General features: G+C 38.8%; 67 protein-coding genes, 2 tRNA genes, 2 rRNA genes, 4 pseudogenes and 2 riboswitches. Of the genes and pseudogenes, 65 read left to right on the top strand and 10 right to left on the bottom strand.

Features of this window, described 5'->3' with window-relative positions; all coding sequences use genetic code 11:
* The 8 genes from ACIQCO_RS22875 to tsaD all read left to right on the top strand — a co-directional run.
* Positions 1-91, top strand: a 23S ribosomal RNA gene (locus ACIQCO_RS22875); the annotation flags it as partial.
* 122 nt (positions 92-213) lie between these two features.
* Positions 214-330, top strand: a 5S ribosomal RNA gene (rrf, locus tag ACIQCO_RS22880).
* A gap of 34 nt (positions 331-364) precedes the next feature.
* Positions 365-438: transfer RNA gene (locus tag ACIQCO_RS22885), tRNA-Met, on the top strand.
* Positions 439-441: 3 nt separating this feature from the next.
* Positions 442-518: transfer RNA gene (locus tag ACIQCO_RS22890), tRNA-Asp, on the top strand.
* A 149-nt stretch (positions 519-667) separates the two neighbouring features.
* Positions 668-1,123 carry a tRNA (adenosine(37)-N6)-threonylcarbamoyltransferase complex ATPase subunit type 1 TsaE gene (gene tsaE / locus ACIQCO_RS22895; protein ID WP_400433342.1) on the top strand — a complete coding sequence of 152 codons (456 nt, stop codon included), beginning with the start codon at positions 668-670 and terminating at the stop codon, positions 1,121-1,123.
* Positions 1,120-1,827, top strand: a complete 708-nt coding sequence (gene tsaB / locus ACIQCO_RS22900) for a tRNA (adenosine(37)-N6)-threonylcarbamoyltransferase complex dimerization subunit type 1 TsaB (RefSeq protein WP_400433165.1) — start codon at positions 1,120-1,122, stop codon at positions 1,825-1,827. The genes tsaE and tsaB overlap by 4 nt, the downstream gene beginning before the upstream one ends.
* 12 nt (positions 1,828-1,839) lie before the next feature.
* Positions 1,840-2,289: a ribosomal protein S18-alanine N-acetyltransferase gene (gene rimI, locus ACIQCO_RS22905; protein WP_400433168.1), complete on the top strand. Its 450-nt coding sequence runs from the start codon at positions 1,840-1,842 to the stop codon at positions 2,287-2,289.
* On the top strand, positions 2,286-3,311 hold the full coding sequence (tsaD, locus tag ACIQCO_RS22910) for a tRNA (adenosine(37)-N6)-threonylcarbamoyltransferase complex transferase subunit TsaD (protein ID WP_400433171.1): 1,026 nt from the start codon (positions 2,286-2,288) through the stop codon (positions 3,309-3,311). Before rimI ends, tsaD begins: the two co-directional genes overlap by 4 nt.
* 342 nt (positions 3,312-3,653) lie before the next feature.
* Here tsaD and ACIQCO_RS22915 read toward each other — a convergent pair whose 3' ends face one another.
* Positions 3,654-5,573 (bottom strand): ABC-F family ATP-binding cassette domain-containing protein, encoded by a 1,920-nt coding sequence (locus tag ACIQCO_RS22915; protein WP_400433174.1) that lies wholly within the window; start codon positions 5,571-5,573, stop codon positions 3,654-3,656.
* Between the two features lie 346 nt (positions 5,574-5,919).
* Here ACIQCO_RS22915 and moaC point away from each other — a divergent pair, with 346 nt between their 5' ends.
* The 6 genes from moaC to ACIQCO_RS22945 all read left to right on the top strand — a co-directional run bounded on the left by moaC (position 5,920) and on the right by ACIQCO_RS22945 (position 10,821).
* Positions 5,920-6,414 carry a cyclic pyranopterin monophosphate synthase MoaC gene (moaC, locus tag ACIQCO_RS22920; RefSeq protein ID WP_400433177.1) on the top strand — a complete coding sequence of 165 codons (495 nt, stop codon included), beginning with the start codon at positions 5,920-5,922 and terminating at the stop codon, positions 6,412-6,414.
* Positions 6,415-6,442: 28 nt separating this feature from the next.
* Positions 6,443-7,096, top strand: coding sequence for a redox-sensing transcriptional repressor Rex (locus ACIQCO_RS22925; RefSeq protein WP_400433180.1), 654 nt, complete (start codon positions 6,443-6,445; stop codon positions 7,094-7,096).
* A gap of 114 nt (positions 7,097-7,210) precedes the next feature.
* Positions 7,211-7,834, top strand: coding sequence for a YhbD family protein (locus tag ACIQCO_RS22930; protein ID WP_400433182.1), 624 nt, complete (start codon positions 7,211-7,213; stop codon positions 7,832-7,834).
* A 12-nt stretch (positions 7,835-7,846) separates the two neighbouring features.
* Positions 7,847-8,569, top strand: a complete 723-nt coding sequence (locus ACIQCO_RS22935; RefSeq protein ID WP_400433185.1) for a polymer-forming cytoskeletal protein — start codon at positions 7,847-7,849, stop codon at positions 8,567-8,569.
* Between the two features lie 15 nt (positions 8,570-8,584).
* Positions 8,585-9,295: a cytoplasmic protein gene (locus ACIQCO_RS22940; protein ID WP_400433188.1), complete on the top strand. Its 711-nt coding sequence runs from the start codon at positions 8,585-8,587 to the stop codon at positions 9,293-9,295.
* A gap of 11 nt (positions 9,296-9,306) precedes the next feature.
* On the top strand, positions 9,307-10,821 hold the full coding sequence (locus ACIQCO_RS22945; protein WP_400433190.1) for an MDR family MFS transporter: 1,515 nt from the start codon (positions 9,307-9,309) through the stop codon (positions 10,819-10,821).
* A 134-nt stretch (positions 10,822-10,955) separates the two neighbouring features.
* Here the strand turns inward: ACIQCO_RS22945 and ACIQCO_RS22950 are convergent, their stop codons facing one another.
* The 3 genes from ACIQCO_RS22950 to ACIQCO_RS22960 all read right to left on the bottom strand — a co-directional run bounded on the left by ACIQCO_RS22950 (position 10,956) and on the right by ACIQCO_RS22960 (position 12,293).
* Positions 10,956-11,273, bottom strand: coding sequence for a hypothetical protein (locus ACIQCO_RS22950; RefSeq protein WP_400433192.1), 318 nt, complete (start codon positions 11,271-11,273; stop codon positions 10,956-10,958).
* A gap of 100 nt (positions 11,274-11,373) precedes the next feature.
* Positions 11,374-11,574, bottom strand: a complete 201-nt coding sequence (locus ACIQCO_RS22955) for a YdiK family protein (RefSeq protein WP_400433194.1) — start codon at positions 11,572-11,574, stop codon at positions 11,374-11,376.
* Positions 11,571-12,293 (bottom strand): CPBP family intramembrane glutamic endopeptidase, encoded by a 723-nt coding sequence (locus tag ACIQCO_RS22960; protein ID WP_400433197.1) that lies wholly within the window; start codon positions 12,291-12,293, stop codon positions 11,571-11,573. Before ACIQCO_RS22960 ends, ACIQCO_RS22955 begins: the two co-directional genes overlap by 4 nt.
* Before the next feature lie 323 nt (positions 12,294-12,616).
* Here ACIQCO_RS22960 and groES point away from each other — a divergent pair, with 323 nt between their 5' ends.
* The gene (gene groES, locus ACIQCO_RS22965; RefSeq protein WP_066095313.1) at positions 12,617-12,904 is read left to right on the top strand and encodes a co-chaperone GroES; all 288 of its coding nucleotides are present in this window, start codon (positions 12,617-12,619) and stop codon (positions 12,902-12,904) included.
* 52 nt (positions 12,905-12,956) lie between these two features.
* Positions 12,957-14,591: a chaperonin GroEL gene (gene groL / locus ACIQCO_RS22970; RefSeq protein WP_400433200.1), complete on the top strand. Its 1,635-nt coding sequence runs from the start codon at positions 12,957-12,959 to the stop codon at positions 14,589-14,591.
* An 82-nt stretch (positions 14,592-14,673) separates the two neighbouring features.
* On the opposite strand, the pseudogene ACIQCO_RS22975 reads toward groL, so the two are convergent.
* Positions 14,674-15,800, bottom strand: a pseudogene (locus ACIQCO_RS22975) (tyrosine-type recombinase/integrase).
* Positions 15,801-16,123: 323 nt separating this feature from the next.
* Between ACIQCO_RS22975 and ACIQCO_RS22980 the strand changes: the two are divergent.
* The 5 genes from ACIQCO_RS22980 to ACIQCO_RS23000 all read left to right on the top strand — a co-directional run bounded on the left by ACIQCO_RS22980 (position 16,124) and on the right by ACIQCO_RS23000 (position 20,077).
* A complete protein-coding gene (locus ACIQCO_RS22980) occupies positions 16,124-16,252 on the top strand; it encodes a hypothetical protein (RefSeq protein WP_400433203.1) in 129 nt (42 codons plus the stop codon).
* 67 nt (positions 16,253-16,319) lie between these two features.
* Positions 16,320-16,481 (top strand): nucleotidyltransferase family protein, encoded by a 162-nt coding sequence (locus ACIQCO_RS22985; RefSeq protein ID WP_400433345.1) that lies wholly within the window; start codon positions 16,320-16,322, stop codon positions 16,479-16,481.
* A gap of 34 nt (positions 16,482-16,515) precedes the next feature.
* Positions 16,516-17,400, top strand: a complete 885-nt coding sequence (locus ACIQCO_RS22990; protein ID WP_400433206.1) for a hypothetical protein — start codon at positions 16,516-16,518, stop codon at positions 17,398-17,400.
* 154 nt (positions 17,401-17,554) lie between these two features.
* Positions 17,555-18,187, top strand: a complete 633-nt coding sequence (locus tag ACIQCO_RS22995; protein ID WP_400433208.1) for an Ntn hydrolase family protein — start codon at positions 17,555-17,557, stop codon at positions 18,185-18,187.
* A 723-nt stretch (positions 18,188-18,910) separates the two neighbouring features.
* Positions 18,911-20,077 carry a DUF6602 domain-containing protein gene (locus ACIQCO_RS23000; protein WP_400433211.1) on the top strand — a complete coding sequence of 389 codons (1,167 nt, stop codon included), beginning with the start codon at positions 18,911-18,913 and terminating at the stop codon, positions 20,075-20,077.
* Positions 20,078-20,614: 537 nt separating this feature from the next.
* Here the strand turns inward: ACIQCO_RS23000 and ACIQCO_RS23005 are convergent.
* Positions 20,615-21,259, bottom strand: coding sequence for a helix-turn-helix domain-containing protein (locus ACIQCO_RS23005; protein WP_400433214.1), 645 nt, complete (start codon positions 21,257-21,259; stop codon positions 20,615-20,617).
* A gap of 162 nt (positions 21,260-21,421) precedes the next feature.
* Here ACIQCO_RS23005 and ACIQCO_RS23010 point away from each other — a divergent pair, with 162 nt between their 5' ends.
* From ACIQCO_RS23010 to ACIQCO_RS23055, 10 genes are all read left to right on the top strand, one after another.
* Positions 21,422-21,844 (top strand): hypothetical protein, encoded by a 423-nt coding sequence (locus ACIQCO_RS23010; RefSeq protein WP_400433217.1) that lies wholly within the window; start codon positions 21,422-21,424, stop codon positions 21,842-21,844.
* Positions 21,845-21,867: 23 nt separating this feature from the next.
* Positions 21,868-22,080, top strand: coding sequence for a hypothetical protein (locus ACIQCO_RS23015; RefSeq protein ID WP_400433219.1), 213 nt, complete (start codon positions 21,868-21,870; stop codon positions 22,078-22,080).
* A 178-nt stretch (positions 22,081-22,258) separates the two neighbouring features.
* The gene (locus tag ACIQCO_RS23020; RefSeq protein ID WP_400433222.1) at positions 22,259-22,450 is read left to right on the top strand and encodes a hypothetical protein; all 192 of its coding nucleotides are present in this window, start codon (positions 22,259-22,261) and stop codon (positions 22,448-22,450) included.
* A gap of 304 nt (positions 22,451-22,754) precedes the next feature.
* Positions 22,755-25,220: an MBL fold metallo-hydrolase gene (locus ACIQCO_RS23025; RefSeq protein ID WP_400433225.1), complete on the top strand. Its 2,466-nt coding sequence runs from the start codon at positions 22,755-22,757 to the stop codon at positions 25,218-25,220.
* The gene (locus ACIQCO_RS23030; protein ID WP_400433228.1) at positions 25,217-26,671 is read left to right on the top strand and encodes a DUF883 domain-containing protein; all 1,455 of its coding nucleotides are present in this window, start codon (positions 25,217-25,219) and stop codon (positions 26,669-26,671) included. Before ACIQCO_RS23025 ends, ACIQCO_RS23030 begins: the two co-directional genes overlap by 4 nt.
* A gap of 10 nt (positions 26,672-26,681) precedes the next feature.
* Positions 26,682-28,457, top strand: a complete 1,776-nt coding sequence (locus ACIQCO_RS23035) for an Hsp70 family protein (RefSeq protein ID WP_400433231.1) — start codon at positions 26,682-26,684, stop codon at positions 28,455-28,457.
* Complete coding sequence (locus tag ACIQCO_RS23040) at positions 28,451-30,184, top strand: HEAT repeat domain-containing protein (RefSeq protein WP_400433234.1); 1,734 nt, start codon at positions 28,451-28,453, stop codon at positions 30,182-30,184. The genes ACIQCO_RS23035 and ACIQCO_RS23040 overlap by 7 nt, the downstream gene beginning before the upstream one ends.
* On the top strand, positions 30,184-31,509 hold the full coding sequence (locus tag ACIQCO_RS23045; RefSeq protein WP_400433236.1) for a coiled-coil domain-containing protein: 1,326 nt from the start codon (positions 30,184-30,186) through the stop codon (positions 31,507-31,509). The genes ACIQCO_RS23040 and ACIQCO_RS23045 overlap by 1 nt, the downstream gene beginning before the upstream one ends.
* 165 nt (positions 31,510-31,674) lie before the next feature.
* On the top strand, positions 31,675-34,521 hold the full coding sequence (locus ACIQCO_RS23050) for a nuclease-related domain-containing protein (protein WP_400433239.1): 2,847 nt from the start codon (positions 31,675-31,677) through the stop codon (positions 34,519-34,521).
* 128 nt (positions 34,522-34,649) lie between these two features.
* Complete coding sequence (locus ACIQCO_RS23055) at positions 34,650-36,374, top strand: DUF7017 domain-containing protein (RefSeq protein ID WP_400433242.1); 1,725 nt, start codon at positions 34,650-34,652, stop codon at positions 36,372-36,374.
* Positions 36,375-36,699: 325 nt separating this feature from the next.
* On the opposite strand, the pseudogene ACIQCO_RS28245 reads toward ACIQCO_RS23055, so the two are convergent.
* Positions 36,700-36,976 (bottom strand): annotated as a pseudogene (locus ACIQCO_RS28245) (tyrosine-type recombinase/integrase); the annotation flags it as partial.
* Between the two features lie 928 nt (positions 36,977-37,904).
* Here ACIQCO_RS28245 and ACIQCO_RS23060 point away from each other — a divergent pair.
* The 9 genes and pseudogenes from ACIQCO_RS23060 (at position 37,905) to ACIQCO_RS23100 (ending at position 48,772) form a co-directional block, all read left to right on the top strand.
* Positions 37,905-39,428, top strand: a complete 1,524-nt coding sequence (locus tag ACIQCO_RS23060; RefSeq protein ID WP_400433245.1) for an NADH dehydrogenase subunit 5 — start codon at positions 37,905-37,907, stop codon at positions 39,426-39,428.
* Positions 39,425-42,037 carry a DUF2309 domain-containing protein gene (locus tag ACIQCO_RS23065; RefSeq protein ID WP_400433248.1) on the top strand — a complete coding sequence of 871 codons (2,613 nt, stop codon included), beginning with the start codon at positions 39,425-39,427 and terminating at the stop codon, positions 42,035-42,037. Before ACIQCO_RS23060 ends, ACIQCO_RS23065 begins: the two co-directional genes overlap by 4 nt.
* A gap of 188 nt (positions 42,038-42,225) precedes the next feature.
* Positions 42,226-42,591: a Na-translocating system protein MpsC family protein gene (locus ACIQCO_RS23070; RefSeq protein ID WP_400433348.1), complete on the top strand. Its 366-nt coding sequence runs from the start codon at positions 42,226-42,228 to the stop codon at positions 42,589-42,591.
* A 98-nt stretch (positions 42,592-42,689) separates the two neighbouring features.
* Complete coding sequence (locus ACIQCO_RS23075) at positions 42,690-43,184, top strand: carbonic anhydrase (protein WP_400433252.1); 495 nt, start codon at positions 42,690-42,692, stop codon at positions 43,182-43,184.
* A 521-nt stretch (positions 43,185-43,705) separates the two neighbouring features.
* Complete coding sequence (locus ACIQCO_RS23080) at positions 43,706-44,977, top strand: RidA family protein (protein ID WP_400433257.1); 1,272 nt, start codon at positions 43,706-43,708, stop codon at positions 44,975-44,977.
* A 1,284-nt stretch (positions 44,978-46,261) separates the two neighbouring features.
* Positions 46,262-46,321 (top strand): annotated as a pseudogene (locus ACIQCO_RS23085) (SEC-C metal-binding domain-containing protein); the annotation flags it as partial.
* A 115-nt stretch (positions 46,322-46,436) separates the two neighbouring features.
* The gene (locus tag ACIQCO_RS23090; protein WP_400433260.1) at positions 46,437-46,853 is read left to right on the top strand and encodes a MarR family winged helix-turn-helix transcriptional regulator; all 417 of its coding nucleotides are present in this window, start codon (positions 46,437-46,439) and stop codon (positions 46,851-46,853) included.
* A 44-nt stretch (positions 46,854-46,897) separates the two neighbouring features.
* A complete protein-coding gene (locus ACIQCO_RS23095) occupies positions 46,898-47,890 on the top strand; it encodes an LLM class flavin-dependent oxidoreductase (RefSeq protein ID WP_400433263.1) in 993 nt (330 codons plus the stop codon).
* 294 nt (positions 47,891-48,184) lie between these two features.
* Positions 48,185-48,772: a 50S ribosomal protein L25 gene (locus tag ACIQCO_RS23100; RefSeq protein ID WP_400433266.1), complete on the top strand. Its 588-nt coding sequence runs from the start codon at positions 48,185-48,187 to the stop codon at positions 48,770-48,772.
* 223 nt (positions 48,773-48,995) lie between these two features.
* Here the strand turns inward: ACIQCO_RS23100 and ACIQCO_RS23105 are convergent, their stop codons facing one another.
* The gene (locus ACIQCO_RS23105) at positions 48,996-50,126 is read right to left on the bottom strand and encodes an NADH-dependent flavin oxidoreductase (RefSeq protein ID WP_400433269.1); all 1,131 of its coding nucleotides are present in this window, start codon (positions 50,124-50,126) and stop codon (positions 48,996-48,998) included.
* A 40-nt stretch (positions 50,127-50,166) separates the two neighbouring features.
* Complete coding sequence (locus tag ACIQCO_RS23110) at positions 50,167-50,922, bottom strand: IclR family transcriptional regulator (protein ID WP_400433272.1); 756 nt, start codon at positions 50,920-50,922, stop codon at positions 50,167-50,169.
* A 154-nt stretch (positions 50,923-51,076) separates the two neighbouring features.
* Here ACIQCO_RS23110 and ACIQCO_RS23115 point away from each other — a divergent pair.
* The 10 genes and pseudogenes from ACIQCO_RS23115 to ACIQCO_RS23160 all read left to right on the top strand — a co-directional run bounded on the left by ACIQCO_RS23115 (position 51,077) and on the right by ACIQCO_RS23160 (position 62,904).
* Positions 51,077-52,018 (top strand): annotated as a pseudogene (locus ACIQCO_RS23115) (aldo/keto reductase).
* Between the two features lie 1,091 nt (positions 52,019-53,109).
* Positions 53,110-53,472, top strand: coding sequence for a BlaI/MecI/CopY family transcriptional regulator (locus ACIQCO_RS23120; RefSeq protein WP_400433276.1), 363 nt, complete (start codon positions 53,110-53,112; stop codon positions 53,470-53,472).
* Between the two features lie 2 nt (positions 53,473-53,474).
* Entirely contained in the window at positions 53,475-54,812 is a 1,338-nt protein-coding gene (locus ACIQCO_RS23125; protein WP_400433279.1) for a M56 family metallopeptidase, read from the top strand.
* A gap of 416 nt (positions 54,813-55,228) precedes the next feature.
* The gene (locus ACIQCO_RS23130; protein ID WP_400433282.1) at positions 55,229-56,311 is read left to right on the top strand and encodes an ABC transporter ATP-binding protein; all 1,083 of its coding nucleotides are present in this window, start codon (positions 55,229-55,231) and stop codon (positions 56,309-56,311) included.
* A 21-nt stretch (positions 56,312-56,332) separates the two neighbouring features.
* Positions 56,333-57,223 (top strand): carbohydrate ABC transporter permease, encoded by an 891-nt coding sequence (locus tag ACIQCO_RS23135; RefSeq protein WP_400433285.1) that lies wholly within the window; start codon positions 56,333-56,335, stop codon positions 57,221-57,223.
* A 17-nt stretch (positions 57,224-57,240) separates the two neighbouring features.
* Entirely contained in the window at positions 57,241-58,065 is an 825-nt protein-coding gene (locus tag ACIQCO_RS23140) for a carbohydrate ABC transporter permease (protein ID WP_400433288.1), read from the top strand.
* Between the two features lie 98 nt (positions 58,066-58,163).
* Complete coding sequence (locus tag ACIQCO_RS23145) at positions 58,164-59,480, top strand: ABC transporter substrate-binding protein (protein ID WP_400433290.1); 1,317 nt, start codon at positions 58,164-58,166, stop codon at positions 59,478-59,480.
* Positions 59,481-59,573: 93 nt separating this feature from the next.
* Positions 59,574-60,983 (top strand): MBL fold metallo-hydrolase, encoded by a 1,410-nt coding sequence (locus ACIQCO_RS23150; protein WP_400433293.1) that lies wholly within the window; start codon positions 59,574-59,576, stop codon positions 60,981-60,983.
* A gap of 16 nt (positions 60,984-60,999) precedes the next feature.
* The gene (locus tag ACIQCO_RS23155) at positions 61,000-62,571 is read left to right on the top strand and encodes a bifunctional metallophosphatase/5'-nucleotidase (RefSeq protein ID WP_400433296.1); all 1,572 of its coding nucleotides are present in this window, start codon (positions 61,000-61,002) and stop codon (positions 62,569-62,571) included.
* A 168-nt stretch (positions 62,572-62,739) separates the two neighbouring features.
* A complete protein-coding gene (locus ACIQCO_RS23160) occupies positions 62,740-62,904 on the top strand; it encodes a hypothetical protein (protein ID WP_400433299.1) in 165 nt (54 codons plus the stop codon).
* A gap of 51 nt (positions 62,905-62,955) precedes the next feature.
* Here the strand turns inward: ACIQCO_RS23160 and ACIQCO_RS23165 are convergent, their stop codons facing one another.
* Positions 62,956-63,819 carry a hypothetical protein gene (locus ACIQCO_RS23165; RefSeq protein ID WP_400433302.1) on the bottom strand — a complete coding sequence of 288 codons (864 nt, stop codon included), beginning with the start codon at positions 63,817-63,819 and terminating at the stop codon, positions 62,956-62,958.
* A gap of 380 nt (positions 63,820-64,199) precedes the next feature.
* Here ACIQCO_RS23165 and ACIQCO_RS23170 point away from each other — a divergent pair, with 380 nt between their 5' ends.
* The 15 genes from ACIQCO_RS23170 to ptsG all read left to right on the top strand — a co-directional run bounded on the left by ACIQCO_RS23170 (position 64,200) and on the right by ptsG (position 84,085).
* Positions 64,200-65,462: a glycosyl hydrolase family 18 protein gene (locus ACIQCO_RS23170; RefSeq protein WP_400433305.1), complete on the top strand. Its 1,263-nt coding sequence runs from the start codon at positions 64,200-64,202 to the stop codon at positions 65,460-65,462.
* Between the two features lie 258 nt (positions 65,463-65,720).
* Positions 65,721-66,137: a hypothetical protein gene (locus ACIQCO_RS23175; protein ID WP_400433308.1), complete on the top strand. Its 417-nt coding sequence runs from the start codon at positions 65,721-65,723 to the stop codon at positions 66,135-66,137.
* A 200-nt stretch (positions 66,138-66,337) separates the two neighbouring features.
* On the top strand, positions 66,338-66,634 hold the full coding sequence (locus ACIQCO_RS23180; protein WP_400433311.1) for a KGG domain-containing protein: 297 nt from the start codon (positions 66,338-66,340) through the stop codon (positions 66,632-66,634).
* A 269-nt stretch (positions 66,635-66,903) separates the two neighbouring features.
* Positions 66,904-67,455 (top strand): integrase, encoded by a 552-nt coding sequence (locus tag ACIQCO_RS23185; RefSeq protein ID WP_400433313.1) that lies wholly within the window; start codon positions 66,904-66,906, stop codon positions 67,453-67,455.
* Positions 67,456-67,558: 103 nt separating this feature from the next.
* The gene (locus ACIQCO_RS23190) at positions 67,559-68,266 is read left to right on the top strand and encodes an SH3 domain-containing protein (RefSeq protein WP_066095422.1); all 708 of its coding nucleotides are present in this window, start codon (positions 67,559-67,561) and stop codon (positions 68,264-68,266) included.
* Positions 68,267-69,286: 1,020 nt separating this feature from the next.
* Positions 69,287-70,243: an AAA family ATPase gene (locus tag ACIQCO_RS23195; protein WP_400433316.1), complete on the top strand. Its 957-nt coding sequence runs from the start codon at positions 69,287-69,289 to the stop codon at positions 70,241-70,243.
* A gap of 1 nt (position 70,244) precedes the next feature.
* A complete protein-coding gene (locus tag ACIQCO_RS23200) occupies positions 70,245-71,462 on the top strand; it encodes a DUF58 domain-containing protein (protein WP_400433319.1) in 1,218 nt (405 codons plus the stop codon).
* The gene (locus tag ACIQCO_RS23205; protein WP_400433322.1) at positions 71,462-73,666 is read left to right on the top strand and encodes a transglutaminaseTgpA domain-containing protein; all 2,205 of its coding nucleotides are present in this window, start codon (positions 71,462-71,464) and stop codon (positions 73,664-73,666) included. The genes ACIQCO_RS23200 and ACIQCO_RS23205 overlap by 1 nt, the downstream gene beginning before the upstream one ends.
* 37 nt (positions 73,667-73,703) lie before the next feature.
* A riboswitch (purine riboswitch) is annotated at positions 73,704-73,807 on the top strand.
* Positions 73,808-73,929: 122 nt separating this feature from the next.
* The gene (gene guaA / locus ACIQCO_RS23210) at positions 73,930-75,468 is read left to right on the top strand and encodes a glutamine-hydrolyzing GMP synthase (protein WP_400433325.1); all 1,539 of its coding nucleotides are present in this window, start codon (positions 73,930-73,932) and stop codon (positions 75,466-75,468) included.
* Positions 75,469-75,748: 280 nt separating this feature from the next.
* Positions 75,749-75,850, top strand: a riboswitch (purine riboswitch).
* Positions 75,851-75,962: 112 nt separating this feature from the next.
* On the top strand, positions 75,963-77,291 hold the full coding sequence (locus tag ACIQCO_RS23215; protein ID WP_400433328.1) for an NCS2 family permease: 1,329 nt from the start codon (positions 75,963-75,965) through the stop codon (positions 77,289-77,291).
* A gap of 333 nt (positions 77,292-77,624) precedes the next feature.
* A complete protein-coding gene (locus ACIQCO_RS23220; protein ID WP_400433351.1) occupies positions 77,625-78,563 on the top strand; it encodes an ABC transporter ATP-binding protein in 939 nt (312 codons plus the stop codon).
* Between the two features lie 12 nt (positions 78,564-78,575).
* Entirely contained in the window at positions 78,576-79,763 is a 1,188-nt protein-coding gene (locus ACIQCO_RS23225) for an ABC transporter permease (RefSeq protein ID WP_400433330.1), read from the top strand.
* A complete protein-coding gene (locus tag ACIQCO_RS23230; RefSeq protein WP_400433333.1) occupies positions 79,756-80,883 on the top strand; it encodes an ABC transporter permease in 1,128 nt (375 codons plus the stop codon). Before ACIQCO_RS23225 ends, ACIQCO_RS23230 begins: the two co-directional genes overlap by 8 nt.
* A 69-nt stretch (positions 80,884-80,952) precedes the next feature.
* Positions 80,953-81,837 carry a glucose PTS transporter transcription antiterminator GlcT gene (gene glcT, locus ACIQCO_RS23235; protein ID WP_400433336.1) on the top strand — a complete coding sequence of 295 codons (885 nt, stop codon included), beginning with the start codon at positions 80,953-80,955 and terminating at the stop codon, positions 81,835-81,837.
* Positions 81,838-82,027: 190 nt separating this feature from the next.
* Entirely contained in the window at positions 82,028-84,085 is a 2,058-nt protein-coding gene (gene ptsG / locus ACIQCO_RS23240) for a glucose-specific PTS transporter subunit IIBC (RefSeq protein WP_400433339.1), read from the top strand.
* Positions 84,086-84,464 lie beyond the last annotated feature (379 nt).

The raw sequence follows: 84,464 nt of genomic DNA on the forward strand, positions 1-84,464 counted from the left end.
ACCCTGAAAGATGATCAGGTTGATAGGTCAGAGGTGGAAGCGCGGCGACGTGTGGAGCTGACTGATACTAATCGTTCGAGGACTTAACCATTTTTTAAAAGCGAACTCGTTTTTACCAAAACTTCTTCTGCATTATCTAGTTTTGAGGGAATGAAAAATTTCTCTTGTAAAAATTCAAAAAGACATTATAATAAAATAGTGTCTAATAAATAGTCTGGTGGTTATGGCGAGAAGGTCACACCCGTTCCCATACCGAACACGGAAGTTAAGCTTCTCAGCGCCGATGGTAGTTGGGGCATGCGCCCCTGTGAGAGTAGGACATCGCCAGGCTGTTTATAAAAACAACATAAATATTTTTTATTGTCGCGGGGTGGAGCAGTCTGGTAGCTCGTCGGGCTCATAACCCGAAGGTCGTAGGTTCAAATCCTGCCCCCGCAATATGGTCCGGTAGTTCAGTTGGTTAGAATGCCTGCCTGTCACGCAGGAGGTCGCGGGTTCGAGTCCCGTCCGGACCGCCATTTAAAATTTGTACGAAACTAGATTTCGTCTTTTTTTATGTCTTTTATAAACTACATATGAAATAAGCATCCTTAGGAGACATCCTAAGGTTTTTTTTGCAGTTAATTAAGGGTAAAATGAAGATATGTTAAAGTGTAAAGGTGATTGGATGAATCAATTTGAACTGGATACAACGAATTCAGAAGAAACCTCGCAATTCGCAGCAAAATTAGCTGGATTTTTAAAACCAGGTGATGTCATTGCGCTTGAGGGGGACTTAGGTGCAGGGAAAACAACCTTTACTAAAGGGTTGGCCAAAGGGTTGGAAATTAAGAAAACAGTTAATAGCCCGACATTTACCATCATTAAAGAGTACAGAGGAAAGCTGCCCTTGTATCATATGGACGTATACCGCGTAGCTGATGCTTTTGAAGACCTTGGGTTTGATGAATACTTTGAAGGTGATGGAGTTACAGTAGTGGAATGGGCCCATTTAATTGAAGAGCAGCTTCCATCTGAAAGGCTGACTATTTTCTTGTACCGCAGTGAAGGAGATAAAAGGAAAATGGTGTTAACGCCAAAGGGCGAAAGATATGAGCACCTATGTAAGGAGATTTTTCGATGACCATATTAGCGATTGATACTTCTAACTATTGTTTAGGGGTAGCGCTGTTAGAAGATAATCAGGTTCTTGGCGAGTATATTACGAATCTAAAAAAGAATCACTCCGTTCGAATTATGCCGGCTATCGAGACCCTTATGAAGGATTGCGAAAGGGTGCCGGCTGATTTAACGAAGATTGTCGTGGCAAAAGGCCCAGGCTCCTATACAGGAGTTAGAATTGGTGTCACGATTGCCAAAACATTGGCTTGGACATTACAAATTCCGCTTGTTGGGATTTCGAGTCTAGAAATTTTAGCAGCTGGAACGGGAAGATACTTTGATGGCTATATATCTCCTTTATTTGATGCAAGAAGGGGGCAAGTTTATACTGGCCTTTATCAATTTGCAAATGGAAAGCTTGTAAATGAAGAGCCGGATCAGTTGATACTTTTAGTCGACTGGGCAGCAAAATTAGCTGAAGCGACTAAGCCCATTTTATTTGTCGGGAATGACTTGCAAATCCACCGGGCAAAAATTGAAGAGCTGCTCGGGTCGAAAGCAACTTTTGCTGGTATCACGGAACATAACCCTCGTCCGGCGGAACTTGCATTGTTAGGCAGTGATAAACAAGGGGAAGATATACATTCCTTTGTTCCGAATTATATTCGTTTAGCTGAAGCGGAAGCAAAGTGGTTAGAGGCAAAAGGGAAAATTTCAAATGGATAGGATAAGAGAGAAATGGTAGATTCTTACGTGTTTCGTTATATGAGGGAAGAGGATATAGATCAGATAGTAGAAGTGGAGCATGCCTCATTTACTACGCCTTGGAGCCGAGAGGCATTTTATAATGAATTGTACAATAACAAGTTTGCTGTCTATATCGTTTTGGAGGAAGATAACAAAATCATCGGTTATTGTGGAACGTGGCTTGTCATTGATGAGGCTCACGTAACGAATGTGGCCATTTTGCCGGAATATAGAGGAAGAAGGCTTGGGGAAGCCTTAATGGTAAAACTTATGACCGTTGCCAAAGCGAAGGGGGCAAGAACCATGACCCTTGAAGTAAGGGTAACCAATCATAGAGCGCAATCCCTTTATCGTAAACTAGGCTTCCAAAATGGCGGGATTAGGAAAAATTATTATGCGGATAACCAGGAAGATGGGTTAGTCATGTGGGTGAATTTATGAATAGAGACCAGTGGATATTAGGAATTGAAACAAGTTGCGATGAAACAGCAGTCGCAATTATTAAAAATGGCCGTGAAATTGCGGCTAATGTAGTGGCATCACAAATTGAGAGCCATAAACGTTTTGGCGGGGTAGTGCCTGAAATTGCTTCACGCCATCATGTAGAACAAATAACAATTGTCATTGAAGAAGCATTAAATCAAGCGAAGCTAACCTTTGCTGAGCTTGATGCTATAGCTGTTACTGAAGGACCGGGATTGGTTGGTGCCCTTTTAATAGGAGTAAATGCTGCCAAAGCGTTAGCCTTTGCTCATAACAAACCACTAGTTCCGGTTCATCATATTGCCGGGCATATTTACGCGAACAGGCTGATAACGGAGTTGAAGTTTCCGCTGATAGCACTAGTTGTCTCAGGGGGGCATACCGAGCTTGTTTATATGAAAGAGCACGGCCATTTCGAAGTGATCGGTGAAACGAGGGATGATGCAGCAGGAGAGGCCTATGACAAGGTGGCAAGGACCTTGAATATGCCATATCCAGGCGGCCCGCATATTGATCGTTTGGCACAGGAGGGAAGCCCGACGATTGATTTACCTCGAGCATGGTTAGAGGAAGGCTCTTATGATTTTAGTTTTAGCGGTTTAAAGTCAGCTGTCATTAATACCGTTCACAATGCCGAGCAGCGCGGCGAATCGATAGCACCTGAGGACCTTGCCGCCAGCTTTCAAGCAAGTGTGATTGAGGTATTAGTTAAGAAGACCGAAAGAGCGGTAGCTGAGTATGGTGTGAACCAAGTATTAGTCGCTGGTGGTGTGGCTGCCAATAAAGGCCTCAGGGCGGCATTAGAAAAGGCGTTCGCTGATCATGACAAGGTAGAATTGGTGATTCCGCCATTATCCTTGTGTACCGATAATGCTGCGATGATTGCCGCTGCCGGAAGTGTGATGTTTGAAAAAGGGATCAGGGCAGGGCTTTCCCTAAATGCGAATCCCGGACTGGATATTGAAATCTATAATGATTAGCCAACTCTTCTGAATAAGAAGAGTTTTTTTTATGGAAAAGGGCGTGCGGACACAATCAGTAACACCATTTACTTCCTTTGTGGATAAGATTTTATAAAAAAGATAGGAAAAGTAATAAATGTGGATAAGCCTGTGGATTATGTGGGTAATGTGGATAAAAACGTTGCTTATTGTGGATAATGTGGAAAAGTATAAAAACCTCCCGAAATTATTCTGTTTAAAGTGTGAATAAAGTTGTGGAAAAGCGAAGGGTTTCTTAAAAATTTGTTAATATCTCATTAAAATTTGTTAATAAAATTTTTACAACAGCAAAAAACCGGGCATCCAGCCCGGTTTCAACCATTATTCCGCTAACTCCGCCCATTCCTCCATTAATTGCTCGAGCTCGGTCTTCGCCTTTTCGCTTTTTAGATTGATTTCCAACACTTTCTCGTGGTCTTGAAAGATCTCTGGTGCGCATAATTGCTGCTCGTAATCGCTAATTTGTTCTTCAAGCACTTCGATTTGCTGCTCAATTTCATCCAATTTTCTTTTACGCTGCCGTTCAAGCTTTTTACTTTCCTTATCCTGTTGATAACTATTTTTATCGTAGGTTGCGGAATCGGCTGCCTTTGTAGCTAGAGCTTCCAGCGCCAGTGCTTCAAGTTCTTTTTGCTCCAGTTTTTTTTCTAAATAATAATCATAATCCCCAAGATATTCGCTGCTTCCATTCACGCTCAGTTCCAGTACCTTTGTCGCAATCCGGTTAATGAAATAGCGATCATGTGAGACAAACAAAATGGTGCCTGGATAATCGATTAAGGCATTCTCCAGTACCTCTTTGCTATCAAGGTCTAAATGGTTAGTAGGTTCGTCTAGAATTAACACATTTGCTTTCTCAAGCATCAGTTTAGCAAGTGCAAGCCGGGCCTTTTCACCGCCGCTTAAGGTTGAGACTATTTTCAGCACATCATCGCCGGAAAATAGGAAATTCCCGAGGACCGTCCGGATTTCCTTTTCATTTTTTAACGGGTAATCATCCCAGAGTTCATTCAACACTCGTTTATTGGAGGTTAACTCGGCTTGTTCCTGGTCGTAATACCCAATCGTAAGGTTTGTTCCATATTGAATCGTTCCGGCAAGCGCAGGCAGTCTTTTAATAATTGTTTTTAGCAGCGTAGATTTGCCGATTCCATTTGGTCCGACAAGGGCAATACTTTCGCCTTTATAGGCACGAAAGCTGATGTCCTCAGAAATCTTTTCATTGCCGTAACCAACGGCAAGCGAATCCACAGCCAAAACATCATTTCCGCTTTGTCTCTCGATTTCAAATGAGAACGAAGCGGACTTTTCACCGCCTAATGGTCGGTCGATTATCTCCATTTTCTCAAGTTTTTTCCGGCGGCTTTGCGCTCGTTTAGTCGTCGAGGCCCGTGCTAAGTTCTTCTGGATAAAGTCCTGGAGATCCGCAACCTCCTGCTGCTGTTTTTCATAAAGCTTCATTTCACGCTCATAATTGGCCGCTTTTTGGTCAAGGTAAGAACTATAGTTGCCCGTAAACCGCGCGATTTGTTTGCGCGATACTTCGTAAACTTGAGTGACTACTTTATCTAAAAAATAACGGTCATGAGAGACAATCAAAATGGCGCCATCATAACTCTGTAAGTATTGCTCAAGCCAGGAAAGAGTTTCGATGTCGAGATGATTGGTAGGCTCGTCCAAAATTAAGATATCAGGTTTAGTTAATAGTAATTTTCCTAAAGCAAGACGGGTTTTCTGTCCGCCGCTTAAACTTGAAATCGCAAGCGCGCTTTCGTGGAAATTTAACCCATGGAGCACGGAGCGAATATCTGCTTCGTATTGATACCCGCCAGTCTCCTTAAATTTCACCTGAAGCTGGTCATATTCTTTAAGAACTCGTTCATATCTTTCATTGTATTCAAACACATTGGGGTCCGCCATCTGTTCTTCAAGCCTGCGCAGCGATTTTTCCATCATTTGAAGCGGTTCGAAGACGGTCAACATTTCTTCCCAAATGGACAAATTCGATTCTAATCCGGTATTTTGCGCTAAATAACCGATAGTCACTTCTTTTGGCTTAATAATATCCCCGCCATCATGTGACAAGTGACCGGCAATGATCTTTAATAGCGTCGATTTGCCTGCACCATTGCGGCCAACAAGTGCCACGCGGTCTCGCGTTTGTAATTCCAGCTTAATATTCGATAAAATAAGGTCAGCACCATAATATTTTTGTAGTTGATTGACCTGCAGTAAAATCATTTTCATTCACCTCTTATACAAAACCAATATGGCGTTCCACACCATCATTTACTATGGAAACTTATTCAGAGAATCATTCCTGCCAATAAAGGCGGTGTGAGCAAAGCTAAGCTTCATCTATTCAAAGTAACAAAAAATTTTTTTTCACCTAAATCTGATAATCTGATAAATTTTTGCGGCGCTCCGCCCCTTTTCCATACAAATAGTGTACCGTATTACTAGAGTGTCGGCAATAAAGGGCTTGAAGAGCGGGTATCTTTCAACGAAAAAAAATGTCTCAACTAGTTCAAAGTTTCACACACATTACCGGAAAAATAGTGTATGATTTGAGAGGAGGATTATTTATATGGCAGATTTTACACATTTTAATGAAGAAGGCAGGGCGAAAATGGTCGATGTCAGCGATAAACCAGAAACAGCACGGACCGCTCTTGCCCATTCCAGCATAACTGTAAGTAAAGAGATTTATGAAAAGATAACCAATAATGAAATGAAAAAGGGCGATGTGTTAGCTGTTGCCCAGGTTGCTGCGGTAATGGCGGCGAAAAAAACATGGGATTTGATTCCGATGTGTCATCCGATTCCGCTTACAGGTGTGAATATTTCTTTCTCATGGGAAGCGGACCACCTAGACAACTATCACCTACATATTGCGGCAGCGGTAAAAACAAAAGGGAACACGGGTGTGGAAATGGAAGCGTTAACAGCAGCTTCAGCTTGTGCCTTAACCGTTTATGATATGTGTAAAGCAGTGGACAAGGGCATGGTAATCGGACCGACGTATTTAGTCGAAAAAACGGGCGGTAAAAACGGGGATTATAAACGAACCGATAAAATTTAACTAAATCATCCAAGGGGTGTGGGAGATTATGGGTAATGAAACAATGAAAATACCACAGGCGACAGCAAAACGGCTGCCCCTCTACTATCGATTTTTAAAAAACCTTCATTCTTCCGGTAAACAAAGGGTTTCTTCTGCAGAACTGAGCGAAGCAGTGAAAGTGGACTCGGCAACCATTCGCAGGGATTTTTCCTATTTCGGGGCTTTGGGGAAAAAGGGCTACGGCTATAACGTTAATTACTTATTAACCTTCTTCCGCAAAACCTTAGATCAAGATGAACTAACAAAGGTGGCCTTAATTGGGGTCGGTAATCTTGGTACCGCCTTTTTAAACTATAATTTTTTAAAAAACAATAACACAAAAATAGAATTTGCCTTTGATGTCGATCCGAATAAAATGGGAACGATGATTCGTGAGGTACCGGTCTACCATCTCGATGAATTGGAGACCGTCCTTGCCAATGAAAATATATCGGTAGCGATTCTTACCGTTCCTGCGCCGGTCGCTCAGCAGATTACCGATCGACTTGTGAAGGCTGATGTGAGAGGGATATTAAATTTTACACCGGCACGATTAAATGTCCCTCCGTCCATTCGGGTCCATCATATCGATTTAGCAGTAGAACTGCAATCACTGATATATTTTTTAAAGCACTATCCAACTGTCGAGATAGAAGAATAATGGTAAAAGGGCTTTTTTGCGAGCATCATCTCGTGAATGGCCCTTTTTTATTTTTTTACTTTACTTGCGTAACAGTGTTATGTTACATTATAAAACAGAAAGGGGTTTTCAAAAATGAGCGAGGAGTTAATTTCTAAGAAGGACTTATTAGATCTTGCAGGGATTTCGTACGGGCAGCTATATAGATGGAAACGAAAGGATTTGATTCCTGAAGAATGGTTTATTCGAAAGTCGACGTTTACCGGTCAGGAAACCTTTTTTCCAAAAGAAAAAATTTTAGAAAGAATCGATAAAATCCAAACAATGAAGGAAAATCTTTCGTTAGATGCACTGGCCGATATGTTTTCTCCGAATATTAGTGATTTGCAATTGGAAAAGGATGAATTAATCAAACGTAACATTGTTTCTGCTGCAGTGATGAATTTTTACCTAGAGAATGATCAGAGCGGTTTTACATTTAACTTTCCAAGAATTCTTGAAGTTTATGTGTTAGAAAAGCTGCTTCAGTCAGGTGAAATTAATTTGGATGAAGGGAAAATGGTCTTACAAGTATTAAAGAATCATGCACCGCTTATCAAGCAAAAAAGCTGTGAATTGGTGATTACCCGAAAGCTTGGAGTATCTTCGTGTCTATTATTAATAAATGCAGAAGCCGTTTATTTAGAACCGGGAACCAAAATGGTAGTGTTGCTGTCACTGATGACATGTATGGAAGAGATTAAGTCGAAATTATTATAAAGGAGAATGGCAATGGAATTAAAAAATAGAGGAGATTTGATCATTAATGGGATTGGGGCATCTAATGGCGGAAAATTCCAGCTGGTTACCTTGAATGGACGTGGAACGGTTAACAGCAATTTGGAGTGCAGTGACTTTGAATGCAATGGTTCAGGAACGGTTAAAGGCGATGTGCTAGCAAATACAGCGAAAGTAAGTGGGAATGCGAGTTTTAAAGGAACCATCGATAGCGAACAGGTTACAGTTGAAGGAACAGCAAAAATTGAGAAAAACCTATATTCAAAACATTTACAGGTTTCAGGTAAAGCCTCTGTTGGCGGCAAAGTGAAATGTGAGGAAATAAACCTTCATGGGATTTTAGCGGTGGGTGAAGATTGTGAAGCTGAAATTTTTACAGGAAAATGTCGCTTTACGATTGGCGGATTGTTAAATGCCGATCAAGTAGATATTGAGATATACGGAGAATGTAAGGCAAAAGAAATTGGCGGACAGTCAATCACCGTAAAACAACAAAAAGGGTCGTTCATCGGCACGTTATTCAAGCCTTTTCTTAAAACGCAGCTGGAAACGGACTTAGTTGAAGGGGACATCATTGAACTTGAAAATACGATCGCAAAAGTGGTCCGAGGCAATCAGGTCAAGATTGGGGCTAATTGTCACATTGGCGTAGTCGAATACACAGAAGAATTTTCGCAGGATAAAAATGCCGTTGTTGGTGAGTCAAAAAAGGCTTAATAGGGGGAGAAGTTGATGGAGAAAAGTGGAAATCTAATTATTAATGGTTCAGGAAGTTATCCAGGCGGCCATTACGATAAAATCAGCATTAGAGGAGAGGGGACAATTGTGAATGATGTTGAATGTTCCTTCTTTCATGTCTATGGAACGAGTGAAGCGGTCGAAAATGTTACTGCTGACTCCGTGAAAATCATAGGGGAGGCAGATTTTAAAGGGAATGTGGAGGCTGGCCAAGCGCTTGTCATGGGGACGATGAAGGTTGGAACCCGTGCCCAATTGAAAAAAGTAAAGATTCTCGGAATGTTGGAAGTCGGCGAAAGACTTAGTGGAGATGAAGCGACCATTAAAGGGAGTATCGCGGTTAATGGCGATGTGGAATATGAGACGTTCGATTCCAGCGGCGGGTTTGAAATCAAAGGACTTTTAACGGCGGAAACGATTAAAGTTTCATTAAAATTTGGAGAGAGCTGTGCTGAGGAAATTGGCGGCGGGAAAATCACGGTGAAAAGGAAGAAGAATTCGCTGCTTCCGTTTGGAAAAGATGCAGGATTCCTTACTGCCAAAGTAATTGAAGGGGACGACATCTACCTTGAAAATACAAAGGCAGATATCGTTCGTGGCAAAATAGTCAAAATTGGCCCTGGCTGCCAAATAGGGTTGGTTGAGTATACCAATGAGTTAACGCAAGACCCTTCAGCAACGATAAAAACCAAGACACAAATTTAAAGGAGAATGGGATGGTAACGAAGGAAAGCAAGTTAGGATTGGTTGTTGCTGGGTTATTACTGGGGATATTGATGGCTTCAATGGATAACACGATAGTCGTTACGGCGATGGGGACGATTGTCGGTGACCTCGGAGGGCTTGAGAGTTTTGTTTGGGTGGTTTCCGCCTATATGGTGGCGGAAATGGCCGGAATGCCGATATTCGGAAAACTATCGGATATGTACGGCCGGAAGCGGTTCTTTATCTTTGGATTAATTTTGTTTATGGCAGGTTCCGTATTGTGTGGTACAGCCGAAACAATTACGCAATTAAGTATCTACAGGGCGATACAAGGAGTCGGCGGCGGCGCGCTTGTTCCAATCGCGTTTACGATTATGTTTGATCTCTTTCCGCCGGAAAAACGCGGAAAAATGGGCGGCTTATTCGGGGCTGTGTTTGGGCTGTCGAGTATATTTGGTCCATTGCTCGGAGCGTTTATTACTGACCATATCAGCTGGCATTGGATTTTCTATATTAATTTGCCGCTCGGGATTTTATCACTGATTTTTATTGTCTTCTCCTACAAGGAATCACCGATTCACAAAAAGCAAGCAATTGATTGGTGGGGGGCAGTTACCTTAGTGGGTGCCGTTGTATGTTTAATGTTTGCCCTAGAACTTGGCGGACAGAAATATGACTCGGATTCTACGGTCATTTTAAGCCTATTCGCGGGATTTGCGGTTCTTTTTCTCATCTTCTTATTGGTTGAGACGAAAGTAAAGGACCCGATTATTTCGTTTTCGATGTTTAAGAATCAGCTTTTTGCCGGTAGTACGATTGTTGGTTTGTTTTACGGGGCAGCATTTATGGCCGCAGCGGTTTATATTCCGATTTTTGTTCAAGGGGTATATGGCGGCAGTGCCACCAATTCGGGGCTGATTTTATTGCCGATGATGCTCGGCTCCGTTGTTACGGCACAGGTCGGCGGGTTTTTGACGACAAAAATGAGCTACCGGAACATTATGTTTTTATCTGGTGTGATTTTGATTATTGGATTCTTGTTATTAAGCACCATCACACCGGATACAAGCAGGCTGTTCTTAACGCTTTACATGATTGTTATTGGTCTTGGAGTAGGATTTTCTTTTTCAGTCTTAAGTATGGCCGCCATTCATCCATTTGGCATGGAGCAAAGGGGTTCGGCGACTTCCACGAGTAATTTTATTCGTTCGCTGGGAATGACCGTGGGGATTACAATCTTTGGTACGATTCAGAGAAGTAAGTTTACCGGGAAACTAGAAGAATTATTCTCTGGGATGGGGCCAATGCCGAAGGGGCAATCTTTTGGGGATTCGCGTGCTTTATTGTCGGAAGAAGCAAGAAGCCATATCCCGCCGCAAATCTTAACGAAAATAACGGACGCCTTATCAAGTTCAATCGTCCACACCTTTACCTGGGCCCTCGTCCCCGCAGTATTGGCATTTCTGTTTATCTTTATCCTGGGGAAAGAACGAATGGTGATCCATCGGGGGGATGCTTTGAAATAATGGAAAAAGGGGCCCTGGTGGTATAGGAACGAGCTTTTTATTGTGGGGTGTATCTTCGTCGTTATTGTCCCATAGGCCGCTCCTATAGGACAGTTTCGCTGATTTCTTTGGTGAATTTGTCCCATAGGCCGCTCCTATAGGACAGTTTCGCTGATTTCTTTGGTGAATTTGTCCCATAGGCCGCTTCTATAGGACAGTTTCGCTGATTTCTTTGGTGTATTGTCCCATAGACTGCCTCTAATGGACAGTTTCGCTGATTTCTTTGGTGTATTGTCCCATAGGCCGCCTCTATAGGACAGTTTCGCTGATTTCTTTGGTGAATTGTCCCATAGCCTGCTACTAATGGACAGTTTCGCTGATTCCTTTGGCGTATTGTCCCATAGACCGCTTCTATTGGACAATTCCGCTGATTTCTTTGGTGAAATGTCCCATAGACCGCTTCTATGGGACATTTCCGCTGATTTCCTTGGCGTATTTGTCCCATAAACCACTCATTGCCCAAAAGGAGATAAATAGAAATAAGGGGACCCCTGAAATTAGGGATCCCTTTCTTTATTTTTTTATCTGGTTCTTATGTTTAAAATGAAAGAGTATCATTTTTAAACCAGAGCCAAAATCAAATGTCGCTAATAAAATTAGCAGGTAGCTAAAGAAGCCCCAGCCGTTTTTTTGCACATCATCGATAGCAAAGTAAGTAAATAATCCGCCAAGCAGGAAGTAAATCAAACCGGAAAACAAGGGTGAACGTCTCATAGGAAGCCTCCGATAAAGTTTTGAACGGCCTCAGCCTCTCGCCTTAATCGCTCAATATCATCTTTGTAAATAGACTGGACCAAGACAACCATGGTATTCATCGTGACATGGGCAAAAATCGGTACCCAAATCCGCTTTGTTTTGACATAAAGGAAGGCAAACGAAAAGCCCATGGCCGAATAAAGTAGTATATGTACAGGCTCCATATGGGCCAGTGCAAATACGACTGAGCTGACTAGCGCTGAGATAAAGAAATTAAAGCGTTTATGAAGGGCGCCAAAAATAATTTTTCGAAACACGATTTCCTCTAAAATCGGACCAATGATGCTTGTCACAATAATCGCCAAAGGAAAGGTATTAATAATGTTAAGAATATCTTGTGTATTTTCTGACCCCATTTTAATGCCTAATAGGGTCTCAATGATGGCTGCTGCGTACTGAGCAAATAACGCCAAGAATACTCCTAAGATAGCCCACATCACCGATTGGCCAAAAGAACTGCCCTTTTCACCGAAACTTCGAGTATTCATTTCCTTCCGTAATATAAAAAGGATGATTAACAGGGCAATTGAAAAACTGGCGATGAGCCAAATAGGAACAGCTAGATTTTGGCTGATACCTAAAAAGTTAAAACCAAGCATCAATGCAGGTAGTCCGATTAAGCTGGAAAACTGCATACCAATGTAAACAATAATGATAATCCAATATTCCCTCTTCAAATTATGTATCTCCTTTAATTCCATCCGTTATTTCCTTAGTATCTTTTTATTGTACTCTTAAATACAGGAAAGTTTCAATTTTGAAGATTAGTGCTCGCACACTCCTTACTTCAGTCGTGGGAGGTTCAAGAACATTATTAGGTTAATGGGTATAGAAACTTTCGATTTTCGCATACTTGTAAGGTTGCAAAAAAACGAAAAAAATTACGCTTCAGACTTGCAAAAGATTTTCAGATTTATTATTATAATAATTGTGTTAGCACTCATTAGTGGAGAGTGCTAATAAGTCAAAATTACATATATTTTTGAGGAGGTTGTTTGATTTGTTAAGACCATTAGGTGATCGCATTGTCATTGAGCTTGTTGAATCAGAAGAAAAAACTGCAAGCGGTATCGTATTACCGGATTCAGCGAAGGAAAAGCCTCAGGAAGGAAAAGTAGTTGCCGTTGGTACTGGCCGCGTCCTTGAAAACGGAGAACGCGTAGCCCTTGAAGTGGCTGTAGGCGACCGCATTATCTTCTCAAAATACGCTGGAACTGAAGTGAAGTACCAGGGTACAGAATATTTACTACTACGTGAAAACGATATTCTTGCTGTTATCGGTGAGTAAGCGATTTTTTTAAAAATAAACGATTAAAAAATATGAGGAGGTTTTTTGAACGATGGCTAAAGAAATTAAGTTTAGTGAAGATGCACGCCGCGCAATGTTACGTGGTGTTGATACCCTAGCAGATACAGTTAAAGTTACTCTTGGACCTAAAGGACGCAACGTGGTTCTTGAGAAAAAATTTGGTTCACCGCTTATTACAAATGACGGTGTAACAATCGCAAAAGAAATCGAATTAGAAGATGCATTCGAAAACATGGGTGCCAAGCTTGTGGCTGAAGTAGCAAGCAAAACAAACGATGTTGCCGGTGATGGTACAACAACTGCAACGGTTCTTGCACAAGCGATGATTCGCGAAGGCTTAAAGAACGTTACAGCTGGAGCTAACCCAATGGGTATCCGTAAAGGGATTGAAAAAGCAGTTGCAGCTGCTGTTGAAGAATTAAAAACAATTTCAAAACAAATTGAAGGAAAAGAGTCAATTGCACAGGTTGCTGCTATTTCTTCTGACGATCAAGAAGTTGGCCAATTAATCGCTGAAGCAATGGAGCGCGTTGGCAACGACGGCGTTATCACAATCGAAGAATCTAAAGGCTTCACAACTGAATTGGATGTTGTAGAAGGTATGCAGTTCGACCGTGGCTACACTTCTGCTTACATGGTAACAAACACAGACAAAATGGAAGCTGTATTAGAAAATCCATATATCTTAATCACAGACAAGAAGATTTCTAGCATTCAAGAAATCCTTCCAGTTCTTGAGCAAGTCGTCCAACAAAGCAAGCCATTATTGTTGATTGCTGAAGATGTTGAAGGTGAAGCACTTTCTACATTAGTAGTGAACAAACTTCGCGGAACTTTCAATGCTGTAGCTGTTAAAGCACCAGGCTTCGGTGACCGCCGTAAAGCAATGCTTGAAGATATTGCTGCTCTAACTGGCGGCGAAGTCATCACGGAAGAACTAGGCCGTGAACTTAAAACTACTACAATCGATTCTTTAGGACGCGCTACTAAAGTTGTTGTGACGAAAGAAAACACAACAATCGTAGAAGGTGCAGGCGAGACTTCAGAAATTCAAGCTCGTGTTAACCAAATCCGTGTTCAATTAGAAGAAACTACTTCTGAATTCGACCGTGAAAAATTACAAGAGCGCTTAGCGAAATTAGCTGGCGGTGTAGCAGTTATCAAAGTTGGTGCTGCAACTGAAACTGAATTAAAAGAGCGCAAACTTCGCATCGAAGACGCATTAAACGCAACTCGTGCGGCAGTTGAAGAAGGTATCGTATCCGGTGGTGGTGTTGCCCTTCTTAACGTATACAGCAAAGTAGCTGAAGTTCAAGCTGAAGGCGACGTAGCAACAGGTATCAACATCGTATTACGTGCGATGGAAGAGCCAGTTCGCACTATCGCTCAAAACGCTGGCCTTGAAGGATCTGTCATCGTTGACCGCTTAAAGCGCGAAGCAGTAGGCACAGGCTTCAACGCAGCTACTGGCGAATGGGTAAACATGATCGATGCTGGTATCGTTGACCCAACTAAGGTTACACGTTCCGCACTTCAAAACGCAGCATCTGTTGCAGCAATGTTCTTAACAACTGAAGCAGTTGTTGCTGACAAGCCAGAACCAGCTGGTCAAGGCATGGGTATGCCTGACATGGGCGGTATGGGTGGAATGGGCGGCATGATGTAATAATGCCCTCAAACCCTTGATATGAGTAGGTTTGTGAGTAAGATGAGAGTGGTTTGCTAACATTTTGCTAACATTGAGGATTTTAACGGAGGCTTCTCATGAGTTCACCGAACTTTTGAGAGGCTTCTTTTTTCATTTCTTGCGTTACGTGGAGATACACATTTTTCGTGATTTGATCATCGGAATGGCCAATACGGTCCATAATTTGTTCAAGTGAGACACCAGCCTCAGCAAGAAGTGACGTATGAGTGTGTCTTAAACTATGCGGTGTTAAATCTTCGTTAAGACCAGCGATTGCAAGCAGCCGTTTCATTCGATCTCGTACGTTTTTAATCACAATGGGATAACCATATTGCCGTTCCATTTTGGCAAAGATAAAGTCTTTGTTATGGTAAGCGTCACCTAACCGCTTGATAACTGCATCTTGAAACTTTTTATGTTCCTTTAAAGCGTTAATCACCTCTTCATCCACAATAATTTTTCGTCGTGATTTTCTCGTCTTCGGTGTGACTAGCTGATATTCCAAGGCATTATTATTTGGATTGTAATACGTTGGGGTAATGCTGATTGTGTGGTTGTTAAAGTCTACATCCTTCCACTTAAGAGCAACTAATTCGCCAACCCTAATTCCCGTATAGGCTAATATCAAAAAAACTAAGTAATCATGTTCTAGGCCATGGGCTTTGGCTGTTTCTAAAAGTAAGGCAAGCTCTTCTTTTTCAAGATACTTAGGAATTTCTTCCTCTTCCAACTGTTCAATTGTTTTCTTATCCTTTTTCACATAAGCGAATTCAGTCGGGTCCTTTTTATTAACTCCAGTTCTAGTGCCTTTCGGAAAATCATTCTTCCTGTACGGTTAATTCCATCTCTAGTACTATCAGAGTAACCTTGGTCCTTTAGATCATTTAAAGCATCTTGATACATCTTTCTTGTAATGTCTTTTAACTTTAGTTTGGAAAAGTAGGGCAATAACTTCCCGATTTCATGAAGGCGTACTCGAATCGTTCCAGGCTTTACATCTTTTGAATCACTGTAAATAGGAAGCCATTCAATTGAAAAGTCACTAAACGTTTTTTCTGTTTCCTCTAAATAGGTTCCTTGGTTTAATTCGTGGATTAGAGCGGCAGCAGCTTCTTCAGCTTCCTGCTTAGTATTAAAGCCGCTTTTTACCTTTTGCTTCCTTTTGCCGGTAACTGGATCTAATCCAATATCAACGGTGAAAGCTCATTTTGAACCACAAGTGCATTTTTTCCTTTTGCACGTACAGCCTCTTCTGTAAAAATGTCCTTTCATTTAACAGCCTCACTTTCAAATGTATATTTTTGTTACTGAAAGAACATTATTTCCAAAGGGAATGTCAAAAATTCTTTTTAAGACAATTTCAAAATTTTAAATTATGATAATAGTTGGATTTATTAAACCTTGTAGATGGTGAGCAGGGGTCTTTTTAGAAAAAATTCCAAAAAGAAAAACAATCAGTTGTGAATTCAATTATGTATGTAAATTAACTTAATTATAGAGGAGCGCTGAAAGTGTATAGTAAAGAGTTCAAAAAAGAAGTAAAAGTGATACAAGAACAGTTAAAAGCGAACATAAAAGACAAGGAGCTATATAATTTAATTGAACAAATCGTAAAAGGAGATCCGGAATTGAAAAAATGAGTAGAAGAGGAGTGAATTTGTTTGTGGGAGGTATATCAAAACAAGCATTAGAAAAACAAATAATGGCATCAAAAATTTTTTACAAGTGAAATACGGAATTATTAAACTTGGTATATTTGGCTCATATGCTCGTAATGAACAAAAAGCTACAAGCGATGTAGATGTTTTAATTGAATCTCAAAAAGGAAATTGGCTTTGTATATTAAAACTTGCAACCCAATACTCATAAATAATATGGTTATTTGTAGATAGGAGGGAGAAAAATGAATTTAGCAAACAACGAATTTTATTTAAAAATACAAGAGCTGGCTAATATCAAAGGATATTCAATTACAATAACGGACTTCATCTCAAGTGGCGAAAATGAGAGGGGGCTTGCATCACACTATGTAGATTATCAACAAAGAAAAATAATAATAAGCATTCCTCAGGATCATAGTGAAAAAGAGGCATTATTTGTACATGAACTGATTCATGCGGAACTTTTTTTAAATGGGTATCCAAGAATACTTAGAAGTCCGGAATTTAAATATTCCGAACAAGACAATATGCTAGCCGACGAAATAGAAAATATGGCGCATCATTTTTTACTGTATCCCCGAATGAGAGAATTAGGGTACATGCATTCAAAGGAAAACGATAAATTCTTGGAAAAAGTAAAAAAAGAAATAGATATAGTTAATAAGGGACCAGCTGCGATAGAGGCTGCATTTAATGTACTTGAAGCAGATTATCGAGATTACGAGAAATTTAAGGTTTTAGACCCTTCTTTTGAAAAAAAGAATCCGCAAGTTTACTCGTTGTATAGAAGATTTAAGCGTCTGTACTCTATATCCAATAATCCGAGTAATATGAGAAGAGCAATTCTAAGCGTTATAAAGGAAGTTCAAAATAAAGCCAAAAAGGAAGCGGGTATCACTCTTAACTATAATTTTCTATTCAGTGTACCACCCATTCCTACAGACTATGAAAAAGAACAATTTTGTTCAAAATTTTATACAATCGGAAAAATACCAAATACAAAACATCACTATATTTTCGATAAAAGAGATAATCAATGTTGCAATATATTAAATGGTAATACTTATTCTCTTCAAGAAGTTCAAAACATGCTTAATGAGAAAAAGGTAAAAGAACTATTTAATTAATCAATTATCCTTAAATAAGGGGAGAAAAAAGCTCCCCTAATCCTCCACAAATAACCTCATATAACATTAACTTAGTGGTTTTATTTAGTTATTAGGGGAAAATATTCGGTATAATTTACATATATAGAAAGAGAGTGGTAATATGACGATACTCATGGCTTTTAAACTTAATGATGGAGTAGTTTTTACCGCGGACAGAAAAAGAAGTGACATTACTCCAAGCGGAGAAAATAAAGGTACTTTTATTTCTACGAAAAAAGTCCATCATGTACACCCTCATATGGTCATCGCAACAGCTGGTCTTGGAAGTTTGGGACAAGCTACTGTAGACTTATTGACAAGTATAATTGGCATTAACGAATCAATAACTGTTCCTGAAGCTTTACAAGTAGTAAAAGATGCCTTTCATTTTAATCATAATATGTTTAAAAAAGCAAATCCTACAGTACCATACCTAAACTTAGTTGCTATTATTGGTGGATATGACATAGACCAGAATGAATCCTACTTATATACTTTAAGTTCTGATGACGGTTTTACATTAACAAAACAAGAAGGAAATTATCTTTCTATTGGACCTGGAAAAGAGATTATAGATAAAGAAGTTAAAGAAAAAATACCGTTCTGCAAAGATTATGAAGATATTATAAAAACCTTCTCAGCTGCAATTAGAAAAGTTGATTCTGTTGATGTTTCAAAGGATACATTTTCTATATGCTCTTTCTACCAAGATGGTTATAAAACAGGAAGTTATGAAATAAATGAAAATGGTGAAATTATAAAATGAATACATTTGAACACATTAACGAATAGTAAAAGGGAACGCCAGTGCCACAAATGACGAGTGACACAAAACTACTGACTATGTAATGCCTATTTTATAATATATAAGATAGAAGCTAAGGACTTTTGTGTCATTATTTTGGATGCAACAGTCCTTAATTCTTTGTAAAAAAACACAAATGTCCTTACTACCTTGAAATAAAACAGATGCGACAATGACACTCAACAATCGGGCGCAATTATCGAGAGATGATTGAGCTCATTTCATGTTTGGGCCAGGTTGTTGAATAACGTGAATTTAAAAATTTTTATGGAATGAAGAGATTGTGAAATTTCTACATAAACTAACCGTATTATTCGAACGGGATAGTTGAAAGAATGGGTTAAAAACTGTTGAGTATTCAAATTACTTGATGTTGGTTCACGAATTAACGTAAGAATCAGCGTTAGAGCGGTGTCATTTTATCCAGTCAAAAGTTAAAAAAAGGAATGGTAGGGTTTCTTCCTGCCTGCGAGATGCTTTAAATTTCCGTTCCTTAGCTGTGAACCGAGTATCATCTATATTCATTCTGACAACCTCTAGCAATAAAAATGACTGTGCTATGAGAATTTTTGATACCCAAGTAGAAATTATTATACCGGAGTATATCAATGAAGCAATCAATTAATACGGTGTTAATAGCAGCAGCTGGCTCTATTTATTGGTAAATGAGAGGAGCATTAATAAATGAGTTCTATCCCATATATTGAAAAAATTTTGAGTTGGAATATAGATCTTTTAAAGACTCATTATGAAAAATCCAGAGACTTATATGAAAAAATGGAAAATAGGAAACTTATTTCTATAGATGAATACGGCCGATATCGTGAGGAAGCGTGTAGAGAGTTCATTGCGATGCTTGTTCCTGGGAGGTTTGCTATAGGTGAAGGGTTTATTGTAAATGCTACAGAAGGTGATAGAAGTATCAGCACTCAGACAGACATTGTAGTGTATGATAAATCCACATCGCCATTCACGAATTCTCATATTCGGTTCTACCCAGTAGAATCTATTGCTGCAATTGGGGAAGTGAAATCAACATTAAAACCAGAAGAGTTAACAGAAGCTTTATGTAAACTTGCAGATCAGAAAGCAATTAGGACGTTAGGTTATACTCCAGGTGATTCGTTACCTATATATAGGGACAAGCACCTTATAGAAAATCAGAGTTATTTCATTAAAAAGATACAAGAGACGATATACAGGAAAGTTGACCGTAAGTATGGGTTAGAAGAAGAGGGAATTCTTCAAGAAATTGCTACTGCAAACAAGATTTTGGAAGCGCAAGGGTTAACGAAATTATCAGAAAGTGAAGAAGAATATTTACGTAAGCTAATAGAATATGGTTTTGAAAGCGAGGCTGAATTAAATGAAGCATTCGATTCAGTATTAAATAATATAAGCTTAATGCGAGATACTTATTATAATCCAGAAAAACATCACTTTGATCATGTCATGTCTTTTCTAGTATGTAAGAATATCGATATGTCCAAAAAGGATGAAGGTTACAATTTTTCGAATCTTTTAATTGATATAAATAAAGCATACGAAGAGAAGGGTACTTTACCATTTAACAGACACAATTTAATTCTAAGTATTGATGATGGTGTATTCCTATATTTTGATAACGAAAGGAAGCATGAGCACATTGCTTATCCTCTAATGCCAAGAAGAGAAATTAAACAACGGTTTATTCCTGTTCAAGATAAGGATAAAGAGTACCATTTTAAGCAATTTGCCCACCATCTATTTATTGGTGTGCAAAATGCAACAATACTTCATCCTGAAACTTCTTATTATCTTAATTGGAATGTTGAACAAACTGCACAATTAAATCTGGTTGATGAGCAATAATTAAACTGTAACTCTTGTTTCCGAAGAATATTTGGTTAATAACTTAAACCGACAAATCCGGAATAATACCAAAGCTAAATTTTGTATTATTCCGCTGGATAATGTTTGTGTACATAAATTAAATTGCTAACATTTTGCTAACGCAATCCAGTGAAAAACGATTAATTCCCGTTAAAAATGTTACAGTCAGAAATTAACAAAACCTTGATTTACCGCACTTTTATCACACAGCGTGTAAGATATTACACACTCTCACCTTAGGGGGGCGATTCTTCAAAAACGGAGAATCGCCTTTCTTATTGAACAAACGAGTCAGGATATTTGAAAAAGAATATGTTCAAAACTGTTGAGTATTCAGATCACTTGATGGTGTTTCATGAATTAACGTAAGAATCAGCGTTAGAGCGGTGTGATTTTATACAGTCAAAAGTTAAAAAAACTCTAGTGTAAAAAAAGAATGGTAGGGTTTTTCTTCGTGCTTACTCTATGCTTTTATTTCCGTGCCGTCCTTAGGTGTGTACCGAGTATCATTTTTATTTATTCTTTAATAGACAGATCTAATAAAGATGGCTTGGGATATATTTCATTAATTAGCAGTATCAGAGCCTCATTCAATTCATACCGTGCAATTTTTCCGGCGTACTCTGACTTACGCATGTAGTCAATTGCACTATCTTTGTTTTCAAATTCGCGTTTCTCTGTTCGTTGTGGTGATACAGATATAAGGTAAAGGTCGAATAGACAATGAAAAAAATTAGGGAATCCCTCTGCCGAAAGAAACTTGTTAAAAGATTCTCGCATATCTTTCCTCATGTAGCTGGCTTCATTTTCAGGATATGTAATTCCTCTTAGGGCTTTTATAGATTCGCCATTCAAGCCTATATAAGAACAGGTTTTCTCTAATGAAAACGAATCTTCATCAGTTTCACCAGTGAGATAGCCAACATCTACACCTAAAAAATCTGCAACTAAAATCATATTTTCAAAATCTGGAAAATATTTTATTCCATTTTTGGCATCCCCCAAATTCACCCATCTACTAATGGTTTTTTGAGTGAACTGAGTATTGTACATCTTATTTAAACCACATGCAAATGACTCTTGTGTGTATCCGTTGTCTTGAATACATTTTTTTAGCCTCTCATTCCAGCAAAGCTGCTTTCTATTAATTATGTCGTTCATGGGATAATATCACTCCTTATATTGCGTATTATAACCCATTTTTATCCCTTGAAGTAACAAATGTTATGGTGTTTAATGATGATGTGCCTAGAAGATCTACATTACAGTAAGATAGAAAAACGAAACAACCAAGGAGCAGTTTAAGAAAACGGGAGGATATATATGAAAGATAAAACGATTTATGCTGAGAATAGGTCAACAATTCAAAAGAAAAAAAGTTTCTTTGAAAAGGTCAAGGAGTACAAGACTGAAATTATCATCGCTGGTGTTACTATTATTTCAATAGCCGGAGCTGTTTTGACTGCAAAAAATCGGAATTCATTTAGGGGACATAATGTAACTAACCTTTTAAAGGAAGGCGGGAAATTAAATAATGATAGCATTCCTCATGTTAGCGAAGCCATTGAAAATGCTGTTAGTAGCATTCCGTCCAATGGAAGATTCATTGATGTTAAAAAGCATATTCGAAATCTCCCAAAAGGTTGGAAAGTATCTTCTGAAAAGTTAGATTCAGCAATAAACGCTGGAATTATACTTGGAGCTCATCAGACATGGGTCGATGATTATTCCAAGTTATGCGCATGAATATTTTTGGAGGTTGAAAAGATATGGTAAAGTACATTGTAAAAATGATTGACAAATATTCGGGTGAAGTATTGGATACCGATGATGAAAAGTTTGACACCTATGAAGATGCTGAAGACTTTAGCCTCGAATGGAGTTTAAATTACGCTACTGGTGCAGAAGTATTGGAGCTTGCTGGGAGATCATTCGATAGTCCAGATGATATCGATTTTGTTGTTGAAGAGGTAGAAGTATAATCTATAACCATATTATTTCCTATTCTGAGTGAATTTTGATAAAATAACTCGCCTCACCGCTTTCATAAAAACAAGTAGTGAGGCGTTATGTTTAATTTATATATTGATTTCCGTGCTCTCCTTAAAAGTTAAATAGCGTGGAGAGACAATTGATGATTTGAGTTTAAAAGTTACTAATATGCTTCATGATGCAGATGACCCTGAAAAATGTGAATATATTGTTAAAGTAGAATGGGGTAAGACTGTCCCAAAGGAAGATGCTTATTGGATAAAGGGCTTGAAGGCTAACCAGAATAGTGCTTACAAATTGAGGAGCCAATACACCATTGATAAAGTATCTGAGTTCTTTGGCATTGATATTGATAAGTAAAATAAAGAGACAATCCAAGAGACAATCCTAGAGTTTAGGATTGTCTCTTTTCTATTTATACTTGAAAAGTATTTAATTAATTAAGCTTTCCCAAATGTTCATAGGAGAATAATCATATTAAAGGTCTGCCTTCATTAGAAAAACAGCAAAGGTAGACCTCTTTTTAGTAAAAAATAACTAAATTAGAGGGAAGAAAGTTCTATTTTCCTACAATTTTCGACATATTTCTTCCTTCGGAAGTATTAAAATAAATATATTAGGGTTCCAAACTAGTTGCCTTTGAAAAAAAGAAAGGGTGTCCTAAGTGTTCACAGTTGAGGAAATATTTGAAAGGGCAGTATTTTACGAGAATCGTAATCAAATCAGCGACGCAAAGTGTTTCTATGATCAGCTAATTGATTACGACGAAAATATATCGCTTAAGATTATAGAACGGGCGGCCCAGTTTTACTGCGGGCGCGGAGATGTAGAAAAGACCAATCACTATTCAAAAAAGGGAATCCTTCAAGGGGGCAACATTGGAGTTTTTGGAGAGTTACTGACTTGTAGCTTTGAATTAGCAGAAGTTCAAAATAAAAAGGATTTATCCTTTATAGAATTCCTGAGCGAGCAACCCAATGTTAAATTTTATCCTTCCGTACACTATCGAACCGTCAAAATCTTAATGAAGAATGGTAAGAATGTCTACCATGAGCTTCTTACTCTTAACCAGTCAGTAGAGCAGCTATTTCTCTTAAACAGTAGTGAATACGCATCATTATATGTGGAAATAACTTTACTATTAATAGAATTAGAGTGGAAGAAAGGAAATATACCACAAAGTCGTTTTTACCTGCGTAAGTTATTAGGTCTCCCCTTCGATTACCTATCAAATACTGAGGAAATCTTTGCGTGGGCAATTCAACTAGACTTGTTGTTCTCGGAACTTCAAACGCGAAAGGATTTTATCCGTTTAAGAAGCCAAATTTCCAGAGAAGTTAACCATATGATTGACGTTATCATAAAAATAGAAACAGGTACTTTCTCCCTTGAAGAAGCAAATCTATTAAGGGGATGTTCATTCAATCAACAATTTTTGGAGAAAAAGAAGCTTCTCTACCTCTTATACCTTAAAAGCCTAATAAATAGGTTAGCACCGAAAGAGATAGAGGCCTTAATCTGCTTTCCTAAAGATTGGCTGGCTGTAAAGCTATATGTGAGCCATACCGGGCTTGAAGGGCTGCCATTTTTTAATAAGGTATTTACAGACCATGCGGATTTACCAGAAGCCGTTAAATGGTATCAACGCCTAATAGCCACAAAAAACTCCCAAGTTGTCCAAACGTCTCTAAAGGGCAAAAATACTCAGGAGATAAGCTCGAACACCTCGCTTGAGGAAGTTTCTGTCACGGTTTTCGGGGGTGGAGAAAAAATTGGCGGGACCTCTATCCTTGTTTCTGTAAAAGGACACCATATTTTATTAGACGCGGGTATGCATTTAAACGAGGAAACCTTCTTTCCTAATTATTCCCTTCTAGATGAAATGGGACTTTCATTTCGGGATTTGGATGCCTTACTAATTAGTCACGCGCATTTAGATCATACCGGAGCAGTTCCATACGTACACGCTATCAACCCAGAGCTCCCTATATACGCAACAGAAGAAACCAGGGCAATTATGCGCGTGTTACTGAAGGACCTTTGGAAAAACAATCATGGGGAAGAAGGCTTTTACAGCGAGGCAGTACTACAATCAACACTTTATAGTATTCTACCGATGAAACAATCCTTTATAATCCCTTCAAAGGGTTCTTACTGGAAGGTAACGGTTTTTCCATCGGGTCATATTTTAGGTGCCGTCAGTATCTACCTAGAAATGGAAGGTGTAAATATTCTTTTTACAGGAGACTATTCCATCGAGAACCAATACACCGTTAAGGGCATGAGCCTACCTGAGGACCTGCCCGTTGATGTGTTAATCACTGAAGGTACTTATGGATATCAGCCGTCGAATACTCGCTTATCAAGGAAAGAACAGGAACAGGAATTAATTAATCAAATTGAAACCGTCATGGAGCGAAAAGGGACGTTGCTCATACCAGCCTTTGCAGTAGGGCGTTCTCAAGAAATCGTGTTAATTTTAAAAAATTACTTTAAAGACAAACCATATCTACCTTTTTATGTATATCTAGATGGGATGGTACCAGAGGTTTGTAAAATATATGAGCAGTACTCGGAAGCAAAACAAAAGGATTCCTTGTTTTTTGGTGGAGGAATTTTGGTAGCGTCTCAATTTTATCAAAAGGGTCAGTTTGATTCCTTTTTTAAGCAATCTATTGAACAAGGGCGGAATGTGATTATATCCAGCTCAGGAATGTTAGCTGAGAACAGTGCATCCGCAAGATATGCGGAAAAGCTAGTAACAGTTTCCGAGAATTCCATTGCCTTTACAGGATATCTTGATGAAGAAAGTCCCGGATTTAAGCTTTCACAGTTAAAATATCATAACGAAAAGAACCTTGTAATTAATGGAAAAGAGAAGCCAATCCAAGCAGAAATCGTGAATTTCAGACTTTCTGCTCATGCAAGTAGGGAGGAAATTATTCATACGGTTTTATCACTGAATCCAAGAAGGGTCTTGCTGGTACACGGTGAGCACGAACAGATTTATCAAGCACCACGCTCCGACCGAAAAGCCTACTTTACTCTATTGGATTTACTAGCAGACCTGCCAATGGAAGTCATTGCTGCCAAAAATGGAACAATTTATTTATTGGAGGATCAAGGATGAAAAACAATTTAATCGAACTAATGGTCAAGCATAATGGTTCAATTTTTCGAATGGAAAAGGAAACAGGCTTAAGTAAGGATGAAATTATTAAAGGCTTTGATGAACTTAAATTAAAGCAAAATACTCGGAAAATATTTATTTGGAAACTGGCAGCATTGACAGAGAAAATGATTTATGAGAATCCTTTTTCCTCTAATTCGGATATCGCCGAAATCGTACTTAAAGAGTGGAATGCAAAGGAAGAAATAAAGATTACAAGAGAAACGGCACAGGCTTATTTACAGAAATCCTCACTTCGTTTGGATAACAGCAAGCGGGCCTTTCAAGCACTTTGTCATGAAGATATCGAAAGCTATAAATTATTCTCACAGAATGATGCCTTGTTTTTTAGTGAACTGTTAACCCGCTTTGGACTTTATTTTACTGATAAATTCTCAGATACTATGCCTCTTGCTATCCTAGTGTTACCAGCATTATTTGAAAATCCTGAGGTAGAAAGCTTGATGAATAAAGCACTTAGCAAGTTAGGTTTTAAAGGAGGCAAAAACAAAATAAATTTTGACGCAATGAAACTATACAAGAAGAATTTCGATATAAAAGAGGCTGTTTTTGCAAAAGGTCTTTATTCTATTATTTTTCCAATCTTAGTAGCGAACCACGAGAAGGAAGAAGTAAATAAAATCTATGGAAATCTTAAAGCATTTTGTTGGAAGCAAGAGAATGAAGGCGGAGAATCAGATTACAGTGTCGATTTTCTTGATTTTGATGCTGAACTAGAGGCAACACCTGTAGAGGTTATCCATGAGGTCGCACCAAAAGCTAAGGAGGAGACAGAACTTAAGCAGGAACAGGAGGTTGACCCGCAAACTCCAACAAAACAAGAAGAACCTGAAGAACTAAAGAGACAAACTCACGATACTCTTATGGTAAAGTTATCTCTTTTATCTGCTGCTTTCCAAGAAAGTGTGACAGAAGCTGTTGCAGAATATATCCAAGCTTCGCCACAAGAAGAAAAACAGGATTCCTATATCGCACAGCTAGAAGAAGAGAATAAAAGACTTTATGTCCATATTGACAAAATGGAACAGGAGAGGGAGGTGCTTCAAGATAGAAAGATTACAGAGTTCTTAAAACTAATAGGGGGACAGGAATCTCGTTATCTACTTTCTGACCTATATGAAGACAGTGTCAGTGAAGTACACTTTGGGAAAGTGAAAAATTTATTTAACTTCTTCCAAATGTTTGGAATTGAGCCTTTCAACTATGGGTTTAAGCTAGGTGAAGAGGTTACGGTCACCAAGCAAGAGCTTGCCCAAAAATATAATCTTAGCGGTGTTTTAGGCGCTGTTGAACAGGAAATTAAGGTGAGAATTGTACGTCATGGCTGGTTATTAAATGATAAGGTCATCGTTCTTCCGTTAGTAGAAGAAGTAAGTCCAATTAAACAATAAAAGAATGGGGATGAACGTAATGAAAGGTTTCAGCCGTTATGTAGGGATTGATTTAGGAACGACGAATTCAACCGTCTCTGTTTCCTATAAGAATCCAAAAGGAGAAGTTTACGCAAAAACGTTACAAGTAAAGCAATACGATGAACAGGGAATCAACATTACCTTTGATGAGGTTCTTCCTAGTGTGGTTTACTTTGATGAACACTCAACGCCAAATGCAGGTCGTTTTGCAAAAAAAATGTTAAGTATTGATCCGAAGCAAACCATGTCTAAAGTAAAAAGACATATCGGAAAAGAAGTAGAGTGGGAGACTGCAAACAAAGAAAAGTATAGTCCAGAGGAAATCTCTGCGTTTATCCTGCGTACTTTAAAAGGAACAGCCGAAGATCATTTTCTTGGTCAAGAAATTGATAGTGCCGTTATTACGGTTCCAGCCAACTTTAATTTTCAGCAGCAGGCCAAAACCAAAATTGCCGCGGAACTAGCAGGGTTTGATAAAGAAAAAATACATATGATTCCGGAACCAACTGCAGCCTTGATTGATTTTCTAAATGAGGAAAGACAAAAGGATCCATCAACAAGATCCTTGGATATAACGCAGAAGCCACAAACCATTCTTGTGTTTGACTTGGGCGGGGGGACCTGTGACGTAACCATTAATCGCGTAGGTTCTACTCCTGACGGGGGACTAGATATTAAAGATTTATCCATTTCGCAATACACGGAGCTTGGCGGCGCTGATTTTGATGATGCTGTCATGAAATACATGTTTACCAGCCTGCTAAAAACGAAAGGAATTCCAGCCAAACAGCTTGCACAGAAGTATACCCAGAACCAAGTGCGGCAAATTCGTGAGACGTTATCTGATGCGGCTGAACAGGCAAAGAAATATTTCTCCCGCAGCATTAACACAAGGATACTAATGGGAGGAATGAATCTTTATGAAAATCAACATGCGTTTGATGATATTACGTTTTCCATGATGCTTCTTGGTGTCCCGGAGGAGTTCCAGACGACGATATCCATCTCGAAAAAGGAATATGATGAGGTCATTAAGGGACTTCTTTATGAAAGCCAGGGAAGCCGCGGGAAAAATATTGAATATCCCATTATGAATGCCATACGTTCAGCTGTTGTTCCATTAAAGATTGAGGATATTGACCAGGTATTCCTAGTAGGTGGTATGACAGAATTCCCAACTATTAAAGGACGAATTTATGAATTATTCGGCAAGGCTCCTATTTCAGCTGTGAACCCTATGCAGGCGGTTTCACGCGGTGCAGCCATTTACCACTACTATCAAGGCGAGATTCAATTAGGTAAAGCAGAGGCTGAACGTGCTCCATTCGGTCAGGGTGCACGCATCTATCCGCAGAATATTTTTATCAATGTATTAAAAGGAACGCCGGTAACTCTATTGCCAAAGAATGCACCACTTCCATATGACAAGACCTTTGACAAAGGATTCTTTGTCACAGGACATTCAGAGTTTGTCAATGATATGGAATTAGAGTTGTTTACAGCGGAAGACCCAGAAGCAATTCTACAGCAACAGCTAAAGAGCGCACGTCTTGAATTTGAACAACCGGTAAGAGTGGGAACACAAATCGTAATCCATGTGAGTGTAGATTACGAACGAAATGTAACGGTTAAGGCTTGGTTAAAGGAGGATGAGACGCAAATGATCCACGTTAACTTAGGTGTACGTGAGTATACAGCCGAAGAAAAAGCTCGAATTCTAAGGAAACAAGAAGCAATGAAAATGGAAGAGGTGAAAACATGGTAAGTTTAGAGGATTTACTGGCAGAAAAGATTAAAAGTCAACTGAATGAAAAAAGACAGGAGGAATATAGACCTGCTGTCTATAACCTGCCGGATGAAAGTGAAATTGAAGATGCATTAAAGAGTCAGACAGAGCAATTGAAAACACAACTTGGAGACGATGATACAGATGGTCTGTTAGATGGTCTTGTTGATATATTTGAGATGGATCAACCTACCAGCAAAGAAGAGGATGATACTAGAGTAAAGGTTACGTATGAAAGGACAGGAGGAGTCGGTTATGTTGATTTAACGTTTTCTGAATTGGATCAAGAACTGCTTCAAGAGGAGTATGACCAAATCAAGGAACAACTAAAAGTCATCAGTGCGAGTGAAAATGAGTATACCGCTTTGACTGCTACCAAAGAAATTGAACGCTTTGGAGAAAAGGCCATAGAAGTGCTTTTTCGCCAAATTCGCTTGTTCGATTTTAAAAATAAACAAGAAAAGTACAAACTCACTGCTCTTGTTCAGCTTGGGACCCGCTTAACCATCTTAAGTCTTAAAGGTAGAATTCTGTTAAAAGCGATCCTTCTTTATGCCAAAAACAAGCAGCATATTGAGCTTGCAATTCGAATTGCTGGTCAGATAAATGAAAAAGAGGTGATTCCTGAAATCCTTGGGCATGCCAAAGACCCGGATGTATTTAATGCGGCCTTTGAAGCCGTGTTAAATATGAAGGATACAGCTGCAGCAAAAGACCTTCTCAAAATTATTGATGCTTTGGAGACATCTAGAAAGGATATAATTGAGGAAGCCATTCAGCTTGCGAGAAACTTTAATCAGCTGGAGCCTCAAATTATTAAAGATGTTTTCTATGCGTATCTAAGATGTACCAATCGCACTGTTAGGCCAATTTTTTCTGTAGCTCTGAAATCCTTTAAGGACGAAGTCGTTCCGGTCCTATATGAAATCATTGAATTTGAGTACGATTCCCATATGGTTAGGGAGGCCTGCAAGATGCTTGGTGGTATTCGAAAGCCTATTGCAAGTCAGAAGCTGAAGGAAGCATTAGAGAAGTTTCCGGCTAAGCGGGCTTCCATTATCGAAGGGATAGGACATACGCAGGATCCAAGTCTCGCTCCAAGCGTAGTTTATGAACTGAAGCGGGCAACAAGCAGACATATCAAGCAAAACTGCTTAAAGGCACTTGGTTCCCTTGGTGGGAAAGAGTTTGTTCCTGTGGTCAAGCCTTACTTAGAGGACAAAGAAATTCATACGGAGGCGATTTTTTGTCTCGTAAGACTAGGAGACTCTACTGGGTTTCAACAGTATCTCCATTTATTAATCAACGGTACCCAAGAGGAACAGCAGAATTTAGGCTCTTATGCAGGTTTGCTTTCCTTTAAGGATTTAATCAATCTTGCCAGAAAGATTGTGGAGATCCCTGATGCACAGGCAATTCTGTTATTATCTGCTCTGCAAAGACCGAATGTGCTTCCGCGTGAAATTGGCCCATTGTTAAAAGATAAGCTAAACCAAAAGCCCAGCGTGCCTGTGAGGTTGGAAATCTACCGTTTGATTGGAAAATTTGTTAATACTCGCAATGAATTGCTACCGCAGCAGGTGTTATATAATGCAAGAACGAATGAACCTGATGTCATTGTGAAAAGGGAAATCGATGCGATCATTAACAAGATTCAGAAAAAGGGAGGAGCTTTTGGCTTTAAACTTGTAGGGGGAGAAAATTAATGGCGAGAAAAAGGAAAGAAAACAAACGGTACCCGTATATTTCAGTGAAGGGAACCGCCAATCAATATTTAGATGCATGTCTTCTTAGTCTTCTTGATGGGCCAGCCTTATGCAAGTCTTTGGTGGATGAAAAAGCGCTGATTAGCAAAACGAATCTCTCGCTCACCCAGATTTTAAAGCAGAATGTCTCCAAGAAGGATCTTGTCAGAGAGTTGAGTCCCTATCTTTCTGAGCATTATACGATGTATAACTTTTTAGTGCAGGTTGCTCACGGCAGATTCCAGTTGATTGAGGAAATTAATGAAGGGGAAGAAGATAATCTAGTCCTTTGGATGGAAAACATTGAAGATGCCATTAAATATGAGCAAATAACCATTTTTACCTATATCAACTGGCTGCGATTTGATCCTCGAGGGCACCAATACTTAAAGCAAGTATTTGAAAAATATGGCCACGAATTTGAGCAAGAAACAGGTTTAATCTTAAGTGATGATTTTCAATTAGAGGAACTTGTTGTGGAAAAGTCTGAAGAAGAATCTATAGACGCTGAAATCAATCGTGTGATTCAACAACTGCAATCCATTAAGGCAGAGCTTAGTAAAGAAAATTTGAAGCACCAATATGAAGAAGTGCTGGAACAGAATAAACTGCTTCTTGATTCGAATAAGTCCTTGCATGATGAAATTAAGACACTTAAGGATCAAGTGAAATCTAAAGAGCAGGTCACTGCAAAAAAGGATCGGGATTTCAATAAGTTAAAAAAAGAGTTTGACTCTGCCACGAAGAAGCTAGATAAAAGTATGAAGGAAGCTGGTCAATTAGGCGGTGAGGTTGGCAAACTTCGTCAGAAAGTGGATGAAGTCACAAAGCAAATGCATCAATTTGAGTCCGAAGTAAAGAGATATAAAGAGGAACGTGAAATCCTCAAAAGTCAAGTAGAAGAGCGGCTTACACAACAATGGAGTTTGGAACGCGCTGCTTTAAAGGATGATTATCAGCGGGACATATATAAACTTCAGATTCAAAATCAAGCTCTTCAAGCTCAAGTGGAAAATGGAGTACTCAATTATAGTAAGCAGGATGAGTATGAAAATGAAATAGATATTTTGAGGAAGCAAATTTCATTATATACACAGCAGTTGAAAAAGCTCGAAGAAGAGAGCCAAAAAGAAATTGCTAAGTTGCGGAAGCAGTTAGATAACTCTGCTGAGCAACCAGCGAGTTCTCATGTAGTTGAGCCACTGAAAAAACAGGAGCCAGAGGACGACTTCGATCTCGATGACATTCTAGGCGAACTAGAAGAAAACGAACCAACACCGATTTAGTAGGAAAATGTCGGTGGTTGTTGGAATTTAAGGGAAAAGAATAATGCTCTCGTGGGCCTAGGACTTGCGGGGGTTTTTAGATTTCGGATTTAGGATAATTAACGAGGTATTCTGCTGAAATCTTATAATATTTAGAGATGAAGCTCCATAGGGAGGCAAAATGATATGTTAGAGGTTCTCAAAGGCAAATCCTCAAAATCGTACGAAAATGAATTTTTTAGGAAAATATCGGTTGAGTTGTCACAAGTTTTTGAGCAAAGACAATGGGATGGTGTTTTACTAGGAATGCCAGAGTGCGTTGTGCGAGAAGATTTGCAAATAGACTGCTTGTTGGTTACTGAAAGTCAAATTATTATTATTGATTTTAAAGATTATAGCGGGACACTAGAACTTCCATCTGAGGAAAATTTCGGATTTGGTAGATGGGTGTTAAATGGTGATGTAACTGTTAAAGGAGGAAGCTCCCCGAATCCATTTAGTCAACTTGGCAAGCAGCGGATAAAGCTGATAGATGAACTTAAATATCGTTTACACGATTTTGAACGTAAGTCTATATCAACCGTAGTTTGTTTTCACGATAACATAGAAGTCGTAGGTAGAATTCCCCGCCAGTTCCAAATAAGTTTTTCGATTGTTGATTCAAACAATTATCTCAACAAAATTGTCGACATCCTTGATGTAATGGCTGATAAGAATATGAATTATTTGTCGGATAAGGGGAGACAAACTTTTACAGAGACTTTGTTTGTTGCGAATGAATACCAGTTTGATATTCAATTTGAAACGGGGTTTCACGAACCGCGTGTTGAAGAACGAACTAAAAATATTAATTCTTTGCAAGAAATTCGTGAATTTCTAAAATCTGATAGCAAAATTATGACCTTAACAGGTAATACGAGAAGTGGCAAAACTGCGCTAATTCCTGATATTAGGGAGTTTGCTTTCGATTTAGGTTTTACAGATGCCCCAGTATTTGCTTACTCTAATCGATTGAGAAGGAAGATGCTGAGGAACAATCCCGAACTAGAAGAAGTCGATTCACTATTTAATACGGTATTTGATTTCAATAGTGAAACAATAGATGAATTTTACAAAAAGACTATTCCAATAAAAGGACATGATGAAATCCATAATCAAGATAAAGCCTTGTATATTATCGATGATAGTCAGCTAATTACTAATTCGGATTTCGATACAGATTTGTTGCAATTTGGTTCAGGGCTTTTATTAGATGATGTCCTAAATTATATCGATTTGAAATCCAATCCAAAGAGAAAGGTTATTTTCATTGGAGATAAAAATAAGCTAAGTTATGGGTCGAACACTGAAAATGCACTTAATCCAGAATACTTGAAAGCGCTTCTTGATATAAAAGGTATCTTTTCAGAAATAGGGAATACAGAGTTTCCGGATAATGACGGGGATTCTGAAATCATTAAAGTTTGTAATAAGATTGCAAATAATATACGGGAAGAACGGTATAATGAGTTATTTATATACTCTAGCGAAGAGATTACCATCTGCGAAAAGAAAAAACAAACAAACATATTGAAGGAAACCTGGTTGAATCCAACCAGCCGTAAAATCCTTGTTTTTTCCAATAAGCAAGCAAATCAAGTGAATACTTGGATAAAGAAGCAATTAATTAAAAATGGCGGAGAAATAGGGGCAAAGGATTACATTGTTTTTAATTCAACGATTCAAGCTTATGGACCAAGATTGGTGGAAAATGATTTCTCTCCATTTGCTAATAATGAACAACCTTTTTCTTTTGTTGAACCTAAAAGGGTGGACAACGGTTATTTTGGCGAAGTTATCACTGCTGATCATAATCATATAATCGAAAAAACTGTGGTCATTAAAGACGAAAAAGTAATATTGCGATTTATTCCTTGCCAAATAAAGCTTCAGGATGGAAGTATCATTGAAACTTTTGTATTCGATAATTACTTGAAAGCTACAAAGAATGAGCTGGATAGAAACGAAATTATTGCCTATCAAATCGTATTATCGAGTTATGAAAAGGAGGTTTTTGATAAAGAGCCTTTTGAAAGAAGTGTGGAATACCAAGAAATGTTACAACATCCTGATCAATTTATTATATCCAAAAAAGATGGGAAAGAAATTTATAGGAATTCCAAAGACAAACGGAAATTGACTCGTTTTGAAAAGGCGTACAGAGATCGGGTATTAAAAAAATTAAAAGTGCCAAATAGCGAATATTTTAAGCTTTTAAATGCAGCGAGAGTAAAGTTTGGCTGGGCGATGACAGTGAATAAGGCAATGGCTTATTCTTTTGAAACGGTGTTTTTTAATACAAATCAAGATGAAAACCGAGGTAAAACGAATAAGGGTTATTTCAAATGGATCTATACTGGGATATCGAGTGGATTAAATAATGTTCAACTGGTCAATTGGAGACCAATCTCTCCTTTCTTAAAGACGGAATTTAGTGAGTCAACAACCATAACAGCTCCAAATAAAAGTAACATCATTTTATCACTCTCTAATGGGGATCAAACTTTTTCCGAACAGCTTCAAAACTATTTGGAAACCCAACTGTCAGGTGTGGCGACTATCTCAAATATAGCTTCAAAAAATTTTTTAGAGATTGTCATTTTGGAGATGAATGACAAAAAAATTGAATTGTTCTTTGATTACAATGGGAGAGGAGAAATGAAGATTCCAAGGTTAAAGTTAGGTGAACAGGAGGATTTTGCACTTATATTGTCTTTATTAAAACCAGTTTCAAAGGATGTTCCTAGTGGAGTAATGCAATCGTCTTTGCAAGAGTTTGCTGCTATCTTAGAAAATCATGATATTCAAATGAGAGTTTTGGACTTTCATGATTGGAATTTGATATTAAGTTTTTCCAATAAAGAGAATAACGTACGTATCCAACTTTGGTATACCGGTGATGGCATGATTTCTAAATTCTATTACATTGATGGAAGTAAGGAACTTTTCTCAGAAATTGTTGGATTGATAAAAGAAATCTATGTTCTTGACTAAAGGAAGTGAACAGAATGTACACAACCAAAAATTTTAATGATGACTTGTACCGAATTTGTACCAATTACTTTGTGAAATTCAATTTGTTGCAAGATTACGCATATAATCGCATCGACCGTAATAATTTCGTGCAGCAATTAAAACTTAAAAAAGAGTATTCGGAAATAAATGAAATATTAGCCGAATTAGATAAGTTATTTAATAAAATTGCTCGGAACGGTGGGAAACTGGACCCAGACCCAATTGAAGAAGCAAAGCAACTGAGGAAAACAGGGAAGCGAAAAGAGGCATTTATTGCACTCCTTCCGTATCTTAAAGCAAATCAAGACGATGAGGATGCAGTAATCACTTTTGGCTGGATCATGTATGATTATTTGAAGATGTCGGAAGGAGTTATGGACCGATACATCAACAATTTTAGAATTTTGAATGATAATGCAAAGATATCTTTTGATAGCCATTCTTTCAATGTGTTTACAACTAACGATCCAAAGAAAAAGTTAGTCGATTATATATTATGGTCAATTCGAAGGGTTGTGATGCAAGGAGAGCTGCATGCTAATAAAGTTCTTCAGCAGTTGTTGAGGTTTTGTGGCAATGAAGCGAAGTTTATTGAGAACAGAGGGTTTTATGTTAATAATGAACCTTCAGCATCGCGTTCACTTATAAAAGAACTTCAAACCAAATTAAACGATACAAACTATCTTACATTTATGGACACTATCGGATTCTGTTGGTTTGACAAAGGAGATTATAAAAAGACTAATTTTATTAATGATAAAGGTGAGAATGTAGAAGTTAGGTCATTGGCAGAAGAGGTACTGAACTTTTATGCGAAAAAACTGTTATTATTGGATATTTCTATGGCAACGGAACAAAGGATTAACTCATTAATCGACGTGCTGAATACTCAAATACAAAGTAATCCTTCTTTTGAATGGCTCCCGTATTATAAAGCGAAATTATTGATGAAAGTGAACAGGAAAGATGAGGCTCTAGAAACAGCTACTTCATTTGCAAGAACGAAAAGCAAGGATTTTTGGATTTGGGATTTAATTAGTGGACTTGTAAATGATGAAGAAAAATTCAATTGCTTATGTGCAGGATTACTTTGTAAGTCAAAACCAGATATGATTGTTGGAATACAGGAAAAAATTATCCCGATTCTTCTGGAGAAAGAGATGTTTTCAAATGCAAAATTTGAGTTGGATGAAATTATTACTACTCGAATGAAGAAATGGGGTAAGATATCTCAGCGACTTGAAGAATGGAAAAATGAAAGTTGGTATATTGAAGCGAAGCCGGCTAAAAGTAGAGATGACTTGAAAAAATACGCTGACAAAGCTGAAGAAATTCTGTATCGAACGCTTCCGTTTACCGATATTTTTGTCACATACATTAACAAAGATAAAGGTGTGATTAATTTTGCATACCTTGGAAATAGCAACCTTTCACCTATAAAAGCAGGGTATTTCTACATGGATTCCATTAAAGAGGCTCATCACTGGATAGCTGATGAAGCTTTAAAAGTAAGGATGTTTGAAGATAATAAGAAAAAAGATTTATTTAAGATTTATAAGATTGCACCGGGGGATGAAACATTTCTATCTAATTTTGTCCAAACCGGGGTCGGTCATGTTGACAAAGAATACATGAATCCATTTGCATTTGTAGATGATGCATTTATCTCTCCTAAATTGGTTGAGGAACATAAAATTCAAAATTATGACAAGGTGGATTATATCAAAAAGAGAAGGTTCAACAAGAATAGAAACGAATGGGGATGGTCAGTTGAAAAAATAATGTCTATAGAGAGGAATGAACAAACGGAATATTTTTATGAAGAATATTAGGATCTATTCCTACATACCAACAAAGCAACCCAGGTATAATATCAAGCTAAATTTTGTATTATTCCGTTGGATAATGTTTGTGTATATAAATTAAATTGCTAACATTTTGCTAACGCAATCCAGTGAAAAATAATCAAATCTCGTTAAAGATGTTACAGATAAAAATTAACAAAATCTTGATATACCGCACTTTTTGCACACATCGTTCAAGATATTACACACTCTCACCTTAGGGGCGGCATGATGTAATAAGCCGCTTCACCCCTTGATATAAGGGTTTTATGTAAGATACGAGTGTAAGGTTAACATTTTAACATAGAGGATTTTAATCGAGGCTTCTCATGAGTTGTGCAAACTTGTGGGAAGCTTCTTTTTTTATCTCTTGGGTAACGTGGAGATAGACATTTTTGGTGATTTGATCATCGGAATGTCAAAGTCTATCCATGATTTGTTCGAGTGAGACACCAGCTTCAGCAGCAAGAAGTGAGGTAAATGTATGCCCTAATGAATGAGGTGTTAACTCAGGATTTAAATCTGCAATCCCTAAGAAGCCTAGCTATTCTGATTTGCACGGTCTTGATAACGATGGGATAACCGTATTGTCGTTCCGTTTTTACAAGATAAAGTCCTCATTATGGTAAGCATCCCCTAACCGCTTGATCCTTCATAAAGTACGTATATTATGAAGCGATAACTCGCGACAATCAGGAGGAGGAGAACAACCAAATGTTCATTTAGAAATAAGGGCCGAGGAAGCAAGGTGACGGTTCTCAGGCTTCCCAAAATACTAAAACGGCTGCCAATGAAATTGACAGCCGTTTTAGTATTTTCCAATTAAAGAACATCTTTAATCCCATGTAGTTAATAACTTTGAACAATCCTTAGCAACATTCGAGCAATTTCAACACTCCACTTATTAACTAATTTGATTAGATCCCCTGTAAATCCCTTGATATAGCTATTTCAGCCACGTAATATGGTAGAAAAATGTTAACGAACAAAGATTCCAAACAGTATCGTCCATTCATTTTTTGAACATTTACTGAAAGAGGGTTACCAATCTATGGAGGAGGAAACAGTCAGAGATATCAGCACTAACACAGCATCCGTCGCTGTAACCGAGTATTACACACTTGACGGAATGTTTGATAAATAGTAACATTACTATCGTAAATAAATTGTTTAATTGATTCTCTAAATAAATAGATTACTTTAGCATAAGGTTAATAACGATCTATTGGCACTATGAAAAAGTAAATCTATAATAATGAGGGTAAACTGTAAATATACTTCCTTATTGAAAGGAAGAAAGATTATATAATTAGGTAGACGATTAAAAGGCCTGATTGGGCCCGTTAAAAGTAAACCGACAATTTTCAAAGTTTAATGGTTTTGACCATTATGCTTAAAAATTGTCGGTTTTTTTGTTTTTAAAAATAAACAGAAAGGAATGCGGTGTAATGAAGGAAATAGTTAGAATCATCTTTTCGGAATGTTGGTTTCTTCCATCCATAGATGGGGGGAAGTAGAATGTTAATTTCTCTGCCAGAAATATTTTTCATATTGCTTGCAATATCGGTGCTCAGCGCGCTATTGCTGTTATACCCAAGGGTTCCGCTGTCTTTTGTGCGGTTTCACGTCGGTATCACATTGTTGCCCCCGATTGCTGCCCTGCTGGCCCTTGTTACGACCAAGGAGACCATGATTTATGGCCCTTGGCGGTTTGATTCTTTATCATGGCTGCTGGCATTGTTTGTTCTAACCATTGGTTTTTTCGTGCAGCGCTATTCTGTTTGTTACTTACTCGGTGATCGTGCCTATCGAAAATATTTTGCCCTGCTGACTATTACTACTACTGTTGATTCAGGTGCCTGGCTGAGTAATGATCTTCGTCTGTTGCTGGTTTGCTGGGGGGTTACACTCCTGGGACTGACACTGCTTATAAGATTAAAAAAAGAGTGGAGTGTGGCTAGAAACGCAGCTAAGCAATCTGGCCGTCTATTTGCACTAGGCTGGCTTTTCCTAATGGGAGCTGTCATTTGGGTAACCCAAGCCACAGGGCATTGGCAGCTATCGCTCATCCTCACCAAAAGCAGTCTTGCACAGCTTGATTCATGGGAAAAGACTTGTATTAATTTTTTGCTAATCCTGGCTGTAGTGATTCCAGCAGCACAATGGCCTTTTCAACGCTGGCTGTTAGATTCAGTAGTGGCTCCAACGCCTGTATCCGCGGTAATGCATGCGGGATTAGTGAATGCAGGCGGAATTATCCTGACTCGGTTCTCACCGCTTTTTAGCGGTGATATAGCCCAACTTGTTTTGCTTCTATTGTCCAGTGTTTCAGTCATCATAGGGACCGGAATTATGCTGGTTCATGTTGATTATAAACGGCAGCTGGTAGGGTCTACGATTGCTCAGATGGGGTTCATGTTAATCCAATGTGCATTAGGTGCATATTTGGCAGCCATTATCCACGCTGTTTTACATGGTCTATTCAAATCAACCCTTTTCTTACAGGCTGGCTCTGCACTTCATCACGACGCGGTGCCTGCCCCTGGGACGCACCAGCCAGCGTCATTATTTTGGACCATCACTGGGGGTATTTTAGGCCTCATGGTCGCACTAGTTATTTATCTGTCTTCTCCTGGAGAGAGTTATCAATTGATAAGCGCTCTTACGTTAGGATGGTCGGTTTCTTTAACCTGGACTAAGCTCGTGGCTTTTGGGTATGGACGTGTTGGGCGTATTGCAGGATTTTCTTTGGTTACTGCAGCGGCAATTGTATACAGTTTGGTACATGATGCTTTTTATGTTGTGTTACAGGATTCAATCCCAAAAGGAATTCAAGCACAGGCACCGGCGGCCATTTTGCTCTTGATTATCCTATTGGCCGGAAGTACTGCAGGTGTTTGGCTGGCTCGACATCGTTCATCAACTGCCTATGCTGTCATTTATCTTTGGCTTGTACAATTGGGTGAGCCTCAAAATGATTTGGTCGAAAGTCATCCTAAGTATTTGACACAATCATTCTTTAGAGGAGGTCATTTACGATGAATACAACTTTAGCAAAAACATTACATTGGGGAAATCTGCCCGATATCATTGATTTTGATCTTTTTGACTTGGTGAAATCCGCCAGCAGCGTCATTGCACCGCTTGGGCCAATTACCACGTTTGCAGCACGCAACCCCTGGGTAGGTTTAGAGGGACAACCCTTTGAAAAAACAGCGCGGTGGCTTAAGGATACTTGTGATGTAGATATCTACCCCAATGATTCCGTATTTCTGTCTGCACGGGATCGAGGCCAAATTCATCAGGATTTATTAGAAGAAGGGCTTCAACAGTGGTTAAACTCACAATCTTTGGAGCTTCCGCGTGAGGCAGCAGAGCGATTCTGCCGGACTGCACTTTTACAGACTCAACCATCTTCCAGCATTTTGGAAGCACCTGAGATAAAAAGTATTGCAAGAAAACTTAACCGTTTTACATCACAAATGACTGAAAAACACTCAGTTAAAACTTATAGCCAGCGCTTGGAACAGCTGGGAAGTATGAATGCAGCCCACGAACTTAACCGCCATATGATCAAGTGGTGTAAATTGTTTTTGAATGAGTCCCAGGCTGTCTGGTCTATGCCCAATCGAGAAGAAGGTTTCTATCATGCGTGGCGGAAACTAGTCCGGCATGACCCGGCACTAAGCCGTAAGATACGTAAAAAACTAAGTGAGCTGCCGGAAGAACCTGATGCTGCCTTAATGGAAGTTTTGCTCGAACTCGAAATTCCCTTTTCAGAAATTCAAGACTATTTTGAGGCACATTTCCTTGCTTTACCAGGATGGAGTGGTATGATGCTTTGGCGCTCACAGCAATCAATGGAAGAAAGTTCACTGCTTTATGATTATTTAGCTGTTCGGATTTGTCTGGAATGGGCCTTAGTTAAACCCTCTCTTCCCTTACCTGAAAAAAGAAAAGATAAAGTTCATTTAGAACCATTGGTTGCAGCTTGGACCGAATGGGGAAACCTGCCAATCGATGCTTGGTCACCATTATCTTCTACGGAAATAAAGGCACGTTTGACCCTTGCCTATCGCTTTGATAAGATTCTACGCAATCGGATTTGGCTTGAAGCCTGGGAAAAAACATATGAAGACCAATTAAAGAAAATGATTACATCCCAACAGTCTGCTGGAGCTGCTGAAAACGTAAAACCTTCACTCGCCCAATTTGTATTTTGTATTGATGTGCGATCAGAGCCTTTTCGCCGAAAACTTGAAATAGCAGGTGATTTTGAGACTTTTGGAACAGCAGGATTTTTCGGATTACCGATTGAAACCTGCGAGCTTGGCAGTAATCACAAGCATAGCTCTTTGCCGGTAATGTTTAAACCGCAATACAAAGTAAAAGAGTTTTCACTGGATTCTGAATCCTATCAACAACGGTATCAAGCGGTCCGTTCACTCAGTGATACGTTTAAAACAATGAAACATAATCTGGTTTCCAGTATGGTGTTACCGGAGATTAGCGGTCCTTGGCTAAGTCTGCAAACGCTGGCTCGCAGCTTTGTTCCGCGAAGTGCAGGATGGACATTAAGCAAACTGTACGAATCATGGCTGCACAAACCATCCACGAACCTCTCGCTTGACCATACGGATACATTGGAAGCAGATTTGCCAATTGGCTTTTCGGAGAAAGAAAAAGTACACTATGTACGGCAAGCTCTAAAAATGATGGGACTGACTGATCACTTTGCACCACTAGTGGTTATTTGCGGACATGGTAGTCACAGCACGAACAATCCATATAGTTCCGCACTCGACTGCGGCGCTTGCGGAGGGGCATCAAGTGGGTTCAATGCGCGGGTGCTGGCAGCCTTATGTAATCTTCCAAACGTAAGGAAGAGCCTTGAAAAAGAGGGAATTATGATTCCGAAAGATACCGTTTTTGCAGCTGCCGAGCATATTACCACACTTGATGAATTGCGCTGGCTTTATGTTCCAGAACTATCAGAAGAAGCTAAAGAATCGTTTCTTCGTGTTCAAGCCGCGTTGCCAAAGGTTAGTGAGAAAGCCATTGCCGAGCGGATTGTGCACTTGCCAAATCTCGGAACCCATTTCAAGAATCCAAAGGCTGAAGCGCAGCGTCTTTCAGAAGATTGGAGTGAGGTCCGTCCGGAATGGGGCTTGGCACGTAACGCTGCGTTTATCATCGGGGAACGCCGGCTGACCCAAGACTGCAATTTGGGAGGAAGAGTTTTCCTCAACAATTATAACTGGAAGAAGGATAAAAACGGTGCTATTCTCGCCAACATTATTTCCGGGCCGGCAACGGTAGCCCAATGGATTAACTTGCAATATTATGCATCTACTGTTGCCCCTCATTATTATGGCAGCGGGAATAAAACAACTCAAACTGTGACAGCCGGTCTCGGGGTCATGCAGGGGAACTCCAGTGACTTATTATCCGGACTTCCCTGGCAGTCTGTTATGAAATCGGATGAAGAGGCATATCATGAGCCACTGCGATTGCTGGTGGTCATCCAAGCACCGGGGGACTATGTGAAACGGATGCTGGACCACGATCATGCCTTTCATCAAAAAGTGAAGAATGGATGGATTCGGCTTGCGTCCATTGATCCGGAAGGACACTGGGAGAGTTGGTCTTAACCTCTTTCCCGGTATATATATATGTCCTTGTGTGAAGGCTGCTTTTCTTTCCGGCGCTTTTGTAGCAAAGGTACAAAGCTTTCCGAAAGAAAGTCGTCACATGGGCGGAAAAGATTGTTTTTTAGAATATTATAGGCAATATTTGGACATCTATGAATGTAACTTTGAAAAAAGGAAAAGGAATCAGTATGGAAAAAACAAAAGGAACACTTGAAGCTGAAATTAGCAAATCTTTAACACATTGGGAGAAAAATTATCTTGGACGAGGCTCTGTATCTGTTAAATCAGATATCATTCGGGATATGGTGATTGTGATACTGACCGGAATATTAACTCCTGCTGAATATACAGTATGTCTGGATAAAGAAGGATTGTTATCCGTAAAAGAACATCGCAACAGTTTAGTGGAATCCGGTCTGGATGATTTAAAAGAAATTATCTTAACGATAACAGGGGAAGAAGTAGTAAGTTTTCACACCGATATTAGTACACAAACTGGAGAACGAGTAATGGTCTTTAAGCTTTCCAGTGACCTGCAAAGCAAATTATGTTAAAAACAAAAGAATATGTGCGGACTCGCGCATTTTTCATATAAGAAAGAGTCAGGAAACTTATTTGGAGGAAAATTCAAAATATTTATGGGGTGAATTTGATGTCTAGAGATGAAAAGAAAAAAGTGCTATTTGTGATTGGAATGGAACAGAAATTAGAACGATTCATTAAAGAAGAAACCAATGTCAACCCGGAAAACATGATCATCTTACAAACATTTCAGCCAGTCGTTTCACACCCCTACGACGATTTAATGAGGGACATCATTATTGCTGTGTATCAGGATAATGTTGAGGAAATCGTTGTGGTCTCTACAAATGATTATCAAAAGAATACTGGGGATATTCTGAACAAAATATATAAAAACAAAGAATTACAGGACAAGATTCAAACATTAGATTATCTTTTTAAAAATTGCATGCCGGAATTTCCTGAGGGTACAGTGAGTGTATGGCTACAGGGAGGTAAAACTTTAACGGATAGCGTACAAAAAACTATCAACATCATACGCAATCATCCGCTGCTGCCGTCACATGTTAAGGTCAAAGAATTATATATTGATCAGGGGAATGAAAAGCTATCAGAAATTGTCTAAGAAACTATTGCTTATGTATATAATGAAATAAAAGTCTTAATTCCTCCAATTATAGGGATTAAGACTTTTTGTTTTGTATTTTAATTATTGTTACAAGCTCTCACACTGCTTATCTTCACACCACCGCGGCTATATGTTTTTAACCAATCCTGGGCGAATTGCTCAAAAGTCATATCGGATTCTTTGGTGAAAGTCACATTTTAAATTTCTCCTGAAACAATTGTAACGGGTATTAATTTCCTCATTGGCCAATCCGATTGCGAGCTTATAGATTATAAAGGATATACAGTTAAAGGAAGAACGCCTTGTGGTAATGAAGAAAGCCTGCTATAATTGCAACCTTACCACTCGAGTGGTTACTAACTCAAGTTACGCAGAAGAAATCAGGCATTAAAGCCTTGATATACATAGGCTGCGAGCTAAACCAAAACATCACGTGCTTAAAAACGGATTAAACCGGTTTTTTGGGTGCATACTTGAGTTATCAATATTAAAAAATTCATCTAAAAGGGGAATACATCATGAGCGGCTATAACGCAGTATCAGCAAAAAATACGGAAAATGCTCCAAACGGTAACGGTTTGTATTCACAAACTGTTGCTTTCTCGCATTACAATAATCTTTCAGCTCAATTACCTATCGAACCCACAACTGGTAAATTGGTAGCTGGTGGTATAAAAGAGCAGGCTGAACAGTGCTTTAAAAATATCAAGGCAATTGTAGAAAGCATCGATCATGTTATGAGCGATATTGTTAGAATTACTGTATTCGTTAAGGATATCAAAGATGTTGATGCTGTAGACGAAGTTTATAAAACGTTCTTCCCAACCTATGTTCCTTCACGGACAACAGTTGCAGTTGCAGCTTTACCTATGGATGCTTTGGTGCAAGTTGAAGCACTTGTTTCACACGGTGAAGGTACAATTCCAAACGCACCACAAGCAGGCGACCTCATTAAGCTTACAAATAACACGGCAACTGCACCAACAAGTTCTCTATCTACACAAACTGTAGTTTTCTCTCATTACAATAATCTTTCAGCTCAATTGCCGATCGATCCAAAAACTGGCCGATTGGTAGCTGGCGGTGTAAAAGAGCAGGCTGGACAGTGCTTGAAAAATATCAAAGCAATTTTAGAAAGTATCGATGTTCCTTTTGACGATATTGTTAAAATTACTATCTTCCTTAAAAACCTCTCGGATACTGAAGCCGTAAATGAAGTTTATAAAACATTCTTCCCAGACTCGGCTATCGCCAGAGCCGTAGCCTATGCCCCTGCACGGACAACAGTTGTAGCTTCAGCTCTACCTATGGATGCTTTGGTACAAATTGAAGCAGTGGTGTCACACGGAGATGGTACACCTCCACAAGCTGTTGAAGACAGACATGGAATCGTTATATGGGCAAACAACACTGAAAATGCACCAAAGAATTCTCTATCTACACAAACTGTAGCGTTCTCTCATTACAATCACCTTTCAGCTCAATTACCTTTGGAACCAAAAACTGGCGAATTGGTAGCTGGTGGTGTAAAAGAGCAGGCCGAACAGTGCTTGAAAAATATCAAGGCAATTGTAGAAAGTATCGACCACGTTATGGACGATGTAGTTAAAGTAAATATCTTCCTTAAGAACATTGCAGATATTAATGCTGTAGACGAAGCTTACAAAACATTCTTCCCAGGCGGTGTTCCTGCACGAAGAACAGTTGGTGTATCGGCTTTACCTGAAGATGCTTTAATCCAAATCGATGCAATTGTATCAAACGCTGAAGGAACACCTCCAAAAGCATAACAGGCATTTGTTTGTAATACAGGAACTATCAACGTTACTTGTTAATGCCGATGATTAATGCGGAATCGCATATTCTATTCATAAAAAGAGGCTGTTGCAAATGAAAATTGAGACAGCTTCCTTCTTTTAACAGCATAAATGAAAAAGCATCGAGTTTTCAGCCGATTATGGCAGAAAGCTTGATGCTTTTTTAGTTTCCGGGCATAACAAAAAACTGGCTTACAGCTATTGGACCCCAGTTGATTTTCTATTGACGACGATCATTTAAATTTCTAAATGTAATCGTTTTATTTGGTCTATTTAAATATGTACGCTAATGGGAGTCCATCCTAACAAACGCGAGAGAGGAAGCAGAAAAGATTGCAAATCAATTTAGATATTTTTCTTTAATAACCTATGGAATATATAACATATTAGGGGCTATAATGAAGCCAATCAAGTAAAAACATTTGGAACCGAATCCATCGATTACGATTTGAATGGCAATCGAACATCGGATGCCTCCTATAATTATGAATGGGACACTGATAATTAGTTAACAGCCATAAAGGGATAAATCGGGTAATGAACTCCTATCGTTTAAGTACGATGATAAAGGTCGACGAATTGAAAAGAAAAACGGACAAACACAAACCGTAACGAAATATTACTATGACGGGGATAGCATAGGTGAAACATGCAGTATATTCTTATTATTTTTCTTCAAACATTTTGCATAGCATCGGCACCTGGATATTTTATAGAGTTTAATAAATCTAAAATGATACGTGTATTTAAGTATGGATACTATATTTTATGTGTACTGAATACAATGTGGTATTTTTTTGAAAAAGCAACTTGGATACTAATTTTAATAGTATTTAATTTGCTCATGATTGTTTACTTTAACAGAGTAATAAAAAAATATGATAGTAGTTTGGAAGATCCCAAGGATAAATTATTCCCCTTGGGAAGCGTTGCTCTATTTTCTGTGGCGATACCTTTAAATTATATAAGAGGGATGCTAGACTTAGAGGGTGCAAGTGATTTTTCTATTTACTACTTAATATGCTTTTCTTTAATAAGTTTCTTTTCTAACACATTTATGTTTGTAAAATTCTATATTCTTTATAGAAAAAAAAAGAATAGCAATTGAGTGAAGTGTTTGCTTAACGTAATGTTAAGTTATTAAGTAAGAATGAAGTTTTTCATAAGTTTTCTGTTTAATTTACACTCTCAGAAATTAGGTATCCAACGAGCATTTTTGCTCACAGGATACCTTTTTCTTTATAAGCGCGTACTAGCAGGAACGATCTTTGTTCAAGTGGGAGCGGAAAGAAATTTAAAAAATGTTGTGGAAAATAATATCAACTTATTTTTATATAGAAGTAATTTGTTACAAAACAAATTGCTTGAAGTTAAACCAATTTATCGATATGGTTAGCATACTAACTAATTGCTACTGGAAGTAGGTGAACTTTTGATTGAGGATGAAATTCGGGAAATGCTTGATGAAATATCGACCAAGAAGCGTAGGAACTATTCAGAAATGCTGCGTCAATTAGATCTTCATATAGGGCAAGATCAGTTATTATGCCGGTTATGGAAAGAGGATGGCATTACACAGACCCAGTTAAGCGAACGTTTGAATTGTGAACCTCCAACTATTGCAAATATGGTAAAAGCATTGGAAAAATACGGTTTAATCTACCGGCAGCGTGATGCATTAGATGCAAGAGTCAACAGAGTCTATTTAACACCAAAGGGACAAGACATAAAAGAGCCAATTGAAAAAGTTTGGAGAAAGCAGCAGGATAAGTTATTGGATGGAATGTCATCCGAGGAGCTTTTATTATTAAAAAAACTCTTAAGAAAAATGGCTGAGAATCTATCATAAGTTCGGCTTTTTTATGAGAATGGTTAGTTGAAAGGGTGTTGAAAATGAGATTAAGTATTTTGGACCAAGCCCCTATTACGAAGGGACATAAGGCTGCAGATGCTTTGAAAAAGGCAGAAGAGTTGGCTATTTTAGGAGATGAATTAGGCTATCATCGAATGTGGATGGCAGAACATCATGGAACAAACGATTTTGCAAGTTCAGCTCCGGAAGTAACGGCAGCTCATTTGGCTGCTAAAACGAGAAATATTCGAATCGGCACCGGCGGAGTGATGATGATGCATTATTCTCCATTAAAACTAGCTGAGGTTTTTAAAACGTTAAGCGCATTTTCGCCAGGCAGGATTGATTTTGGCGTTGGCCGAGCTCCGGGTGGGGACCAGCGTTCCATCTATGCTTTATCTGAGGGACGTCAGCCGCTCCTGCATAATATGTATGAAAAATTTGATACCGCATTACAGTTAATCAATGATGAAGTACCCGAAAATGAATTATATAATCATACAATCGCCACACCATCCCAAGTCGTTTTGCCAGAAGCTTGGCTGTTAGGTTCGACTGGTAATAGCGCTATTCAGGCTGGGATAAGAGGAGTTGGCTATTCATTTGCGCAGTTTTTCAATGGTGAGCTGTCCAAACCAATTTTAGATGCATATAAAAAGAACTTTCAACCTTCTGTTTTTATGGAGAAACCAAAAATCAATATTTCCTATATGGTGACAACAGCTGAAACAAAAGAAGAAGCTGAATTCGAAGCAAAACCTCAAGATATTTGGCGTTTACTGTTTATGAGAGGCAGGATTACACCACTGTTAACACCAGAGGATGCCCGTGATTTTCAATTGACAGAAATGGATCGTATGACTATTAAAGAAAGTCGTAACATCCATTTAGTTGGAGATGCGAAAGATATAGCTGCGTTGCTGCAAAAAGAGCAGGAGCAATACGGGTTTGATGAAGCGATGATTGTCAGTATTCCCCATTCACAAGAGAAACGTCTCGATGTTTATCGATTATTGGCACGGGAATTGTTGTAAGTTTGATGGAACATAGGGCTTATGAGGTCAGTCCCCCGGCGCAGTAAAGCTTTAGTTCAGTTGGGGACTGACCCCAATGTCCAAAATCCTACCCACATATTCATTCTAATAAATTCGAGAGAGAACCTCCTCAACATTCTTAATTGAGGAGGTTTATTGGTTTATTACCGATTTAGAGACAGATTTGTCAACATTATAGAATTAATAAGCTATACTTGAATAGTAAGGTAATTCTTAGGCATATCTATAAAAATGAAAGTCTAAGATTCCAATAAAAAGAAAGGTGGAAGTAAAATGAATACGTTAGTAGTTCAAGAAAGAAAAGACTTTAAAAAAGGTTCTTTGAGGAAATTGAAAAATAATGGAGAGATTCCTGCAGTTGTTTATGGTAGGGAGATAAATACAAAATCTATTTCTATTAAAAACGCAGATTTACTAAAAGTGATAAAAGCAGTTGGTAGAAATGGCATAATGACTCTTAATCTTGATGGAAAATCAACAAATGTTATTTTAAGAGACTACCAAAATGACCCAGTCAAAAAGGAGATTCTTCATATAGACTTCCTTCAAGTTAATCAGCACACTGAAATCGACACTAAAGTGAGTGTAATTCTAAAGGGAACATCGAATGGCGAGAAAGCCGGGGGAATAGTAAAACAATTTCTTCACGAATTGAATATAACTGCTAAGGCAAATGATATCCCTGATAATATTGAAATTGATATCACTGATTTTGAAATCGGTCGGACTGTACGAGTAGCAGATCTTAAAAAGGATTATAATAACATTACGATCAATAATGAGAATGAAGAAACTATAATAATGATAGACTATATGAAAACCACAGAGGAAGAAGAGGATATAAGTGCAGCTGAAGTTTAAAGAGTTCGTCTTAATACTTTCTGCAACAAATATCCCTCTATGCTAATGCTCTGCCAAGCTTAGCAAATTTCAAATTACCGTTTAGAATTATAAATAAACCGAAAAACTATGTCAATACGTTTAAAGCATTTAAAATGAATGTTTTTCCAATAAAAAAAATCAAAGCAGCAATACTTTAGGTATAGCTGCTTTGATTTCTTTATTAAATGATACACATATTGATTTATCGCTTAACAGGAAACCAACCTTCAACCTCTAAAATTAATTTCCATAAAGGAGTTGGAATGACAGCTTGATGCTGTTCGTTTTGATTTAACTGTTGAGAAATTGTTTCTTCTTTATGATTCTGTACTTTTTCAACCCAATGCGGATCAACAATTAGCGCTCGTCCAATCGCCACAAAATCTGTTTTTCCTTTTTCTAAAAGGTGTGCAGCATCATCAGGCGTATGAATACTACCTACACCAATCAACGGTACACGCCCGTTAATATATTCAGCAATTAATTCGGTACGTGATTTTTCACTCACAATACCTCGACGTGGTTTTGCCCAGGCATCTGTTGTTGCAATATGAAGATAATCAATATCTGCTCCGATTAACTCATCAATTAGAGAAAACGTTTCCTTCATTGTAATACCCGGTGTTTCCGGCTCTTCTGTAGAAAAACGATAGCCAATTAAAAACGGCTTTTTTGCATGTTCTTGAATGACTTTTTTAACTTCTTCGATAAGTTTTAATGGGAAGAGGAACGGATTTTCAAATTCATCCTTTCGTTTATTTGAATGGGGTGAAACAAATTGTTGAATTAAGTAACCACTCGCCCCATGTAATTCAACACCATCAAACCCAGCTTCGATAGCTCGCCGTGTTGCATCCCCAAAATTAGTAATAGTATCGTATACCTCTTCAGTCGTTAATGCTCTTGGTGCTTGTTTAATGCTATAAAATCCACGGTCTTCAAGTGGAGCAATGGCACTAGCACTTACGGTTTCCTTATTTGGAATAAGTCTTGGCACGGCTAAACGGCCGCCATTATAAAGTTGAACGACTCCTTTAGCGCCCCCAGAGTGAATCACATCGGCTAGTTTGGAAAGACCTTCAATTGTACCATCATGATCAATGCCCATTTGCCCATCGAAGCCTTTACCATTTTTCGAAACATATGCACATGCCGTAATCATCGTACCGACACCATTTGCACGTTCTCTGTAATAATTAAGTTCTTCCTGTGATACATAGTCATTCTCGTCAGCAGAAAAAGTTGTCATTGGTGCCATCATGAGACGATTTTTTACATGGACACCACTTTTAAATGTATAATCTCGAAATAATTTTTGATAGTTATCCTTCATTTAAATTCTCCTTAATGGATTCCTCTTTTAAGCTTCTTAATTAATGAATCGTTTCTAAAGCTTCGATTTCTTTCGTAATGGCTTCGCTGCCTATATTTAACTTTTGGGCAATGTATTTTATATTGCCGCGTGAAATTTGTTCTGCAGGTGCAGCTATAGCTAATGCAGCAATGACTTTTTTATGACGAAATACAGGAACGGCTACACAACGGATACCGACGATTCGTTCTTCATCATCAAATGCATAGCCCTCTTGACGAATTGCCTTTAAATGATAATGAAATAGTTGAGTGTCTTGGAACGTATTTTCCGTCGCGGGTTCGAGTGACATTTTACTGAATAAAGGCGCTAACAGCTCTTCATCTAAATGGGCCAAAATGACTTTTCCTAAAGCCGATTGATGTAGCTTTGAACGATTTCCGATTTCTTCGTCCGCTGACTTTTTAAATGGAGCATGTAATACCTGAGTCATGACAAGATCGGTACCATCCACCTTGCCTAAATAGGTACTCATTTGTAAATTTTGTGCTGCTTGATGGATGGAATGTAATGAGGCCCAATCCTTATCGGATCGTTTTTCGAAATTGTCACAAAACATTTTATGATTAATAAAATATTGAGTTTGAATTTTATAGATATATTTCATCTCTTCTAACGTTGTTAATAATCGAAATGCCGTAGATTTACTTAGGTTGAGTTGATTCATCACTTCTCTCAACGTAATGCCTCGATATTGTTTGACTAATTCTAAAACGAGAAGTCCTTTTTTCAGTGTTGATACTTCATTGTTTGCCATTTGCTCACCTCATCTTCTAATAGTATAGATCCTTATACTTTTTGTCTCAAAATATGTAGAAGGAGTTTCATTATATGAACCTTGACCACGATAGTTTGTGGATTTTATTTTTGTTCCTTATGATTAGGCTAATGAATGATAGGAGGGAAAAGACATGAAATATACAACATTAAAAAATACAGAACTTAAAGTATCAGAGATTGGACTTGGCACCAATGCTGTTGGCGGGCATAATTTGTTTCAAAATTTAAATGAAGCGGATGGAAAAGACTTTGTAAGAGCAGCATTGAACAACGGGGTAAACTTTATTGATACAGCAGATATTTATGGTCTTGGACGTTCTGAAGAATTAGTAGGTGAAGTATTAAAAGAATTTAAACGAGATGACCTTGTGATTGCAACGAAGGGAGCGCAACATTGGTTCCGCGATGGTTAAGTAAAAACAGACAATCGCCCTGAATATTTTCGAGACGCAGTTGAAAAGAGTTTACAACGGTTACAACTAGATTATGTAGACCTGTATTATTTACACTTCCCAGACAATGAAACACCTTTTGCAGAATCAATTGGTGAATTAGCTCGTTTAAAAGAAGAAGGAAAAATTCGTGCAATTGGAATTTCGAATGTTTCAATTGAGCAATTAAAAGAGGCGAACGCTGATGGTAATATTTCCGTCTTACAATCACCATATAATATGTTAGAGCGTTCAGCCCAAGCAGAATTATTACCGTATTGTGTTGAAAATAATATTTCCTTTATTCCATATGGTCCATTAGCATTTGGATTGCTAGGCGGTGGTTTTACAAAAGACTCTAAGTTAGATTCACAGGATTGGAGAAATTCTCTTCCTTTATTTCAAGGTGAGCAATTTCATCAAACCCTTGAAGTAGTGGACAAATTGAAGGAAATTGCTGCTCAAAAGGAAACGTCTCTTCCTAATTTAGCGTTAGCTTGGTTACTTGCTCATGAAGGTGTTGATGCAGTTATTCCGGGAGGCAAAAGGAAAGAGCGCATACTTGAGAACATCCATGCGAGTGAAATTATTTTATCAAATAAAGAATTAAATAGTATTAACGATATTTTAAGTAACAACTAATGTATTGGGTTTAACTCAGGTAAAATTCCTAAAAAGTGGCCGCAAAGGAATGATTTTTTCGTTATCACTTTGCTAATCAAATAGTTCTTTTGTTATTTGAATAAATAATTGGTCAGTTAATAGGCTGCTTAATAGAGAAGGTCTTTCATCAGTTTGCTAAACTGCTGGAAGGCCTTTTTTTCTATGTTAGCCGTCATAAGAGCATTTATGTTATGGTTTCATAGTTGTCTTAATGGATGTCTGAATCAGCAGGATCAAGAATCGGGCTAAAAGACTCTTTTTTTGTTTCGTATCGCTTGGCGATATAACTTGCAAATAAATCTAAAAAACTTCATATATAGAAAAAGGGGTTCGATATGTCAGATTCGTATCGCAGGGCGATATACCCTGCAATTAAAACCCAGAACCTTCATCTTTTAGAAAAGGAAGTCTGATATGCGATATATATATGATGAACGAGCATTCTCTTCCAAGGAAGTGGGATGCAATACCCACTGTTCAAAAGTATGGCCACATATTAGAGTGAAAAGGATATGAGTTCATAAAATAGGCAATCCGCGTATCTTTGTTCATTCCGACATCGGAACGCTTATAGCGTTACCCGATATGGACAAGACCATAGACGATACAGGTAAAGACCTTGTGTATCAACAAAAAGAAAATTAGAAGCAACCAATGAAACGGAAATTGCGATACCTTATACATTTGAAAATCTACCACTCGACCCCATTAGTTAAAAGAAATCACTATTTTTCAAATTTCAACAAATTCCCGGGAAATATCTACAAATTTCGAGTAGAAATCGACAAAATATACTAGTAGTGTATAGTATGTCGATTCTGATAAAGCGGTGTGATTATTACTTTCTGGTATTAGAATCACCTTCGAATTGTTATTGAGATTATATAGAAAAATAACATGGCTTGCCGACCGTCAATTAAGAGATAATTTCTCTTGGTTGACGGTTTTTATATCTAGTGTTTAACAATTAAAATCATTCTCATATATTTTTATAAATACTCATTGATATCTTAGTCTATAAGTTATAGACTGAGGATAGGTCGATATTGTATAGACCAAGGAGGTTTATTATGAAAGAATATAAACTAACAGAAAGTGAAGAAAAGGTTGCAGGTTTAATTTGGCAGAATGAACCGATTGGCTCTGGCGATCTTGTAAAGCTATGTGAAAAAGAAATGAATTGGAAAAAGTCCACAACATATACAGTACTGAAAAAATTATGTGAAAAGGGCATTTTTCAAAATGAGAATGCTGTAGTTTCGTCTCTAATTACAGAGGATGGATATTACGCTAAGCAAAGTATACGTTTTGTTGAAGAAACCTTTGGTGGGTCCTTGCCTAAATTTCTAACAACTTTTATTGGAGCGAAAAAATTAAGTAAGCATCAAGCGGAAGAGTTGAAAAAATTGATTGACGAGCATGAGGAGGGTTAGCAATGAGTGAACTATTTCTTACTGCTTTAAATATGAGCCTTACAGCAAGCTATGTTATCCTTTTTGTGATACTTATCAGGATTCCACTCAAAAAAGCTCCAAAATTCATCTCTTATGCACTATGGGGTGTGGTGGCATTTCGTCTTATAATTCCATTCTCTTTTGAAAGTATGTTTAGTCTTATGCCACGGAATACGAATACTGTTCCTATCCCCCATGATATTATCTATCAGGAAACTCCACAGATTAATAGCGGGATAGAAGTAATTGACTCTTTTGTAAGCGGATTCCTTCCTGCACAGAGTATTGGCGCTAGTGTAAATCCATTGCAGATTTATACAGAAATAGGGGCATACATCTGGGTCTTAGGAATAATAGCATTGCTTGTTTATAGCCTTGTATCTATTTTGATCTTAAAAAGACAGCTTAAAAGTGCACAATTAATAGAGAAGAATATCTTCGAAGCGAAGAATTTGAAAACACCATTTGTGCTTGGCTTAATAAGACCAAAGATATATTTACCGGTTGGACTGAACGTTGAAGAAAGAGGCTTTATTTTGCTACATGAACAGACCCATATTCATCGAAAAGACCATATCATAAAAATATTAGCCTTCTTAATATTATCCATACACTGGTTTAATCCTCTTGTGTGGATTGCGTTCAAGTTAATGAGTACGGATATGGAGCTTTCCTGTGATGAACAGGTACTGAAAGAAATGAATGAAGATATTAAAAAGCCTTATGCTAATTCGTTATTGTCACTTGCTACCAGAAAGCATATTTTCAATGGAAGCCCGCTTGCATTTGGCGAGGGCAATGTAAAAGAGCGGATAAAAAATGTGTTAAATTACAGGAAATCTCCCTTTTGGGTGATTGCTGTATCAATGATAACTGTAATGATTGTAGGAATTGCACTAGTTACAAATCCTAAGCAGGGGGAAACAATCCAACTAGAAGATACTGTGGCAGAAAGTCTTCCAAGTACATCAGAAACGGCATATCATACTGAGTATAACAGAGTAAAAATCGAGTTTCTCTCCGATATGATGGGCTTTGAGTCAGTAAACGAGTTCGAGACAACTGATTCCAAAGTAGTTGAATTCATAGATTCAACGCTACGAACCAATCTAACACATGCGAAAGAAGAAGACTTGGACAACAATTATACTTATCAGTATACGATAGAATTGTCTAATGACATTGGCGGATATAGCTGTAGGCTTTACTACGATACGCTGTATAATAAAGCCTATATTGTAAAAGACGGTGGTCTTCACGAAGTAGGGGCAGATTTTGCACGTTATATCAATTCGTTTTTTGGAGAGCACAAACATTAATGTCCATATAGATGACGCCGATGCCGTGGCGCTATTTCAAACAAATGGATGGACGCCGGATTATCAGATTAGCGTAATGAAAAACACATCGTTAAGATATTACACACTTAAATCTTACGGGCATCATGATGTAATAAGCCGCTTCACCCCTTGATATATAAAGGTTTTATGTAAGAAGAGAGTGGAATGTTAACATTTTGCTACATTGAGGATTTAAAAGAGGCTTCTCATAAGTTCACCGAACTTATGAGAAGCCTCTTTTTTTCATTTCTTGCGTGTTTTTTATTTTTAGGTAAACGGTCAAGATTTTATTATACCATAGTATTCATGTAATCTGAATATCAAATTCACAAATACTTAATAAATCTTCGGTACTATTAGGGAGTAAACAAAACTAAACACGAGGAGGCATCCTTTTGAAAATACAGCTAAGAGATATCACCATGAGATTTGATAATGTTACCGCTGTTGATCGTTTAAATGTGACGATTGAAGAAGGTACGCTTGTTTCTTTATTAGGGCCAAGCGGATGTGGAAAAAGTACTACTTTGTTTATGTTAGCAGGCCTTTATCAACCAACCGAAGGTGAATTATATTTTGGCGAACGTCTCGTAAATAAAGTGGAACCAGAAAACCGTGAAATTGGAATGGTGTTTCAGAACTACGCACTATATCCTCATTTGACCGTTCTCAAGAATATCATGTTCCCGTTAAAAATGGCGAAAGTACCAAAAAAGGAAGCAGAAGAAAGAGCTAGAGAAATGGCTGCCCTCGTTCAAATCGATCACTTATTAGATCGTAAACCAAGTCAATTATCAGGTGGACAGCAGCAACGTGTGGCAATTGCTCGAGCTTTGGTTAAAAAGCCGAAACTGCTCCTGTTAGATGAGCCGTTGTCCAATTTAGATGCCAGACTACGTTTAGAAATGAGAGAAGAAATTAGACGTATTCAGCAAGAAGTTGGAATTACAACCATTTTTGTTACTCATGATCAAGAAGAAGCCATGAGTATTTCAGATAAAGTTTTACTAATGAAGGATGGGAAAAGCCAGCAATTTAGTCCTCCGCAAGATATGTATGACTATCCTGAAAATCAGTTTGTCGCACAATTTCTTGGAAATCCTCCGATAAATTTACTATCGGTTAAACTTCGCAATGATTTGCAAACAATCGTTTTACCCGATACGGAGGATACCTATCGATTAGAATCAATCGTAAATAGTTATGTTGATACTAATGGGAAATTTGAGCTTGGTGTTAGACCAGAAGACTTTTATATTGAGCCCGATTTAGCAAAAGCGGGGATCACAGTGGAGGTCATGATGGTTGAGCGAATTGGAAGAGATAATTTATTGTATGCAAGATTGGGACAAACAAACCTGCGTGCCATTGTTTCGCCAGATGTAAAGGTTAATCGAGGAGATATCGTGAAATTAGCTATTCGTCCTAGACGTACTCATTTATTTGATATGAGCAATGGTCAAAACTTGCTGCAATAAAAAGGATAGGAGGTACTTATTTTGAATGATAAACCAACAATGAAAAAAACAATGAAGGCGATTCTTTATCTTATTCCTGCATTGTTAATCATTGGAACTTTTAGTTTTTATCCAATTATTAAGTCCTTTTTTATGAGTTTTTATACGGATTATGACTATTTTAAAGACCTTGTTTTTGCAAGAGGGTTGGATAACTATACATTTATTTTCCAGGATCCTGAATTTTGGAAATCGTTACAAAATACGATGATTTTTGTGATAGGCGTTGTTCCGCTTTCTATTATCATTTCATTGGTCATTGCTACATTCTTACATCAAAAAATAAAGTTTCGCGGGTTGTTTCGTACCATTTACTTCATCCCGTTTGTTACATCTGTCGTGGCCGTATCAATTGTTTGGCGCTGGATTTTCCACAGCCAATATGGGGTGCTGAATTATGCCCTTAGTTTTTTGGGGATATCACCGATTAAATGGTTATCTGACCCTGATTGGGCCATGCCTTCCCTGATTATCTTAGCGATATGGAAAGGTCTTGGCTACAATATCATTATTTTCTTATCAGGATTACAAAATATTGATAAACAATACTATTTAGCCGCTAGAATCGATGGTGCAGGGGCTTGGGAACGATTTAAGAATATTACGGTCCCATTACTATCGTCGACGACATTTTTTATTTCGATTGTTTCCATTATCAACTCCTTTAAAGTGTTTGATGAAGTCTTTGCCCTTTTTGGCGGACAACCAGGCCCTGCAGGAAGTGCAGAGACGATTGTTTACTATATTTATAATAAGTTTTACGGGGAATGGAACTTTGGGGTTGCCTCAGCAGCGGCCTATGTCTTGTTATTTATTATTTTTATTTTTACTCTGATTCAACTATATGTTGGTAAGAAGAAAGTAAATTATTAACACAAGGGGGGAGAATATTGCAAAAAGAAGCACTTTCTAAAGGTTTTATTTATCTATTGTTAATCCTAGGCAGCCTATTGATGCTCTTGCCTTTTATATGGATGATAAGTACCTCCTTAAAGGCAGCAAACGAAGTGATGATTATGCCTCCAAAGTGGATTCCTACTGATATTCAATGGGGCAATTATATAAAAGCGTGGTTTTCAGCTCCTTTTGCTACGTATTCGGTTAATAGTGTGATTGTTCTCATCGCAAGTACTATAGGTGAGCTAATCACTACAATTCTCGCTGCCTATGCTTTTTCAAGAATTAATTTTTATGGCCGCGATATTATTTTTTCTATTTTGCTTGGAACCATGATGGTCCCTGGTGAAGTCCTATTGATTCCTAATTTTGTCACCTTATCGAATTTAGGATGGATTGATCATTACCAGGCATTAATCGTTCCATGGCTAGCAAGTGTTTTTTCCATCTTTTTATTGCGGCAATTTTTCCTTTCGATTCCAAAGGAACTTTCCTTTGCTGCAAAAATCGATGGCTGCAGTGATTTTCGTTTTCTTTGGTCTGTCATGGTTCCACTTGCAAAGCCAGCATTAATAACGATTGCCATACTTAAGGCTATTGGCAGCTGGAACGCTTTTATGTGGCCATTAATCGTTACGAGTTCTGAAAATATGCGAACTTTACCAGTGGGATTAATCGCATTTAGTACAGATACCGGTACGAAATATGAATTATTAATGGCAGCGTCATCGATGATTATCTTGCCAATGATTATTCTGTATATCGTTTTACAAAAATATATCATTGAAGGTGTTGCTAGAGCGGGAATTAAGGGTTAATTCAAAAATATTGAAGGGGGGTGATTGTCACTAAGTGATCCTGTTTTAAATAGAACGCTATTATCATATTTTTTATAAAAAATTGGAGGTTAGACACCATGAAAAAAATCGTACACGTTCTATTCGTTTGTTTGTTGGCTATTAGTCTTGCTGCCTGTTCAAATGCAACGAAACCATCTAGTCCTGAAAAGCAAAAAACGGCAGATATCCCAACGAAAATTGATAAGCCTGTAACCATTGAATTTTGGCATGCCATGACCGGTAACTTAGAAAAGACGTTACAAACGATGACACAGAAATTTAATGATTCACAATCAAACATCACTGTTAAACTTGTCAATCAAGGGACATATGATGATTTAAACAAAAAGTTAATGGCTGCAGCTAAATCACATACTTCACCTGTAATGGCACAAGCATATGAAGATTGGATGCAGGATTATATTAATAACGATTTAATCACGGATTTAACCCCATATATTCAAAATAAGACAGTAGGTTGGTCTGATTCCGAACTTAACGATATTGTACAAGTATTCCGTGACGAAAATAGTTGGAATAATAAATTCTACGGTGTTCCTTTTAATAAAAGTACGGAAGTTCTTTACTATAATACAGATATGTTTAAAGAAAATAATTTAAACGCTCCAACTACTTGGGCAGAACTTGAAAATGCCGCTCAAACACTAACAAAGGGAAATGTAATTGGGATGGGCTTTGAAAATGCAATTGGTCTCAATTTCCCAACTTGGGTACAACAAGCTGGCGGCCAATTTGTAGATGTTGACAGCAAAAAGGTAACCTTCGAATCTGAAGAAGGCAAAAAGGCTCTAACTTTCTTAAATGATATGGTTAACAATAAAAAGATTGCAAGACTAGCTGGTGAAGATAACTATATGTCTGATCCATTTAGCCGTGGTGATGTAGCAATGTATATCGGATCATCGGCAGGTATCTCTTTCGTAGAAGCTGCAGCGAAAGATAAAATTAACTGGGCAACTGCTCCACTTCCTGCAGGCGAGAAAGCATCTACGCAATTCCAAGGTACAAATTTAGTGACGTTCAATTCAGCAGACGATCAACAGAAACTTGCGGCTTGGGAGTTTATGAAATTCCTTTCTAGTAAAGACCAGACTATTTATTGGGCTCAAAACACTGGATATGTACCAGTTCGTGAATCAGCTTTAAAAGACTCTGTATGGTTAAAATATATTGAAGAAAATCCAAAATACGCTGCTGCAGAAAAACAATTTGATGCTGGTTACTTCTTCCCGCATCTTGACGGTGCATTTGCAATGAAATCAGCGTATTCTACTGAAATTCAAGCAGTATTAGTTGGGAAAAAGTCAGTTGATCAAGGACTTCAAGATGCTGCAAAGAATACTCAAGATGCTTTAGACAAGGCTAATAAATAGAAAAAGCAGAATTGGGGGCCAGTCAATGGTTCCCTTCTTCTTTAAAAATAGACAGTTCAATCGTTGAAAATATTTTACGAGGTGAAAAATTAAATGACTAAAGATTTACATCATACCAATATAAGATTTTGGGGCGGCTTGAAAACAATTGGTGGAACAGTTGTATCTGTAGAATACAAAAATTCCCGTGTTATTTTTGACTTTGGTCTTACGTATGATCCGGCAACGAATATTTTCGATGGGCAAATAAAAAGACGTTCTCGAGGGATGGTGCGTGATAACCTCAGACTAAATTTGATTCCACCTATCGATGGCTTATACGCAGCCGAGAGTCTAGGTTCCTACCAGCGAGACCTTATCCCTGCGGAAGAATATGGTCAAGAAACAGCTGTTATCATTTCTCATTTACACCTTGATCATATTGGTGCAATGGGATTAATTGCCCCTTCCATTCCTGTGTATGTAACGAAAGAAAGCCATGAACTTTATCAAGCGTTAGAAGTCATAGGGGAAGGGGTTCCAGGTAACCGTGACTATCAATTCTGTGACTATGGTGTATCTTTCTCAATAGGAGAAATCAAGATTACTCCTATACAGGTTGACCATGATATTCTCGGGGCATGTGCTTACCATATCCAAACACCAGATGGCGTCCTTCTTTATACGGGAGATCTTAGAATGCATGGGAAACACCCAGAACAAATAGACCATTTTATTAATGAAGTAAATCGGCTTGGTTTAGATGCTCTTATCATGGAAGGAACCACATTGGGCAGTGTGGAAGAAATGAGAGAGGCAATTATGGGGAATCCTATCATTCCTGAGGGGATGACAACAGAAGGAAATATTCCCGAAAAAATGAGTGACAGGTTAAAAGAGACCAAAGGGTTAGGAATATTCAACGTTTATCATCGTAATCTTGATCGGTTAACCGGAATAATAAAAGCAGCACAAGACTCTTCTAGGAAAGCTGTTTTTGAACCAGAGACCGCTTATTTACTAGACAAGTTAACAACTGAGCACGACTTTCTAGTTTATCAGTCAATTGAAACAATATTTGAAGAACAAGCAGGAACATTATCAGAATGGAAATTGAATTTGTTCAATAAGCATGACACAATTCGTGCAGAAATGATTAATAACAATCCTGGTGAATATTATTTGCAAAATACGTATGAAAATGTCCTCGAGTTATTTGATTTAAATGTTGGTGAGGGGATATACATCCATTCAAACGGTGTGCCTTTGGGGGACTTTGATCCCGCCTTTGAAAATCTAAAGAAAATCTTAACGAAATTGAAAGTCGACTATGCCTATATTGGTGCAGGGGGACATGCTATTCCATCACATTTAAAATATATCGTAGATCGAATCGATCCCAAAATCTTAATTCCATTACACAGCTTTAATCCAGAAAGGTTAAAACCTAAATCCGGAATGCAAATGCTAGTGGATTATGGTGTAGATTATGTTTTAAAAGATCATCAAATAACTGCAAATTAACGAGAGGAGTTCACTAATGGAAAAAATGGATCTTGTCATCCTTGAAACAAGTGATGTACACGGCAGCATTTTCCCGATTAACTATGGTAGTAATCAATCATCCGATGTTGGTTTAGGTAAAATTGCTTCTTTAATCAAAAAGGAGAGAGTAAAAAACCCGCATGTATTATTGATTGACAATGGTGATCTAATTCAAGGAACTCCTTTAACCTATCACTATGCCAAAATCCAAGGCAATCGGCCCAATCCAATGATTATTTTAGCAAATGAATTGAATTATGATGCGGCTGTTTTTGGAAATCATGAATTCAATTATGGTAAAGGCATCTTAGCTTCGGCTGTCAATGAATCTAATTTTCCTTGGCTTTCGGCAAATATTGTTAGTAAAGAAACGGGTGAGCCCTACTTTGGAAAACCTTATATAGTAAAAAAGGTAGAAGACATAAAAGTGGGCATTCTTGGTTTAACAACCCATTATATACCTAACTGGGAACAGCCCCAGCATATTGAAGGTATGAGGTTTGAGGATGCTGTTTTAACGGCCAAAAAGTGGGTTAAGACATTAAAGGATGATGAAAAAGCAGATATTGTCGTGGTTTCCTACCATGGAGGGTTTGAACGAGATTTAGAAACGGGAGAGCCAACTGAACCCTTGACCGGTGAAAATCAAGGATACCAAATTTGTATGGAAGTAGAAGGTATCGACGTGCTATTAACCGGTCACCAACATCGGCAAATTGCTGGAAATAGGATTAATGGCGTGATCGTTGTTCAGCCTGGAAAAGATGGGAGTGCCTTAGGGAAAGTAACTTTACAGCTAGAAAAGGATGAAGCTGGCTGGAAATGTGTGCAAAAATCCTCTGAATTGCTATCCGTAACTGCTGTCGAAGAAGATATCAGCTTACTGGAAAAGGTGAAGATGTACGAAGACGTTACACAGGAATGGTTAGATCAACCGATTGGAAAAATCGAAGGTGATATGATTTTTCGAGATCCAATGGAAATGAGAACAAAGGATAATACGCTAGTAGAATTTATCAACCGTGTCCAAATGGAGGTTACGGGAGCTGATATCTCAAATACAGCCATATTTGATAGCATATCACTGGGGTTTCCACAGAATGTAACAATGAGAGCAGTTGTTTCAAACTATATCTATCCGAATACCTTAAAGGTAATCCGTATTACGGGACAAGATATGAAAGATGCATTAGAGCAGTCAGCTTCTTATTTTGAACAATATGACGGTGAGGAAATAAAAGTGAATCCTTCATTTATTACACCAAAACCGCAACATTATAATTATGATATGTGGGAAGGGATTGAATATTTGATTGATATCTCGAAGCCCATTGGTGAAAGAATAGTAAAGCTGGAATACAAAGGCAAACCGGTTGAACCTGAAAAAGAATATGACGTTGTTATGAATAACTATCGTGCAAGTGGCGGCGGGAATTATTTAATGTATCAAAACAAACCGGTTATTAAAGAAATCCAAACAGATATTTCAGAAATCATAGCAAACTATATACTTGAAAATAAAATAGTAAAAGCAACCGTAAATCAAAATTGGAGGGTCATTTATTAACTAGTGGTGAAAACAGTCATTAGAGCTGATTACATTTTATATCACAAAAAATCATATTATTCTTTAGTCGCTTAACTGACTCTTTACTAAAGGATACAATTCAAGCTTCTCACAGGTTTAAAACTTGTGGGAAGTTTTTTTGCAGATGAAGCGGTAATTGGCGAGTGATTGGTAATGCAGATCCTTTGGAAGTTCTGGAGCAATCGGAAGTATTTTATCCATAAAACGGAAGTGAGCTGCTATCTAGATTCCAAAAGCTATTATCAACCTGTTTATGCTTTCCAAAGTACAGTAGACGGAATCGATATGTCTATCTTAATTCCGGGAATTTAGAAGACAATATTGCAGAAGGGACGAGGGGAGGCCCCTTGTCCCTCTTTTCTATCACTTGGGACTTTGTCCCTGTTCCCCTGTCCCTAGTTTAAGATACTTCCTACCATTCTGTGGATAGATTCCTTCCGTTTGAAACCATTCCCAGAGCAGAGTTCCGCTCTTTCGGCCAATTGCGCCACTCATAATTAGCCCAGGAACGATTAAATGGGTTGGCAAACCTTTTACGTAAAAGGTTTGGTTGGAATTGAATTCTGTTAATATCGTAATCTGGTCAATGATACTTGTAACTTCGAAAAGACTATCCAAGCTTTTCGTACATTGCTTGAAACTCTGTTCAATCTTTTCGACATCTTGTTTGGAGCTAAAGCCTTTCTGATGGATTTGCGGGAAGTCTCTCAAAAAAAGAGCATTCAGCACTTGTTCGGAAATTTTCAGGTCAGAAACAGCCTCTTTTGAATATTTATCAACGACTGGAAACCAAGTAGTGCCTACCCGCTTATCAAGCCACTGGATAAACATTTTTAATTGCGACAGGAAGGTTTCAACTTGTTTTTGGTCAGGAGTAATTCTGATAACATGAGGTAAATGAGTGAAAATCAGTTCTTCCCAGAACGGCCGCTTGCACTTTTTCCATGAAGATGGGCAATCATCTTCCAAGATATTGCTCATGAAGTTTGATAAGATACGGAGAAATTCATTGCGGTTTTTGTCGTAGGGGCGTTCAAGTTTATAGCTGATAAAATCCTTTCCGTAAAACAAAAAGTGTCCTCGATGCCTCATGTCAAACTCAGCACCTATCTTCAAATTTTTCATCATTTCTTCTCGTTCGTTTGGGTTTTTAAAATGCTTCATTTTTACGGTTACTTGCAGTTTTTTCTCATCACAAATATCCTTTGTATTGCCAATCTTCTTCATAAATGGATCAACCTGCTTTCATAGTGATTTTTTTTTAAAAAGAGAGGTTTCAAGGAGAATTTCGGTGGGTCTATCCATTGTTATATCGTTATAATAAACATATAAATGGATAATTTATGTAATTTTAGTGAACAATCAAGGGCCTGACCCCAATGTCGGGAATAATTTCATAATTTTACTTAGGTTAAACACGTAAAGGATGGTACATTTCATTGGCAGTAAACATGTTGATTTTTCAATTTAAGCTCTAACTGTGTTCTACATATATGAATTGTTCATATAATAAAAGGAATTTAATGCATAGTTTTATAAAATCGATTTGACCATTAAACCTGAGTGAAGGGTAAATAAATTTGGGGCCCTTTAGTGGAGGGACAAATATGTTTTTTCATGAGGTTCAAGCTGGAGATTCCTTATTTACGATCGGAAGCAGGTATGGAATTTCTATGGATGAGATTCGCCGTGTGAATGGTTTAGAGGAGTCCAATATTGTTCCGGGTCAGGCCTTGCTCATTCCGTTATATACGTATATTGTTCAACCCGGGGATACTTTAACAAGAATTGCTAGAAAATCTTTCTTATCTTTAAAACAATTAACAGAAGCCAACCCTGCTGTTAATCCAGCTGCACTACGACCAGGAATGAGTCTCACGATTCCTACTATATCAAATTTTCATGCATCAGTACTTAGCTTCTATGTTATTCGAAGTCCGGAATTGGACCGGGCTTTAATCAGTGATGATGCACCATATTGTACAGCCATTTCTATTTTTGAATATCACTTTGCTAGTAATGGAGATATCGCAAACACCTTAAATGATTTGACTGCTATTCAAACAACTTGGAGTCATCGGGTTAGACCTCTTGTGACTGTCACGAACTTAACACCTGAAGGTTTTAGTTCCGAACTTGTTCACCAAGTATTAAACAATCCTTCTGCAAGAACGAACCTTGTTAATAATATTACTTATTTAGTGAACAATAGGGGGTATGGAGGAGTAAATATTGATTTTGAGCGTGTTTTGGCTGAAGATAGAGATCTTTTCACAGGCTTTTTACGTGAATTACGAGATCGTTTGCAGCCATTAGGACGCACGCTAACAATTGCGCTTCCTGCAAAAACAAGTGAAGAAATCCCTTGGCTTAGGGGGTATGATTACGGAGGAATAGGGTCAGTTGTAGACTTTATGTTTATCATGGCTTATGACTGGCACCATGCAGGAAGTGAACCAGGACCTACAGCTCCCATTACTGAGGTAAGAAGAACCGTTGAATTCGCTATAAGATATGTTCCCCGTCGAAAAATTATTATAGGTATGCCTTTATATGGATATGATTGGATCATTCCGTACAGTCCAGGGAGAGTGGCCCCAGCGATTTCAAATCAGAATGCTGTTGAAAAAGCCATGAGGTACCAATCACCGATTCAGTATTCAACTGAATTTGAGTCGCCTTTTTTTCGCTATACAGATCAAAAGGGATTAACACATGAAGTTTGGTTTGAAGATGTAAGAAGCATGGGTGCTAAAATGTTACTAATTCATGAATATGGATTACAAGGCTTAGGGGCCTGGCAATTATCACTGGGATTCACACAAGGACCTTACCTTTTAACGAAGTTTTTTACAATAATAAAGGTGTAAAAATATTGAATCAGGAAAGCCTTGGATCACTCAATCAAGGCTTTTAAACTTGCAAGTAATGATCTAAAAGATATTTATATAGATAAGTAAAAAAATATCAGTTGTCCATGAAGGCTTCTCATAAGTTGAGTAAGCTTTGCGGAGCACCATTTTCCATTTCTTGTGTTTCAATGAGAGGATATAAGTTAAGGGGGGAAATTTACCCATTCCATATAATTGGATATAATGGGTATATAAATGTTGTTCGGGGGTGTAAAAATGGACACTGTTCTTACATATTTAATTTCCATTATTGTCATTGTGATCTCAGTATTTGTTACACTTATGATCAAGACTGAACTGGAGTGGCTTTTTCGCGAAAAAAAAGCTGATGTTCCTTTTCATATATGTAATGTTTTTATTACCTTAATGGTATCTTTTGCGGCGCATGCTGTAATGACTGTTTATATCATTGGAAAAGAAGTCAATTGGATACTACAACTAGTAATTCTTATGGTCATAATCTTACCAATTTATATTTTAGGGCACTTTGCATTTGAAAAATATAAATCAGTGTATCGAAAATATACACCCGCAGAGAACGGGAAAGTTATGGTACTTAACGAAAAGTACATAAAAAAGAAAAAACCGTTTTCAAAATTCAAAAATTATAATGCGGTTTCCAAGGAAAAATAAATCAAGGCAATATAAAAATCAGAGGTTTCCAAGAGTTGAGTAAACTTACGGAGGCCTCTATTTTCATTTCTTATGTTACGTGGAAAGAAACATTAAGAGACATTCTAAGAGTAATAGAAAAAAGGATGTTTAATTTAATAGAAGGCGGGAATATAAAAAAGTGTAATGGAATTCAAGTAAAAATATGGAGGGATTTTATTATGGCTAAGGATAATAAGAACAATCGCGGTATGACTGTCGAAGAAGCAGGACGCAAAGGCGGCGAAGCTACGGCTAGAAACCATGACAGAGAGTTCTATGAGGAGATCGGCCGCAAAGGCGGCGAAGCAACTTCTAAAAATCATGACAGAGAATTTTACGAGGAAATTGGCCAAAAAGGTGGAGAAGCACGTGCTAACCAACGTGATGACGATAATGACCGCGATGGAAAAATGAGCAAAGCAGAAGCTGGCCGTAAAGGCGGCGAAGCACGTGCCAGACAACGTGACAACGATTAAATAATAAGGAACACTCATCGAATTTAATTCGAGTGATGATCCAAGAAGGGGCGTCCCATACATTATGGGACGTCCTTTTTTATTTTATTGAAGATAGAGGTTAATACATAGTATATTACCTGTTGAAATCTCCTTTATTTTGATATATATTAATATAGTTGGAAGAAATTTCATCTAATATAATTTGTGGCTAGAAGACTTCTACATTAATAACCAAATAAGTCTTATTGCCACATAAGATAAAATAATGGAGAAAGCAAGGGAAGTAAGTGAACGAGAAAAATAAGTGGATTGAGCAATTAATACAGGCCACTATAAGAACTGTTGGAATCGATACTGAACTAAAGAATCAAATTACTGGGGTAAATATGAGCTATAATTTTATCCTTGACTATATAGGTTATGATGATAAACGAATAGAAGAAGCTATAATGGAAATGCAGGAATCAGTCTCACTCAAAACGTATATTCAAGCTTTTACACTTCATGAGTTAGGTCATGCGTTAGACCGGAATGCTTTATTGGATTCACTGACAAAAACACTTGAATATTACGATATGAAAAAAAACTATCCAATATACAAACGATACAGCGATCCCAATCTTCTTGCTATGCTAATCGAAGAGCATGAGATGAATATCGGTTTTGAAGAAACGGCTTGGGAGAATGCTAAAAAGTTGAATATGGAATACGGTATTGTTGACTGGGAAAGTTTCGAAAAATTGAAGAAGCAAGGAATGGCAACTTATTTAAATTTATATGCAGAAGATTTACAGTTATATAACAAGCTTGTAGCGGAGCAAACTGAACAAATTGCTTAATGAAAGGGGCTGAATAGCTCCTTTTTTTGTTTCGTATCGCTGGGCGATATAGCTTGCAAATAAACCTAAAAACCTTCATATTTAATAGAAAAGGAGATACGATATGCGACGTGATATACAACCGAATGAACAAGCTTTCTCTTCCAAGGAAGTGGCGGAAGAAGTAGGGATTGCAACTCCCACTGTACGAAAGTATGGCCAAATTTTAGAAAAAAATGGATATGAGTTTTTGAAAGATGGTGATCGACGCATCTTTGTTCAATCTGATATTGAAGCGCTTATAGCGTTACGCGATACGGACAAGCCCCTGGACGATACGGCTAAAGACCTTGTATATCAACAAAAAGAAAGATTAGAAGGATCCAATGAAACAGAGATTGCCATACCCGATACATATAGGAATTTACCTCATGATCCCAATCAATTAAAAGAGGTCTTAACGTTTTTAGTCAATGAACTCGCAGCCACACGTGAAATGAATGTCCAACTGACAAACGATATGTCACAGCTTAAAATAACGGTTTCCCGACTCCGGCAAGATCATCATGTGATAAGTTCTAGTATTGGAAATTCAGCGCAGAAAACTAATGCTAAAATTGAAAAATTAACTGAACAACAAAATACCCAATACGAAACATTGCTGCAACAAGAAAAACAAAAAAGTGAACTCTTACAAAAAGAAATACAAAATATGCGGGATGAACAGAAAAAAGAATGGAGTTCACAAAATGATTTCAATAAACGTTTAGAAGAAGCAATACAAAAACCTAAAGGAAAATGGGGAGGGCTTTTCTCCATATTCCGAAAATAAAACGGCTCTTCTTTGGTTTCGTATCGCTGGGCGATATAACGCATTCTGACATCAAAGCGCTATAGCGTTACGCGATACGGACAAGCCAAAGACGATACACTATAGACCTTGTGTTTCAACAAAAAGAAGATTAGAAGGAACTGATGAAACAGGAATTGCTATACCCGATACGCCTGAAAATTTCCCCTTCGACCCCAATCAATTTATAGAAATCTTAATGTCGTTCCTTTGAATATTGGGATACATTATTTTTCAAATTTCAACAAATTCCCGGGAAATATCTCAAATTATGAGTAGATATCGACAAAAATTCCTTACCCATTATAAATATAAATTTGAGAGGGCTAGTTTTAAATGTAAGATATTTCCTCTCTTTTTTGTGAGTAGATTCCTTCTTTTGAAACCACGCCTAAAGAAGAGTTCCGCTCTTTCAGCCAATTTCGCCGCCTAATTTAGCTATCCAAAGTAGAAATTTATCTTTCATTTTTATGATTCATATATTGGTTTTGGGGTATATAAATTTTAGATAATAAGTGCCTTTGGTTAAGGGAAAAATTAATAGGAAAAGAGGGAATTTAATTGGAGTTCTTAGATTTCGGTGCGTGGTTCCAATATTTCTTGTTGATTATTAGTGGTTGTTTGTTTTTATTTCTTCTATTACTGTTATATTCCAATAGATATACACGTCAAAAAATAAATGAACTCGAACAAAAGGATGAAAGTGCTGAATCTTTTACGGAATTTCACTAACGGCTGCAAAACTTGAAGAGGATATTTTATATAACACTATGAATCGCTGTGAAATAGCATAGTAACCCCATTGGAACCAAAAAGAACTGTCCCTGCAGTTCGATTTTGGTTCTTTTTATCTTTTTGAAACATTCTTCATCCCTCCTCCGTCTAATCTTTATGGAGATTTTGAATATTATGTGTCTTCTCATACAGGAATTTTCCAGTAAAAGATAGAATACATAGATAGAATGCCATAAATCGGATTATTCCGCACGAGGAGGAATTACCATGTCCTATGAACAAATGAATCCCACGATTGAAAAGATATTAGCAAATATTGAAAAGGTGATGATTGGAAAAAGAAATGTCGCTGAACTTAGTCTTGTCGCCCTGCTGGCTGGGGGCCACGTGCTGCTGGAAGACGTCCCGGGTGTCGGCAAAACGATGATGGTCCGTGCCTTAGCCAAGTCGGTAAATGCTGGTTTTCGCCGAATTCAATTCACACCAGACCTGCTGCCATCTGATGTAACGGGAGTATCGATTTACAATCCGAAAGAGATGGAATTTCAATTCCGTCCTGGTCCGTTAATGGGGAATATTATCCTTGCCGATGAAATTAACCGGACTTCGCCGAAGACCCAATCGGCGCTTTTGGAAGGGATGGAGGAAGCAAGCATCACGATTGATGGCGTTACCCATAGGTTGAACAAGCCATTCTTCGTAATGGCGACACAGAACCCGATTGAATATGAAGGTACATATCCACTACCGGAAGCCCAGCTCGACCGCTTTTTATTAAAAATGAAAATGGGCTATCCTGATTTGGACGAGGAAATTGAAGTTCTTAATCGCGCTCAAAAGGTGCCGCCAATCGAGGACCTTCATCCAGTTATTGACCTAGAGGGGCTTCTGGCCTTGCAAGAGGAAATCAAAGAGGTTTTTGTCGACCAGACGATTAAACGTTATATTGTCGACATTGTTAATCGGACAAGGACTCATGGCAGTGTTTATCTTGGTGCAAGTCCGAGGGGTTCGATTGCCCTCATGAAAGCAGCCCAAGCCTATTCTTATATGTACGGCCGTGATTATGTGCTTCCGGACGATATTCAATATTTAGCGCCATTTGTCTTATCCCATCGGATTATTCTAAAATCAGAAGCGAAATTCGAGGGCATTTCAGCTGAAGAAGTGGTAAACCGGGTCGTTGCCAGGGTCCCTGTTCCGGTGCGAAGGTTAGTGAAGTAACATGAAAAAACTATGGATTCCATTCAAAAAAGTATGGAAGTTTATCCTGTTGCTTTTTTTGATTATCTTAGCCTTTTCCTATGCGATGTTTCAAGGGGGATTTGTCAGCTGGTTTTTATTCTATAGCTTCCTTCCCTTTGCTGTTTATTGTGTTGCGATATCCTTCTATTCCTTGAAAGAGTTTGAAGTAACAAGGGATTTGTCAAAATCAGATTATAATGCCGGCGAGCCCTTAAAGGTAACGGTAAAGATAAAAAGGCTAAGGAAGTTCCCGTTATTTTATTTACTAATTGAAGATACGTTGGATGATCCGTTGAAATACGCATCACAACATCAAAAAGCGAAGGCGCTGCTGCTGCCAGGATTAAAAAAGGAATTTTCTTATGAATATATCATTGATGAGCTTCCGCGCGGAGAGCACTTTTTTCGTTCCTTCACACTGCGGATTGGGGATCCGCTCGGTTTATTTGAGAAAGAAAGGAAAGTACCGGTTGATGGCAAAATTATTGTCTATCCAGCCTATTCAGAGTTTATCTACCGTCCCTTTGAAAACCAGTATGACCAAGGATTGACTGCGTCACGAGAGCGGGTGCAGCGCGACACGACCATGGTGGTTGGGGTAAGGGATTATCAGCCGGGCGACCGTTTTTCCTGGATTAACTGGAAAGCAACGGCAAAGCGGAACGAGATTATGACGAAGGAATTTGAGCAGCGGCAATCGCATGATGTCTTTGTGGTTATGGACTGTGTGCCTGATAAGCGGTTTGAGGCAGTTGTGTCCTTTACGGCATCATTACAGCGTGCGATATTGAAAAAGGGTGCGCAAACGGGGCTCTTAACCATCAGCAAGGAAAGAGCCTCGTTTCCGATTAGAGGCGGGGAGCGCCATCTTCAGGAGCTGTTTTACCACCTTGCCAAAATTGAGGCAAAATGTTTAACCCCTTTGGAAAAGGTGTTGGAGACGGACGGACTGTTTATCCAGCATTCCGTTTCGTTTATGCTCGTAACAGCCCAATTAACGAAACAGCTGGTTGAAAAAGCAAGTTTTCTTGGTCAAAGAAAAGGGTCGATTACGCTTTTTCTGATAAAAGGTCAAAAAGAAGCGCCGGCGGAAGGTGAACGCTCGCTGATAGCGATTGCGAATGCACGTGGAGTCCGCGTAATTATGGTCCATGAAGGCGAATTTACTGCAGCCTTTTCGGAGGTGAATTTACGGTGATGAAAAGGGATTTACCGGCACTGCTATTATACACGTTTGGTTTTCTGCTTTTGTGGGAATGGCTTAGACCTGTTGGGCAATTAACAGAAACGGGTAATATTGAAACCTTCATTGTTTTCATGCTGATCTCCTTTGCGTTATCTTTTCTTCAGATGAAGTGGGTTTGGCAGGGGATCGTCAAAGTGGTATTTATCTTGTTTTCTATCAATCGCTTTTATTATGATGGCGGGTTCCTCCAGTTTAATTGGTTAAAGTTATTTGTTAAGGATTTGGTAAATAATATCAGTTTGCTGTTTGCTAGGCAGTGGAATGATTTATCTAATGAATTTCGCACGCTTTTGTTTTTTATCCTGCTGTGGTTAATGGTGTACTTAATCCATTATTGGCTGTTAAATCGGCAAAGGATTTTTATCTTTTTCTTTATGACCTTGGTTTATATTACCGTTCTCGATACGTTTACACTTTATAATGCCAATGCAGCGATTGTCCGGACGGTTGTCATCGGGTTTGCCGTCATGGGAATGCTGACCTATTACCGGATTACCCGGAAGGAAAAGGTGAACAGTACTCCAACCTTTCTAAGGAAGTGGATGGTGCCGCTTGTGGGGATGATTGCTGTTAGTGTTCTTATTGGCATTGCCTCTCCTAAGGCGGCGCCAATATGGCCGGATCCAATACCGTATTTTACGGCGGCGAAAGACAATGGCGGCAAAGATGGCAAAGGCGGTATAAGCCGGATTGGTTATGGGTCGAATGATGAACGATTAGGCGGGCCGTTTATTGGAGATAACAATCCCGTTTTCACGGTTAAAGCCAATGGAAAAAACTATTGGAAGGTCGAAACAAAGGATGTGTATACAGGAAAAGGGTGGATTCCTTCGGGTTCAACACCGATTACCTTTATGGAAGGTTATTTGACTCCTGTTTATGGAATTCCGAATAAAGTGAAAACGATAAATGAATCGGCTACAGTGTCTTTTAATAACATTTCTATATCGAATACGTTTTTAGTTTATCCAGCGGGAATTCAAAAAATCCTGCAAGTAGAACCGCAAGCTCCACAACCCTACACGTTCCAGTTCGATTCGACAAAAGAAAAGATCACCGCTGTAAGTAATGGTATTACAAACTATCGAGTAGAATTTGGTACTCCAAAGTATAAGGCGCTCGATTTAAGGGAAACCACAGGGTTTGACCCTTCAAGCATGAACACTGAATTTTATCAACAGTATACCCAGTTACCTGATGGGCTTCCGCCAAGGATCAAGGAGCTCACTGAAGAAATCACCGCCGGAAAAGATAATTGGTTTGATAAAGCCCGTGAGGTTGAAAGGTATTTCGGTAATACGGAATACACCTATGATCAAAAGAAGGTTGCTTTGCCGGGGGAACAGGATGACTATGTCGATCAGTTTTTGTTTGACACTAAGCAAGGCTATTGCGATAATTTTTCCACTTCGATGGCTGTCATGCTCCGAACAATTGGGATTCCAACCCGCTGGATCAAGGGGTTTACCGGCGGAGATTTTATGGAATACAGCGGAGACGAGCAAGGGAAGGGAATTTACCAAATTACCAATAACAATGCCCACTCTTGGGTAGAAGTTTTTTTACCAAACCAAGGATGGGTCCCGTTTGAACCGACGAAGGGATTCACCAATGAATTAAATATTGACTATACCACGGGCCAGACTTCATCTAATAACCAAACTCCCCCTCCTGCTCCGGTGAAGAAGCCGCAGCAGAAAGATTTGGAGGAAACCAGCAAGCCTAAGAATGAAGAAAAATCCTTTGATTTCAATAAGTTATGGAATAACAGCCAATTATTTTTGAAAAACAATTGGAAGCTGATCATGTTAGTGATTGTCCTTTTAGCTGGAATGGCAGGGTTTTTTTATCGGACTCGCGGCAAGTGGTATCCATTTGTTTTAATGGTATGGTACCGCTTTAGGAAAAAGGACGAGTCCTTTGGTACTGCCTACTTAGTTTTACTAGACCAACTGGATCGCTTTGGCATCAAGCGGAAGGACAACCAGACGCTAAGGAGCTATGCCAGCTATATCGATTCGTTCTATTCAACACGGGAGATGACCCGGTTGACGCACCTTTACGAACAATATATCTATCATCAGCATCTGCCAAAGGGAACATGGAAAGAGAATTATAAAATGTGGGAAAATTTAATTAAAAAGACAATCGCTTGACCAGAAAAACAACCTATTGTTACAATATGTCTTATTAATTGAATGAGTATGTTTCCTTCATATATCCTCGAAAATAAGGTTCGAGAGTCTCTACCGGGTCGCCACTGTAATGGCCTGACTATGAAGGCAGAATTTCTGTCTGTAATTTTTTACGAGAAAACTAGAATTCTGCCTTCCTAATATTTGTGGAGGGGAGAATTCTAGTTTTTTTATTTCCATTTTAGTAAAAGCTAATAATAACTTTAAAAATTGAGGTGGCTGTTTTGACGGATAAGCAAGATATAATTGTTGTTTTAGACTTTGGAAGCCAATATAACCAGTTAATTACACGGCGCATCCGCGAGTTCGGTGTCTATAGTGAGCTGCATCCGCATACGATTACAGCGGAAGAAATTCGCAAAATGAATCCTAAGGGGATTATTTTTTCCGGTGGGCCAAACAGTGTTTATGACGAAAATGCATTCCGCTGTGACGAGGCCATTTTTGAAATGGGTCTGCCAATCCTAGGGATTTGCTATGGAATGCAGCTGATGACCGTCCATTTCAATGGTAAGGTTGAAAAAGCAAAACATAGTGAATACGGAAAAGCGACCATGACGATAGAGCATCAGTCGGCTTTATTTAACGGTCAGCCAAATGAGCAGACCGTGTGGATGAGCCATGGCGACCTTGTTGTTCAAGCACCGGAAGGGTTTACGGTCGACGGCACCAACCCGTCCTGCCCGATTGCGGCAATGAGTAATGAAGCGCGAAAGCTTTACGCGGTACAGTTTCACCCTGAAGTGCTCCACTCCGTTTATGGAAATGAGCTTCTAAAGAATTTTGTCTATAATGTCTGCGCATGCAGCGGCAATTGGTCCATGGAAAACTTCATTGAAATAGAAATTGCGAAGATTCGTGAGACAGTTGGCAATAAAAAGGTTCTTTGTGCCTTGAGCGGAGGAGTGGACTCGTCTGTTGTTGCGGTTTTGATCCATAAAGCAATTGGCGACCAGTTAACTTGTATTTTTGTTGATCATGGCCTGCTGCGCAAAAATGAAGCAGACGGTGTAATGAAGACTTTCACAGAAGGCTTCCATATGAATGTCATTAAAGTGGATGCGAAAGATCGGTTCTTAGCAAAGCTTGAGGGCGTATCCGACCCAGAGAAGAAGCGGAAAATTATCGGTAATGAATTTATTTATGTATTTGATGATGAAGCAACAAAATTAGAAGGCATCGAGTTTTTGGCCCAGGGAACGCTTTACACTGATATTATTGAAAGCGGCACAGCAACGGCGCAAACAATTAAGTCGCACCACAATGTCGGCGGGCTGCCTGAAGATATGCAGTTTAAATTAATTGAACCATTAAACACCTTGTTTAAAGATGAAGTCCGCGCTCTTGGAGCAGAACTGGGGATTCCTGATGACATTGTATGGAGACAGCCGTTTCCAGGACCGGGTTTAGGCATTCGTGTGCTTGGCGCTATTTCTGAGGATAAGCTTGAAATTGTTCGCGAATCGGATTGGATTTTACGGGAAGAAATTATGAAAGCCGGGCTTGACCGTGAAATCTGGCAATACTTCACAGTGCTCCCGGACATTCGCAGTGTCGGTGTCATGGGAGATGCACGAACCTATGATTACACAATTGGCATCCGCGCGGTTACTTCGATTGACGGGATGACCTCCGATTGGGCACGAATCCCGTGGGATGTGCTTGAGACTATTTCGACTCGGATTGTGAACGAAGTTGCACATGTTAATCGGATTGTTTATGATATCACCTCAAAGCCGCCAGCGACAATAGAGTGGGAATAATAAAAGCGGAAGCGCCCGTTTAGCGACGTATGGATTGGATCCGCTCCGACTGAGATAAAGGAAACACGAAGAGCGAAAGCGATTCGATGTTGACTTATCGTAGGGAGGAGAGGGCCAATACACTAGTCGCTGGGCGCTGGAGCTAGACAGTTGTCGAAGTTCAAAGTGTAAACATTATTTATAAATTAGTAAAACACGAACGATGTTATTTTTTTATATAATATCGTTCGTGTTTTTGTTTACAAGTTGGATTTTTCCTGCTAAAATAAAAAGCGTAAACAAAGAAATCATATAATTGCATCGTATAATGTTGGGAATATGGCCCAAAAGTTTCTACCGAGCCACCGTAAATGGCTTGACTACGAGGCAGTGTATTGAATAAAGAGGTGGATGTCCGTCCCTCTATTTATTGCACATGCCTAAAGTCACGCTCCGGTAGAAAAAGCCGGAGCGTTTTTTGCGTAAAAAAGAAAAAATTCATAGGGGGAAGACACATGCAGAAATATTTTGAGTTTGAGAAATATGGGACGAATTATCGCAGGGAAATCATCGGCGGATTTACAACATTCCTTGCAATGGCTTATATATTAGTGGTAAATCCAATAACGCTATCACTTGCGGCAGTTGAGGATTTCCCTGATGCCTTAAGAATGGATTATGGTGCCGTATTTGTTGCCACTGCCCTAGCCGCAGCGATTGGTTCGATTATTATGGGGCTGATCGGCAAGTATCCAATGGCCTTGGCACCGGGGATGGGATTAAACGCCTTTTTTGCCTTTACTGTTGTCTTAGGCAGTGGTATTCCGTGGCAGCATGCACTTGGTGCCGTGTTGATTTCCGGAGTGTTTTTCTTCCTGCTAACATTAACAGGACTTCGTGAAAAAATTATCAATGCCATTCCCATCGAACTAAAGTATGCGGTTGGGGCTGGAATTGGCTTATTTATTACCTTTGTTGGCTTGCAAAGCGCTCATATTATTGTCAAAAATGATGCCACACTTGTTGGCTTAGGTGATTTAACTTCAGGCCCTGCACTGCTGGCCATTTTCGGTATCGTTGTATCTGTGATTATGATGACGCGGGGAATTAAAGGTGCTGTATTTTATGGGATGATCTTAACGGTTATTGCTGGAATGATTTTTGGAGAAATTAAAGTACCACATCAAGTTGTTGGCCAGGTTCCAAGTATAGCGCCAACCTTTGGAGCCGCGTTTTCCTCGTTTGGAGACAGCTCGTTTTATACGACAGCGATGCTGGGAATTATTTTGACGTTCTTGTTTGTTGATTTCTTTGACAATGCCGGTACGCTTGTTGCTGTCGCCAGTCAAGCAGGATTAATGAAAGACAATAAGCTTCCTCGCGCAGGAAGAGCATTAATTTCTGATTCTGTTGCAACTAGTGTTGGTGCCGTTCTTGGGACATCAACAACCACCTCTTTCATCGAGTCAACAGCGGGGGTTGCTGCTGGTGCGAGAACAGGGTTTGCTTCATTAGTTACAGCGGGACTATTTATCCTATCGCTCTTTTTCTTTCCGTTATTATCAGTTGTCACCGCACCTGTGACAGCGCCAGCGTTAGTGATTGTTGGGGTGTTGATGGTCTCTTCTCTAGGAAAAATTGACTGGAAACGGTTTGAAATTGCCGTTCCGGCATTCTTAACGATGATTGCCATGCCGCTAACCTATAGTATTGCAACAGGGATTGCAATGGGCTTTATCTTCTACCCGATTACGATGATCGTCAAAGGCCGAACAAAAGAAATTCATCCAATTATGTACTTATTCTTTGTAATCTTTGTATTATATTTTATCTTCTTAAAATAGTGTGTGAAAGGGAACTGCGGCTGCTGCAGTTCCCTGTTTTATTTTTGGTTGTATTAAAAGTGAATGTTGATTTCCGTTCCAGGCGCGAGCGGTTCGCGGGGCGGGCGGTGAGCCTCCTCGGCGCTAAAGCGCCTGCGGGGTCTCACCTGTCCCGCTACTCCCGCAGGAGTCTCGCGCCTTCCACTCCAATCAACATTGTGATCAAAATCAACAATATTCTTTAACACAGCCAAATTTTTTTAATCGACACTGATTTACAAATTTCGCCATAGCCCTTCGGTATGATGGGGAGTGGAAGGTAATGATTGAAATAAGGGGTGGTTGCCGATGAACATGCTAACCGTTCAGGATTTGCGAAAAAGTTTTGGAAATATGGAGGCAGTGAAGGGTGTAAACTTTACAGTGGAAAAAGGGGAATCATACGGCCTGCTCGGGCCAAACGGAGCAGGTAAGTCAACAACGATTAATATGATAACCGGGTTGTTTCCGCCCACTTCGGGTGAAATTCAGATTAAAGACATCGATGTCATCAAAAACCCGAAGCAGGCACAAAAATGGATTGGCGTCGTGCCTCAAGAGATTGCGCTGTATCAATCCATGTCAGCGCGGGAGAATTTAAAGTTTTGGGGGAGGATGTACGATTTATCCGGCAGTGAACTTGAAAAAAGTGTTGATCAAGTCCTTGAAATCATTGGATTAACCGATCGGGCGAAAGACAAGGTCGAGACCTTTTCCGGCGGAATGAAACGGCGTGTCAACATCGGTGCAGCAATTTTACATAAACCGGAATTATTAATCATGGATGAGCCAACCGTCGGCATTGACCCGCAATCTAGAAATCACATCCTCGAAACCGTCAAACGCCTAAACGGTGAAGGAATGACCATTATTTATACGAGTCATTATATGGAGGAAGTCGAGTACCTTTGCGAACGGATTGGGATTGTCGACCATGGTCAGTTAATCGCCTCCGGTACCTTAAGTGAACTACGGGAGACCATTGGTGATCATTCAAAAATCATTCTATCGATTGAAAAGGATAGTTCGAATCTGGACGAACTTGCTCAGGTCTTAACAAGTCTTTTTCCAGAAAAAGATATTCAAATTCAAGATCATCAAGTACTGGTCTTTCATAAAGAACCACAGCTGATTTTAACTGATTTTATTCAGTCGGTAGCGAAAACAGGCACGAAAATTACATCTGTGGATATCGTAGAGCCCAATTTAGAAAGTGTCTTCTTACATTTAACCGGCCGGAATTTACGGGATTAGGGGGCTGACGCGATGAAATTTTTGTGGCTGGCGTTGAAGGATTTGACCCTTGTCGCTCGGGATAAAAAGGCCTTTTTGACCCTGATCATGATGCCGCTGCTGTTAATTGCCATCTTAGGTTCGGCATTTGGGAATATGATGAAGGAAGACGAAGAGGCTTCAATTAAAAAGTTTACACTCGGGGTCGTTAATTTAGACCAAGGTCAGTTGAGTAAAGTGTTAACTGAAGAAGTGTTTTCGAAGAATTTATCTAAGCAAATCGCAGTGAAATATTATCAGGAAGAGGAACTAAATAAAAAGATACAAGACCACAAGCTTGAAATTGGTATTGTGATCGACAAAGATTTCAGCCAATCATTAATGTCAGGAAAGGGAACGAAGGTACAACTTATAACGGTGCCTGACACCGTTATAAAGGCAACCATCGTTCAAAACGTGATTGAGCAGTTTTCCCGTTCGGTTCCAATTGAAGCGGTCGTTTCACAAATGTCCCAGCCTGTTCAGGCGGGAAATCCAGGTGGAATGGACATAGAAAGCTATGGTAAGAAGCCGCTGATAAACGAAACCACCATCGATGCGAAAACGAAACCGGTCAGTTCGTTTCAATATTACGCTGCTGCCATGGGCGTGATGTTTCTATTGATGACAGTCGTTCAAGGTGTCTCCACCATGATCCTCGAGAAAGAACAAGATGTATTTAATCGGTTGCTGCTAACGAATTTAACCTACCCGAATTATCTTCTTGGGAAAATGCTTGGATTAATGGTTATCTGTTTGACGCAGGCCTTCATCATTATTGTTGGGACAAAACTCCTATTTGGGGTTGATTGGGGTCCATCCGTTTCAGGGATTATCGTGATGACGTTTGCATTTGTCGTAAATGCCAGCGGACTGGGGGTATTAGCTGGCTCATTTATTAAGACGGAGAAATCATTTAATGTTGCCGGAATGTTTGGTACTCAGATTATGGCCGCCTTAGGCGGAAGTATGGTCCCGTTGTATGTTTTTCCTGATTGGGCCATTTTCGTCACAAAGTTTTTCCCGAATGGACTTGCCTTGCAAACGTATTTAGATTTGATGTCCGGCGCAGCATTTTCAAAAATTCTGCCGTCCATCGGCGCATCGATTGGTTTAGGCTTATTCTTTTTCGCGATTGGCTTAATGCGCCTTTCATTGGAAAGGAGAGGTAAATATGCGTAAAATCTGGACGATTCTAACGCTTCATTTGAAGGAGTTTTTTAAATCACCTGGCGTACTGGTGCTCATGTTTGTCATGCCTGTCCTATTTAGTGGGATTTTCGGCGGAATGACGATGAATTCGGAACAGAATAAACCGGTTGTTAATGTGGTTCTTAATGATACTGAGATCAGTGGGCAAATTCTAAACCTATTAACGAAGGACCACCATTATGAATGGAAAAAGGCAGCGAGACAGGAGGCTGAAAAAAATGTCGCTGCACAGGATGTGGCGGCAGCTGTGGTAATTCCGGATGATATTGGGAAAAGAATTACAGAAAAACAGCCATTGCTGGACATTATCGTTCAGCGAAAAAGTGAAACGTATCTTGCTTTGTCTGCCCATTTAGAGGGAACGGCGGGACTTGTTCTTCGCTTTTATCAGGCGACATCGAAACTAGAAGCGGATGCTTTTCCTAAAGTGCTCGAGACAATCACCAATAATAAGGGTGTAACGGTTGAAAAACAGACGATCCAAAAGGATAAGCAAACCAATGTAGAAGCTAATTTAATGTTTGTTGGTTTTGCGATTATGTTTATGATGTTTGGGCTGTCCGGAGCAGCATCCGCAATACTTGAAGAACGAATGGGCGGTACTTGGGGGAGACTGATGGTTTCACCTGCCAGTAAACTGCAAATTATCCTCGGTTACCTTTTAGCGTACTTTTTCATGGGATGGATTCAGTTTGCAGTGCTGATGACCGCTATGAACTTGATGTTCGCAACAACATGGGGAAAATTAACCTATTTGATTCCATTTGCCTCACTTGTGATTTTAAGTGTGGTTGGCTTCGGTCTGATGATTGCCGGACTCGTCAAAACAAAACAACAAGCCTCGGCAATCAGTGCAGTTTTAATCGTTAGCACTTGTATGCTCGGCGGTGTCTATTGGCCAATAGATGTTGTCCCGGATATCATGCAGAAAATTGCACTAGGCGTGCCGCAAAGCTGGGCGATGTCAGGTTTTAAAGAAATCATCAGTGGGAGTCTTCATTCTGCCACTCTTGTGAAGGACACACTAGCATTGGTTGGTTTTTCTGCCTTATTCTTTTTCATTGGCTTACGCGGAATTAAATTTGAATAATGTGTTCATATTGTTTCTTCAAAAATCTGTCGAACGATATCGTTGACTTCCCTTAGTACCTCTTATAACATGAAATTATCATATAAAGCAGGTAGGAATGGGGGAAATGGTTTGGCAAACTTACTGATTGATAAAGTCTTAAATAACAATGTATTAATCGCTAAACACCCTTCCTATGAAGAAGTTGTTGTAATTGGTAAAGGGATTGGCTTCAACCGGAAACGAGGAGACTATATCGAAACAGATGCAGTGGAAAAGCTTTTTGTGTTAAAAAATGAAAAAGACCAAGAAGATTACATCAAACTGCTGCCGTTTATCGATAGTGATTTTTTAGAAGTGATTATTTCCGCCATTGACCTAATAAAGCAGCGGACACATTCTTTGTTAAATGAACATATACATGTGGCGCTGACAGATCATCTTATGTTTGCCTTAACAAGGGCCTCGCAGGGAATGGAAATGCGGAACCCATTTCTGGTTGAAACAAAGGCACTTTATCGACATGAGTATGAAGTGGCAGCAGAGGTTGTCGAGCTTATAAAGGAAAAGACGGGGATTGGCCTCCCGATTGGCGAAATTGGATTTATCGCACTGCACATTCATAGTGCGATAACAAATAAAACCATATCTGAAGTAAATCAACACTCACAGCTTGTCAGCAGGCTTGTTGGGATGGTAGAAGAGCAGTTTGAAATCGAGATCGACAAAGAAGGCATTGATTATATGAGGCTCGTTCGTCATCTTCGCTTTGCCATTGATCGCGTAATGAAAGGCGAGAAGGTTGCAGAACCGGAAAAGCTTACTTCCCTATTGAAAGAAGAATATCCTTTGTGCTATAATCTCTCATGGAAGCTCATTAAAGTGATGCAGCAAACATTAAAATTGAAGGTTTTTGATGCAGAGGCGGTTTATTTAACGATGCATCTGCAGCGGCTTCAAAATAAATTTAAATAGCGATTATTTTTTACGTGTTACTGATTCGATCAGGCATGAGTAAAAAGGATAATTGAAATGAAGTTTTTAGGGGTAATGTATACCTGTAACTTCTTTCGATTGAACTTTTACTCATGCCTTTTTTGTTGCTCTTTTTCGTTGGAAAATGTAATCGCTTTATGAGCTTAACTATTTTCAGGAGGTAATTTAAATGTTTAAAAGAGTTTTTGGCGTCTTGCAAAAAATCGGTAAAGCGTTAATGCTGCCGGTCGCTCTTTTGCCGGCCGCAGGCTTATTGTTGGGTATAGGAAATGCCTTGCAACAAGAAACAATGCTGCACTATCTGCCATTTTTAGATGCCCATTGGATACAGTTAGTTGCAAGTGTCATGGAAGATGCGGGCGGTATTATTTTTGGTAACTTGGCGCTTATCTTTGCCGCCGGCGTTGCAATCGGTTTAGCGGGAGATGGTGCCGCTGCGCTTGCAGCCATCGTTGGTTATTTAGTATTAAATCAAGTTATGAGTTCTTGGTTAGGTGTTACAGCGAAAATGCTCGCTGATAATCCGAGCTATGCCGCTGTTTTAGGGATCCCTACCTTACAAACGGGGGTGTTTGGCGGTATTATCGTCGGTTTGATTGCAGCCTTTTGCTACAATCGTTACCATGATATTGAAATGCCATCATTTCTTGGCTTCTTTGCAGGCAAACGGTTTGTTCCGATTGCGACAGCAGCCTTATCTTTAATAGCTGGTTTGTTGTTATTAGTTATTTGGCCGCCGATTCAACATGCTATGAATAGTGCATCCGTCTGGCTGATGGGTGGGGGAACGTATATCGCTGTATTTTTCTTTGGATTTATTAAGCGATTATTAATCCCATTTGGTTTACATCATATTTTCCATGCCCCGTTTTGGTATGAATTCGGTTCTTATAAGGATGCCGCGGGTCATATTGTTCGTGGAGATATGACGATTTTCTTCGCTCAATTAAAAGATGGAGTAAAAATTACTGCCGGGAACTTTATGGGCGGAGAGTTCCCAATTATGATGTTTGGTTTACCAGCAGCAGCTTTAGCTATGTATCACACAGCTCGACCAGAAAAGAAAAAGTTGGTTGCTGGTTTGCTAGCTTCAGGTGCATTAACATCATTCCTAACAGGTATCACAGAGCCGCTTGAATTTTCGTTTATGTTTGTATCACCATTACTTTTCGTTCTTCACGCAGTTTTGGATGGTCTCTCATTTGTATTAATGGCGGTCCTTAATGTTCATTTAGGTTACACCTTCTCAGGTGGTGCCATCGACTTTTTCTTATTTGGTATCTTACCTGGAAGGGAGCAATGGTGGATTGCTATCCTATTAGGACTGTGTTTCGCAGTAATTTATTATTTTGTCTTCCGCTTCACAATCACTAAATTTAATTTAATGACTCCAGGCCGGGAGGCAGTCGAAGAAGAGGACGTTAGTAAAAAGGGGAAAGCTGGAGATTTGCCTTATAATATCCTCAATGCCATGGGAGGGCAGGAAAACATTGCCCATCTTGATGCGTGTATTACCCGTCTGCGTGTTTCAGTAAATGATGTCAAGAACGTTGACAAAGAAGGGCTGAAAAAGCTGGGTGCAGCAGGGGTCCTAGAAGTGGGAAATAACATTCAAGCCATCTTTGGACCACGTTCGGAAACAATCAAGAGTCAAATGAAAGATATAATAGAAGGAAAAAGACCTCGTGTAATCGAAAAAGCACCAGAAAAAGGTGTCGAACAACAAATTGAGGAAGTGATTCCTGATGCCCTTCAAAATGAACTTAACGGTGAAGAGGTATTTGTTGCCCCGCTTAAAGGGGAGATCAAACCAATTACAGAAGTACCGGATCAGGTTTTTGCAGGAAAAATGATGGGCGACGGCTTTGCGATTATACCGGCAGAAGGTATGGTGGTATCACCTGTCGACGGAAAAATTGTCAACCTATTCCCGACGAAACATGCGATTGGGATACTATCTGATGGCGGCCGTGAAATTTTAATCCATGTCGGTATTGATACCGTCAACTTAAAGGGTCAAGGATTTGAAACATTAGTTTCCGAAAATGACCGTGTTGAAAGTGGTCAGCCATTATTAAAAGTTGATTTAGATTATGTAAAAGCAAATGCGACATCTACGATAACCCCAATTATTTTCACCAACTTAGCGGAAGGTGAAAAGGTGGTAATTGAAAAGCAAGGTCTTGTGGACTTGAAACAAGAAGGAATTGTTAAGATTACAAAATAAAAAGAAAAGCCGGCCGCTTGGCCGGCTTTTCTTCAATTATAATAGGAAAAGAAAAAAGTAAATTTGTTGTTGACGTTCTATGTCCAGGGTGTTATTATATTAAAGCAGTCGTTAATCACGAGTTAACAACATGGTGATGTTGAAAAAACATTTTAAATAAATGTTGACAAGGGGTTAACGGAATGTTACAACTTGTAAAGTTGCTTCAAACGAAGTAACAAGAACTTGTTCTTTGAAAACTAAACAAACAAAAACGTCAACAAACAATATTTTTTAGTTTTTTAAAAAAACTAAGCCAACGTAACAAATGAGCTAATCAACTTTCTTGGAGAGTTTGATCCTGGCTCAGGACGAACGCTGGCGGCGTGCCTAATACATG

This window comes from Neobacillus sp. NPDC093127 (genome assembly GCF_044754175.1).
Taxonomy (GTDB): domain Bacteria; phylum Bacillota; class Bacilli; order Bacillales; family Cytobacillaceae; genus Neobacillus.

Coding starts and splice junctions, on each gene's coding strand:
- ACIQCO_RS23105 (WP_400433269.1), bottom strand. CDS start 50,126: ATGAAGGATAACTATCAAAAATTATTTCGAGATTATACATTTAAAAGT.
- tsaB (WP_400433165.1), top strand. CDS start 1,120: ATGACCATATTAGCGATTGATACTTCTAACTATTGTTTAGGGGTAGCG.
- ACIQCO_RS23075 (WP_400433252.1), top strand. CDS start 42,690: ATGTCTAGAGATGAAAAGAAAAAAGTGCTATTTGTGATTGGAATGGAA.
- groL (WP_400433200.1), top strand. CDS start 12,957: ATGGCTAAAGAAATTAAGTTTAGTGAAGATGCACGCCGCGCAATGTTA.
- ACIQCO_RS23020 (WP_400433222.1), top strand. CDS start 22,259: ATGCTTCATGATGCAGATGACCCTGAAAAATGTGAATATATTGTTAAA.
- ACIQCO_RS23220 (WP_400433351.1), top strand. CDS start 77,625: ATGCTAACCGTTCAGGATTTGCGAAAAAGTTTTGGAAATATGGAGGCA.
- ACIQCO_RS22915 (WP_400433174.1), bottom strand. CDS start 5,573: ATGATTTTACTGCAGGTCAATCAACTACAAAAATATTATGGTGCTGAC.
- ACIQCO_RS22925 (WP_400433180.1), top strand. CDS start 6,443: ATGGGTAATGAAACAATGAAAATACCACAGGCGACAGCAAAACGGCTG.
- ACIQCO_RS22945 (WP_400433190.1), top strand. CDS start 9,307: ATGGTAACGAAGGAAAGCAAGTTAGGATTGGTTGTTGCTGGGTTATTA.
- ACIQCO_RS23000 (WP_400433211.1), top strand. CDS start 18,911: ATGAGTTCTATCCCATATATTGAAAAAATTTTGAGTTGGAATATAGAT.
- ACIQCO_RS23095 (WP_400433263.1), top strand. CDS start 46,898: ATGAGATTAAGTATTTTGGACCAAGCCCCTATTACGAAGGGACATAAG.
- ACIQCO_RS22995 (WP_400433208.1), top strand. CDS start 17,555: ATGGCTTTTAAACTTAATGATGGAGTAGTTTTTACCGCGGACAGAAAA.
- ACIQCO_RS23060 (WP_400433245.1), top strand. CDS start 37,905: ATGTTAATTTCTCTGCCAGAAATATTTTTCATATTGCTTGCAATATCG.
- rimI (WP_400433168.1), top strand. CDS start 1,840: ATGGTAGATTCTTACGTGTTTCGTTATATGAGGGAAGAGGATATAGAT.
- ACIQCO_RS23190 (WP_066095422.1), top strand. CDS start 67,559: ATGCGACGTGATATACAACCGAATGAACAAGCTTTCTCTTCCAAGGAA.
- ACIQCO_RS23155 (WP_400433296.1), top strand. CDS start 61,000: ATGGAAAAAATGGATCTTGTCATCCTTGAAACAAGTGATGTACACGGC.
- ACIQCO_RS23110 (WP_400433272.1), bottom strand. CDS start 50,922: ATGGCAAACAATGAAGTATCAACACTGAAAAAAGGACTTCTCGTTTTA.
- ACIQCO_RS23100 (WP_400433266.1), top strand. CDS start 48,185: ATGAATACGTTAGTAGTTCAAGAAAGAAAAGACTTTAAAAAAGGTTCT.
- moaC (WP_400433177.1), top strand. CDS start 5,920: ATGGCAGATTTTACACATTTTAATGAAGAAGGCAGGGCGAAAATGGTC.
- ACIQCO_RS23205 (WP_400433322.1), top strand. CDS start 71,462: ATGAAAAGGGATTTACCGGCACTGCTATTATACACGTTTGGTTTTCTG.
- ACIQCO_RS23050 (WP_400433239.1), top strand. CDS start 31,675: ATGTTAGAGGTTCTCAAAGGCAAATCCTCAAAATCGTACGAAAATGAA.
- glcT (WP_400433336.1), top strand. CDS start 80,953: ATGAAATTATCATATAAAGCAGGTAGGAATGGGGGAAATGGTTTGGCA.
- ACIQCO_RS23175 (WP_400433308.1), top strand. CDS start 65,721: ATGGACACTGTTCTTACATATTTAATTTCCATTATTGTCATTGTGATC.
- ACIQCO_RS23145 (WP_400433290.1), top strand. CDS start 58,164: ATGAAAAAAATCGTACACGTTCTATTCGTTTGTTTGTTGGCTATTAGT.
- ACIQCO_RS23040 (WP_400433234.1), top strand. CDS start 28,451: ATGGTAAGTTTAGAGGATTTACTGGCAGAAAAGATTAAAAGTCAACTG.
- ACIQCO_RS23065 (WP_400433248.1), top strand. CDS start 39,425: ATGAATACAACTTTAGCAAAAACATTACATTGGGGAAATCTGCCCGAT.
- ACIQCO_RS22940 (WP_400433188.1), top strand. CDS start 8,585: ATGGAGAAAAGTGGAAATCTAATTATTAATGGTTCAGGAAGTTATCCA.
- ACIQCO_RS23015 (WP_400433219.1), top strand. CDS start 21,868: ATGGTAAAGTACATTGTAAAAATGATTGACAAATATTCGGGTGAAGTA.
- ACIQCO_RS23005 (WP_400433214.1), bottom strand. CDS start 21,259: ATGAACGACATAATTAATAGAAAGCAGCTTTGCTGGAATGAGAGGCTA.
- ACIQCO_RS23120 (WP_400433276.1), top strand. CDS start 53,110: ATGAAAGAATATAAACTAACAGAAAGTGAAGAAAAGGTTGCAGGTTTA.
- ACIQCO_RS22955 (WP_400433194.1), bottom strand. CDS start 11,574: ATGAGACGTTCACCCTTGTTTTCCGGTTTGATTTACTTCCTGCTTGGC.
- ACIQCO_RS23010 (WP_400433217.1), top strand. CDS start 21,422: ATGAAAGATAAAACGATTTATGCTGAGAATAGGTCAACAATTCAAAAG.
- ACIQCO_RS23165 (WP_400433302.1), bottom strand. CDS start 63,819: ATGAAGAAGATTGGCAATACAAAGGATATTTGTGATGAGAAAAAACTG.
- ACIQCO_RS23070 (WP_400433348.1), top strand. CDS start 42,226: ATGGAAAAAACAAAAGGAACACTTGAAGCTGAAATTAGCAAATCTTTA.
- ACIQCO_RS23230 (WP_400433333.1), top strand. CDS start 79,756: ATGCGTAAAATCTGGACGATTCTAACGCTTCATTTGAAGGAGTTTTTT.
- ACIQCO_RS22990 (WP_400433206.1), top strand. CDS start 16,516: ATGAATTTAGCAAACAACGAATTTTATTTAAAAATACAAGAGCTGGCT.
- ACIQCO_RS22950 (WP_400433192.1), bottom strand. CDS start 11,273: ATGTCCCATAGAAGCGGTCTATGGGACATTTCACCAAAGAAATCAGCG.
- ACIQCO_RS22930 (WP_400433182.1), top strand. CDS start 7,211: ATGAGCGAGGAGTTAATTTCTAAGAAGGACTTATTAGATCTTGCAGGG.
- ACIQCO_RS22935 (WP_400433185.1), top strand. CDS start 7,847: ATGGAATTAAAAAATAGAGGAGATTTGATCATTAATGGGATTGGGGCA.
- ACIQCO_RS23125 (WP_400433279.1), top strand. CDS start 53,475: ATGAGTGAACTATTTCTTACTGCTTTAAATATGAGCCTTACAGCAAGC.
- tsaE (WP_400433342.1), top strand. CDS start 668: ATGAATCAATTTGAACTGGATACAACGAATTCAGAAGAAACCTCGCAA.
- ACIQCO_RS23225 (WP_400433330.1), top strand. CDS start 78,576: ATGAAATTTTTGTGGCTGGCGTTGAAGGATTTGACCCTTGTCGCTCGG.
- ACIQCO_RS23200 (WP_400433319.1), top strand. CDS start 70,245: ATGAAAAAACTATGGATTCCATTCAAAAAAGTATGGAAGTTTATCCTG.
- ACIQCO_RS23080 (WP_400433257.1), top strand. CDS start 43,706: ATGAGCGGCTATAACGCAGTATCAGCAAAAAATACGGAAAATGCTCCA.
- ACIQCO_RS23215 (WP_400433328.1), top strand. CDS start 75,963: ATGCAGAAATATTTTGAGTTTGAGAAATATGGGACGAATTATCGCAGG.
- ACIQCO_RS23170 (WP_400433305.1), top strand. CDS start 64,200: ATGTTTTTTCATGAGGTTCAAGCTGGAGATTCCTTATTTACGATCGGA.
- ACIQCO_RS23180 (WP_400433311.1), top strand. CDS start 66,338: ATGGCTAAGGATAATAAGAACAATCGCGGTATGACTGTCGAAGAAGCA.
- ACIQCO_RS23045 (WP_400433236.1), top strand. CDS start 30,184: ATGGCGAGAAAAAGGAAAGAAAACAAACGGTACCCGTATATTTCAGTG.
- ACIQCO_RS23150 (WP_400433293.1), top strand. CDS start 59,574: ATGACTAAAGATTTACATCATACCAATATAAGATTTTGGGGCGGCTTG.
- ACIQCO_RS23030 (WP_400433228.1), top strand. CDS start 25,217: ATGAAAAACAATTTAATCGAACTAATGGTCAAGCATAATGGTTCAATT.
- ACIQCO_RS23035 (WP_400433231.1), top strand. CDS start 26,682: ATGAACGTAATGAAAGGTTTCAGCCGTTATGTAGGGATTGATTTAGGA.
- tsaD (WP_400433171.1), top strand. CDS start 2,286: ATGAATAGAGACCAGTGGATATTAGGAATTGAAACAAGTTGCGATGAA.
- ptsG (WP_400433339.1), top strand. CDS start 82,028: ATGTTTAAAAGAGTTTTTGGCGTCTTGCAAAAAATCGGTAAAGCGTTA.
- ACIQCO_RS23195 (WP_400433316.1), top strand. CDS start 69,287: ATGTCCTATGAACAAATGAATCCCACGATTGAAAAGATATTAGCAAAT.